Origin of the sequence: Actinomyces gerencseriae DSM 6844, assembly GCF_000429265.1 — a bacterium.
Lineage (GTDB): Bacteria > Actinomycetota > Actinomycetes > Actinomycetales > Actinomycetaceae > Actinomyces > Actinomyces gerencseriae.
In genome coordinates, this window is record NZ_AUBN01000015.1 from 1 (window position 1) to 115,343 (window position 115,343).

General features: G+C 70.2%; 97 protein-coding genes, 3 tRNA genes and 2 pseudogenes (1 of these 102 running past the window's edge). 41 read left to right on the forward strand and 61 right to left on the reverse strand.

Features of this window, described 5'->3' with window-relative positions; all coding sequences use genetic code 11:
* Positions 1-298: 298 nt before the first annotated feature.
* Positions 299-679: pseudogene (locus tag G448_RS19190) on the forward strand (helix-turn-helix domain-containing protein); the annotation flags it as partial.
* A gap of 17 nt (positions 680-696) precedes the next feature.
* On the opposite strand, the gene G448_RS19195 reads toward G448_RS19190, so the two are convergent.
* Both G448_RS19195 and G448_RS0107495 read right to left on the reverse strand, forming a co-directional pair.
* On the reverse strand, positions 697-906 hold the full coding sequence (locus tag G448_RS19195) for a hypothetical protein (protein WP_425393642.1): 210 nt from the start codon (positions 904-906) through the stop codon (positions 697-699).
* Between the two features lie 202 nt (positions 907-1,108).
* Positions 1,109-1,199 (reverse strand) — tRNA-Ile (locus G448_RS0107495).
* A 160-nt stretch (positions 1,200-1,359) separates the two neighbouring features.
* Between G448_RS0107495 and G448_RS0107500 the strand changes: the two genes are divergently transcribed.
* The 6 genes from G448_RS0107500 to G448_RS17530 all read left to right on the forward strand — a co-directional run bounded on the left by G448_RS0107500 (position 1,360) and on the right by G448_RS17530 (position 8,668).
* Positions 1,360-2,535 (forward strand): aminotransferase class I/II-fold pyridoxal phosphate-dependent enzyme, encoded by a 1,176-nt coding sequence (locus G448_RS0107500; protein ID WP_026407487.1) that lies wholly within the window; start codon positions 1,360-1,362, stop codon positions 2,533-2,535.
* A 76-nt stretch (positions 2,536-2,611) separates the two neighbouring features.
* Positions 2,612-3,586 (forward strand): aldo/keto reductase, encoded by a 975-nt coding sequence (locus tag G448_RS0107505; RefSeq protein ID WP_051268726.1) that lies wholly within the window; start codon positions 2,612-2,614, stop codon positions 3,584-3,586.
* On the forward strand, positions 3,583-3,987 hold the full coding sequence (locus G448_RS0107510; protein ID WP_026407489.1) for a MerR family transcriptional regulator: 405 nt from the start codon (positions 3,583-3,585) through the stop codon (positions 3,985-3,987). Before G448_RS0107505 ends, G448_RS0107510 begins: the two co-directional genes overlap by 4 nt.
* 96 nt (positions 3,988-4,083) lie before the next feature.
* Positions 4,084-6,585, forward strand: a complete 2,502-nt coding sequence (locus G448_RS15635; RefSeq protein ID WP_051268728.1) for a sodium-translocating pyrophosphatase — start codon at positions 4,084-4,086, stop codon at positions 6,583-6,585.
* Positions 6,582-7,652: a glycosyltransferase gene (locus G448_RS0107520; protein ID WP_026407490.1), complete on the forward strand. Its 1,071-nt coding sequence runs from the start codon at positions 6,582-6,584 to the stop codon at positions 7,650-7,652. Before G448_RS15635 ends, G448_RS0107520 begins: the two co-directional genes overlap by 4 nt.
* A 311-nt stretch (positions 7,653-7,963) precedes the next feature.
* Positions 7,964-8,668: a hypothetical protein gene (locus G448_RS17530; protein ID WP_084436484.1), complete on the forward strand. Its 705-nt coding sequence runs from the start codon at positions 7,964-7,966 to the stop codon at positions 8,666-8,668.
* Positions 8,669-9,136: 468 nt separating this feature from the next.
* On the opposite strand, the pseudogene G448_RS17535 reads toward G448_RS17530, so the two are convergent.
* The 3 genes and pseudogenes from G448_RS17535 to G448_RS17035 form a co-directional block, all read right to left on the reverse strand.
* A pseudogene (locus G448_RS17535) lies at positions 9,137-10,210 on the reverse strand (IS630 family transposase).
* 51 nt (positions 10,211-10,261) lie between these two features.
* The gene (locus G448_RS18790) at positions 10,262-11,116 is read right to left on the reverse strand and encodes a hypothetical protein (protein WP_245572244.1); all 855 of its coding nucleotides are present in this window, start codon (positions 11,114-11,116) and stop codon (positions 10,262-10,264) included.
* Positions 11,113-11,736 (reverse strand): DUF6318 family protein, encoded by a 624-nt coding sequence (locus G448_RS17035; protein WP_245572245.1) that lies wholly within the window; start codon positions 11,734-11,736, stop codon positions 11,113-11,115. Before G448_RS17035 ends, G448_RS18790 begins: the two co-directional genes overlap by 4 nt.
* A gap of 351 nt (positions 11,737-12,087) precedes the next feature.
* Between G448_RS17035 and G448_RS0107540 the strand changes: the two genes are divergently transcribed.
* Positions 12,088-14,085 carry a helicase HerA-like domain-containing protein gene (locus G448_RS0107540; RefSeq protein ID WP_026407493.1) on the forward strand — a complete coding sequence of 666 codons (1,998 nt, stop codon included), beginning with the start codon at positions 12,088-12,090 and terminating at the stop codon, positions 14,083-14,085.
* Between the two features lie 15 nt (positions 14,086-14,100).
* On the forward strand, positions 14,101-14,619 hold the full coding sequence (locus G448_RS0107545) for an HXXEE domain-containing protein (RefSeq protein ID WP_026407494.1): 519 nt from the start codon (positions 14,101-14,103) through the stop codon (positions 14,617-14,619).
* Positions 14,620-14,684: 65 nt separating this feature from the next.
* On the opposite strand, the gene G448_RS0107550 is transcribed toward G448_RS0107545, so the two are convergent.
* Positions 14,685-14,760 (reverse strand) — tRNA-Val (locus G448_RS0107550).
* Between the two features lie 94 nt (positions 14,761-14,854).
* Positions 14,855-15,259, reverse strand: coding sequence for a DUF3052 domain-containing protein (locus G448_RS0107555; RefSeq protein ID WP_026407495.1), 405 nt, complete (start codon positions 15,257-15,259; stop codon positions 14,855-14,857).
* Positions 15,260-15,623: 364 nt separating this feature from the next.
* Here G448_RS0107555 and aceE point away from each other — a divergent pair, with 364 nt between their 5' ends.
* The gene (gene aceE, locus G448_RS0107560) at positions 15,624-18,377 is read left to right on the forward strand and encodes a pyruvate dehydrogenase (acetyl-transferring), homodimeric type (RefSeq protein WP_026407496.1); all 2,754 of its coding nucleotides are present in this window, start codon (positions 15,624-15,626) and stop codon (positions 18,375-18,377) included.
* 43 nt (positions 18,378-18,420) lie between these two features.
* Here the strand turns inward: aceE and aspA are convergent, their stop codons facing one another.
* Positions 18,421-19,905, reverse strand: a complete 1,485-nt coding sequence (gene aspA / locus G448_RS15645) for an aspartate ammonia-lyase (protein WP_051268732.1) — start codon at positions 19,903-19,905, stop codon at positions 18,421-18,423.
* Positions 19,906-20,212: 307 nt separating this feature from the next.
* On the opposite strand from aspA, the gene G448_RS0107570 reads away from it, so the two are divergent.
* From G448_RS0107570 to G448_RS0107580, 3 genes are all read left to right on the forward strand, one after another.
* Entirely contained in the window at positions 20,213-21,409 is a 1,197-nt protein-coding gene (locus tag G448_RS0107570; RefSeq protein ID WP_026407497.1) for a PucR family transcriptional regulator, read from the forward strand.
* Between the two features lie 151 nt (positions 21,410-21,560).
* Positions 21,561-21,809, forward strand: a complete 249-nt coding sequence (locus G448_RS0107575; protein WP_026407498.1) for an acyl carrier protein — start codon at positions 21,561-21,563, stop codon at positions 21,807-21,809.
* 1 nt (position 21,810) lies between these two features.
* Complete coding sequence (locus G448_RS0107580; protein ID WP_034494730.1) at positions 21,811-23,118, forward strand: beta-ketoacyl-[acyl-carrier-protein] synthase family protein; 1,308 nt, start codon at positions 21,811-21,813, stop codon at positions 23,116-23,118.
* An 82-nt stretch (positions 23,119-23,200) separates the two neighbouring features.
* On the opposite strand, the gene G448_RS0107585 is transcribed toward G448_RS0107580, so the two are convergent.
* From G448_RS0107585 to G448_RS0107600, 4 genes are all read right to left on the reverse strand, one after another.
* Complete coding sequence (locus G448_RS0107585; protein ID WP_026407500.1) at positions 23,201-23,701, reverse strand: DUF3145 domain-containing protein; 501 nt, start codon at positions 23,699-23,701, stop codon at positions 23,201-23,203.
* A 202-nt stretch (positions 23,702-23,903) separates the two neighbouring features.
* On the reverse strand, positions 23,904-25,832 hold the full coding sequence (locus G448_RS17540) for a hypothetical protein (RefSeq protein ID WP_084436486.1): 1,929 nt from the start codon (positions 25,830-25,832) through the stop codon (positions 23,904-23,906).
* Positions 25,833-26,056: 224 nt separating this feature from the next.
* Positions 26,057-26,128 (reverse strand) — tRNA-Asn (locus tag G448_RS0107595).
* Between the two features lie 91 nt (positions 26,129-26,219).
* Positions 26,220-26,786: a hypothetical protein gene (locus G448_RS0107600; protein ID WP_026407501.1), complete on the reverse strand. Its 567-nt coding sequence runs from the start codon at positions 26,784-26,786 to the stop codon at positions 26,220-26,222.
* A 79-nt stretch (positions 26,787-26,865) separates the two neighbouring features.
* On the opposite strand from G448_RS0107600, the gene G448_RS0107605 reads away from it, so the two are divergent.
* Together G448_RS0107605 and G448_RS15655 are read left to right on the forward strand one after the other, a co-directional pair.
* The gene (locus G448_RS0107605) at positions 26,866-27,357 is read left to right on the forward strand and encodes a peptide deformylase (protein ID WP_026407502.1); all 492 of its coding nucleotides are present in this window, start codon (positions 26,866-26,868) and stop codon (positions 27,355-27,357) included.
* A gap of 64 nt (positions 27,358-27,421) precedes the next feature.
* The gene (locus G448_RS15655) at positions 27,422-28,198 is read left to right on the forward strand and encodes a YwaF family protein (protein WP_084436488.1); all 777 of its coding nucleotides are present in this window, start codon (positions 27,422-27,424) and stop codon (positions 28,196-28,198) included.
* Positions 28,199-28,319: 121 nt separating this feature from the next.
* Here G448_RS15655 and G448_RS0107615 read toward each other — a convergent pair whose 3' ends face one another.
* The 7 genes from G448_RS0107615 to lepA all read right to left on the reverse strand — a co-directional run bounded on the left by G448_RS0107615 (position 28,320) and on the right by lepA (position 36,892).
* The gene (locus tag G448_RS0107615) at positions 28,320-28,697 is read right to left on the reverse strand and encodes a PH domain-containing protein (RefSeq protein ID WP_026407503.1); all 378 of its coding nucleotides are present in this window, start codon (positions 28,695-28,697) and stop codon (positions 28,320-28,322) included.
* A 166-nt stretch (positions 28,698-28,863) separates the two neighbouring features.
* Positions 28,864-30,390: a serine/threonine-protein kinase gene (locus G448_RS17040; RefSeq protein ID WP_051268734.1), complete on the reverse strand. Its 1,527-nt coding sequence runs from the start codon at positions 30,388-30,390 to the stop codon at positions 28,864-28,866.
* 220 nt (positions 30,391-30,610) lie between these two features.
* The gene (hemW, locus tag G448_RS0107625; protein WP_026407504.1) at positions 30,611-31,918 is read right to left on the reverse strand and encodes a radical SAM family heme chaperone HemW; all 1,308 of its coding nucleotides are present in this window, start codon (positions 31,916-31,918) and stop codon (positions 30,611-30,613) included.
* Between the two features lie 79 nt (positions 31,919-31,997).
* The gene (locus G448_RS0107630; RefSeq protein WP_026407505.1) at positions 31,998-33,053 is read right to left on the reverse strand and encodes an AAA family ATPase; all 1,056 of its coding nucleotides are present in this window, start codon (positions 33,051-33,053) and stop codon (positions 31,998-32,000) included.
* A gap of 60 nt (positions 33,054-33,113) precedes the next feature.
* Positions 33,114-34,088: a tRNA (guanosine(46)-N7)-methyltransferase TrmB gene (trmB, locus tag G448_RS0107635; protein WP_026407506.1), complete on the reverse strand. Its 975-nt coding sequence runs from the start codon at positions 34,086-34,088 to the stop codon at positions 33,114-33,116.
* Positions 34,089-34,106: 18 nt separating this feature from the next.
* Positions 34,107-34,931 (reverse strand): MOSC domain-containing protein, encoded by an 825-nt coding sequence (locus G448_RS0107640; RefSeq protein WP_026407507.1) that lies wholly within the window; start codon positions 34,929-34,931, stop codon positions 34,107-34,109.
* Between the two features lie 77 nt (positions 34,932-35,008).
* On the reverse strand, positions 35,009-36,892 hold the full coding sequence (gene lepA, locus G448_RS0107645; RefSeq protein ID WP_026407508.1) for a translation elongation factor 4: 1,884 nt from the start codon (positions 36,890-36,892) through the stop codon (positions 35,009-35,011).
* 150 nt (positions 36,893-37,042) lie between these two features.
* Between lepA and trpB (G448_RS0107650) the strand changes: the two genes are divergently transcribed.
* The 10 genes from trpB (G448_RS0107650) (at position 37,043) to G448_RS0107695 (ending at position 49,958) form a co-directional block, all read left to right on the forward strand.
* On the forward strand, positions 37,043-38,353 hold the full coding sequence (trpB, locus tag G448_RS0107650; protein WP_026407509.1) for a tryptophan synthase subunit beta: 1,311 nt from the start codon (positions 37,043-37,045) through the stop codon (positions 38,351-38,353).
* Between the two features lie 261 nt (positions 38,354-38,614).
* The gene (locus tag G448_RS15665) at positions 38,615-40,366 is read left to right on the forward strand and encodes an anthranilate synthase component 1 (protein ID WP_034494733.1); all 1,752 of its coding nucleotides are present in this window, start codon (positions 38,615-38,617) and stop codon (positions 40,364-40,366) included.
* A 1-nt stretch (position 40,367) separates the two neighbouring features.
* Positions 40,368-41,021, forward strand: a complete 654-nt coding sequence (locus G448_RS0107660) for an anthranilate synthase component II (protein WP_026407510.1) — start codon at positions 40,368-40,370, stop codon at positions 41,019-41,021.
* Positions 41,022-41,115: 94 nt separating this feature from the next.
* On the forward strand, positions 41,116-42,210 hold the full coding sequence (gene trpD, locus G448_RS0107665; protein WP_026407511.1) for an anthranilate phosphoribosyltransferase: 1,095 nt from the start codon (positions 41,116-41,118) through the stop codon (positions 42,208-42,210).
* Positions 42,207-44,534: a tryptophan synthase subunit beta gene (trpB, locus tag G448_RS0107670; RefSeq protein ID WP_026407512.1), complete on the forward strand. Its 2,328-nt coding sequence runs from the start codon at positions 42,207-42,209 to the stop codon at positions 44,532-44,534. The genes trpD and trpB (G448_RS0107670) overlap by 4 nt, the downstream gene beginning before the upstream one ends.
* Before the next feature lies 1 nt (position 44,535).
* On the forward strand, positions 44,536-45,399 hold the full coding sequence (trpA, locus tag G448_RS0107675; RefSeq protein ID WP_026407513.1) for a tryptophan synthase subunit alpha: 864 nt from the start codon (positions 44,536-44,538) through the stop codon (positions 45,397-45,399).
* Between the two features lie 240 nt (positions 45,400-45,639).
* Entirely contained in the window at positions 45,640-47,043 is a 1,404-nt protein-coding gene (locus G448_RS0107680) for a sugar porter family MFS transporter (RefSeq protein ID WP_051268735.1), read from the forward strand.
* 218 nt (positions 47,044-47,261) lie between these two features.
* Positions 47,262-47,522: a 30S ribosomal protein S20 gene (gene rpsT, locus G448_RS0107685; protein WP_026407515.1), complete on the forward strand. Its 261-nt coding sequence runs from the start codon at positions 47,262-47,264 to the stop codon at positions 47,520-47,522.
* Positions 47,523-47,780: 258 nt separating this feature from the next.
* Complete coding sequence (locus G448_RS0107690; RefSeq protein WP_026407516.1) at positions 47,781-49,268, forward strand: DUF1846 domain-containing protein; 1,488 nt, start codon at positions 47,781-47,783, stop codon at positions 49,266-49,268.
* Positions 49,269-49,958, forward strand: coding sequence for a riboflavin synthase (locus G448_RS0107695; protein WP_026407517.1), 690 nt, complete (start codon positions 49,269-49,271; stop codon positions 49,956-49,958).
* 38 nt (positions 49,959-49,996) lie between these two features.
* Here G448_RS0107695 and holA read toward each other — a convergent pair whose 3' ends face one another.
* The 6 genes from holA to G448_RS0107725 form a co-directional block, all read right to left on the reverse strand.
* Entirely contained in the window at positions 49,997-50,905 is a 909-nt protein-coding gene (gene holA / locus G448_RS0107700) for a DNA polymerase III subunit delta (protein ID WP_245572246.1), read from the reverse strand.
* The gene (locus tag G448_RS15670) at positions 50,902-52,827 is read right to left on the reverse strand and encodes a ComEC/Rec2 family competence protein (RefSeq protein WP_084436490.1); all 1,926 of its coding nucleotides are present in this window, start codon (positions 52,825-52,827) and stop codon (positions 50,902-50,904) included. The genes holA and G448_RS15670 overlap by 4 nt, the downstream gene beginning before the upstream one ends.
* On the reverse strand, positions 52,824-53,600 hold the full coding sequence (locus tag G448_RS0107710) for a ComEA family DNA-binding protein (RefSeq protein WP_026407519.1): 777 nt from the start codon (positions 53,598-53,600) through the stop codon (positions 52,824-52,826). The genes G448_RS15670 and G448_RS0107710 overlap by 4 nt, the downstream gene beginning before the upstream one ends.
* A 251-nt stretch (positions 53,601-53,851) precedes the next feature.
* A complete protein-coding gene (locus G448_RS0107715; protein ID WP_026407520.1) occupies positions 53,852-54,679 on the reverse strand; it encodes a DegV family protein in 828 nt (275 codons plus the stop codon).
* 215 nt (positions 54,680-54,894) lie between these two features.
* A complete protein-coding gene (dnaG, locus tag G448_RS0107720) occupies positions 54,895-56,898 on the reverse strand; it encodes a DNA primase (RefSeq protein WP_026407521.1) in 2,004 nt (667 codons plus the stop codon).
* An 87-nt stretch (positions 56,899-56,985) separates the two neighbouring features.
* A complete protein-coding gene (locus G448_RS0107725) occupies positions 56,986-58,359 on the reverse strand; it encodes a deoxyguanosinetriphosphate triphosphohydrolase (protein WP_051268748.1) in 1,374 nt (457 codons plus the stop codon).
* Between the two features lie 137 nt (positions 58,360-58,496).
* Here G448_RS0107725 and G448_RS0107730 point away from each other — a divergent pair, with 137 nt between their 5' ends.
* The 5 genes from G448_RS0107730 to G448_RS15675 all read left to right on the forward strand — a co-directional run bounded on the left by G448_RS0107730 (position 58,497) and on the right by G448_RS15675 (position 65,367).
* Positions 58,497-59,723: an alpha-amylase family protein gene (locus G448_RS0107730; RefSeq protein ID WP_026407523.1), complete on the forward strand. Its 1,227-nt coding sequence runs from the start codon at positions 58,497-58,499 to the stop codon at positions 59,721-59,723.
* A 273-nt stretch (positions 59,724-59,996) separates the two neighbouring features.
* Positions 59,997-61,274 (forward strand): sugar ABC transporter substrate-binding protein, encoded by a 1,278-nt coding sequence (locus G448_RS0107735; protein ID WP_026407524.1) that lies wholly within the window; start codon positions 59,997-59,999, stop codon positions 61,272-61,274.
* A 124-nt stretch (positions 61,275-61,398) separates the two neighbouring features.
* Complete coding sequence (locus G448_RS0107740; protein WP_026407525.1) at positions 61,399-62,994, forward strand: ABC transporter permease subunit; 1,596 nt, start codon at positions 61,399-61,401, stop codon at positions 62,992-62,994.
* Positions 62,995-63,012: 18 nt separating this feature from the next.
* Positions 63,013-63,930, forward strand: coding sequence for a sugar ABC transporter permease (locus tag G448_RS0107745; protein WP_026407526.1), 918 nt, complete (start codon positions 63,013-63,015; stop codon positions 63,928-63,930).
* A 354-nt stretch (positions 63,931-64,284) separates the two neighbouring features.
* Positions 64,285-65,367, forward strand: a complete 1,083-nt coding sequence (locus G448_RS15675) for a LacI family DNA-binding transcriptional regulator (protein ID WP_084436508.1) — start codon at positions 64,285-64,287, stop codon at positions 65,365-65,367.
* On the opposite strand, the gene G448_RS0107755 is transcribed toward G448_RS15675, so the two are convergent.
* Positions 65,312-66,502, reverse strand: coding sequence for a glycerate kinase (locus G448_RS0107755; protein ID WP_026407527.1), 1,191 nt, complete (start codon positions 66,500-66,502; stop codon positions 65,312-65,314). The genes G448_RS15675 and G448_RS0107755 overlap by 56 nt on opposite strands.
* Before the next feature lie 16 nt (positions 66,503-66,518).
* Positions 66,519-67,958: a dipeptidase gene (locus G448_RS15680; RefSeq protein ID WP_051268738.1), complete on the reverse strand. Its 1,440-nt coding sequence runs from the start codon at positions 67,956-67,958 to the stop codon at positions 66,519-66,521.
* Between the two features lie 40 nt (positions 67,959-67,998).
* Here G448_RS15680 and G448_RS0107765 point away from each other — a divergent pair, with 40 nt between their 5' ends.
* Positions 67,999-68,592, forward strand: coding sequence for a DUF3043 domain-containing protein (locus G448_RS0107765; protein WP_026407528.1), 594 nt, complete (start codon positions 67,999-68,001; stop codon positions 68,590-68,592).
* A 178-nt stretch (positions 68,593-68,770) separates the two neighbouring features.
* Positions 68,771-69,778, forward strand: coding sequence for an aldo/keto reductase family protein (locus G448_RS0107770; RefSeq protein ID WP_026407529.1), 1,008 nt, complete (start codon positions 68,771-68,773; stop codon positions 69,776-69,778).
* A gap of 141 nt (positions 69,779-69,919) precedes the next feature.
* On the opposite strand, the gene G448_RS0107775 is transcribed toward G448_RS0107770, so the two are convergent.
* Positions 69,920-71,140 carry an MFS transporter gene (locus tag G448_RS0107775; RefSeq protein WP_026407530.1) on the reverse strand — a complete coding sequence of 407 codons (1,221 nt, stop codon included), beginning with the start codon at positions 71,138-71,140 and terminating at the stop codon, positions 69,920-69,922.
* 222 nt (positions 71,141-71,362) lie between these two features.
* A complete protein-coding gene (locus G448_RS0107780; RefSeq protein WP_026407531.1) occupies positions 71,363-72,409 on the reverse strand; it encodes a quinone-dependent dihydroorotate dehydrogenase in 1,047 nt (348 codons plus the stop codon).
* A 74-nt stretch (positions 72,410-72,483) separates the two neighbouring features.
* Here G448_RS0107780 and G448_RS19200 point away from each other — a divergent pair, with 74 nt between their 5' ends.
* Positions 72,484-72,720, forward strand: a complete 237-nt coding sequence (locus G448_RS19200; protein WP_026407532.1) for a neutral zinc metallopeptidase — start codon at positions 72,484-72,486, stop codon at positions 72,718-72,720.
* A gap of 33 nt (positions 72,721-72,753) precedes the next feature.
* Here G448_RS19200 and G448_RS0107790 read toward each other — a convergent pair whose 3' ends face one another.
* Genes G448_RS0107790 through G448_RS0107805 form a run of 4 tightly spaced genes read right to left on the reverse strand, consistent with a single transcriptional unit; the run spans position 72,754 to position 76,724 of the window.
* Positions 72,754-73,803, reverse strand: a complete 1,050-nt coding sequence (locus tag G448_RS0107790; protein ID WP_026407533.1) for a Gfo/Idh/MocA family oxidoreductase — start codon at positions 73,801-73,803, stop codon at positions 72,754-72,756.
* Positions 73,800-74,294, reverse strand: coding sequence for a GNAT family N-acetyltransferase (locus tag G448_RS17550; RefSeq protein ID WP_169720833.1), 495 nt, complete (start codon positions 74,292-74,294; stop codon positions 73,800-73,802). Before G448_RS17550 ends, G448_RS0107790 begins: the two co-directional genes overlap by 4 nt.
* A gap of 4 nt (positions 74,295-74,298) precedes the next feature.
* Positions 74,299-75,525, reverse strand: coding sequence for a 5-aminolevulinate synthase (hemA, locus tag G448_RS0107800; RefSeq protein ID WP_026407534.1), 1,227 nt, complete (start codon positions 75,523-75,525; stop codon positions 74,299-74,301).
* Positions 75,526-75,581: 56 nt separating this feature from the next.
* Entirely contained in the window at positions 75,582-76,724 is a 1,143-nt protein-coding gene (locus tag G448_RS0107805; RefSeq protein ID WP_026407535.1) for an MFS transporter, read from the reverse strand.
* A 768-nt stretch (positions 76,725-77,492) separates the two neighbouring features.
* Here G448_RS0107805 and G448_RS0107810 point away from each other — a divergent pair.
* Complete coding sequence (locus G448_RS0107810) at positions 77,493-78,038, forward strand: flavodoxin family protein (protein WP_051268750.1); 546 nt, start codon at positions 77,493-77,495, stop codon at positions 78,036-78,038.
* 231 nt (positions 78,039-78,269) lie between these two features.
* Here the strand turns inward: G448_RS0107810 and G448_RS0107820 are convergent, their stop codons facing one another.
* From G448_RS0107820 to speD, 3 genes are all read right to left on the reverse strand, one after another.
* A complete protein-coding gene (locus G448_RS0107820) occupies positions 78,270-79,796 on the reverse strand; it encodes a polyamine aminopropyltransferase (protein WP_026407537.1) in 1,527 nt (508 codons plus the stop codon).
* A gap of 110 nt (positions 79,797-79,906) precedes the next feature.
* Positions 79,907-80,653, reverse strand: a complete 747-nt coding sequence (locus tag G448_RS15690; RefSeq protein ID WP_156910965.1) for a hypothetical protein — start codon at positions 80,651-80,653, stop codon at positions 79,907-79,909.
* The gene (speD, locus tag G448_RS0107830; protein WP_034494767.1) at positions 80,650-80,997 is read right to left on the reverse strand and encodes an adenosylmethionine decarboxylase; all 348 of its coding nucleotides are present in this window, start codon (positions 80,995-80,997) and stop codon (positions 80,650-80,652) included. The genes G448_RS15690 and speD overlap by 4 nt, the downstream gene beginning before the upstream one ends.
* A 163-nt stretch (positions 80,998-81,160) precedes the next feature.
* Between speD and G448_RS0107835 the strand changes: the two genes are divergently transcribed.
* The 3 genes from G448_RS0107835 to G448_RS0107845 all read left to right on the forward strand — a co-directional run bounded on the left by G448_RS0107835 (position 81,161) and on the right by G448_RS0107845 (position 84,705).
* Entirely contained in the window at positions 81,161-82,015 is an 855-nt protein-coding gene (locus tag G448_RS0107835) for a MerR family transcriptional regulator (RefSeq protein WP_026407539.1), read from the forward strand.
* Positions 82,016-82,084: 69 nt separating this feature from the next.
* Positions 82,085-83,092: an ABC transporter ATP-binding protein gene (locus G448_RS0107840; protein ID WP_026407540.1), complete on the forward strand. Its 1,008-nt coding sequence runs from the start codon at positions 82,085-82,087 to the stop codon at positions 83,090-83,092.
* On the forward strand, positions 83,089-84,705 hold the full coding sequence (locus tag G448_RS0107845) for a membrane protein (RefSeq protein WP_026407541.1): 1,617 nt from the start codon (positions 83,089-83,091) through the stop codon (positions 84,703-84,705). Before G448_RS0107840 ends, G448_RS0107845 begins: the two co-directional genes overlap by 4 nt.
* Before the next feature lie 229 nt (positions 84,706-84,934).
* On the opposite strand, the gene G448_RS0107850 is transcribed toward G448_RS0107845, so the two are convergent.
* The 23 genes from G448_RS0107850 to G448_RS0107960 form a co-directional block, all read right to left on the reverse strand.
* Positions 84,935-85,318 (reverse strand): metal-sulfur cluster assembly factor, encoded by a 384-nt coding sequence (locus G448_RS0107850; protein WP_026407542.1) that lies wholly within the window; start codon positions 85,316-85,318, stop codon positions 84,935-84,937.
* Between the two features lie 63 nt (positions 85,319-85,381).
* Positions 85,382-85,858: a Fe-S cluster assembly sulfur transfer protein SufU gene (gene sufU, locus G448_RS0107855; RefSeq protein ID WP_026407543.1), complete on the reverse strand. Its 477-nt coding sequence runs from the start codon at positions 85,856-85,858 to the stop codon at positions 85,382-85,384.
* Entirely contained in the window at positions 85,855-87,189 is a 1,335-nt protein-coding gene (locus tag G448_RS0107860) for an aminotransferase class V-fold PLP-dependent enzyme (protein WP_026407544.1), read from the reverse strand. Before G448_RS0107860 ends, sufU begins: the two co-directional genes overlap by 4 nt.
* Complete coding sequence (gene sufC / locus G448_RS0107865; protein WP_026407545.1) at positions 87,186-87,950, reverse strand: Fe-S cluster assembly ATPase SufC; 765 nt, start codon at positions 87,948-87,950, stop codon at positions 87,186-87,188. Before sufC ends, G448_RS0107860 begins: the two co-directional genes overlap by 4 nt.
* A gap of 57 nt (positions 87,951-88,007) precedes the next feature.
* A complete protein-coding gene (sufD, locus tag G448_RS0107870; RefSeq protein ID WP_026407546.1) occupies positions 88,008-89,243 on the reverse strand; it encodes a Fe-S cluster assembly protein SufD in 1,236 nt (411 codons plus the stop codon).
* Between the two features lie 64 nt (positions 89,244-89,307).
* The gene (sufB, locus tag G448_RS0107875; RefSeq protein ID WP_026407547.1) at positions 89,308-90,747 is read right to left on the reverse strand and encodes a Fe-S cluster assembly protein SufB; all 1,440 of its coding nucleotides are present in this window, start codon (positions 90,745-90,747) and stop codon (positions 89,308-89,310) included.
* The gene (locus G448_RS0107880; RefSeq protein WP_026407548.1) at positions 90,744-91,478 is read right to left on the reverse strand and encodes a helix-turn-helix transcriptional regulator; all 735 of its coding nucleotides are present in this window, start codon (positions 91,476-91,478) and stop codon (positions 90,744-90,746) included. Before G448_RS0107880 ends, sufB begins: the two co-directional genes overlap by 4 nt.
* Before the next feature lie 331 nt (positions 91,479-91,809).
* On the reverse strand, positions 91,810-92,727 hold the full coding sequence (locus tag G448_RS0107885; protein WP_026407549.1) for a glycoside hydrolase family 68 protein: 918 nt from the start codon (positions 92,725-92,727) through the stop codon (positions 91,810-91,812).
* A 3-nt stretch (positions 92,728-92,730) separates the two neighbouring features.
* Positions 92,731-93,705, reverse strand: coding sequence for a carbohydrate ABC transporter permease (locus G448_RS0107890; RefSeq protein WP_084436494.1), 975 nt, complete (start codon positions 93,703-93,705; stop codon positions 92,731-92,733).
* A gap of 1 nt (position 93,706) precedes the next feature.
* The gene (locus G448_RS0107895; protein WP_026407551.1) at positions 93,707-94,618 is read right to left on the reverse strand and encodes a carbohydrate ABC transporter permease; all 912 of its coding nucleotides are present in this window, start codon (positions 94,616-94,618) and stop codon (positions 93,707-93,709) included.
* Positions 94,619-94,715: 97 nt separating this feature from the next.
* Positions 94,716-95,999, reverse strand: coding sequence for an ABC transporter substrate-binding protein (locus G448_RS0107900; RefSeq protein WP_026407552.1), 1,284 nt, complete (start codon positions 95,997-95,999; stop codon positions 94,716-94,718).
* Positions 96,000-96,091: 92 nt separating this feature from the next.
* Positions 96,092-97,102, reverse strand: a complete 1,011-nt coding sequence (locus G448_RS0107905) for a LacI family DNA-binding transcriptional regulator (protein WP_026407553.1) — start codon at positions 97,100-97,102, stop codon at positions 96,092-96,094.
* Between the two features lie 196 nt (positions 97,103-97,298).
* Positions 97,299-98,882, reverse strand: a complete 1,584-nt coding sequence (locus G448_RS0107910; protein ID WP_084436496.1) for a glycoside hydrolase family 32 protein — start codon at positions 98,880-98,882, stop codon at positions 97,299-97,301.
* A gap of 51 nt (positions 98,883-98,933) precedes the next feature.
* Entirely contained in the window at positions 98,934-99,953 is a 1,020-nt protein-coding gene (locus G448_RS0107915) for a LacI family DNA-binding transcriptional regulator (RefSeq protein ID WP_245572247.1), read from the reverse strand.
* Between the two features lie 42 nt (positions 99,954-99,995).
* Positions 99,996-100,922 carry a carbohydrate ABC transporter permease gene (locus tag G448_RS0107920; protein WP_026407556.1) on the reverse strand — a complete coding sequence of 309 codons (927 nt, stop codon included), beginning with the start codon at positions 100,920-100,922 and terminating at the stop codon, positions 99,996-99,998.
* 2 nt (positions 100,923-100,924) lie between these two features.
* The gene (locus G448_RS0107925; protein ID WP_026407557.1) at positions 100,925-101,803 is read right to left on the reverse strand and encodes a carbohydrate ABC transporter permease; all 879 of its coding nucleotides are present in this window, start codon (positions 101,801-101,803) and stop codon (positions 100,925-100,927) included.
* Between the two features lie 78 nt (positions 101,804-101,881).
* Positions 101,882-103,228: an ABC transporter substrate-binding protein gene (locus G448_RS0107930; protein WP_026407558.1), complete on the reverse strand. Its 1,347-nt coding sequence runs from the start codon at positions 103,226-103,228 to the stop codon at positions 101,882-101,884.
* A 49-nt stretch (positions 103,229-103,277) separates the two neighbouring features.
* A complete protein-coding gene (locus G448_RS0107935; RefSeq protein ID WP_026407559.1) occupies positions 103,278-104,696 on the reverse strand; it encodes a family 43 glycosylhydrolase in 1,419 nt (472 codons plus the stop codon).
* 227 nt (positions 104,697-104,923) lie between these two features.
* Positions 104,924-105,601, reverse strand: coding sequence for an NUDIX domain-containing protein (locus tag G448_RS0107940; protein WP_026407560.1), 678 nt, complete (start codon positions 105,599-105,601; stop codon positions 104,924-104,926).
* On the reverse strand, positions 105,598-107,307 hold the full coding sequence (locus G448_RS0107945) for a CTP synthase (protein WP_211227983.1): 1,710 nt from the start codon (positions 107,305-107,307) through the stop codon (positions 105,598-105,600). The genes G448_RS0107940 and G448_RS0107945 overlap by 4 nt, the downstream gene beginning before the upstream one ends.
* A gap of 106 nt (positions 107,308-107,413) precedes the next feature.
* Positions 107,414-108,496 (reverse strand): glycosyltransferase family 4 protein, encoded by a 1,083-nt coding sequence (locus G448_RS15695; RefSeq protein ID WP_051268752.1) that lies wholly within the window; start codon positions 108,494-108,496, stop codon positions 107,414-107,416.
* A 179-nt stretch (positions 108,497-108,675) separates the two neighbouring features.
* A complete protein-coding gene (gene murJ, locus G448_RS0107955) occupies positions 108,676-110,334 on the reverse strand; it encodes a murein biosynthesis integral membrane protein MurJ (RefSeq protein WP_026407562.1) in 1,659 nt (552 codons plus the stop codon).
* Positions 110,335-110,378: 44 nt separating this feature from the next.
* On the reverse strand, positions 110,379-111,362 hold the full coding sequence (locus tag G448_RS0107960) for a hypothetical protein (RefSeq protein WP_245572248.1): 984 nt from the start codon (positions 111,360-111,362) through the stop codon (positions 110,379-110,381).
* Between the two features lie 236 nt (positions 111,363-111,598).
* Between G448_RS0107960 and G448_RS18800 the strand changes: the two genes are divergently transcribed.
* Genes G448_RS18800 through G448_RS0107985 form a run of 4 tightly spaced genes read left to right on the forward strand, consistent with a single transcriptional unit; the run spans position 111,599 to position 114,269 of the window.
* Positions 111,599-111,814 (forward strand): SAV_915 family protein, encoded by a 216-nt coding sequence (locus tag G448_RS18800; RefSeq protein ID WP_245572249.1) that lies wholly within the window; start codon positions 111,599-111,601, stop codon positions 111,812-111,814.
* Entirely contained in the window at positions 111,811-112,104 is a 294-nt protein-coding gene (locus G448_RS0107975) for a hypothetical protein (protein ID WP_026407563.1), read from the forward strand. Before G448_RS18800 ends, G448_RS0107975 begins: the two co-directional genes overlap by 4 nt.
* Entirely contained in the window at positions 112,101-113,276 is a 1,176-nt protein-coding gene (locus tag G448_RS0107980; protein ID WP_026407564.1) for a hypothetical protein, read from the forward strand. Before G448_RS0107975 ends, G448_RS0107980 begins: the two co-directional genes overlap by 4 nt.
* A gap of 33 nt (positions 113,277-113,309) precedes the next feature.
* Entirely contained in the window at positions 113,310-114,269 is a 960-nt protein-coding gene (locus tag G448_RS0107985; protein ID WP_026407565.1) for a hypothetical protein, read from the forward strand.
* A 37-nt stretch (positions 114,270-114,306) separates the two neighbouring features.
* On the opposite strand, the gene G448_RS0107990 is transcribed toward G448_RS0107985, so the two are convergent.
* The gene (locus tag G448_RS0107990) at positions 114,307-115,236 is read right to left on the reverse strand and encodes a copper transporter (protein WP_026407566.1); all 930 of its coding nucleotides are present in this window, start codon (positions 115,234-115,236) and stop codon (positions 114,307-114,309) included.
* Positions 115,237-115,253: 17 nt separating this feature from the next.
* On the reverse strand, positions 115,254-115,343 hold the end of the coding sequence (gene steA, locus G448_RS0107995) for a putative cytokinetic ring protein SteA (RefSeq protein ID WP_026407567.1). 1,134 nt of this gene lie beyond the right edge of the window; the window shows 90 of its 1,224 coding nt (coding positions 1,135-1,224); its start codon lies off the right edge, out of view; its stop codon occupies positions 115,254-115,256.

The window sequence follows — 115,343 nt, forward strand, 5'->3', positions numbered from 1 at the left end:
TTGACAAGCGTACTGGCTAACAACATCTTGTTACTTGATGTGGTCCGCGGCCTGTCGGGTGTCGGAGCGGCTGCGATGATGACTGCTGGTAGTGCTCTGCTCGCTTAAGCATACACGGGTGAGCAATTGGCGAAGGCGTTCGCCATTTTCGGATCTACTGCTGGCGCCGGATTAGCTATTGATCCGTCGTTGTCAGGATTCCTGGTGGGGCTCGCTGGATGGCATTCGGTTTTTGGCCTGCACCTAGTGTCGCGTGTTGTTAGTTGTTTTGTGGTTGGTGTTTAGGATGATGAGGGGTATGGCGAATAGACCTGCTCCTGAACTGGTTCTGCGTGAGGGTGACCTGGAGGTGCTCGAGTCCTGGCTGCGTGCCACGACGGTGCCGGCTGGTTTGGCGCGGCGGGCGCGGATCGTGCTCCTGGCCGCTCAGGGGATGGCTAACAGTCGGATCGCGCAGGCGGTGGGAATCAGCGTCCCCACGGTGGTCTCCTGGCAGCGCCGCTACCAGGCCGGGGGTGTGCGGAGGCTGGAGGACGCGCCCCGCTCGGGGCGTCCCGGGCAGGTGCCTCAGGAGCGGGTCGTGGCCGCTACTTTGGCGCCACCTCCCAAGAGGTACGGGGTCACGCACTGGTCGAGCCGACTGCTGGCACGTCACCTGGGCATCGGCAACGCCACCGTGGCGCGGGTGTGGCGCAGTTATGGGATCCAGCCCTGGAGGTCGGGGACCTTCAAGTACTCCACCGACCCCGAGCTGGTGGGCAGGGTCACCGACGTGGTGGGCCTGCGCCTGGCGCCCCGGACAACGCCGTGGTGCTGTGCGTCGACGAGAAGTCCCAGATCCAGGACCTGGACCGCACCGCCCCGATGCTGCCCATGCAGCCGGGCGGGATCGAGCGGCGCACCCACGACCCCACTCCGCCGTTGGCATGCGCCCCCCCCCCCCCCCCCGCCGAGTACGAAGCCGCCTGGGTCTCCGACACCAACCACGGTCGCCAGGAACAGTCATAACCGGCCACCACTGGAGCCAGATAAACCGGCCTCCACAAAACCCGAGTCTTGACGTCCTAGTCTGTTTCAACTGGGGTGGGTTTGAGCAGGAATCTACCGGTACCCCCACTGGGATTCGAACCCAGGACCATGTGCTTATCAGGCACGCACGAGGTATAAGCTCGCTGCTCTAACCGCTGAGCTATGGGGGCCCGCCAGAGCCGGGAGGTTCGCCCACCCGCTCCAACGCCCGCACCCTACCGCACGACACGCCGTACCTCACCCCGAGCACCCCGGACAGGCGGCCCACCGATCGTCCTACGCTGTCGACGAGAGCCCCGCCGAGGCCTTCCCTTCATTCCAGGAGTGCCCATGAAACTCGCTCAGCGCGCCCGCGGCGCCCAGCCCTTCCACGCGATGTCCATCGGCGCACGTGCACGCCAGATCGAGGCGACGGGCGCCCACGTGGCCAAGCTGAGCCTGGGCGAGCCGGACTTCGGCGCCCCGCCCGGCGTGCACGAGGCCATGAGGGCCACCATGGACGGCCGCCCTCTGCCCTACACGCCCGCAGCTGGGCTGCCGGCCCTGCGCGAGGCCGTCTCCGGGCTGTACGCCTCACGACACGGGGTGAGCGTGGACCCGCGCAGGATTCTCATCACCGCCGGCGCCTCGGCGGGCCTGCTGCTGGCCATCGCCCTGACCACCGAGAACGGCGACGACGTCGTCATGGCCGACCCGTGCTACCCGTGCAATCGCGAACTCGTCGAGGCATTCGGCGGCCGAGTGGTCCTGGCCCCCACGAGCGCGTCCAGCCGCTATCAGCTCGACGTCGAGACCATGACGGCGGCCTGGACCCCGGCCACGAGCGCCGTCATGCTGGCCACGCCGTCGAATCCGACGGGCACGACCATCCCCTTCGACGAGCTCGCCCGCATCTGCGAGCAGGCGCGGGCGCGTGACGCGTGGCGCATCGTCGACGAGATCTACCTGTCGCTGGCCGACCCCGACGCCGAGGGCCACACAGCGCGCACGGCACTGGAGACCGATCCGGAGGCCGTGATCGTCTCCAGCTTCTCGAAGTACTTCGGCATGACGGGGTGGCGCCTGGGCTGGCTGGTGCTTCCCGATGAACTGTTGGACGCGGCCGACAATCTGGCCGTCAACTTCTTCCTGTGCGCCTCCACGCCCACGCAGATGGCCGCGCTGGCCTGTTTCACCCCCGAGGCTCTGGCCTCGTGCGAGGCCCGGCGAGTCGAGCTGGGGGTGCGACGCGGGATCGTCCTGGACGGCCTGAGGCGGATCGGGCTGCCCGTGCCCGTGGAGCCCGACGGCGCCTTCTACGTCTACTTCGACGTCTCGGGCACGGGGCTGGACTCGACGACCTTCTGCACCCGGGCCCTGGAGGAGGCCCACGTGGCGCTGACCCCGGGAGTCGACTTCGGTCCCGCGATGGCGGACACGCACGTGCGCCTGTCCTACGCGGCGTCGCGCGCCGAGCTCGCCGAGGGCATGAGACGGCTCGAGGGCTTCGTGCGCCCGCTGGGCTGACCGAGTCCCGCTCCCGGTCCGCCCTCGGTGCCCACGACTTGACCTGGAGCGGGCTCCAGGGAGCACGCTGGCTCGCATGGAGACGATCGAACTCGGCAGTAATAGCCCGAATGACGCCCTGATGGTGCCGCCGCTGGCAGTGGGCACGATGTACTTCGGCACCCGCGTCGCCCCGACCATCGCGCATGAGATCCTCGACGCCGCGCTCGACACCGGCGCGACGTTTCTGGACACCGCGAACAACTACGCCTTCTGGGTCGAGGACGGAACCGGTGACGAGTCCGAGACGGTCCTCGGCGACTGGTTCGGCGCGCGCCCCGGCGCTCGCGAGCAGGTCGTCCTGGCGACCAAGATCGGCGCGCGCCCGTGGCCGGGCACCAGGAGCCTGGACGAGGCCCTCGGCCTGTCGGCGCCCGCGGTGCGGGAGCAGACGGAGCACAGCCTGATGCGCCTGCGCACCGATCGCATCGACGTGCTCTACGCCCACATCGACGACACCCGGGTGCCGATCGAGGAGACCGTGGGAGCCCTTCAGGAGGAGGTCCGCCGCGGCACGGCCCGAGTGATCGCCTGCTCCAACATCACCTCCTCGCGACTCGGGGCCGGACTGCGCGCCGCTGCGGACGGCCCGCGCTACTCCGTCGTCCAGCAGCGCTTCACCTACCTGACCGCCGCGCCCGGCGCGGACCTGTCTCCCCACGTGCTCCTCGATGACGACCTCATCGACCTCGCCGTCGGCCAGCACCTCAGTCTGGCCGGCTACTCGCCGCTGCTCGGCGGCGCCTACACCCGGGACGATCGTCGACTGCCCGACGCCTACCGGCACGGTGCGACCGCCTCGCAGCTCGCCGCACTCGCACGTGCGGCGGACTCGACGGGACTGGACGCGGGCCAGGTCGTGCTGGCGTGGATGGCGGGCAGAGCCGTGACCGTGCTCCCCGTGGTCGGGGTGTCCACCAGGGCCCAGCTCGACTCGGCCGTGCGGGCGATGAGCGCCCCGCTGCCCGCGGCCGTGCTGGCCGACCTGGAGAGCGCACGCGGAACGGCATGATGACCGGCGCCCGGAATCACGACTGCACGATCAGCGCGGCCGCCGAGCATCTTGGCCTGAGCGTCGACGCCCTGAGGTACTACGAGCGCGCAGGTGTCATTCCTCCGGCTGCTCGCGACGCGAGCGGCCGGCGCCGTTACGGGCCCGAGGAGCTGCACCTGCTGGACGTCCTGATCCACCTGCGCGACACCGGTATGCCCCTGGCCAGGATCGCCGAGTTCACCAGGCTCGTGCAGCAAGACCCGGACGGTGTGCCCGAGCGCCTCGCACTGCTGAGGGACCATCGGGAGGCCATTACCGAACGCATGGCGCGCCTGGCCCTGTCGCTGAGCGTCGTCGACGGCAAGATCGCGGACTACAGCGCCCGCCTCGACGCCGATTCCACGGGCGAGGGCCGCTAGAGACCCGCCGCCCCCTGGTTCGCCCTCCCGGCAGTGACTAGACTCTCCCCGGTCAGTGGTGCACCCACACAGCGGACGAAAACCAGGCGATGATCCATGTTCCTTTCGTGCTGTCCCCCTTCTCCTCTCGCGGCTCTCACGGCGAGCCCGCCCGGTGCTGAGGGCGGTCCCGACGTCGGCGGAGGCGAGGCCAACCTCGTGCTCCCGGACCTGTCCGGCGTCCTCGTCTCCGGGGGCCTGAGCGGCCGGGCACTGCTCCTAGTGGGCATCTGCGTGTGCCTGCTCGGCCTGAGCTTCGGAACGGTCACCTTCCTGCGCCTGCGGGAGGCCCCCGTGCACTCCTCGATGCTGGAGGTCGCGGAGACCATCTACTCTACCTGCCAGGCCTACTTGGTGAGACAGGGGCGCTTCCTCATGATCCTGTGGGCCTTCATCACCGCCGTCATCATCGTCTACTACAAGGCGCTGGTCGGCTTCGGGTGGGGCAGGGTCGGCATCGTCGTCGTCTTCTCCCTGCTCGGGATGGGCGGCTCCTACTGCGTGGCGTGGTTCGGAATCCGGGTCAACACCTTCGCCAACGCCCGAACGGCCTTCGCCTCCCTGCGCGGCAAGCCGCACGACGTGCACAGGATCCCGCTGCGGTCGGGCATGAGCATCGGCATGGTGCTCATCAGCCTCGAGCTGCTCATGATGCTCGTGATCCTGCTGCTCCTGCCCGCCGACGTGGCCGGAGCCTGCTTCATCGGCTTCGCCATCGGGGAGTCGCTGGGAGCCTCCGCGCTGCGCATCGCGGGAGGCATCTTCACCAAGATCGCCGACATCGGCGCCGACCTGATGAAGATCGTCTTCAAGATCGACGAGGACGACCCCCGCAATCCCGGCGTCATCGCGGACTGCACCGGGGACAACGCGGGCGACTCGGTGGGCCCCAGCGCCGACGGGTTCGAGACCTACGGCGTCACCGGCGTCGCCCTGGTCACCTTCGTCCTCCTGGCGGTCCCGGACGCCGGGCTCCAGGCCCTGCTGCTCGTGTGGATCTTCACGGTGCGCGCCGCGATGATCCTCGCGGCCTGGGCCGCCTACGGGATCAACGCGGCCTGGTGCCGCGCGCGCTTCGGCGATGCGGACCGGATGAACTTCGAGACGCCCCTGACCACCCTGGTGTGGCTCACCAGTGCCTTGTGCATCGTGCTGACCTACCTGTCCACCTGGCTCGTCCTGGGCGGACAGGACGGCGGGCTGTGGCTGCGCCTGGCCACCATCATCACCTGCGGGACGCTGGCCGGGGCGCTCATCCCGGAACTGGTCAAGGTCTTCACCTCCACCGGCTCCCAGCACGTTCGCGAGACCGTCAAGTCCTCGCGCCAGGGCGGTGCGAGCCTGAACATCCTCTCCGGCGTCGTGGCGGGCGATTTCTCCGCCTTCTGGCTCGGCATCACCGTCGTGGGCCTCATGGGAGGGGCCTTCCTCCTGTCCGGCTCCGGGCTGGAGGGGATCATGGCGGCCCCCGCCGTCTTCGCATTCGGCCTGGTGGCCTTCGGGTTCCTGGGCATGGGCCCGGTGACCATCGCCGTCGACTCCTACGGCCCCGTCACCGACAACGCCCAGAGCGTCTACGAGCTGTCCCGCATCGAGGACATCGACGGCATCGACGAGGAGCTGCACCGAGACTTCGACCTCCTCCCCCACTGGGAGAGGGCCAAGTTCCTCCTGGAGGACAACGACGGCGCCGGCAACACCTTCAAGGCGACGGCGAAGCCCGTCCTCATCGGAACCGCCGTCGTGGGCGCCACCACGATGATCTTCTCGATCATCATCGGACTGACCGATCACCTGACCAGGGGCATCGAGAACCTCTCCCTCATGCACGCCCCCTTCCTCCTGGGCCTCATCACCGGCGGGGCCGTGGTCTTCTGGTTCTCCGGGGCGTCCATCCAGGCGGTGACCACGGGCGCCAACAGGGCCGTCGCCTTCATCAAGGAGTCGATTCACCTGGACACGGGAGCGGAGCGCGCCTCGGTGGAGGACTCCAAGCGAGTCGTCGATATCTGCACCCAGTACGCCCAGCAGGGAATGCTCACGATCTTCCTCGCGGTCTTCTTCGCGACACTGTCCCTGGCCTTCGTCGAGCCCTTCTTCTTCATCGGCTACCTGGTGTCGATCGCGGTGTTCGGCCTGTACCAGGCGATCTACATGGCGAACGCCGGGGGCGCGTGGGACAACGCGAAGAAGGTCGTCGAGGTCGACCTGCACATGAAGGGCACCGCCCTGCACGACGCCTCGATCGTCGGGGACACCGTCGGCGACCCCTTCAAGGACACCTCGTCGGTCGCCCTGAACCCCATCATCAAGTTCACGACTCTCTTCGGTCTGCTCGCCGTCGAGCTCGCCGTCAGCCTCAAGGCGCAGGGCCTGGGGACCCTGGTGCACGTCCTGGCGGCGGCCTTCTTCCTCGTGGCGCTCTTCTTCATCCACCGCTCCTTCTACGGCATGCGCATTCCCGCCCGCACCAACGACGACGACGAGATCGGAGCGGAGGACTCGGAGGACGACTCAGAGGACTCGGAGAACTCAGAACCCATGGAGGCACGGTCATGAGGATCGCCATCAAGTACGACGACATCGACATCTCGTCCGCCGGACGCATCGCCGGCCATGAGGCCGGCGACACCCTGGTACGGCGACTGCTGAGGATCTTCCCGGAATCGACCGTCATCGCCCCCGTTCCCAGGCAGAGCGAGGAGTTCGACGTCGTCCCCCTGGAAGGGCTCGATCCCACGGACCTCGTCGTCATCAACATGGACGCGGCGGACTCCCCGCACGTCTGGCAGGTCCTCTCCCGCGCCCCCGGCACGGCGCCGGGAACGGTGGCGGAGCCGCGGATCATGAACTTCGTCTGGCGACCGGTGCCGTCGAACGCCCCCAGGGTCCACACGGCGACGCTCGCGCTGTCGTGCGCCCTGTTCCCCACCTTCGCGGACTCCCGGCGCACGGCCAACGAGGTGCGCGAGCTCGTGGCGAAGTGGACGGCCCAGCACCTGTACGAGAAGTCCACGCTCTCCTGGGTGAACCTCGGATTCAGGCTCGACCACATCCAGCCCCGCACCTACTCGGACGTGCCGATCGTCCTCTACCCGTCGATCTACCTCACGCGCGGGAAGCACCCGGAGCAGTTCTTCCGAGTGCTCGAACAGGTGCGCCGGTCCGTCCCGCTCAGGGTCGAGATGCGTCTGCAGGAGGACAGTCTCGTCTCCGAGGCCGCCATGAGCATCTCGCAGCGGGACTGGGTGTGGATGGGGCCGCTGACCGCCACCAGGCAGTCCTACTGGGAGGCCCTGGCGCGGACGACCGCCTTCCTGGCCACCGCCGACAAGGTGTCCTACGGCCTGCTCTACGTCGAGGCGCTGGGAGCGGGCGTCATCGGTGTCCTGCCCGACCGGGAGTGGGCACGCGCTCTCGTCCCGCCGTCCTACCCCTTCATCTACCGGGACCTCGCGGAGGCGGCGACCATGCTCACCCGTGCGCTGAGGGAGCCGGAGGCCTGCCGCAGGCAGATGGACGAGGCCGCGGGCGGGTCCTTCTCGTCCTGGATCGCCCAGCACCACTCCGACGACGCCTTCGACAAGGCGATCGTCGCGCGCGTCGAGGAGTGGTTCGGTCGCTGACTCCCCGCCCACAAAGGGCGGGAGCCGGCGACCGTCGTCCCGGCCTCCCATTCCCCGGCCACCCTGTCGTCTCTTTCGTCGAGACCGATCTGCCGACAACCGGTTGCAATCCCGTACCGCGTCGATAACGCTGCTATGCGCCGCACTCGATGCAAAAAGACGTTAATTCCAGGATCAAGATTGCCCAGGAACAGAACGCTGGAGCCGGACCACCTTCCTCCACCGGACCAGCAGGACCACAGTCCCGCAGTTCTGAGCGACAGAATGTCGCGGATATTGCGAGCATCCAGACCAAAATGGTAATATGAATTATGCCCCACAAATCCCAACTCAACCCGAAGACGCTTATAGCGTCAGCCTACGGCAACGCTCTGAAGTCACAGCAGCCACTTGCACGCGCTAACCTTCAGCGCCTTCGTCGAGCCCACCCGAATAAAACACCCGCCCAGATCATTACCTCGATCAACAGAACCTATATCACTACTGTATCCACAAGCGGAGCCTGCGCAGGCCTTACTGCTGTCGCACCCAACGGTGCAGTTCAAGTACCTGCCGCTCTCGCAGACCTCACCGCCTACCTCGAAGCCTCAATCCTCTACGTTCTGTCGATCTTAGAGATCTATAGCATCGACAACACCGAGCTCCGTAGAACCATGGTTACCGCGATTCTCCTCGGCGATAAAGCAGCATGTAATACCATCAATGCACTGGCGAAGAGAACAGTCCCGCACTGGAGCAAAAACGTCATTCGAACCATCCCAATGTCAGCCATTAACAAAGCAAACGCCATCTTGGGGCCGCGTTTCATTACGAAGTACGGCACCAAGCAAGGAGTACTTGTTCTAGGCAAGCAGGTCCCCATGTTCATCGGGGCGGGTATCGGCGCCGGAGGGAACGCCGCGTTCGGATGGCTCACCATCAGAGCCACGCGAAAACTATTAGGACCACCTCCAGAATCTTGGAACGAATTCGAGAATGGTCGCATTGAGACCAACCCTTCGCACTCAGAAATCTAAACGGAGTGTGGCGACAACGACCCTGGATCCAAATGTCGTCGAACCATTCCAATTGGAAGACTTCAACAAGACCGACCTCAATCTTTCACAATCGGCAAGACGGCCTTGTTGCCTGCAGCTCGGGTCAATCACCGAATGCGGATGGGCGGTTTGCTGCATGTCCCGTCACGACGGCCGAACCACTCCAAGGCTGGAAATTCTTTCTCATGCGATGGAGTGGACAATGCGCTGGTATTGATTAAAACGCCCATACCGACGGGTCGGATTGCCTCATTCAGCAGCCTTATTCCGACCACCCCCACCAGCGGCGCATCGCCGGACTTCACACCCGTCTGCGGATATAATCCAGTTCCTCCACCACGAAGATGCTCCTCCCCTGGTCATGCACGGACCTAAGCAATCCGCATCATCCCAGGGAAAAGGAACATCTTCATCCCTATTCAGCACCACAACGATGAAAACTTGGCGCTAGTGTCTCGTGTTGTTAGTTTGTTTTTGGTTGGCATTTGGTGAGGATCTCGTCGGGGGTCTTGGTCCAGGTGAATGGGTGGCAGCGCTGGTTCCAGCCTTTGATGAAGGCGCGGATCTTGGTGTTGAGGTCCTTGACGGAGGTGAAGACTCCTCGGCGGGTGGCCGCACGGTCGATGACGGAGAAGAAGATCTCGACCATGTTGAGCCAGGAGGCACCGGTGGGGGTGAAGTGGACGTGGATGCGGGGGTTGGCCTCCAGCCAGGCGCGCGCCTCGGGGGTCTTGTGGGTTGCGTAGTTGTCGATCACCAGGTGCAGCTCCTCGTCGGGGTAGGCGCGCGCGACCTGGCGCAGGAAGACGAGCAGCTCGGTACGGCGCTGGCGGGGCCTGCAGGCGGCTGTGACGCGGCCGGTAGCGACCTGAAGGGCGGCGAACGGGGTGGAGGTGCCGTGCCGGGTGTAGTCGTGGGTGCGCCGCTCGATCCCGCCCGGCTGCATGGGCAGCATCGGGGCGGTGCGGTCCAGGTCCTGGATCTGGGACTTCTCGTCGACGCACAGCACCACGGCGTTGTCCGGGGCGCCAGGCGCAGGCCCACCACGTCGGTGACCCTGCCCACCAGCTCGGGGTCGGTGGAGTACTTGAAGGTCCCCGACCTCCAGGGCTGGATCCCATAACTGCGCCACACCCGCGCCACGGTGGCGTTGCCGATGCCCAGGTGACGTGCCAGCAGTCGGCTCGACCAGTGCGTGACCCCGTACCTCTTGGGAGGTGGCGCCAAAGTAGCGGCCACGACCCGCTCCTGAGGCACCTGCCCGGGACGCCCCGAGCGGGGCGCGTCCTCCAGCCTCCGCACACCCCCGGCCTGGTAGCGGCGCTGCCAGGAGACCACCGTGGGGACGCTGATTCCCACCGCCTGCGCGATCCGACTGTTAGCCATCCCCTGAGCGGCCAGGAGCACGATCCGCGCCCGCCGCGCCAAACCAGCCGGCACCGTCGTGGCACGCAGCCAGGACTCGAGCACCTCCAGGTCACCCTCACGCAGAACCAGTTCAGGAGCAGGTCTATTCGCCATACCCCTCATCATCCTAAACACCAACCACAAAACAACTAACAACACGCGACACTAGTGCCCCTGGGCCTCCTCGGCGTCGTCGGTCAGGTAGGAGATCCGGCGCACGAGGTCGAAGGGGTCCGAGGTGTCGGTGGTGGTCAGGGTCCCGGGGACCGGCTGCGCCGGCCCGCCGCCCACCGAGTAGGTGGCTGTCCACGTGGTGGTCAGAGTGATGACCACGCCCTCGGCGGTCCGGGAGTATGCGTGGAAGACCGTGTGGTCGGGGTACGCGGCCCCCGGATCCTTGGTCGTGAGCGTGGTGCCGTCGCCCCAGTCCCAGGTGTACGACACGGGCGTGGCCACGATGGTCACGACGTCTCCGCCCATGGTGGTGGTCAGGGTCTGGGAGTCCCCCGAGGTGTAGGCGATGACGATCTTGGACACCAGCGCCTTGGACCCGGGCGGTTGTCGCACGATGCCCGAGCCACTGGCCATGACCTTGGCGACCTCCGAGGAGGTCATCACCACCGGCGCCGCGGCGCCGGCTGGATCAGCGGCAGCAGCAGCCTCTTCCGGAGCCGACCGGGCGCCGAAGGCAAGGCCGATCACCACCCCGGTGCAGGCACCGCGGGCGACCGCGGAGCTCAATGTCTGGCAGTGCCTATAGGCCGCCGCCATGGAGGACTCGGCCTGGCCCCCGGAGGCCTCACCATCCGCCGGGGCCTCGGCGGCAGAATCCTCCCCGATCCCCGCCGCGGGTGCTGGATCCGGGTCGACCACATACTTACGAGCGCGTGTAAACTCTGCAGAGTTGTCAAGCGTCTCAACACCCCACCTCTCCTCGGCCGTGGCGGGCGAGGTCATGCTCGCCGCTATGACGGCCGCCGCGGCGACGGCGATCGACGCGGTCCAGGCTGAGCCTCTCATTCGCCCTGCTCCTCCTGCTCGACCCGTCCCCCTCGAACGACCCAGCGCCCGTCCACGTACTTCATGGCGAGCATGAGCAGGGTGCCGGTCGCGGGCTCACTCACGTCCGGCGGGGCGCCGGTGCCGTCGTAGGAGTAGGACGCCTCCTGGTCGAAGACGACGTCCACCTGGGAGTACTCGCTGTCGGGCCCGGGATCCAAGTAATCGGTCCGAGTAATGGTGTGAGTCCACGGACTGATCCATCCGCCGGCCTCGTGGAGCTTCCCGACATTGGTGATCACCGAGTTGCAGAACAGGCAGTCCTGCTGACTCATCGCCTTCCACTGCTCCAGGTCACCCGTGGCGTACACGTAGGGATACAGCTGGACGACGTAGGTCGCGGTCGCGATGGCCCCCTCGGAGGAGTTCTCGTCCATGTTCTCCGGCCTCTGCGGGGCCGGCATCGCCAGGGCCGCCTCGCGCTCGGCGGCCTGGTCCGCCGGAAGATCCGACGTCGGCGACGCTGAGGCCGACACGGACTCGGCGGAGTCCGGCGGACCGGCACTCCCCTGAGCGACGCCGCCGCCCCTGCCGCAGGCCACCAGGGCCCACAGCAGGCTCAGCGCCAGGACCGGTGTCACGACCGGCACCCATGCCCGCGAGCCGTCGCGGGGAGAAGGGCTCCGCTCAGGGAACCGCGTATCGAGAGGAGACGAGATCGAGGCGATCATGATCGCTCACCACCATCAACAACGAGGCAACAGGGAACACGGGCCACCATCGGCCCTAGGGATCAGGCACCGCGGATTGGTACCACGCCGGTACTGTACCGACAATTCCCCAGGACCCGCCATCCTCGTAGTCCCATGTGGATAACGTCGGGTCGCGCGGCGCCCGCGGGCTTCTGCGGGTCGGTCGTCGTGAAGCGGGCGGTTGCCGTCGGGCCCGAAGAGCATCCCCGGACGTCCCCCGCCCGGCATTATCATGACGGCATGATCGACTCCGCAGCGATCGCACGACTCAAGGCCGAGGCCGCACGGGCCGCCGCCGACGCCGCCGAGGCCAGAGCCGCTGCGGCCCAGGCGGCCCTGGATGCCGCGCTCGCCACCGGTTCCGCATCCGCCGATCGTCCCGTTCCAGAGGCTCCGGCGGAAGCGCCCGTGGAGTCGGCGGCGTCGTCCGATTCCGACGCGGCGCCTCCTGCTGCCGAGCCCGCGGCGCCCTCCGAGTCCGCCGCGAACGACCCCCCGGACTCCACGGATGAGCCACCGGCGAGGGGCGCACCGGAGGCGGCGGAGACCCCTCAGTCCGAGGAGGCCGCCTACACCGCACAAGTGCGTTCCGGTTACGGCTTCTCCTCCCCCACCCTGCCGGTGGGCACCTACCTCGACACGCTCTCCGGTGGCGAGCCCGCAGCGGTCACAGGCCTGTCGATCGGCATCCCGTTGGAGCTGCTCAACCGGCACGCGCTGGTGGCCGGGGCAACCGGAACCGGCAAGACCCGCACGCTCCAGCTCCTGGCCGAGGGCCTGTCCAGCGCCGGCGTGCCAGTGTTCCTGGCCGACGTCAAGGGCGACCTGACCGGCTTGGCCGAGCCCGGAGCCTCCAATGACAAGATCGCCTCCCGGATCGGCTCCACCGGTCAGGACTGGCAGGGCCGGTCCTTCCCCATCGAGCTGTTCAACCTCGGTGGATCGGACTCCGGCGCCGGTATCAACGGCACCCCGATCCGCACCACGGTCACCGAGTTCGGGCCGATCCTGCTCTCACGCGTCCTGGGGCTCAACGACACGCAGGCCTCCGCCCTCCAACTCGTCTTCCACTGGGCGGACGGCCAGGGGCTGGCCCTGCTGGACCTGAAGGACCTGCGCGCCGTCGTCGACTACCTGACGAACACCGACGCAGGCAAGGAGGAGCTCAAGACCATCGGCGGCGTCTCGGCGGCCACGGCCGGGGTCATCCTGCGCGAGATCGCCGCCCTGGAGGCCGCCGGCGGTGAGGCCTTCTTCGGCGAGCCCGCACTGGATGTGCGCGACCTCATGCGGGTCTCCCCCGATGGTCGGGGCGTCATCTCCGCCCTGGAGCTGGCCGACATCCAGTCCCAGGGCACGCTGTTCTCCACCTTCCTCATGTGGCTGCTCGCCGAGCTCTTCGAGACCCTGCCGGAGGTCGGCGACCCGGACAAGCCCACCATGGTGTTCTTCTTCGACGAGGCCCACCTGCTGTTCTCCGGCGCCTCGAAGGCCTTCCTGGAGGCCGTGGTGCGCACGGTGCGGCTCATCCGCTCCAAGGGCGTGGGCATCGTCTTCATCACCCAGTCCCCCACGGACGTCCCCGACGAGGTCCTGGCACAGCTCGGCAGCCGGGTCCAGCACGCCCTGCGCGCCCACACCCCGGCCGACGCCGTCAACCTTAAGAAGGCGGTCTCCACCTTCCCGGTCAGCCCGGTCGACCTCGGCCGGGTGCTCACGTCGCTGGGGACCGGCCAGGCCGTCGTCAGCGTCCTGGACGAGAAGGGGCGCCCGGCGCCGGTGGCCCCGGTGGTCGTCAACGTTCCCGCCGCCGTCATGGGGCCGGCCCAGGACGGCACGGTCAGCCAGGTGCTGGCCTCCTCTCCGCTCAAGCCCACGTACGCCACGAGTGTGGATAACGAGTCCGCCTACGAGCTGCTGGCCCAGCGGGTCCAGGCCGGCGCCGAGGCCGCCGAGGCCGCGCGCGCCGCCGAGCAGGCCGCCAAGGAGCAGGCCAAGGCCGACGCCGCCGCCCGGAAGGCCCTGGAGAAGGAGGCCGCCCGTCAGGCGGCTCGGCGTCGCAAGGAGGCCGAGCGCCTGGAGCGCGAGGCCGTCAAGGAGACCCAGCGTCGCCAGCGCGAGGCGGAGAGGGCCACCGAGCGCCGGCGCCGAGAGGTCGAGAAGACCATCGGCGGCCTGGGCCGCCAGATCACCCGCGAAATCACCCGTTCCATCTTCGGCACTCTGCGGAGGCGCTGAGGCGAGGAGGCTCCGTTGAGCATAGGCAACGTCGCATTCATCACAATCGCACTCTTCATGGTTCACGAGTTCGACGAGATCATCTTCATTCGCCGATACATCGACGAGCACGCCAGGGACAGGCGGTACTCGACGGAGATGTTCATCGCCGGAGCCGGCAACTATCCGTCGACCGAGTCGGTGGCCGTCATGATCTGCGAGGAGTTCATCGTCGCGAGCCTCATCCTGCTGATCGGAATTCTTCTGGGGTCGATGGAGACGATCGTCGCCACCTCCATCGTCTACGCGCTGCACCTCCTCGCCCACATCCGTGAAGTCTTCGCCTTCCCCGGCTGGGCGCCGGGAAGCCGGTCCGCCCTCGTCACCTTCCCGCTGGTGGCGGTGACGCTGGGCGCCGTGTTCATCATGGTCCCCATGAACTACCCGGTGCTGGCGATCCTCACGGTCGTGATCGGCGCCGTGCTGATGACGAACCTGGGCATTCTTCTCAGGATGACGAGCAGGGTCGACGCCGCGATCACGAGAGCCGTGTGACGCAGCGGGAGCCTCGGGCGCTCTCCCAGCGCGACGGATCACGTGCGCGTCGTACAAGGGACCCATGGTGGACCCGGCCGGACTCGAACCGACGACCTCCGCGGTGTAAACGCGCTGCTCTACCAACTGAGCTACGGGTCCGCGCCCTCGCAGGACCGCGAGGGGCGAGAGTATCAGGCGGCCCCCATCGCCCATCGGGCCGACCGAGCACCGGCGGCCCGGGCCCCGGAGCCGCTCAGCGCCGACGGCTGGAGATGCGGATGCCGCTCCAGCGCTCTCCCATCGATGCCGCCGACGTCGCGTGCATGCCGGCGGTTCCCGCGGCCTCCTCGATATCGGAGGCGGGAACCGCACCCGTCGTGCGGGCCTTGGGCGTCAGCAGCCACAGCACGCCGTCGCCGTCGAGATTGGCCTGCGCATCCACGAGAAGGTCGGTCAGATCGTCCACATCACCGTCGTCGTGGCGCCACCAGATGAGCGCGGAGTCGGCCACATCCTCGTAGTCCTCATCGACGAGCCCGGTTCCGGTCTCGGCCTCCGCGGCCCGACGGAGCGCCTCGTCGACGTCGTCGTCATACCCGAACTCCTGGATGATGAGGCCCGAGTCGAAGCCGAAGGCCCCGCCCGCTGTGCTCGTCACTATGGTCTGCTCCCTTCCTGGGCGTGCGCCCCTTGACCGGCCCCGCCGTCGAGACCGTGAGGACTAGCCCACCGCACGAAGGCCGGAATGCGCAAGCGAACACGCACTCGCAATCTCAGCGTATGCGCACCGCACCGGTCGGCGCGACACCCCACTCCACTTCAAGTGTTTCACATCACACGTGAATTAGGACTTTCTTCCCCCTGAGAGAGGATCACGACCGCTCGGAGGGCCTAGATTGGGGACTGTCAGCCCCGACGGGCCCAGTATGCGTTCGACGACTCGACCGACCGCCGGTTGTCCGGAGAGCCGTTCGCCGTCGGCCCGCCGCCCCGACCGTGCAGACGCGAGGAAAGAGGATTCCGTGAGCCCCACCAGTGACGCCACGCCGCTGATCGACGGCCTCCTGACCAAGGTCGCCGACAACGACCCGGAGGAGACCAAGGAGTGGCTCGAATCCCTCGAGGCCCTCATCCAGGACAAGGGGGGCCCGCGCGCCCGCTACATCCTGCTGTCGATGCTGGCCGAGGCCCGCAAGAAGAACGTCAGCCTCCCGGCTCAGACGACCACCCCCTACGTCAACACCATCGCGGTCGAGAACGAGCCCTACTTCCCCGGCGACGAGGACGCCGAGCGCACCTACCGCCGCTGGCTGCGCTGGAACGCCGCCGTCATGGTCACACGGGCCCAGCGCCCCGGCGTCGGCGTCGGCGGGCACATCTCCTCCTACGCCTCCACGGCGACCCTCTACGAGGTCGGCTTCAACCACTTCTTCCGCGGCAAGGACCACCCCGGCGGCGGCGACCACATCTTCTTCCAGGGGCACGCCTCTCCGGGCAACTACGCGCGTGCCTTCCTCGAAGGCCGACTGGGCGAGGCCGACCTGGACGGCTTCCGCCAGGAGTGCTCCCGCCCCGCCGGCGGCCGGGGCCTGCCCTCCTACCCGCACCCGCGTCGCATGGACGACTTCTGGGAGTACCCCACCGTGTCCATGGGGCTGGGACCGGCGGAGGCCATCTACCAGGCGTGGTTCGACAAGTACCTCGACGGCGCGGGCATCAAGGACACCTCCGCCCAGCGCACCTGGGCCTTCCTGGGCGACGGCGAGATGGACGAGCCCGAGTCCCGCGGCATGCTCCAGCTGGCGGCCTCCCAGCAGCTGGACAACCTCACCTTCGTCATCAACTGCAACCTGCAGCGCCTCGACGGCCCCGTGCGGGGCAACGGCAAGATCATCCAGGAGCTCGAGGCCTTCTTCAAGGGCGCCGGCTGGAACGTCATCAAGGTGATCTGGGGCCGCGGCTGGGACCAGCTGCTGGCCGCCGACAAGGACCACGCCCTGGAGCACCTCATGATGGAGACCCTCGACGGGGACTACCAGACCTTCAAGGCCAACGACGGCGCCTACGTGCGCGAGCACTTCTTCGGACGCGACGCGCGCACGGCCGAGCTGGTCAGGGACTGGACCGACGAGGAGATCTGGGCCCTGCAGCGCGGCGGCAACGACTACCGCAAGATGTACGCCGCCTACAAGGCCGCGACCGAGCACCGGGGCCAGCCCACCGTCGTCCTCGCCCACACGGTCAAGGGCTATCTCCTGGGCTCCCACTTCGCGGGCCGCAACGCGACCCACCAGATGAAGAAGCTCAAGGTCGACGACCTCAAGGGCCTGCGGGACCGCCTGCACATCCCGATCACGGACGAGGAACTCGAGGCCGACCCCTACATGCCCCCCTACTACCGGCCCGCCCCGGACGATCCGGCACTGCTCTACATGCTCGAGCGCCGCAAGCAGCTCGGCGGCTTCCTGCCCGAGCGCCGCGACGACGGCAAGCGGCTCGACCTGCCCGGGGACAAGGCCTATCGCATCCTCAAGGGCGGATCCGGCAAGCAGGAGGTCGCCTCGACCATGGCCTTCGTGCGCCTGCTCAAGGAGCTCATCAAGGACAAGGGCGTCGGGCGCCGCATCGTGCCGATCATCCCCGACGAGTCGCGCACCTTCGGGCTGGAGTCGCTCTTCCCCACCAAGAAGATCTTCAACACCCAGGGGCAGAGCTACACGCCGGTGGACGCCGACATGATGCTGTCCTACCGCGAGTCCGACTCCGGCCAGATCATGCACACCGGCATCAACGAGGCCGGCAGCGCCGCCCTGTTCCAGGTCGCGGGCACGAGCTACGCCACCCACGGCCAGCCCATGATCCCCGTCTACATCTTCTACTCGATGTTCGGCTTCCAGCGCACCGGCGACCAGCTCTGGGCCGCCGGCGACCAGCTCGCGCGAGGATTCGTCGTCGGCGCGACGGCGGGCCGCACGACGCTCACCGGCGAGGGCACCCAGCACATGGACGGGCACTCCCCGCTCATCTCCTGGACCAACGAGGCCTTCGCCTCCTACGACCCGGCCTACGCCTACGAGATCCGCCACATCGTGCGCGACGCCCTGGACCGCTGGTACGGGCCGGACTCGGGTCGGGACCGCAACATCATGTACTACCTCACGGTCTACAACGAGCCCATGGTCCAGCCCGCCGAGCCGGCCGACGTCGATGTCGAGGGCATCATCAAGGGCATCCACAGGATCGCCGGCGCCCCCGAGAGCGACGGGCCGGAGGTCCAGCTGCTCGCCTCCGGTGTCGGCGTGCCATGGGCCCTGGAGGCCCGCCGCATCCTGACCCAGGACTGGGGCGTGCGCGCCTCGGTGTGGTCCGTGACGTCCTGGGGCGAGCTGCGCCGCGAGGCGCTGGCGGTCGACAGGGACAACTTCCTCAACCCCTCGGGCCCCCGAGGCGTCCCCTATCTCACCAGCAGGCTCGCGAGTGCGCAGGGGCCCTTCATCGCCACCAGCGACTACGACCACGCGGTTCCCGACCTCATCCGGCCATGGGTCCCCGGCAGCTACCACGTGCTGGGCGCCGACGGCTTCGGCTTCTCCGACACGCGCGCCGCGGCCCGCCGCCACTACCTCATCGACGCGGACTCCGTGGTCGTCAAGGCGCTCCAGGCACTGGCCGACGACGGCATGCTCAGCCGCTCGGTGCTGCAGCACGCTGTGGACCGCTACGACCTGAGCAACGTGAACGCCGGGAGATCCGGCGCCCAGGGCGGCGAGTCCTGAGCCGACGGCGGGGCCGGGGCGCCCCGCCGTCGGAAGACCGGCGTCAGGATGCCGGATCCTGCGCGCCCGCGGTCTCCGTGCCCGCCGGCATCGACGGATCGGCCCCCGAGTACTGACTCGTGTCCCGGTAGCGGGGCCGCAGCAGGTTCTCCACGCTGAGCAGCTCGTCGAGGACGTCCTCGTCCAGCAGCCCCATCTCCAGGACGACCTCGCGCACACGACGGCCGGAGCGGGCGCACTCGCGTCCCACCAGGTCGCCGTTGTGATGACCGATGACCTCGTTGAGGTAGGTGACGATGCCGATCGAGCCCAGCACGTTGTTGCGGCAGACCTCCTCATTGGCCTCGATGCCGATGACGCACAGCTCGCGCAGGGTTCTCATGGCGTTGCGCAGGAGCCCGATCGACTCGAAGGCCGTCTGCCCGATGACCGGCTCCATGACATTGAGCTGGAGCTGGCCGGCCTCCGCCGCGAAGGTCAGCGCCACGTCGTTGCCGATGACCTTGAAGCACACCTGGTTGACGACTTCGGGGATCACGGGGTTGACCTTGGCGGGCATGATCGATGAGCCCGCCGCTCGCTCCGGCAGACGGATCTCCCCCAGGCCCGCGCGCGGTCCGGATGCCAGCAGCCGCAGGTCGTTGCAGATCTTGGAGAGCTTGACCGCCAGTCGCTTGATCGCCGCGTGCATGGAGACGTAGGCGCCGGTGTCGCTCGTGGCCTCGAGCAGGTTCGAGGCCCCCTTGACGTCCAGGTCGGTGATCTCGCGCAGGTGCCGCACCACCGCCTCCTGGTACCCGGGGGGTGTATTGAGACCGGTGCCGATGGCGGTGGCGCCGAGGTTCACCTCCAGAAGCAGGTCCGAATTGTGAATGAGGCGCTCGACCTCCTCGTCCAGGAGCACGGCGAAGGCCTGGAACTCCTGCCCCAGGCTCATGGGCACGGCGTCCTGCAACTGGGTGCGCCCCATCTTGAGCACGTCGGCGAACTGGCGGGACTTGCCCAGGAAGGCGTCGATGAGCTCGCACAGCTCGGCCTCCAGGCCCTGCACCGCCGCGTGCAGGCCCAGGCGGAAGCCCGTGGGATAGGCGTCATTGGTCGATTGGGACTTGTTGACATGATCGTTGGGGTGGACGATGTCGTAGCGCCCCTTGGCGTAGCCCAGGTGCTCCAGCGCGAGATTGGCGACCACCTCGTTGGTGTTCATGTTGAGGCTCGTCCCCGCGCCGCCCTGGAAGACGTCGATGGGGAACTGGTCGAGGCAGCGTCCGCCCTCCAGGATCTGGTCGCACGCCCACACGATCGCGTCGGCCACCTCCGGGGTGAGGGTGCCCAGCTCGCGGTTGGCCAGGGCGGAGGCCTTCTTGACCTGGACCATGCCGCGCACGAATGTCGGCTCATCGCCGACGGCCACTCCCGACAGACGGTAGTTCTCAAGGGCCCTCAGCGTGTGAACGCCCCAGTAGGCCTCCAGAGGAACCTGGCGCGCTCCGAGAAGATCCTCCTCGGTACGGGTGGCTGGTGTCATCATCGCTCCTGCCTCGGCAAGTCCGCCGTCCATCTCGACTGGGTCATCGCTACCGGATCGTCCGTGCTCGGCGGCAGAACCACCGCCCGCTCGTACCGCGCCCAACACTACTCGCCGGAGGCCCGACCGACGGGATATCGGCGCCGTCCGTCGCCGTTCCCGACCATCGCCGCCATCGGACGGCCGGCGATCCGCTCCGCCGCACCCGGCGGCACCGTCCCCGGGGACGGCCTCCGGTCCCGGGTCCGCTCGGGCCCGGACCCGCCCGTCGGGAAACCTCGGGAGGCCTCTCGGTACCATCCGCAGTATGGACGAGCTCAGCACTCCTGCGGTGGCTTCCCTGAGACGGGCGCAGAACACGATCATCGAGCACTCGCTCGACCGCATCAGCGCCGCGCACCCGTGGTACCGCACGCTGCCCGAGGCGCCCCGGCGTCAGATCGAGTCCGTCGCGCGCCTGGGCGTGACCATGTTCGTGGACTCCGTCGAGACGCCGAGCACGGCCACCACGCCGTCGCGGATCTTCAACGTGGCGCCCGCCGCCCTGACCGGCACCATCACGCTGGAGCAGACCCTGGCCCTGGTGCGCACGGTCCTGGACGTCGTCGTCGATGAGGCCCCCCAGGTGGTCCCTCCCGAGGACCACAACACCGTGCGCATCCTGGTGCTCACCTTCGGCCGCGACGTCGGCTTCGCCGCGGCCGAGGTCTACGCGCGCGCCGCCGAGGCTCGCGGAGCCTGGGACGCGCGTCTGGAGTCCGTGGCGGTCGACGCCATGCTCCACGACTCCCCCGCCGACGCCGCCAGTCGGGCCGGTACCGCGGGCTGGCGCGGCACCGGGCCCGTGGTGGCGATCGCCGCCCGCACGAGTCTGGACGCCATGGCCGGCTCGCGCCTGCGGCACACCTGCCGTCAGATCACCAGTGACAGCCTGGTCTCGGTGCGGGGCGACTCCGTCATCGTGATCCTGGGCGGGCCCTCCGCGGTACCGGCCGCGCGCGCCGTGAAGGACAAGGCCCCGGACCCCGAGCGGGCCATCGACAAGGCGGCGCTCGAGGTCGCGGGCGAGCTCGACGGCGCCGCCGTCGTCGGCCCCGTCGTGGCGGGCATCGCCCAGGCCGGGCGCTCCCTGCGCTCCGCACTCGCGGGGCTGCGCGCCCTGCCCGGCTGGGCCGAGGCCCCCAACCCGGTCCACGCCGACGACCTGCTGCCGGAGCGGCTCCTCGCCGGCGACGATCTGGCCGCCGAGCAGATCACCGCCCTGGTGGGCCGTCCCCTGCACGCCATGGGATCGCCCTTCGAGGAGACGGTGGCCACCTATCTGGCGCTGGGCGGGAGCCTGGAGGCGACGGCCCGCGCCCTGTTCGTGCACGCCAACACGGTCCGATATCGCCTGGGCCGCGTCACCGAGCAGGTGGGTTGGGACGCCACCGATCCTCGCGACGGCCTTATGCTCCATATGGCCGTCATCGTGGGCCGATTGTCCTGCGAGACCGAGGAGTAGAGCCCGCCGGTGGTGACGGCGCCGGGCGCGACCCCGGGCGCCGAGTCGCCGGCGGTCGAGGGCGGCGACTCGCTGGGACGCGCGCCGGCGGGTGACAATGAGTCCAGTCAGGCGGCGAGACGCCGTCGAACCCGACCCGAAGGAGATCCTCATGGCTGAGGAGAGCACCGATACTCTCGCCGTCATCGCCGCGATCACCGCCGAGGAGGCGGGCGTCGAGGCCTCCGCGGTCAGCCGCGAGTCACGATTCGCGGACGACCTCGACATCGACTCCCTGGGTCTGCTCACGATCGCGACCCAGGTCGAGGAGCGCTTCGGCGTGGTCCTGGACGACTCCACGATCCCCACCCTGACGACGGTGGGCGCACTGGTCGATCTCGTGATCGAGCAGAAGGTCTGAGATGGGTCTGTCGGCGGCGATCTCCGCATCCCTGGCCCGGGAGTTCCTCTCCGTCTCCCCCGAGGGGGGCGATGAGCTCGACCCGCGCATGGCCGTGGTCACGGGACTGGGCACCATCAATCCCCTGGGCGGTGACGTCGCCTCCACATGGGCGGCGCTGCACGAGTCGCGATGCGCGGTGCGCGGTCTCGACGTCTCCTGGCTGCAGGGTCTGGAGCTGCCCGTCACGATCGCGGCGCCGCTCGCCGTCGACCCCGCGCAGCGCCTGTCCCCCAAGGAGTGTCGCCGCCTGGACCGCGCCAGCCAGTGCGCCCTGCTGGCGGCGCGCGAGGCGTGGGCCCAGGCCGGCGCCCCCGAGGTCGACGGCGACCGGCTGGCCGTATCGGTCTCCCCCGGGATGGGGCCGGTCCTGTCCGTCATGAGCGCCTGGGACGCCTTGCGGGAGCACGGCCCGCGCCGGGTCGCGCCCACCGCGGTCCCCGCCCTCATGCCCAACGCGCCCGCCGCGAGCATCGGCATCGAGCTCGGAGCCCGTGCCGGCGTCCACTCACCGGTGGCGGCCTGCGCCTCCGGGGCGGAGGCCATCGCCCACGGGGCGGATCTCATCGCCCTGGGACGCGCCGACGTGGTCGTGGCCGGCGGGACCGACGCGGCGCTGCACCCCATGACGATGGCGGCATTCGCGGCCATGCGGGCCCTATCGACGCGCAATGACGAGCCCACGGCGGCCTCGCGCCCCTTCGCCGCGGACCGCGATGGATTCGTGCTCGGCGAGGGCGCCGGCGCGCTCGTCCTCGAATCGGTGACGCATGCGGCGGCGAGGGGAGCCCGGATCCTCGCCGTCCTGTCCGGCTCCGCGGTCACGGCGGACGCCTTCGACACCGCCCGGCCCGACCCCGGCGGCGCTCAGCAGGAGAGGGCGCTGCGGCTGGCTCTGGAGCGGGCGGGCATCGGTCCGGACAAGATCGGGCACGTCAATGCGCACGCGACGTCCACGCCCGTCGGAGACCGGGTCGAGGCCGAGGTCCTGGCCCGCCTGCTTCCCGGTGCGCCGGTCTCGGCCACCAAGTCGGCCACCGCCCACCTCCTCGGGGGGTCCGGGGCCCTGGAGGCGGTCCTGACGGTGATGGCCCTGCGCGAGGGGTGGATGCCTCCCACGCTCCAGCCAGGAGGCATCGACCCCGCCATCGAGGCGCTCGGCCTGGACATCGTGGGGCCTCAGGGACGTCAGGCCCCCGGCCTCGACACGGCGGTGAGCACGTCCTTCGGCTTCGGCGGCCACGACGTCGCCCTCGTCTTCGCCCGGTGATCCGACGCGGGCGTCGCCCCCGGGGGCGAGGCCGTCGAGTCGAGCCGTCGAATCAAGCGGGGACCATCGAGCCGCGGCGCGCTCAGCCCACCCGGTGAAGCCAGCGGACCGGTGCGCCGGCGCCGGCGTAGCGGAACGGCTCGAGCTCGTCGTCCCAGGCCTGCCCCAGCGCCAGGTCGAGCTGGCGGCGCATGACGGCGGGCTCGTCGGCGTGGAGGAGGGCGGCGCGAATGCGATCCTCGGGCACGACGACGTTGCCGTGCACATCGGTCTGCGCATGGAAGATCCCGAGGTCGGGGGTGTGGGACCAGCGACCGCCGTCATTGCCCGGCGAGGCCTCCTCAGTGACCTCGTAGCGCAGGTTCGCCCAGCCTCGAAGGGCGCTCGTCAACCGCGCGCCGGTGCCGATCTGGCCGACCCAGCTCGTCTCGGCGCGCATCATCCCCGGAGCAGCGGCCTGCTCAGTCCAGTCGAGGTGGACACGGGCGCCGAGGACCTCGGCAGCCGCCCACTCGATGTGCGGGCACAGCGCGCGGGGCGCGGAGTGCACGAATAGTACACCGCGGGTGTAAGCACCGTTCACGATGGATCGCCTCCTGGTCGTTTCGAGATTCGCCTTCCCCAACGGTCTCGATACGCACCGGACGCTCAACGTGACGCACGCGGCGTGCGCGGTTATTTTGCCAGAGGACGGCAGCGGGGTCCAGGAGACGCGCGTAACCCGAGTGTCGTGAGCGCCACGCGCCGCACCCCCTCCGCCCGCGGCCCCGCCCGGCGGAGGGCTCTCAGCTCAGCGGAGGAAGATCGCTCCAGTCACGTCGCGGGGCCTCGACCGCGGCGGCATCCTCATCATCCCCGCCGTCGGGCTCGTCGTCGGCACTCGTGGGGGTGCGGGACGGCGCGTTCCCGCCCACCTCGTCGCGCACCGCCTCCGCACCCGCGCCCACGTGCGCCGCGGCCCCTGTCCCCGTGGCCGCCTCCGCGGTTCTCCCGGCGGCCGCCTCCGTGGGCATCGAGCCACTGACGGCGTCGTCCTCATCGGCGCGTGCGTGCCTCCCCGCTCCACCGGAGTCGGTCGTCGCGCCCGGCGTCCGCATGGTGCTCCGCCAGATGGCCGCCTCCTCCTCGCTGCGGACGTCCCCGCCGACGGCCGCGTCGGGCGCGGGCACGGGCTCGACATCGATCACGGGATCGGTGCGAGGAGCACCGGGCTCCCGAGCGACCGCCGCCTCATCGTGGACGACGGGGGCAGAGCCTCCGATACGACCGTCGGGCTCGAATCCGGTATCCGGGACGGCGGCCTCGGCGTCGTCGGGCTCATCGACAGCGGCCGGCCGCACGACGCCGGCGTCATCGGCGCCCGCGACGACGGCATCGCCGCCGACCGGGTCACTACCGGCGCTCCCGCTCCCGGCAACCGCGAGCCCGGCCGCTCCCGCGCTCCAGGCGGCCCCGCCGTCCCTCCCGACCCCCTCGCCGGGGGCCGGCGCGTCGAGGGCGTCGGACGGCTCGCCGGTGCCCGTCCCCGGAACGATCCCGGAGACCCCCGCGCCGTCGGGCCCGTCATCGCCATGGGTGCCGTCGGCCCCGTCCCCGCCTTCCGCGCCCGCGGTGAGCGCGTCTCCCGGCGCGGCCTCACCGGGCCCGGCCTCCTCGGCGGCCTCGTCGGGCGTGGCCGCGTGCTCCCCGTGCGTCACCGGGTCCTTCTGGACGGCGATGCCCTCGGGAATCACGGCGTCGACCATGCGGCGCACAGCCGCGGCGGTCAGGGGGTACTGCGGCGGCTGGACGTCGAACCCGCGGCTCTGATCGGCATCCCATACGCCAACGCCGTCAACGCCGGCCGCCGCACAGGCTCCCCGGACGCGGGCGAGCCAATCGGCGTGCTCGTCGTCGGAGCGCTCGTCGGCGCCGCGCCCCGTCTCCTCCAGGATGAACGGCTTGCCGAGCGCGTGAGCGTAGCGAGTCAGCATCGGCAGGGCGTCGAGGGACTCCTGGTCATAGGCGTGGGTCGTGCACACGTCGATCTCGACGAGGCTGTACACAGCCGTGATGTCCAGACCGGCATCGGTGCCGTTGCCGTCCGCGGTGTGGTGGATGAAGCCCGCGGCCGCCAGGGGACGATCCACGCCGACGCGCCGCACCGCCCGGGCCAGGCGCTGGTAGAAGGCGATGAGGTCCTCGGCCGTCTCGGCCCTCTGGTTGGGGTCGTCGCCCCAGTCCACGCGGGGCTCACCGGGCAGGGAGATGTAGACGACGTGCTCGCTGGTGCCGTAGGCGCTGCCCGCGGGGAACGGGCGTGTGAGCAGCGACGTGATGTAGGGCTCCCAGTCGAAGTCGGCCCTGTAGGGGTTGAGGCCGTCCCGGATCGCGGCGTCCCTGATGAAGGACAGGTCCAGGACGACGCCCATGCCCGCGTCCACCGCGGCCCGCGCCCTGGAGTCCATCTCCTCGTACCTGGCCTCGGGATCGTTCAAGCAGTCCGCGAGACCGGTCTCGACGATGTCGGTCAGACGCATGACGGTCGCGCCCGCGCTCTGGGCGTCGGCGACCCACTCGCCTGCGCCCCGCGTCCCGTGAGCGGAGGCGATGACGAGTCTGCGGCCCTCGTCGGAGCGGTCGGGACCGTTCGCTGCGGAGCGGTCGGGACCCGCCTGGGCCGAGTTCTCAGTAGTCGGAGCGGCGGCGGCTTCGGGTGTTGGCGTAGCGGTCATCACCCCGATCGTAACGGTTGGAACACGCCGATGGCGGGAACATGCCGATCTCCCGACATGCGCGTGGCGTCACGCGGCGCCCGCGCCGGGCCGGCCGGACCTGCCGGGTCATGCGGCCCCATGCCGCCGGATCGACCGGGGCGGCGGTCCGATCGACACGGTGATCGCCCGCCACCGGCGGCGAGAACGAGAGAAGCCCGACCCATGGGTCGGGCTTCCGACCGCTCCCGCGATTGGACTCGAACCAATAACCGTCCGATTAACAGTCGGATGCTCTGCCATTGAGCTACGCGGGAATGGCGTGCGACGCGAGGTGAACTCTAGCAATCACCGCTACCGACGTCGAATCGGCGCCCCGACCCTATTCAGCGCGATCACGCACGTGGATCACGATGTGGTCAGACCCACACCGTCGCGAACGCGGCGCTCCAGGGCGAGAAGAGCGTCGACGTCGTCGGCGTCCAGCGCCCCGTCCTCGCCCAGCGGGGGGTCTGTGACCGAGTAGAGGGACCCGTCGGCGCGGCGGCGCACGCTGGCCGTGGCGCGCCGACCGCTCGGCAGCGCGCAGCCGGCCTGGTGGATGATCGCCGCGGTGATCCGCTGCCGCAGGGCGACGGCGAAGGGCCTCTCCTCGACCGCCAGCTCGCCGTCCCGTCCCGCGCCCCGGATCCGGTCGGGCACGGTCAGCATCAGCGGCTCGGTCCCGCCGAGCAGCTCGAGGGTGAAGGTGCGCGCCTCGGCGTCCCAGGCCCCGCGATTCACGCCGTCCCAGTCGTGACCCGCATCAATGCCGTCCTCGTCGAGGACCAGGAGGCGCTGGGCGGTGGCCACCGCCCAGCGGCGCCCGGCCCGATCGAGGGGGACGGCGCCCAGCACCGGCTCGGAACCGGGGACCAGCGCGATGAGACGCGCCGGCGGGACGGCGCTGGCGGAACGGCGGCGAAGCAGGCGCATGGCGGCAGACTACCGGCCCGGTCGCATCGCACGGACGCGCGCAGCGGTGCCGGACGGGTCCTCGTGCGAGGATGAGCCCATGGCATACCGCGACATCCGCATCATCGGCGACCCGATCCTGCGCACGCAGTGCGAGTGGATCACCAGCATCGACGACTCCGTGAAATCACTGGTCGACGATCTGCTCGAGACGGTCGACGAGGACGGTCGCGCGGGGCTGGCGGCCAACCAGATCGGCGTGGGGATGCGAGCCTTCTCCTGGAACATCGACGGTCGGATCGGCTACATCCTCAATCCGAGGATCGACGAGCTGAACTTCGACGAGTACCAGGACGGGGACGAGGGCTGCCTGTCGGTGCCGGGCCTGTGGTATCCGACCAGACGGGCGTGGTACGCCCGGGCCGTGGGCATCGACCTGAGCGGCAAGGAGGTGGTCGTGGAGGGCGAGGAGCTCATGGGCCGTTGTATCCAGCACGAGTGCGACCACCTCGAGGGCCACCTGTACCTGGACCGCCTCGACCGCAGGAATCGGGCCGAGGCGATGAAGGAGCTGCGCGCCCAGGGGCTCTGAGGCGGCTCGGGGACTGGACGACGCGCTCTTCCGGCGCCCTCCCGGTGCTCACTAGCATGACGACGTGAAGCGCTTCTTCTCCCTGACCTCGGAGCCGATCCCCATCGGCGGCCCGGACCACCTCATGTACATCGCGCTGCTCGTGCTCACCGCAGCCCTCCTCATCGGCCGCCGTCGGTGGGTGCGCGACCACGCCCGGCAGGTGCGCATCGGGGTGCTCATCACCTCGGTCGTGCAGCAGACGCTGATGTACGGCGTGTACGTGGCGACGGGGTGGGGCTGGGCCGAGGTCCTGCCCCTGCACATCTCCCGGGTCTCGGCGCTGCTGTGCGTGGTCTACCTGGTGACCGGGTCCAAGCGCCTCATGGATGTGCTGTTCTACTTCAGCCTGTGGGCGTGGTTCAGCTTCTCCTACCCGCAGAGCATCTCGCCGATCACCAACCTGTTCGGCTGGAGCTTCCTCATCAACCATGTCATCACCCTGCTCATGCCGGTCCTCGCGTGGGTGACCAGCGACTGGCGGCCGAGCAGGAGCGCGCTGGGGCGCGCCTTCGCGTGGATGGTCGCCTACTCCCTCGTGGCGCTGGCGGCCAACGCGATCACGGGCGGCGACTACTTCTTCCAGCGGAGCATGCCGGTGCTCGCGTCACTGGGTCAGCCCGCGTACTACCTGGGGACGCTCCTGGTCGGGCTCGTCCTGTTCTGGATCGGGTACGGCGTCTCCCGGCTGGTGCCCGTCGGCGGCGCGAGCGCCCCCGGGCCTCCCGCCGCCGACGAGCGCGGGGCCCGCACGACCGGAGACTCGGCTCCCCGGACAGGTGCCGCGACGAAGGCCGACTGAAAGGCCGACCGACGGGCATCGGCGGACGGTCCGAGTACTCGCGGTGGAGGACGAACACGAATATAACGCGGCTCTGAGTATATTCCCGGCCCGGACGGTCACCGGCGTCCCCTCCGGTCGCTCACCCGACGCCGAGGACCATCTGAGAGATGAGGTTGTCGAGACGACGGATATCCACTCCGCGACCGAGCTTGATCTTGACATGACCGGCGCGGGTCCACAGCTCCATCTCAGCATTGAGGTCGAGATGACCGGCGTTCTCCGAGGACCACATGTCGATCCGGGAGTACGGCAGGGAGTACAGCTCCACCTTCTTCCCGGTAATCCCCTGAGAGTCCCTGACGATAAGGCGCCGGTCGGTGAAGATGGCGGAGTCGCGGAAGGTCTTGTAGGCGATATAGGGACGCTCGCCCGGGACGAGAATGGGACCGAGATCGTTCGGGATGGGACACTCTGCGACGAATGTCCAGACGGTGATGTCATCGAGTGCTGCGGGCACGGGTTCTCCTGGGGGCGGGGAGGGTCGGGTCGGAGCCGGCGCGAGGATGCGGGGCCGAGGAGCCGATACTACCCCGGCGCAGGACACGGACGGGCACGAGGCCGCCGTCGAGCCCGGGCGGAGGGTGCAGTGGAGCGTTGCCCATCAACCAGGACCGCGCTCGCGATCAACGAGCACGATCTCGACGCCTCACCCACGTGACGGCGATGATCACCAGGAAGACGATCAGGGCGATGACCGATGCGGCCGACCACAGGATGCCCGAGGAACCGATATTAATCTCGAGAATGTCGTGGAAGGAGTCGGGGAGGCCGAGACCCCTGTGGAGGGAGCGCGGCAGGTCGAAGCGCCTGGAGGCGAACAGCAGCAGACGACTGGAAGCGAAGTAGGACAGCATGTTGCACGCGAACCAGTTCATCGCCACGCCGATCGAGCTGCGGAGCGGATGGCGTTTCCCGATCCTATCCAGATAGCTGAACAAAGGGGCCTGGGCGAAAAATGCGAGAAGCCCCGACGAGTACCATACATAGAGGAGGACCACAGCGATCGATTTGTCGATCCGCCCGATGATGAGAGGAATGACCAGGGCCAGCGGGAGCAGGAGGCACGTAATGAAAGAATAACCAGCAAGAACGGCCATAAGGCCGTCCTTCCGCGATCCTCTTCGTGCCCTCCTCGACCTTCGCCTCCTCTCCGGCAGGCGCCCGCTCGCTCCGTCCCCGTTCTCGGCGCGCTCGGCGACGGCCCCGGCACTGTCCTCGGCGAGCCCGACCCCGGGCTCGGGCTCGACAACGACTCCGTCCTCGGCGCGCCCGGCAACGGCCCCCAGGGCGATGCCGTCGACGGCGATGGCCGCCTCGATCCTGGCGTGCTCGGACGTTTGACGCGTGATGCTCGCGTGAATCGCCGCCAGGCTCGTCAGCAGGTCCTCCGCGGTGGGGCGCTGATACGGATCGGAGTCCAGCATCTGCGTGATGAGCTCTCCGAGCTCCCCCGTGCCGGCCAGCGGCAGGTAGTCGCCGCGGGTGATCTCCAGCAGCAGCGCTGCCGCCGTGTCCGCGACGAATGGCGGACGTCCGGAGATGCACTCGTACATCACCGCCCCCAGGGCGTAGATGTCGGAGGCCGGCGAGGCCTTCTGCCCGCGCACGACCTCCGGCGCCATGTAGGGCAGTGTGCCGATCACGGTCCCGGTCGCGGTGAGGGAGGATGACTGGTCCAGGGAGGAGGCGATTCCGAAGTCCAGCAGGACCGCCGCCCCGGAGGCGTGGATCATGATATTGCTGGGCTTGACGTCCCGGTGGCAGACGCCCAGGGAATGGGCCTCGCTCAGGGAGCTGCTGACGCCCTGAATGATCGATACGACATCGGGAACGTCCATGTGCCCCCGCAGCAGCCGATCGCTCAGCGACTCACCTGTGATGATGGGCATCACAATGTAGACGTAGTGGTCGTCGTCGTCCCTGCCGGTGTCGAGGATGCGAACGGTGTGGGGGTCGGTGAGCCTCTGGAGAGTCTGAATCTCGCGCGTCGCCCGGCGGGCCTTCCGAGGATCCTCCTCGAAGTCCACCACCTTGACCGCGACATCACGCCCCGTGACGAGGTCACGGCAGCGCCAGACGGACGCCTGGCCGCCGGAGCCCAGTCTGTGCTCGAGACGGTAGCGTCCGCAGATCGTCGTCCCGGTTCTCATCGTTGGATTCCAACCTCGGTCTTTCGCTGGATTCGGGGTGGGGTGGACCGACGTCGGCGCCTGATCTCCCTGCGATTGTGACACGCTCGTGATGCGCGCGCCTCAGGTACCACCTCCCGGGACGGGCACCGCCATGCACTCGTAGTCGACGGAGGAGCCGGGGACCAGAGAGCCCCCTCCGTCGCATGACATTGTAGGACGAGCGGGAATGCCGGTGCCATCACATCCCCGCAAGAGCCCGGGTGACGGCGTCGGCCATGAGGCGGCCGCGCAGGGTGAGCACCGCGCGACCGGACAGGGCCGCTTCGGCGTCCAGGAGACCGTCGGCGACGAGTCCCGCCACCACGGGTGCCGGGCGTCCCGATGCGCCCGCCGTCGCGCGCGCCCCGGATCGGTGCGCGCCGTCGTCGGCCCCCGCCCGGGAGAAGGAGGCGTGCTCCAGCCCCTCGCGCAACCGGATTCCGAGCATGACCCGCTCCAGCTCGCGCGCCTCGGCGTCGATGACCTCGTGCCCGGACACCGGCAGTCGCCCGCCGAGCACCTGCCCGGCCCACGCCACCGGATGCCTGGCGTTCCACATGCGCACGTCGCCCAGGTGGGAGTGCGCCCCCGGGCCGGCGCCCCACCAGTCCCAGTCGCGCCAGTACGCCTCATTGTGCCTGCACTCGAAACCGGGCCTGGCCCAGTTGGAGATCTCGTACCACCGGTACCCCGCCCCGGCCAGCACGGCATCGGCCATCTCGTACTTCGCGGCCTCGTCGTCGTCCTCGGGCTCGGGCAGCTCGCCGCGGCGCACCCGCGCCCACATCCTCGTTCCCTCCTCGATCACCAGCGCGTACGCGCTCAGGTGATCCGGACCGATGTCCACCGCCGCGTCGAGGCTCCGCCGCCAGTCGTCCATCGACTCCCCCGGCGCCCCGTAGATGAGGTCCACAGAGGTCGCGAGCCCCGTCCGACGAGCCCAGCGAACCACCAACGGCACCCGCTCCGGCCGGTGAGCGCGATCCAGCACGCGCAGCACGCGCGGCACCGCCGACTGCATGCCGAAGGACACCCGCGTGAAGCCGGCCTCCGCCAGCGTCGCCAGATAGCGCTCGTCCACGGACTCCGGATTCGCCTCGGTCGTCACCTCCGCACCGGCGGCCAGGCCCCACGTCTCCCGCACCAGGGCCACCATCCTCGCCAGATCGCCCGCCGGCAGCATGGTCGGCGTACCGCCGCCCAGGAACACGGTCCGCGCCGCGCGGTCGGGCAGCCCCGAGCGATCCATGGCGGCGCGCGCCAGACGCAGCTCGCCGGCCAGTGCGCTCGTGTAGTCCGACGCGGACGCCCCCCGGCCCATGGAGAGATTCGTGTAGGTGTTGAAGTCGCAGTAGCCGCATCGCACCCGGCAGTACGGCACGTGCAGATACACGGAGAACGGTCGGGGGGCCGCTCCGCCGGCCGCGCCCCGCGGTGCCGCCCGCACCTGGCCGGGCAGCTCCCCCGAGCCCGGCAGAGGCGCCCCATCGGGCCGAGCAGGGCTCATGACGTCTCATCCCGGACATCCCCGGGCCGCGTTCGATCAGTCGTCCATCCGATCGCCGCGCCGGCGGGCGCCATCGCGCTCACCGGGCGGCGGTCCCGGAGGACCCGGCGGACTCCGCATCGAGAAGCCTGTCGACCGCCGTCACGGCTATGTCCAGGCGCCGCGCGAAGTCGCCGCGGACCTCGACCACCTCGACGCCGTGCTCGGCCAGCAGGGCGCGCAGCCCCTCATCGGCCTCCTCCCGCTCCTCGCCGAAGACCCGGGTGCCGTCATCGACCCACGGCACGTCCGGACTCAGGTAGAGGACCAGGTCGTAGTCCTGCAGGCGGGCGATCTCGTCGATGATGCGCTGATGGAAGCCCTCGTAGAGCCCGGAGTAGTTCTGGGCGACCAGGGCCTCGGTATCCACGAACAGCACCTTGCGAGCGCGCGACCGCGCCTCATGGACCGCGAGGTACTGGGCCATGGCGATGCGCGGGTAGTCCTCGAGAAGGGTGTCGTTGTCCCCGACCTCATCCAGCAGGGCACGTTTGCACTCGCTGACGTACTCGGTGTTGTAGTACATGGCCAGATTGCGGGCCAGCACCGTCTTCCCGGTGGACTCCGGACCGACCAGCACGACCTTCTTGACCATGAAGGCGCGCACCACCACGGGCATCATCTCCCAGTGGCGCAGAGCGCCCTCGGCGCGGATCTGAGCCGAGGAGGCCGGATGGAGCCGACGATCCGGCTGGATCAGCACGCGCTCGGCGTCGGGGTAGAGCCCCTCGTACGCGACGTCGTCGTCCGTCCCGGAGAAGAACACATGCGTGATCGAAGTGCCGACGCCCTGCATGATCGCACGTGCGCCGACGGCCCGGTCGGCCCCCTCGTCCCCGGTCCGGGGGCAGTGCACGGCATGGACCCGCACATGCGGATGGTCCCGGAAAATGGTGCGCAGCCAGCGCTCCCGATACCGGGAGGGGAAGAAGCGCAGACGCGCGTGGCGGTAGAGGTGCTCCCACTCCCAGGCATCGTCGGTGGCCACGACCACGTGCAGTGCGTCGACCATCGTCGATGCGCGCACGATGGCCGCGATATGGCCGCAGTGCAGCGGCGAGAACCTGTCCACGAGGATACCGGTGCTACTAGGCACGAGCCGCCTCCTCGACAGCCCGGGAGGTTCGCCCGGCGGGGCGCCCGGTGGTGGCACTCATCATCGTAGGAAGACCCTCTCCTCGACTCCGTCGCGCGCGTCCTGCGCGGCGCCCTCGCGCTGAAGAATCCGGAGCAGCGGTTCGCGCAGCTCCGGGCGCCACGGCATGGTGGTGCGCACGGCGCTCAGATCCCGAATAGTGCGCCCCGCCCGGACGCCCCTGTCCTCGAAGCGCGTCATGACCCGTCCGATGAACCGCTCCGACCACCCGCCGCGCACGCCCGCCGGCGAGCCCGGATCCGGTCCATTGCCCAGGCTCCCCTCCTCGGCGGTCTCGGCTCCCAGCTCGGGGCGGGCCCCGGCGGCCTCGTACCGGAAGTACGGTTCGGTCATGTCCGGCCCGATGCCCGCGGGCAGAGCGGAGACGGCCTCGAGGACATCACGCATCTGCCAGGCGTAATCCGCCCAGTCGGTGGCGAGCCTCCACACGCCGCCGGGACGCAGCACCCGGGCGACGGAGTCCGCGAACGCCGCGCTGATCAGACGCCGCTTGCGGTGGCGGGGCTTGCGCCACGGGTCCGGGAAGAAGACCCACACCTCGCTCACCGACGCCACCGGCAGAGCGGTGGCGAGCAGCTGCGAGGCATCGGCCGGCACGACCCGCAGATTGCGCAGCCCCCGCTCGGCCGCCTGACGCACGATCTTGGCGATCGCGGTCTGCCACACCTCGACGGCCAGGTGGTCGACGCCCGGGTTCGCGGCGGCGTGCGCGAGGATCGCCTCCCCGCTGCCGGAGCCGACCTCGACGATGAGCGGGCGCGGCTGCCCCGGGTGAGCGAAGGCCGTCTCCGGATCCAGGCGGAAGGATCGGGCGACGGTACGGATGGCGTCGGCACGCGGGACGTCGATGATGTAGCGGGCGCCGTACTCCGCCAAGGCGCGCGCCTGCCCATCGGTCAGGCGCCCGCCGGCCCGGGAGAAGGAGCGCACGCGAGAGTGGATGGCATGGGATCGGGTGGGATGCTTCTGGGGCATGGGATGTCTCGTCGGGCCTCAGCCGATCTTCTCGTGGGCCGCGGCCCGAACGTACTTCTTGGTGTAGGCGGCGATGACGCAGTTTCCGAAGATCTCGGAGTTGAGCAGCGCCTGGGCGTCGCGCGGGTCGTGGTGGGCGAACCACCGCCGGCAGGTGACCCGGTGGCCCGGGGAGGAGATCACGCGCACCTCGTCACCGGCCTGCACCGCGCCTTCATCGAGTACCGCGAGGTAGACGCCCACCCGGTTGCGCGCGGAGAAGACCTCCACCCAGTCCGCCCGACCCACGCCGCGGGCGAAGGTGGCGCACGGGTTGCGCACGCCGGTCACCCGCACCCGCAGGCCTCCGGCGGCCGGGTCGCCGATGGACAGGATCGCGCCGATCTCGACGTCGTCGATATCGCCCTCGATGAGGAGGTTCTCCCCCAGCCGGCCCGGCTCGACGCCACCGAGCTCCTCCGACCAGTGGCGCTGCTCGGCGGCGCTCATGGCGTAGAGGGCCTTGTCGGTCCCGCCGTGGTGGGTGCCGTCCCCGTGCTCGTCGGTGACGATCCCGGTGCGACCGACCTCGACTGGGCCGTCGACGGCGCCCTTGTGGATCGCCGAGAATCCCGCCGGGCCGGCGTCGGGCCGGATCCGCCGGACGGTGCACACGGCGCTGACGGCTCCCACCGGGTCCCCGTCGTGGAACGGGGAGGGTTCGTCGTCGTGGCGGCCGTCGGCGCCGGCGTGCGGCTCGCCCAGGACCCGGGCCAGCTCACGGGTGAGCACCAGGCCGGAGCCGTCGTCGATCATGGCCGCTTCGAGCGCGCTCACCTGGTTCCGCCCCGTTGTCTCCGTCATGTCCACGCCCGTCCCTTCGTGATCCGCGCGTCCTCGTCCTGATGCGTCCTGTGCTCGTACCCGTCCGCTACGTGCCGCTACTTGCCCGGCTTGGCGCCGGTGCGCTGGTCGGCGCCGAGCGCCGCGACGAAGGCCTCCTGGGGCACGTCCACGCGACCGATGGCCTTCATGCGCTTCTTGCCCTCCTTCTGCTTCTCCAGCAACTTGCGCTTGCGGGAGATGTCCCCGCCGTAGCACTTGGCGAGCATGTCCTTGCGCAGAGCACGAATCGTCTCGCGGGCGATGATACGTGTGCCGACGGCCGCCTGAACAGGCACCTCGAACTGCTGACGCGGGATGAGCTCCTTCAGGCGCTTGGTCATCATGACGCCGTAGGAGTAGGCGGCGTCCTTGTGAACGATGGCGCTGAAGGCATCGACCTTGTCCCCGTTGAGGAGGATGTCGACCTTGACCAGATCCGCGCTCTGCTCGCCGTCCATCTCGTAGTCCAGGGAGGCGTAGCCGCGGGTGCGCGACTTCAGGGCGTCGAAGAAGTCGAAGACGATCTCCGCCAGCGGAAGCACGTAGCGCATCTCCACACGCGTCTCGGAGAGGTAGTCCATGCCCTGCATGGTGCCGCGGCGCGACTGGCACAGCTCCATGACCGTGCCCACGAACTCGCTGGGGGTCAGGATCGTGGCCCGCACGACCGGCTCCGAGACGGAGGAGACCTTGCCCTCGGGGAACTCGCTGGGGTTGGTGACCGTGTGCGTGGTGCGGTCCTCCATGGTCACCTCGTAGACCACCGACGGCGCCGTGGAGATGATGCCCAGGTTGAACTCGCGCTCCAGGCGCTCGCGGATGATCTCCAGGTGCAGCAGGCCCAGGTAGCCGCAGCGGAAGCCGAAGCCCAGGGCCACCGAGGTCTCCGGCTCGTATGTCAGGGCGGCGTCGTTGAGCTTGAGCTTGTCCAGGGCGTCGCGCAGGGCCGGGAAGTCCGAGCCGTCCACCGGGAACAGACCGGAGAAGACCATGGGCTTGGGGTCCTGGTAGCCGGACAGCGGCTCGGCGGCCGGGGCCGCCGCGGAGGTGACCGTGTCGCCGACCTTGGACTGGCGCACGTCCTTGACCCCGGTGATGAGGTAGCCGACCTCGCCGGCTCCCAGACCAGCCGACGGCGTGGGCTCGGGGCTGATGACGCCGATCTCCAGCAGGTCGTGGACGGCCCCGGTCGACAGCATCTCGATGCGCTCGCGGGGCCTGAGGGCGCCGTCGACGACGCGCACGTAGGTGACCACGCCGCGATAGGTGTCGTAGACCGAGTCGAAGATCATGGCGCGGGCCGGGGCGTCGGGGTCGCCGTGCGGGGTCGGGACGGCCTCGACGATCCGGTCGAGCAGCTCGGGCACGCCCTGGCCGGTCTTGCCGGAGACCCTGAGGACGTCGTCGACGTCGCAACCGATGAGGGAGGCGATCTCCTCGGCGTGCCTCTCCGGCTCGGCGGCGGGCAGGTCGATCTTGTTGAGGACCGGGATTATGGTCAGGTCCCCCTCGATGGCCATGTAGAGGTTGGCCAGGGTCTGGGCCTGGATGCCCTGGGCGGCGTCGACCAGGAGGACCGCGCCCTCGCAGGCGGCCAAGGAGCGGTTGACCTCGTAGGAGAAGTCGACGTGCCCGGGGGTGTCGATCATGTTGAGGGCGTAGGCGCGCGTGACGCCGTCGTCGCCCTCCAGGGCCCAGGGCATGCGCACGGCCTGGGACTTGATGGTGATGCCGCGCTCGCGCTCGATGTCCATGCGGTCCAGGTACTGGGCGCGCATGTCGCGGGGCTGGACGACGCCGGTGGCCTGGAGCATGCGATCGGCCAGGGTGGACTTGCCGTGGTCGATGTGCGCGATGATGCAGAAGTTGCGCAGCTGGGCCGACGGCGTCGAGGCGGGTGCGACGGCGGCCGCCTGCTCGGGCGTGGGGATCGGTGACACGTACGTCTCTGCCCCTTCCGGTGCGTGGGTCTGGTCTGAGTCCTGGGCCAGTGTCCCACGAGTGGCGAGGGCCCGACGACGACGTGCGCCACCGCGCCGCTCGAGGACGCGCATTTGCGCTCCGCGCCGCACTTCCCTAACGTCCACACGGTGACGACCAGCACTCCTCCCGGCTCCGCCCCCACCGCCAACCGCGTCCCCAGCGGCCCGCTCGGGCCCGACGCCCCCGGCGGCGCCGTGCCGGCCTCCGGCGACGAGACGCCCCGCGAGACGATCCTGCCGGCGTTCTTCGGGCGCTTCGGCGGCCAGGAGGTCCCCGAGTTCCTCCTGCCGGCCCTCGACGAGCTCGAGGAGGCCTTCACCCGGGCCGTCGCCGACCCCGCCTTCCTGGCGGAGCTCGAGGAGCTGCGGGCCACCTACCTGGGCCGTCCCACCCCCATCTACGAGTGCCGCAACCTGCCGTCGGACGGCGGAGCGCGCATCGTCCTCAAGCGCGAGGACCTCGTCCACGGCGGCGCCCACAAGGGCAACAACGCCCTGGGGCAGGCCCTGCTGGCCAAGCGCATGGGCAAGAAGCGGCTCATCGCCGAGACCGGGGCGGGCCAGCACGGCACCGCCACCGCCATGGTGGCCGCGCTCATGGGCCTGGACTGCACCATCTACATGGGCGCCCATGACGTCGATCGCCAGCGCCCCAACGTCGAGCGCATGGAGCTCATGGGCGCGAGCGTCGTGCCCGTGACCCAGGGCGACGCCGGCCTCAAGGACGCCGTGGACGTGGCCCTGTCGCAGTGGTGCACCCGGTTGGACGACACCTCCTACATCCTGGGCTCGGCGACCGGCCCCCACCCCTTCCCCACGATCGTGCGCCACTTCCAGACCGTCATCTCCGCGGAGTCCCGCAGGCAGGTCGTCGAGCGCTTCTCCCGGCTGCCCGACGCCGTCATCGCCTGCGTGGGCGGGGGCTCCAACGCCATCGGCGCCTTCGCCTCCTACATCGACGACGCCGCGGTGGCGCTGGTGGGCGTCGAGCCGGCCGGGAAGGGCCTGGACACGCCCTTCCACGGCGCCCCGATCTGCGCTGGGCGCACCGGCATCCTGCACGGCACCCGCTCCTACGTCATGCTCTCCGACTCCGGCGAGGTCCTGCCCTCGCACTCGGTCTCGGCCGGCCTGGACTACCCCTCGGTGGGTCCCGAGCACGCCCACCTGGCGGACACCGGCCGGGCGACCTACGTGGGCATCACGGACGATGAGGCGATCGAGGCCTTCGGCCTGCTCAGCCGTTACGAGGGCATCATCCCGGCCATGGAGTCCTCCCACGCCGTCGCCCAGGCCCTGAAGATGGCGCGCGAGCACCGCGAGGGGGGAGCCGGCGGCGACGAGGAGCCCCTGCTCCTGGTCAACCTCTCGGGCCGGGGGGACAAGGACATGGACGAGGTGCGCGGTCTCCTGGGCTGACTCCCGAGCCCTCCTGGGGCGAGGGGCCGACGTCCCTGATGCCGACGCGCCGTCTCGGCCCTCACCGCCGATTTGGTCGCTTCGTCATGGCGTTCTACCCTCAGAGCCATGACAGCGTTCTGCACCCGCCAGTGGTGGTGGCTCCCCGATGGGCGAGCCACCCGCGCCGCGTGAGCGGAACACGAATCCCAGAGCTCGCCATCAGGCGGGCTCTTCGCGTGTTCGGAGGCGGTTCTGGTGGCACCGACAGGAAGGCACTCCGTGACGCCCCCTCCACCCACTGTGCTGACGCGCCCGGTGCGCTACCGCAGCGACACCGGGCTGCTGCTCGAGCGCCTCGCCCGCACCGGCCTCATCACCACGACCACCGACGACGCCGCCGGAGGCCCGCGCCCGTTGGACGTCGTGCTGCTGGAAAGCGCTGATATCGCCACCAAGACCTCCCGCACCACGATCGCGGTTCTTCAGGCCTCCGTCCGACTGACCTGCACGGGGGAGGCCGTCGTGGTCGAATCGCTCCCCAGGGCGGCCGCCGACGGCGAGGCCGCGCTGGCCCGCCTGCGAGACGCCCTGGGGGCGCACGTCACGCTCGACGCACCGGGACGCCTCGAGCTCGCCATCGCCCCCGCCCCCGACGACGGCTCCCTGGAGGAGCGCGAGCGTCTGACCGCTCCCTCCACCCTCGAGCCCCTGCGCGTCCTGGCGTCGAACCAGGTGGACCACGCGCATCTGCCGCTGGTGGCGGGCGTCGTCGCCTTCGACTACCTGGCGACCTTCGAGACCCTGCCGGAGGTGGCGATGGGGGCCAACACCTGCCCCGACTACCTCTTCTACGACGCCCGCATCATCCTCGTCATCGACCACCCCACGCGGGAGGCCGTCCTCGTGGGGGCCAGCGTGGACGCCGCCGGGCTGGCCGAGCGGATCGAGGAGCTGGCCGAGCGAATCGAGGCCATCGAGACCGCGGGCGCAGGGCCGAGCGCCGTGAGCGAGGCCCGGACGCCGGACGGGGCGACCACCGCGCCGCCGGACTCGATCGCAAGCGCCTCCCGCCCGGAGGTCCACGCGATACCCACCCGGTCCGACGCCGAGTACGCCGCCGTCGTGGAGTCCATGAAGGAGTCGATCTCCGCCGGAGAGGTCTACCAGGTGGTGCCCTCCCGCGGCTTCACCCTGCCCTGCCCCGACGCCCTGGCCGCCTACCACCGGCTGCGCGAGACCAACCCCAGCCCCTACATGTTCTACATCGGCGCCCCGGACTTCGAGCTGCTGGGAGCCTCCCCCGAATCGGCCCTGCTGCACTCGGCGCGCACCGGCCACGTCGCCATCCGCCCCATCGCCGGCACCCGCCCGCGGGGGCTGAGGCCCGACGGCGGCATCGACCATGAGCGGGATATCCGTCTGGAGCTGGAGCTGCGAACGGACGCCAAGGAGGTCGCCGAGCATGTCATGCTCGTGGACCTGGCCCGCAACGACGTCGCCCGGGTGTCGGTCCCCGGCACCCGCCGGGTCGAGGACCTGATGCGCGTGGACCGCTACAGCCGCGTCATGCACCTGGTCTCCGAGGTCTCCGGGCGGCTGGCTCCGGAGTTGGACGCCCTGGACGCCTTCCGCGCCTCCATGACCATGGGCACGCTCACCGGCGCTCCGAAGCTGCGCGCGGCCGAGCTGATCCGCGCCGCGGAGGGGGTGCGCCGCGGCTCCTACGGCGGCTCGGTCGGCTACGTCAGGGGCGACGGCGAGCTGGACACCTGCATCGTCATCCGCTCCGCCTTCGTGAGAGGCGGTCGGGCCCTCGTGCAGGCCGGGGCGGGCGTGGTCGCCGACTCCGTCCCCGCCGCCGAGGCCGCCGAGACCGTGCACAAGGCCAGCGCGGTGCTGGCCGCCGTCGCCGCCGCCCAGGGGGCGGAGCTCGTCATCGACTCCGGAGCGGGCCCCGAGCCCGCCGGCACCGGGGCCGTCAAGGGCTCGCCCGCTCCCCGGAGCAGTTCCCGGACCAGTGAGGGGGCCTGAGATGCGCGTCGTCCTGCTCGACAACCGCGACTCCTTCGTCTACAACCTCGTCGATCAGTTCGCCGCCCTGGGAGCGAACGTCGAGGTCTACCGCAACAGCGCTCCCGTCACCACGGTGCTGCGCGCCCTCGAGTCGGGCGGGGACGACCACGCGCGCGCGAGGCGCGGTGAGCGCCCGGTGCTGTGCCTGTCCCCCGGCCCCGGCCATCCCCGCGCCTCCGGCTGCCTGATGGAGCTGATCGACGCCGCTGTGACCCGGGGCGTCCCCACGCTCGGCATCTGCCTGGGCTTCCAGGCGATCGTCGAGGGCTGCGGCGGCGCCATCGGGAGGGTGGGGCCCGTGCACGGCCGGAGCGTGCGCGTGGAGCCGACCGGGGCCGGGAGGGCCGATGCCGCCTTCGAGGCTCTCGCCGACGGCCCCCTGGATGTCGCCCGCTACCACTCGCTGGGCACCCGCGAGCTGCCCGAGGCGCTCGTGCCGCTGGCGGTGACCGCCGCCGCCGACCCCGCCGGGCCCGGGATCGTCATGGCGGCCCGCCACCGCACCCGGCCCGTTGTCGGCCTCCAGTTCCACCCCGAGTCGGTCCTGACCCCGCAGGGGCCCGGCATCCTGCACGCGCTCACGGCGGGCCTGGCCGCTGCGGCGGTCACCTGACCCGTGCCCCCCGATGTCATCGGACTCTCGCGCGACTCCGTTGATCCCGCCACCTACTCCCATCATCCACGACCAGTAATCCTGAGGAGCGACCATGACCCCCGCACCCGCTGAGAACAACGCCATGAGTCCCCCGGTCGCCGGCACGGTCGCCGACGCCGAGGACGCGCACCGTCTTCTGCGCGGCGTCATCCAGGGCGAGCGCCTGACCCAGGACGAGACCGGCGTCGTCTTCGCCGCGCTCGGTGCCGGCGACCTGTCCGAGGCCGAGACCGCCGCGCTCCTGGCCGCCCTGCATGCTCGCGGCGAGACCGCCGACGAGGTGGCAGGAGCCGCGAGCGCCTTCCGCGACGCGGCCCGCCCCTTCCCCGAGGTCGCCTTCCCCCTCGTCGACGTCGTGGGCACCGGCGGCGACGGCATGGGCACCATCAACATCTCCACCGGCGCCGGGATCGTGGCGGCCTCCATGGGCGTGTCGGTCGCCAAGCACGGCAACCGGGCCGTCTCCTCCAGGACCGGGGCGGCCGACGTCGTCGCCGCCCTCGGCCTGCCCCTGAGCGTTCCCCCCGAGCAGGCGGTGGAGATCCTGGCCCGCGACCATTTCACCTTCCTGTTCGCCCAGGCCTACCACCCGGCCATGCGGCACGTCGCCCCGATCCGCAGGGCCCTGGCCACGCCGACGATCTTCAACGTGCTGGGCCCCCTGCTCAACCCCGCCCATCTGACCTACCAGCTCATGGGCGTGGCCGACCCGGATATCATCGACATGATCGCCGAGACGATGGTCAAGCTGGGCCGCAAGCGCGCGCTGATCGTGCACGGGGCCGGCACCGACGAGATCGCCGTCCACGGCACCACCCGGGTGCGCGAGGCCACCCCTCGCGGCGTCAAGGCCTATGAGGTCGCCCCGGAGGAGCTGGGGGTGCGCCGCTGGGAGCTGTCCGACGTGCTCGGCGGCGACCCGGACGAGAACGCCCGGCTGCTGCGGGAGGTCTTCGCCGGGCGCGGCCGGCCCGCCCACCGCGACGCCATCGCCGTCAACGCCGGGGCCCTGCTGTACCTGGCGGGGCCGGCGGACAACCTGGCCGACGGAACCCGCATGGCGCTGGACCAGCTGGCCAGCGGCCGGGTGTCCGAGCACCTGGGCTCCATGACCAGGGCCGACGGCGTGGACGGTGAGGCCCGATGACCGCCGATCGCCCCGACGCCGGGGCCGCCGGCCGCCCTCGGCGCCGCCCCGTGGATGAGCGCCTCATCGCCACCGGCACGGTCCTGGACTCCATCATCGAGGCGCGCCGCGGGCGCATCTCCGAGCTGCGGGCGCGCTTCGGCCATCTGAAGGAGGCAGACCTGCCCCGCTCGGAGCGCTCCTTCGCCGCTGCTCTGCGCACCCGCGGCGGCGCCGGCGCCACGCCCCGTCCGGCCCTCATCATGGAGTGCAAGTCGGCCTCGCCCTCGCGCGGGACGCTTCGCACCGCCTACGATCCGGCCGCGCTGGCGCGGACCTATGCGCCGTGGGCCTCGGCGATCTCCGTGCTGACCGAGCCGGATCGGTTCAACGGCTCCTTCGAGGACCTGGCGGCGGTCCGCGCGGTGGTGGATGCGCCGGTGCTCTGCAAGGATTTCATCGTCGACCCGGTGCAGGTGCTCGCCGCCCGCTCACTGGGCGCGGACGCGATCCTGCTCATGCTCTCGGTGGTCCCCGACGACGTTCACGCCGAGCTGTCCGCACTGGCCCGCCGGCTGGGGATGGAGGTCCTCACGGAGGTCTCCACCCATGAGGAGATGCACCGGGCGGCGTCCCTGGGGGCCGCCGTCGTCGGCATCAACAATCGCGACCTGCGCACGCTGTCCACCGACATCTCCCGCACCGAGGAGTACGCGCCACTGGCCCCGCCCGGCGTGGTCCTGGTGGGCGAGTCCGGCGTGGAGACGGCCGACGACGTGCGCCGTCTGGCCGGGCTGGTGGACGCCCTGCTCATCGGATCGGCCCTGTCCGCCGCCGAGGACCCCGCGGCGGTCGCCCGGGCCCTCGCCGCCGCCGTGCCGGTGCCGGGCGGCCCGCCGGCCGGGACCGGTGGCGCGGGCGTCGGCGGTCCCGACGGGGGCCGGCAGGACCCGGCAGCCGCAGAACCGGCGGCCGAGCGCGAGAGCGGGTCCCACGACCGTGCCCACCATGCCCATCACGACTGCGCCGATCATGCCGGTCATACTGATCAGTCCGAGCGCATCCACCCGCGCCTGAACGCCTACTTCGGCGCCTACGGCGGGCAGTTCGTGCCCGAGCTGCTGGTGCCGGCCCTCGACCAGCTCGAGGACGCCTTCATCGACGCGCAGGCCGATCCCGCCTTCGCCGCCGAGCTGGACGAGCTCCTCACCCGCTACCTGGGCCGCCCCACCCCCGTCACCGAGCTGCGCAACCTGCCGCGCGAGGGCAGAGCCCGCATCTTCCTCAAGCGCGAGGACCTCGTCCACGGCGGCGCCCACAAGGGCAACCAGGTGATGGGCCAGGCGCTCCTGGCCAGGCGCATGGGCAAGACCCGCATCATCGCGGAGACCGGCGCCGGCCAGCACGGCACCGCCACCGCCATGGTGTGCGCGCTGCTGGGCCTGGAGTGCACCATCTACATGGGCGCCACCGACGTGGTGCGCCAGGCCCCCAACGTGGAGCGCATGGAGCTCATGGGGGCGCGCGTCGTACCCGTGGCCTCCGGCGCGGGCACTCTCAAGGACGCCGTCAACGAGGCGCTGCGCGACTGGACGGCCTCGTTCGCCACCACCCACTACCTGCTGGGCACGGCCGCCGGCGCCCACCCCTTCCCGACCATCGTCCACGAGTACCACCGGTGCATCTCGCGCGAGGCGCGCGGCCAGATGCTCGCCATGACCGGGCGCCTGCCCGACGAGGTCATCGCCTGCGTGGGCGGCGGGTCCAACGCGATCGGCATGTTCAGCGAGTTCATCGACGACGCCGGTGTGGGCCTGATCGGCGTCGAGCCCGCCGGCGAGGGCATGGACACGTTCCGCAACGGCGCCCCGATCAACAACGGCACCATCGGCATCCTGCACGGGGCCCGCTCCTACCTCATGCGCACCCCCGAGGGACAGGTCGAGGAGTCCTTCTCCGTATCAGCGGGTCTGGACTACCCCGGCGTCGGCCCTGAGCATGCGTGGCTGGCCGACACCGGGCGGGCCCGCTACGTCGGCGTCACCGACGACGAGGCCGTCGAGGCCTTCCGGCTGCTGAGCCGCTGGGAGGGCATCATCCCGGCCCTGGAGTCCGCCCACGCCCTGGCCCAGGCCCTCAAGATCGCCCGCGCCGCGCCGTCGGACGCGCCCGCGCCTCACCTGCTCGTGTGCCTGTCCGGGCGGGGCGACAAGGACCTGGACCAGGTCCGCGCCCGATTGGGCGGATCGTTCTCCCCCGACTCTGCGGTGGCACGGGCGACGGTCATGGTCGAGGAGATGGGCAGGCGCACCGAGTACCTGCCGCTGACGAGGAAGGAGGGCTGAGGTGTCCCGTTATCCCGAGATGTTCGCGCGCCTGGCCGCCGACGGTCGGGGCGCCTTCGTGCCCTTCGTCATGGTGGGCGATCCCTCCCCGGACCTGTCCGAGGCCGTCATCGAGGCGCTCATCGATGGCGGCGCGGACGCCCTGGAGCTGGGCATCCCCTTCTCCGACCCGGTCGCCGACGGCCCCACGATCCAACGCGCCCACATCCGGGCGCTCGAGGCGGACGCCGACTTCACCGCCTGCCTGGATGTGGTCGCCCGCGTACGCGGTCGCCACCCCGGGCTGCCCATCGGCATGCTCATCTACGGCAACGTGCCCTTCGCGGTGGGGCTGGAGGAGTTCTACGCCCGGTGCGCGGGCGCGGGCATCGACTCAGTGCTGCTGCCCGACGTGCCGGTTCGCGAGTCGCAGGCCTTCTCCGCCGCGGCCGAGGCGGCGGGGATCGACGCCGTGTACATCGCCCCGCCGTCCTCGTCCCCCCGGACGCTGGACGCGGTTGCGGAGTGCTCGCGAGGCTACGTCTACGCCGTCTCGCGCGTCGGCGTGACGGGAGCGGAGCAGGCGGCCTCCACCGTCGGCCTGGCCGAGTCGGTGGCACGACTGCGGTCCGACGCGGCGGCGCCGGTCATGCTGGGATTCGGCATCTCGCGGCCCGACCAGGTCGCCGAGGCGATCGCGGCCGGGGCGGACGGGGCGATATCCGGATCGGCGACGGTGAGGATCATCGAGGAGCACGCCCCGGCTCTGCTCGCCACGGACCCCGGCTCGCCCGCTCGCGACGCCGAGCTGGAGGCGACGACGGCCGAGCTGCGCGAGTTCGTGGAGGTGATGAAGGCCGCCGCCCGTCGCCCCGCTCCCCGGTGAAGGCCCGTACGGGCGTCGACGGGTCCGTGCGGTCCGAACGTGCTGAACCGATCCCGGTTTCGACGGGGTCGTCACGGCCCTGCGCCTTCATCGGCGCCCTCGCCGGGAGTGGGCCGCGCGCGCGACCCACGGGACGGCGGGCGTCCGCCTCGCCATCCGCTCCCCCCATCTGGTAGTGTCTTGCGCCATAGTCTTAGACGCAGGGTTCAATCCTTCCATATCCCTGAAGGACGACGGCCAATGACGGCATCCACTTCCTCCTCTCAACGCAACAAGACGAATTCCCTGGTGATCCGCAGCGCCGTGGTCGCGGCACTCGGGGGCCTCCTCTTCGGCTTCGACACGGCCGTGATCTCCGGGACGACGGAGAATCTCCGCGAGGTCTTCCATCTCAGCGAGTTCTCGCTCGGCTTCACCGTGGCGACCGCCCTCATCGGCACCATCGTGGGCGCGATGAGCGCCGGCCGGCCAGCGGACCGCCTCGGGCGCAAGAAGGTGCTGGGCATCATCGGCATCCTCTACACGGTCTCGGCCCTGGGCTCCGCCCTGGTCTCGAACTGGTACCTGTTCATGCTCTTCCGATTCATAGGCGGGGTCGGGGTCGGTGGAGCCTCCGTCGTGTCCCCCATCTACACCGCCGAGATCTCCCCGGCCCGCCTGCGCGGACGCCTCGTGGGCCTCGTCCAGTTCAACGTGGTCCTCGGCATCCTGCTGGCGTACATGTCGAACTTCGTCCTGGCCAAGGTCTTCGACTACTCCGTCGCGTGGCGCTGGATGTTCGGCGTCGAGGCCGTTCCGGCCGTCATCTTCATCGTGCTCGCCCTGTTCATCCCCGAGAGCCCCCGTTGGCTCCTGGGGCAGGGCCGCGACCACGAGGCCCGGGAGATCATCGCGCGGCTCACCCGGTCGCACGACGAGGCCGAGTCCGAGCTCGCCGACATCCAGCGCGCGATACGCGAGGACAGCTCGCTGGGCACCGCCCCCTTCTTCGTGGCGCGCAATCGGAAGGTCATCCTGCTCGCCATCGCCATCGCCGCCTTCAACCAGCTCTCGGGCATCAACGCGGTCATGTACTACGCCCCGGACATCTTCCGCATGGCCGGCGCCCAGAACGATACGGCCTTCCTGTCCTCCATCGCCGTGGGCGCCATGAACCTGGTCGCCACCATGACGGCGCTGACCGTCATCGACAAGTTCGGACGGCGCAGGCTCATGGTGGTCGGCTCCATCGGCTACCTCGTCTCCCTGGGGGCCATCGCCACCGTGTTCTTCCTGGCGGGGGACGCCCAGGAGCTCGCCGGGAGCTCCTCCTTCATCGTCCTGGGCGGTCTGCTCGTGTTCATCGCGGCCCACGCCTTCGGCCAGGGATCGGTCATCTGGGTCTTCATCTCCGAGATCTTCCCCAGCCGCATCCGCGCCCGCGGCCAGGCCCTGGGATCCTTCACCCACTGGTTCTTCGCGACCGTCATCTCCTGGGGCTTCCCCGCGATCGCCGGCGGGCTCGGCGGGGGCTGGGCGTTCACCGTGTTCTTCGTGTGCATGCTGGGGCAGTTCGTCTGGGTGCTGACCGTCATGCCCGAGACCAAGGACATCCCGCTGGAGAAGATGGAGGCCGAGCTCGGACTGGCCGGCGCCGACAGCTGACAGCACGAGGCGACGCACCTCACGCAGTGCCGCGGATCCCGGCCGGGTCCGCGGCACTGGCGGGTGCTAGAGTGCCTTTCTGGACCTCTGGCCTGGCCGGCTGCGGGGTCCGGCGACCGGGATCCGCCGAGTGCTTCCGGCACTCTTCGTCGGCCCGTGTGCGCGAACCCTCCTCTCCGGCCACCGACCGCACTCGAATCAAGAAAGCTTCACCAACCGTGGCGAACATCAAGTCCCAGATCAAGCGCATCAAGACCAACGAGAAGGCCCGTCTGCGCAACCAGGCAGTCAAGTCCGAGCTCAAGACCTACGTGCGCCGTGTCAGGGAGGCCATCGACGCCGGTGACAAGGAGGCCGCCGAGGAGCACCTGAGGAAGGCCTCCCGCAAGCTGGACAAGGCCGTCTCCAAGGGCGTCATCCACAAGAACCAGGCCGCCAACCGCAAGTCCAAGCTCGCCAGGCGCGTCGCCGCGCTCTGAGAGTCCGACCGTCCGGCGCCGTCGGTCTCATTCGAATTCGCTCGAGTGGCCACGCGCTCCCTCGACGGCAGGAGAGGTGGCGCCCCCTCGTGCTGAGGGGGCGCCCTCGCGACGTCGTCGGCCGTCGTGCGCCACGTCCGTCCTCTGGAGCGACTCGCACCCGTCGGTACGACGACACTGGTCGGACGGCGCTAAAATGCTGCGGGCCGGCACGATCCCGGCCGAGCCCGATACCCCTCGACTCAGGCGGGAGCTCGCATGCGCACAGGTTTCGACCGGGACAAGTACCTGCACATGCAGTCGGCGCGCATCGCCGAGCGCCGCGCCCAGTTCGGCGGCAAGCTCTATCTGGAGTTCGGCGGCAAGCTCATCGACGACATGCACGCCTCGCGCGTGCTGCCCGGCTTCACCCCAGACAACAAGATCGTCATGCTCGCCGAGCTGGCCGACGAGGTCGAGATCGTCATGGCGGTCAACGCCAAGCACCTCGCCCGCAACAAGGTCCGCGCGGACCTGGGCATCTCCTACGAGGACGACCTGCTGCGCCACATCGACGCCTTCCGCAGCTACGGGCTCTACGTGGGCAGCGTTGTCGTGACCCAGTGGACCGACGACAACCGCCAGGCCCACGACTTCAAGCGCAAGCTGGAATCACTGGGCATCACGGTCCACCGTCACTTCCCCATCCCCGGCTACCCCGGCGACGTCGCCCGCATCGTCTCGGCGGAGGGCTACGGGCGCAACGAGTACATCGAGACCAGACGGGACCTGGTGGTCGTCACCGCCCCCGGCCCGGGCAGCGGCAAGATGGCCACCTGCCTGTCCCAGCTCTACCACGACCACCAGCGGGGCCTCTCCTCGGGCTACGCGAAGTTCGAGACCTTCCCGATCTGGAACCTGCCCCTGGACCACCCGGTCAACATCGCCTACGAGGCGGCCACCGCCGACCTCGACGACGTCAATATGATCGATCCCTTCCACCTGGCCGCCCACGGCGTCCAGACCGTCAACTACAACCGCGATGTCGAGGTCTTCCCGGTCCTGAGCCGCCTGTTCGAGGAGATCCTGGGCTCCTCGCCCTACGCCTCCCCCACGGACATGGGCGTCAACATGGCGGGGAACTGCATCTGCGACGACGACGCCTGCCGGCGGGCCGCCAGCCAGGAGATCATCCGCCGCTACTACCGGGCCCTGGTGGCCGAGAAGCGCGACGCCATCGCCCCCGTCCAGTCCCAGCGGATCGCGCTGCTCATGGCCAAGGTGGGGATGAGCAAGGAGGACCGTCCCGTCGTGCCGCCCACGCTGGAGGTGGCCGCAGCCACCGGTGAGCCGGCCTCGGCGATCGAGCTGCCCGACGGACGCATCGTGACGGGCAAGACCTCGCCGTTGCTGGGGTGCTCCTCGGCGATGCTGCTCAACGCCCTCAAGCTCCTGGCCGGGATCGATGACGACGTCGATCTGCTGGCACCGGCCTCGATCGAGCCCATCCAGAAGCTCAAGACCCAGGGACTGGGGAGCCGCAACCCGCGCCTGCACACCGACGAGGTGCTCATCGCCCTGGCCGTGTCCGCCAACGGGGACGACAACGCCGCGCGCGCCCTGTCGCAGCTGGAGACCCTGCGCGGCTGCGACGTGCACACCTCGACGATCCTGGGCAGTGTGGACGAGGGCATCTTCCGCGCGCTGGGGGTCCAGGTCACCAACGAGCCGATCTACGCCACCAAATCCCTGTACAGGAAGCGCTGAATGTTCACCGGAATCGTTGAGGAGCTCGGTGAGGTCGTCGCCCTCGAGCGCGGCCCCGGCGACCAGGCGGACGCGGCCCGGTTGTCGGTGCGCGGCCCGCTCGTCGCCGAGGGCACGCGCACAGGTGACTCCATCAATGTCAACGGCTGCTGCCTGACCGTCACCGATCTGTCCGACGACGTCTTCGTCGCCGATGTCATGGCCGAGACCCTCGCGCGGACCGCCCTGGGGGCTCTGGCACCCGGAAGCCGGGTCAACCTGGAACGCTCCTTGCGCCTCAGCGACCGCTTAGGAGGGCATATCGTCCAGGGGCACGTGGATGGCACCGGGGAGATCCGCGCCCGGCACCACGAGGAGCACTGGGACGTCCTGGAGATCTCGGTACCCGACGACCTGATGCGCTACGTGGCCGTCAAGGGCTCGATCGCCATCGACGGGGTTTCGCTCACCGTCGTCGACGTCGTTGACAGTGCTACCGGTGCTGATGGCGCTAACGGCGCCGGCGAGTCCGGCGGCGCCTCCTCGGGCTGTCTGACCGTCTCCCTCATCCCCGAGACGTTGCGGCGCACCACGCTCGGAATCAAGCGGGTGGGCGACCCGGTCAGCCTCGAGGTCGATGTCATGTCCAAGTACATTTCCCGGTGCGTCTCCTGGTGCGCCTCCAGGGACATCTCCGGAGGCGCCGAGTAGCCTCCCGACTCGAGCGGATGCTCGTCCCTGATGCGGCGTCAGCGCCGCCGGAGGACTCCGGAGCCACGGGCGCGGCAGATCGTCAGGACCGCGCGCTCGACCGCGTGAACGGGGTCGCGCGACTCCCCCTTGACCTCGGCGTCGGCCCGGGCGACCGCCACGATGGCCGCGGCCAGGGCGTCATCCGACCAGCCTGAGAGCTCGCGGCGTGCCCGGTCGATCTGCCAGGGCGCCATGCCCAGCTCCTTGGGGCCGACGCCGCGCCTTCCCCCCGCAGCGGCCACACGGGCCAGCTGGCGGATCTTCATCGCCAGCGCGGCGACGATCGGCACCGGCTCGGTACCGGTGGCGATGGCGTGGCGCAGGGCGGTGATCGCCTTGGCAACATTCCCCGCGGCGGCAGCGTCCGCCACGGTGAAGCCGGTCGCCTCGAATCGACCCGCGTAGTAGGTGTTGACCGCCTGGAGGGTGATGGTGCCCCGCGTATCGGCCACGAGCTGGTCGACGGCCGAGCACAGCTCGCGCAGGTCCGAACCGAGGGCGTCGACGAGGGCGCCGACGGCCTCGGGCTCCATGCGACGGCCCGCCCGGCGCACGTCGGATCCCACCAGCGCCGCCTTGTCCCTGGCGGACTTGACCGCGCCGATGGTGACCACCGGGTAGGGCGACTCGGCGAGGGCGTCGAGCAGCCTCCTACCGCGCTGGCCGCCGTTGTGGCGCAGCAGGACGACGACGTCGGGGTCGGGGGCGGAGACGTAGGACAGCAGGTCCGCCAGCAGCGCGTCATTCATCTGCTCCAGGGCGGGCACCAGCACGAGTTTGGGCTCGCCGAACAGGGAGGGGGATACGAGGGTGTCCAGCTGGTGGGACTCATAGGCGGCGGCCTCGATCGTGCTGATCTCGGTGGAGGGGTCCTTCCGGCGCGCCTGGGACAGGAGTCGGGTCACGGCCCGGTCCGCGAGGAGCTCCTCGCCCGCACGGATGAGGACGATCGGGGCGAGATCGACCTGATCCCAGGCGGGTCCCGCCGATGCGCGTCGAGAGCCCCGGGAGGGCTGTCGGGTCGGTGCCATGGGGCAAGCCTGCCACGCAGTGCCGGAACGATCGCGAGCACCGCCGTCACGAGGGCCGATGGCGCCGCTCGCAGACCCGCGCGACCCCGTCGGGAGACGACCACCGCCCCCGCTGCCTCCAGCGCCGCCAGTGCGAGGGCGCCGCCCGTCCCACCCGGCCACCCCGGATCGGCCGCCGGCAGATCGGAGAAGAAGCCGGCGACGGCGGCCAGCCAGGCGCAGCTGGCGGTCGCGGGCCATGCGATCAGGCTCGCGAGCGCGGGCCACCACGCCGCCACCAGGGCGGCGAGAAGGCCGGCGACCGTCGCCACGGGCACGGGCGGGGCCGCCAGCACGTTGGCGGGCACCGCCCAGGTGCTGATCCGGGGCTGAAGCAGGATGAGGACGGGGGCGCAGGAGGCCTGGGCGACCAGCGGCACCGCGACGGCGGCGGCCGTTCCCCGAACCGCCCACGAGGGCGCCCACCGGGGCGGTCGTCGCGCCAGCGCCGCCTGCACGGGCCGGGCCCCCAGCAGGATCCCCGCCGTCGCCACCGCCGACAGGGCGAAGCCGTAGGAGCGCGCCTGCCAGGGATCGATGAGCAGCAGGACGATGACGGCCGTGCACAGCGCCGGCAAGGAGGCGGAGCGTCGCCCCGAGGCCACACCCACGAGCAGGACCCCGCCCATGGCCGCGGCGCGCAGGACGGAGCCCCCGGGCCGCACCAGGACGACCAGCGCCACCAGCACCAGGGCGCCGGCGACGGCCCGGCATCGTCGGGGCAGGACGCCGAGTCCACTCATGACCAGTCCCAGGACGATGGCGACGTGCTCTCCGGAGACCGCTGTGAGATGAGTCATGGACACGGTGCGCATATCGTCCCGGACACCGGCCGGCAGGGCGTGATCGTCGCCCAGCGCGACCCCGGGGACGAGCTCGCGCGCCCCCTCCGGCCAGCGCCACCGCCCGGGCACGGCGTACGGATCTCCGACGGCCTCGGCGAGGCCGGCCCGTAGGGATCCCACCACGGCCAGTGCGCCGCCCGGGGGCGCCGTGAGCCGCACGGCGCTGCTCGAGCTCAGGACGGCGGCGTGCGCGTCGCCCGGGTCGCCGGGCCGGAGAACCGCCCGCACGCGCACGGCGGCTCCCATGGGCATGCCGAGCCACTCCCGGCCGCCCAGAACGAGCGCGCTCTGGCGCGAGGCGCATCCATCGACGGCGGTGACGGCGAGGGTTGCGACCACCGTGGTGCGCCGGGAGCCCGGAACCACGCGCGGTTCGGTCTCCACGGTGCCCGTGAGTGCGACGGCGCGTCCGTCGCCGGCCGCCCGGGCCAGGGGATCCGCGCCCCTGCTCCACAGGCCTGCGGTCGCCACGACGAGCACCGCGACCGCGACGAGCACTGTCAGCAGAAGGCTCGCACGCGCCGATCCGATGGCGGAGCCGTTAGGAGCGCCCGCGCCGGGACGTGGATCGTCACGATGGCGGGGCGGATGGAAACGACGCGCGCTGATCCCCAGCGGGAGGGCGGCGATCGACAGGATGAGGGCGGCCGCGAGAACGCGGAGCCAGGCCCGCTCGCCGGACAGGCCGACGGCCCAGGCGGCACCGGCCCAGGCGGCCAGGGCGGGAGGGAGCAGCCTGGCATCCAACGGAGCGGGCGCGGCCTCGCGCGAGGAGTGGCTCCGTCGCCGCTCGGGTGCACGACGAGCACCGGCCGGCCCGTCCCCGGGCGCGGGTGGCGCCACCGCGGCGCGGCGCGCGGTGGACGGGTCTCGGGCGGTCCTCCGTCGACGGCCCTCGGGACGGGTGCTCATACGGTCGCCTCCGCCCTGAGCGCCTCGAGCTTGGCACGCCCGATGCCGGGCACGTCCGTCAGGTCGTCGAGGCTCTCGAAGGGGCCGTTGGACTGCCGGTGACTGACGATCCGTTCGGCCAGGGCGGGCCCGATCCCGGGCAGCTTCTCGAGCTCGGAGGCGGAGGCCGTATTGACGTTCACCAGGCCCGCCCCGCTGGTACCACCGCCCGCCGGAGTCGCCGCGCCTGCGCCCGTCCCCGTCGAGGGGATCGCCTCCACCGGGCCGGCCGGGTCCACCGACTCGCCGACGACGGGAACGCGCACCTGCTCGCCGTCGGCCACGAGCCTGGCGAGGTTGAGTTGCTCGGTCTGAGCATCCTCGCGCGCACCGCCCGCGGCGTCGATGGCGTCGACGACGCGCGCGCCGGTGGGGAGCCTGACGACACCCGGCGAATGGACAGCGCCGATGACGTGCACGAGCAGCTCCCCCGTTCCACCGGGCCCGGCGGGAACCGGTTCCGGATCGGCACTCGGCATCGCCGCCGCGTCCGTCGCCCGACCGCCGGCCGGCTCCTCCCCGGTGGACGGCCTCGCGCCGGCTCCGGCGGTCGCGGTCGCCGTCCCGCCGCCCCCGGACCGGGATTCGGGGGCGCTCAGCACCGTGCGCAGCGCGAGCACGAGCGCGAGGGCGAGGAGGACTGCTCCCAGGACCATGGCGGCCCGGGGCGCCATGGCGACGCGCCGGGGCCTGCGATCCGGCTCGCCCGGCTCGGTGGAGCATGCCAGGCGCACGAAGTCGTCAAGGGGCCGCTCGCCCCGCGGTGCCGTCCGTCGCCCACTCATGGTGCGACGGTAGGCCGGCGGCGCTCGCCGCCGCTCACCGCCTGTGAGTGGCGGTTGCGCGACGTGCACGAGGCGGGTCTGTGGAGCCCCGCGGGCTCGACGAGTGATCGTCTCGTACCCGGCGGCACCGAGGCCGCGCCACACGCAGCGGCACCTCGCGCGGGCGCCCGGAGGCACCCGTACTCACGCGGACGCGCCGCTCACCTGCCCCGGCCCAGCCACGGGGCCACGACGACGCCCAGCGCGCCGGGCCCCAGGTGGACGCGGTGGGCGGGGTCCACCGGTGAGCGCATGATGGACTCCACGACTGCGCCGGCCCGTACCATCGCCTCGGCCAGATCGCTCTCAAGGTCCCGCCCCCGCGCCGGGTCCTCCCCGTAGTGGACGGCGAGGCGCACGGGCTCGGCCGGCGGCCGCGGCCCACTCAGCTGCGTCCCGCCCGCGGCGCGCACGGCCTGGGCGATCAGATGGCGCCGGGCGCGCGCCGAGCCCCGCACGGTCTCGGCGACGGCGACGCCATCCGCGGACATGGTGAGCACCGGACGAATCCCGAGGGCGCCGCCCACCAGGGCGGTCGTACGGTCCACGCGTCCACTGCGACGCAGACCCGTCAGGTCCTCGACGAGGAAGAAGGTGCGGGAGCGCGAGGCGGACTCCCGGGCCCGAGCGGCCCCATGACGCGCGTCCTCCGCCTCGCAGGCGGTCAGGGCGGCCAGTCCGAGCGCTCCACCGGAGACGCCGGAGTCCAGGACGAGGACCGAACGGCCCCCGGCGGCGAGCTCCTGGGCTGCAAGACGGGCGTTGTCCACCGTGCCCGACAGCACGGAGCCGATGTGGATGGCGAGCACCTCGTCGGCGCGCTCCAGGGCGGCGGCGTAGGCCGCCGCGAGCTCGGCGACGCTGGGCCGCGCGGTCGTCGGAACCGCGTCGTCGTCGACCACGTGGAGCGGCACGACCCCGATACCGTGGCGATCGGCGAGCGCCGGCGGCAGACAGGCGGCGGAGTCGGTGACGACGGCGAGGGTCATGGCACCAGCCTAGTCGCCGTCCGCCGCGCTCCGCCCGCGCAGCCGGCGGTCGCACCCGCTCAGCGGCGGAGACGGGCCGGAGGCGGGCCGCGACCGATCCGCGCCCGGTCCACGGCGGGGTCGCCGATCCGATCGGCGGTCCCTCGGCTCCCCGCGGCGGGACCACGAGCACCTCCGGCGCCGCGCGCCTCCGGCACGGGGGTCCTCAGCGGCGCTCAGGACTGCTGGGCGATCCGCATGCGCCGATTCTCCAGGCCGACGATCTGCTCGAAGACCTCGCGGTAGTCCTCGTCGTCGGCGGTCATGCGGCGGTGCCTGGCGCGCAGCTCGGCGAGTCGGCGGTTGATCCCGGTGCGGGCCAGGGCCGACAGGACCCCTCTCGCGTAGCGCTCGACGTCCTGCGGTTCGGGCTCACCGGCCCGCCCCCGCGGCGGCGCCAGGGGCAGAGGCGCCACCGCCAGCTCGGTGATGGCGGCGCCGACCGGTCCGATGGCCCCGGCGCGCACCTGCTCGATCCAGTGGACGACGGCCCGGTTGACGGCGTCGGCGTGAGCCAGGCCGGACGCCTCGGCCCGGGCGATCAGACCGGGGACCTCGCCGGTGCCGCCCGCCGCCTCGACGGCCTCGAACACGGCCCGGTGGACCGGGACGGCGAAGGCCATCGGGTTGATGTCGTCCGCGCCGACCTGCGCGGCGACCACGGGCATCTGGATGATCACCTCCAGCGCCTGGCGCTCGAGCCTGGCCACCGGGTCGCTCACCGGAGGCAGACCGGCTCGCACCGGTCCATCCGCCGAGGCGGAGGGCGATCCAGGATCCGCCGGGTGCGCGCCGCCGGCGCCCCGGCGCTCGGCGGCGCGCACGGCTCCCACGGCCTCGGAGTCGGGCATGCCGAGCCACCCGGCGAGGCGACGGGTGTACTCCCGGCGCAGCGCCCGGTCGCGGATGCCCGCGACGACCGGCGCCGCGGAGCGCAGCCCGCGCACGCGCCCCTCGGCGGTCTCCAGGTCCAGGTCGGCCAGGCACGTGCGGATGACGAACTCGAACAGGGGCACGCGCCGCTCCAGAAGCCGGGGAATGGCGTCACCGCCCTCGGCCAGGCGCAGGTCGCAGGGGTCGTAGCCGTGCGGGTCGACCGCCACGAAGGTCTGCGCGGCGAAGTGCTGGTCCTCCCCGTAGGCGCGCAGGGCGGCCTTGCGGCCGGCGGCGTCGCCGTCGAAGGTGAAGACCACTTCCCCGCCACGGGCGCGGTTGCCCGTGATGACGCCGGCGGAGGGGTCGGCGGTATCCCCCAGGAGGCGGCGGACGATGCGCACATGGTCCGCCCCGAAGGCGGTGCCGCACGTGGCCACGGCGGTCGTCACCCCGGACAGGTGGGCGGCCATGACGTCCGTGTAGCCCTCGACGACGACAATGCGGTGGTCGCGGGCGATGTCCCGCTTGGCCAGGTCCAGGCCGTAGAGCACCTGGCTCTTGTGGTAGATGGCGGTCTCGGGGGTGTTGAGGTACTTGGGGGCATCGGCGTCCTCATCCGACAGGCGCCTGCCGCCGAATCCGACGGTGGCGCCGGTGACATCGCGGATGGGCCACATGAGGCGGTCGCGGAAGCGATCGTAGATCCGCGAGCCGCCGGCACCGCCCTGCCCGCACAGGCCCGAGGCGACCAGCTCGTGCTCGGTGAAGCCCCGGGAGCGCAGCATGTTGGCCAGGCCGTCCCACCCGGCCGGGGCGTAGCCGACGCCGAAGCGGGCGGCCTCCTCCGGGCCGAAGGCGCGCCCGCCCAGGAAGGCCCGGCCCGCCTGCGCCTCCGGGGAGGCGAGCCGCTCGCGGAACCACGCCTCGGCAAGTCGGTTGGCCTCCAGGAGCCGCCGGCGCGTGCCCGGCTCGACGCCGCGAGTGGCGGGTCCGCCGCCGTCCTCGTAGCGCAGCTGGACGCCCACGCGCCCGGCCAGGTACTCCACGGCCTCGGTGAAGGGCAGGTGATCGATCTTCTGAACGAAGGAGATGACATCCCCGCCCTCGCCGCAGCCGAAGCAGTGCCACAGGCCCAGCTGGGGGCGGACGTTGAAGGAGGGGGTGCGCTCGTCGTGGAAGGGGCACAGCCCCTTGAGCGATCCCACGCCCCCGCTCCTGAGGGTGACGTGCTCGCCGACGACGTCCTCGATCCTCGCGCGCTCGCGCACGGCGTCGATGTCCTCGCGCTTGATGAGTCCCGCCATGGCATCATCCTAGATGAGAGCACCGACACCCATGCCGGTCGTGCCGCGCCCGGGGCGCACCGCGTCCCGGCGGTGCCGCGGCCCCTCTCAGACCTCGGAGAGCAGACCGCACAGGCGCGCGTGCCAGGCGCGCGCCGAGGTGTCGGTCAGGGAGGCGATCTGGTCCACGACCGCCCGGGTGCGACCCGCGTCGTCGCCGGCCTCGTTCCAGGCGGCGGCGAAGATCGGCTCCAGGTGGGCACCCCCCGTGGACAGCAGGACGTCGGCCAGGTCGAACAGCTCGGTGCGCTGACGCAGGTAGACCGGCTCGTGCTCGCGCGGGGCCATGACGTAGTGCACCGCGGCGCCCTTGAGAACCAGGATCTCGGCAGCGGTCCCGTCGGGGATGACCAGATCGGCGTCGTAGCGGGTCAGGGGGCCGGACCCGAAGAGGTCCCGGGTGGCCGAGGCGACGGCGGAGACGAAGCGCCCGATGAGCTGGCTGGTGAGGTTCTTCAGCCCGGCGGCGTCCGCCGGCGCGCCCCCGTAGGAGAGGATCCAGCTGGGCTGGCGGGCCAGGCGCTCCCAGGCCGCGCCGAGCGCCGCACGGTCGAGGTCGGTCCCGTACCAGGCGCGGGTGTCCTCGATGACGGAGTCCACCTCGCGGTCCTCGCGCAGGCGAGCCGGGTCCATGCGCTGCAGGGCGATGGCGTCCTCGACATCGTGGACGGAGTAGCCGACGTCATCGCAGAAGTCCATGAGCTGAGCCTCCAGGCAGCGGCGGCCCGTCGGAGCCCCCCGTCTCATCCAGTCGAAGATCTCACGGTCATCGTCATAGCAGCAATACTTGCGCGCGCTCCGGCCCTGCGGCCCGCCGGGCCCCTCGCCCCTGGCCCAGGGGTACTTGGCGATGGCATCGAGACTGGCCCGCGTGAGGTTGACGCCCACCGAACGACCGGAGGCGTCCAGGGTCTTGGGCTCCAGGCGGGTCAGGATGCGCAGGGTCTGGGCGTTGCCCTCGAAGCCGCCGATGGACTCGGCGACGACATCGAGCGCCTTCTCGCCGTTGTGCCCGTAGGGCGGGTGGCCCAGGTCGTGGGACAGGCAGGCGGTGTCGACGACGTCGGGATCGCAGCCCAGGGCCTGCCCGAGGGCGCGACCGACCTGGGCGACCTCCAGGGAGTGGGTCAGGCGGGTGCGCACGAAGTCGTCGCTGGAGGGCCCCAGGACCTGGGTCTTGGCGCCCAGGCGCCGCAGCGCCGAGGAGTGGACGACGCGCGCCCTGTCGCGCTCGAAGGGAGTGCGCTGGGGATTCTTCGCGGGCTCGGGCACGAAACGGGCGATGCCGTTCGTCCCGTAGCCGATGGGATGCCCCCGCTCCCCGCCGACGGGCCCGTGATCGTCGCCGGGGCCGGAGCCGTGCGACGACGCCCCGCGGGCCGACTCGTGAGTGGATCCGTGGACGGATCCGTGGATGGACATGGCCACAAGGTATCGCAACAGGGGGTTACTATGAGATATAAACTTGTGCGATTATCCTGTTCGTCCGTGAGGCCGCGGGCGACGGAGCACGCGGATCGATCGGCCGGGCCCGACCCGGCGGAAAGGAGCTGGATGCCGTGACCACCACCACGACGCTCATCCACCGCGTCTACAACGGGCCACTGGAGTGGTGGCGCGACGGCCTCGTCTACGAGATCGACTCCTTCGAGGTCAGCGCCGCCGATCTGGACGAGGCCCACGGCATTCTGGACCATGTCGCCTCACTGGGCTTCAACGTGGTGCTCGTGCGCCCCTCCCGGGTCCCCACCACCGGAGACCTGTCCTCCTTCCGCTCCTTCGCAGGCCGGGCTCATGAGCTCGGCCTGCGCGTCATCACCAGGATCTCCGGGGCACTGGGCCCCGTCACCGGAATCCACGCCCGCGACGCGGGCCCGGTCTTCACCGGCCAGGAGCGGGGTCGGGAGGGTCTCATGGAACGCGCGGCCGCGTTCCTCGCCGAGGGGGCCGACGGAGTCGACCTGGGCACGATCGTGCCCCCCGAGGTCAGCACCGAGACCGACCTGAACCGGCTCAGCGAGCACTTCGCCATCCTGCAGGCCATCGTGGCCGAGCACGTCGACGACGGCCTCATCGGAGCCGACGTCTCCGCGGACTACCCCTCCGCGCTGCGCCATCACCTGCAGGACGACTGGCTGCACCACCTGCGCGACGACGCACTCGTGCTCACCCGCTGGGACGCTGGCTCCCTGACCCGGCACATCACGCACTCCCTCGACGAGCACGACCGTTTCGGAGCCCCGCCCGCGTGGCGCTACCTGCCCAGCTACCGACTCGTCGAGTCCACCGACCCCGGCGATGGGCGCCGCTGGTTCGAGACCGGCGACGAGGAGCGCGGACGCCGGTCGCTGGCGCTGCAGGCGCTCGTCCTCGCCCTGCCGGGATCGGTCTATCTGCGCCAGGGCGACGAGATCAGCCTTCCGGACAGGGACAAGCCGACCAGCACGCAGGAGCTCGCCAGGCTGATCGAGGAGCGCTCGGACGAGCAGGGCGTCCAGTTCGGCTCCCCCCTGGCCACGGTGCGTCACGCCACCTACGTGCGGCGGGAGCACGCCCTGGCGACAGGGCCCTTCGCCTTCGTCGTCGGGCTCGACTGGTGCCCGACGGATGTCCTGACCTTCCTGAACCGCGACATCCTGGTGCTGGTCAACACCTCCGAGCAGGGCGTGGCGCTGCCCGAGCAGGCCCAGGTGCTGCTCGCCTCCGGGGCGCTGCTTCAGGAGGACAGGCACCTGGAGGTGCCACCCACGACGACGGTCTGGCTCTCGGCCTCGACCGTCGCCTGAGCCCCCACCCCATCCCTCCCCATCCGAGACTCCGGCGCTCCGGTTCGAGCGCCGACGACCAGGGCCCTCGACGCGCCGCCGCCCGCTGGCGCCGCCCGAGCCCGTGGAAGGCCGCCGATACGGCCGGGTGCCTCGTGCGTTCACGAGTCCTCAAGGGAAGTAAAGCAGATCACATTTCGTAAAGCGTGCCGAGTCCTTGTAATGCTTGCACGCCCGCGTTACATTTTTTTGCAACGGGCTCGCCCTCCCTTTCAGATTCGAAGGAGAATCACGGTGACTCTCAACCGCCGGTCATTCCTGTCCATGACCGCCATCGCCAGCACTCTCGCCGCCGCGGCCTGCGGCTCCAACGCCGATAACTCCGACTCCCAGGGGGGGGGAAGCGCGTCCTCCGACGGCGGTGACGCCGTCGCCGCCGACACGACCGCCGACCTGGTCATCTGGGCCGACGAGAAGAAGGCCCCCTCGATCGAGGAGTTCGCCACGCAGTGGGCCGACCAGCAGGGCGGATTGACGGTCGCCGTGCAGGTGGTCGCCAAGGACCTCCATACCAACTTCATCACGGCGGACAGCGCGGGCAACGGCCCCGACATCGTCATCGGCGCCCATGACTGGATCGGCAAGTTCGTCCAGAACAACGCCATCGCCCCGGTCCTGCTCTCCGGGAAGGCGAAGTCCAACTACTCGGACACAGCGCTGAAGGCCGTGACCTACAACGGGCAGACCTACGGCGCCCCCTACACCGTCGAGGCCCTCGTCCTCTACGTGAACAAAGAGCTGACCGAGAAGACCTCTCCGGCGACGGTCGAGGAGCTGGTCGAGGCGGGCAAGGCCTCCGGCGCCCAGGAGACCCTCGCGCTTCCCGTCGGCGAGGAGGGCGACGGCTACTTCATGCAGCCCTTCTACTCCTCCGCGGGCGGGTACCTGTTCGGAACCAACCCCGACGGCACGTACAACACCGGGGACCTGGGGGTCGGCGCCGAGGGCTCCGTGACGGCCGGCACTAAGATATCCGGTCTTGCGAGCGACGGCGTCCTCAAGACCTCCATCAGCACCGACAACGCGGCCGACCTGTTCACCACGAAGAAGACTCCCTACCTCGTCTCCGGGCCCTGGTCCCTGTCCAGCATCAAGGAGGCGGGCATCGACTACGCCATCGCGAAGATCCCCGGGTTCGAGGGGATGAGCGAGGCCGTTCCGTTCGCGGGCGTGAACGTCTTCTACGTGGCCCAGAACGGCCGCAACCGGTCCATCGCCGAGAGCTTCGTCGCCGATGTCGCCAAGGACTCCACCGTCGCCGAGGCCATGTTCGCCAAGAACGAGCTCCCGCCGGCCCAGAAGGACCTGGCCGAGAAGCTGAGGTCCTCCAACCCCGACATGGTGACCTTCTTCGACATCGCCAACAACGCCACCCCCATGCCGTCCATCCCCAAGATGGCCGAGATCTGGCAGCCCCTGGGGCAGGCGGAGGCCAACATCATCAACGGCAAGGACGCATCATCCGAGATGCAGGCCGCCGGCAAGTCCATCAAGGACGCGCTCGGCATCTGATCGAGCGCCCATGAGTCCGGCGCGGGCGTCGCGCCGGACTCGCGCGCCGTCGGAGCCAACCGCGCGGCGCCCGCAGTCACCGCCCCGACCCTCGTCCCGCCACCTGAAAGGTCTGTCCGCGACAATGACGTCATCCTTCCTCAAGAACGCGCATCTCCCGAAGCGGGAGAAGACCACCACGATCCTCTCGGTACTCATCCGCGTCCTGGCGCTCGGGGCCGCACTGGCCCTGGCGGCCTACCTCGTGCCGCTCCTCGTGCACTACAGGATGTGGGTGTGGCTGGTCATCGTCGGCGCAGCCACCGCGGCGATGTTCCTGCTGTACTCGACCAGGCGCTTCGTCCCCGGGAAGTACCTCTTCCCCGGGACGTTCTTCCTCGCCGTCTTCCTCATCATCCCCATCGTGCTCACCGTCCAGATCTCCTTCACGAACTACGGCGACTCCAACCGCGGCACGCGCACGAAGGACGAGGCGATCTCAGCCATCATCGCCAACTCCGTCAAGCAGACGCCCGACTCCCCGACCTACAACCTGCGCGTGGGAACCACCGGCAGTGTCACCGACGGCCCCTTCACGCTGTTCCTGGTCGATCCCGACACCAGCGAGATCTACACGGCCACGGCCGGTTCCTCCCTCGAGCCCGCGGAGCCGGGCGCCGTCACCCTGGAGGGCGGCAAGGTCACCGCCGCCGAGGGGTACACGCTGCTGAGCGCCAAGGAGGTCAATGCCGCCTCGGCCAAGATCAACGAGCTCGACATCTCCATCGACGACGAGCACTTCCTCCAGGTCAAGGGATTCAACCAGGCCGTGGTCGCAACGGCCTCGATGGTCTACGACGAGGACAGCGACACCCTCACCGACACGAGCACGGGGAACATCTACACGGTGCAGAGGATCGGCACGTCCGACTTCTACGTCAACGGCAACGGCACCGCCCTCGACCAGTCGTGGCAGCAGAACGTCGGCCTGGCGAACTACGTCAGGCTCTTCACCGACTCGTCCATCCTCGGCCAGTTCGGCCAGGCCTTCGTGTGGACGCTGGTCTTCGCCTTCGGCTCGGTGCTGCTCACCTTCGTGGTCGGATTCTTCCTGGCGCTGGTCCTCAACGACGACCGCATCCGCGGCAAGAAGCTCTACCGGTCCTTCCTGCTCCTGCCGTACGCCATCCCCGGCTTCGTCTCCCTGCTGGTGTGGGCCAACTTCTACAACCACGACTTCGGACTGATCAACGAGCTGCTGCACCTGCACATCAACTGGCTCGGAGATCCCACCATGGCCAAGGTCGCCGTCCTGCTGACCAACCTGTGGATGGGCTTCCCCTACATGTTCATCGTGTGCACGGGCGCCCTCCAGTCGATTCCGTCGGACGTCAAGGAGGCCGCCAAGGTCGACGGCGCGACCGGCATCCAGACGACCCTGCGCGTCACCGCGCCCCTGCTCCTGGTCGCGGTGGCCCCGCTGCTGGTGAGCTCCTTCGCCTTCAACTTCAACAACTTCAACGCGATCGAGCTGCTCACCGAGGGCGGCCCCTTCGCCACGGCCGGCGATATCAGGGGCGGGACGGACATCCTCATCTCGATGATCTACCGGATGGCCTTCGGCCACGCGAGGGCCGACTACGGCTTCGCCTCCGCCGTCTCGGTGGTGCTGTTCGCCATCACCGGCGTCCTGGCCGCCCTGCAGTTCCGCGCCACCAAAGCGCTCGAAGACGTCAACTGAGCGTGGAAGGAAAGCATCATGACGACTGATCAGTCCAAGCAGCCCGAGTCCGCCACCACCGCCGACGCGAACCGGATGACCTTCGCCCACTGGTGCCGCGAGATCGGCTGGCGCCATCTCGTCGGCGTCCTCGCCCTCGTCTTCGCCGCCATCCCCGTCCTCTACATCCTCTCAGCCTCCCTCAACCCCCAGGGAACGCTGAGCACCACCACGCTCGTCCCCACCAACGGGGTCAGCCTCATCAACTACAGGATCCTCCTGTCCGGAGAGCGGGGCCCGTTCCTGCACTGGTACCTCAACACGCTGATCGTGTGCGCCGTGATCGGCGCCGCCCAGGTCTTCCTGTCGCTGCTGGCCGCCTACGTGTTCTCCCGGTTCCGGTTCAAAGGACGTCGTGGCGGACTCCTGGCCCTCCTGCTGATCATGATGTTCCCCGCCACGCTGTCCATCATCGCGATCTACAGCATGATGAGCGACCTGGGCAAGGTCATCCCCTTCCTCGGTCTCAACACCCTGAGCGGGTACTGCCTCGCGCTCATGGGCGGGGCGCTCGGACAGGTCTGGCTCATCAAGGGGACGTTCGACACGATCCCCAAGGAGCTCGACGAGGCCGCCATCATCGACGGCTGCACCCACTGGCAGGTGTTCCGCATCATCCTGCTGCCCACGCTCAAGCCGATCATCGCCACGACCTTCCTCCTGGCATTCGTCGCAGTGATCTCCGAGTTCATCCTGGGGTCGATCTTCCTGACCGACAACTCCACGAAGACCCTGGCGGTGGGCCTGCAGGCCATGGTCGCCGGCAACAACAACTCCGCCAACCTCGGCACCTTCGCCGCCGGCGCCGTCCTGACGATGGCTCCCGTCATCGCGCTCTTCCAGTTCTTGCAGCGCTACATCGTCGGCGGCTCGATCGCCGGCGCGGTCAAGGGCTGACCGAACTCCATCCCCCGGCTGGCCTCGGAGGATCCGTCGACGGCTCCCGGCGCCCATCGGCCTCGTCGCCCGCGCCCCTCGGTCCCGTCGCTCCCGGCCCTCCGCCCCGGCCCGCCGCGCCTCACCGGATGCCGGAGCCGCGCCGGTCCGCCCCGCACCGCGGGCGGACCGGCGAGCGCCGTTCTCCTCCGGACCCTCCTCCTCGAGGATCGCGACGGCACGCTCACGTTCCCGGATGCTGGAGGGGGAACTCGTCGCACGGGAAATCGAGGGCCCGAATTCCGATACCATCCACCCGTCCTCCCCGGAACAGGACGCGCGCCCACCCGGATCGGCACCTAGGAGATGACCACCGTGCAGCAGCGCCTCACCCTCGCTGACATCGCAGAGCAGGCGGGGGTTTCCACCGCCACGGTCTCACGTGTCCTCAACGGGAAGTCGAACGTGGCGGAGGTGACCCGGCGCCAGGTCCTGGTCGCCCTCGACCTGCTCGGCTACGAGCGCCCCGAAACACTGCGGCAGAGCTCACGGGGGCTGATCGGCCTGGTCGTCCCGGAGCTGAACAACCCGATCTTCCCGGCCTACGCCCAGGAGATCGAGCAGCTCCTCGCCTCCAGCGGGCACACCCCCCTGCTGTGCACCCAGACCCCCGGGGGCACCAGCGAGGACGAGTACATCGAGATGCTCGTGGACCGCGGGGTCTCCGGCATCATCTTCGTCTCGGGACGCCACTCCGACACCGGCGGCGACGTGACCCGCTACCAGCGGTTGCGCGAGCGGGGCGTGCCCCTGGTCACCATCAACGGAAACGCCCCGACCATCAGGGCGCCCGGGTTCACCGTCGACGACCGCGCCGCCGCCCGGATCGCGGTGGAGCACCTCGTCAGTCTGGGGCACCGCCGCATCGGACTGGCCACGGGCCCCCTGCGCATGGTTCCCGCTCAGCGCAAGCGCGCGGGCTACGAGGATGCCCTGCGATCCGCACTCCCCGACCGGCCGCTGCGAGTCTTCGAGACGCTCTACTCCTACGAGGGCGGCACCATCGCCGCGGGCCGCCTCATCGACCAGGGCTGCACGGGCATCATCTGCGGCTCCGACATCATGGCCCTGGGCGTCATCAGCGGCGCCCGGGGCCGCGGACTGTCCGTTCCCCACGACCTGTCCGTCATAGGCTACGACGACTCGGCGCTCATCCCCATGACCAACCCGCCCCTGACGACCGTGCGCCAGCCCGTGGCCGCCATCTGCCGCGCCGCCGTCACCACCCTCATGTCCGCCATCGCCGACGAGGACGTGCCCGACACGGAGATGCTCTTCGCCCCGGATCTCATCGTGCGCGGCTCGACGGCACCGGTTCCCCGGTCGCCGGCCGCCGACGGCGTCAGCGCGACCAGGAGCGCGCCAGTCGCGCCCCCATCTCGGCCAGACGCCTCCTGACGGCGGCCGGCCCGCCGGCATCCCAGTCGGCGAGGCCCGCCCCCGCCTCCTCCAGGGCGTAGGACCCCACGACGCCCGCCCCGGCGAGCTCGCCCCGGGGGAGCACCGACCGACCCGCCACGAGCACCGCGGGCAGCGCCAGGGCGCCGGCGGCCGCACCGACCACGGCGATCACGCTGTCGGCGAGCACGTCATAGACCTCCCCCGCGCTCGTGATCACCAGGTCCTGCCCGTTCACGGCGTCCTCCAGGCCCAGCAGGTGGGCCATCGCCCGGGCCCCGGGCACGGCCCGGGCCCCGAGGGCCCGCAGCACGGCCGCACCGCCCCCGGCCGCCCCTGTGCCCCAGGACGACACCGACAGACGCTCGTCGTGACCGACGGCCGCTCCCGCCAGGATCGGCGCCCCCCGACGCGAGGCGCCGATGAGATCGATCGCCTGGGAGGCCGCCCTGCACGCCAGGCGATCGCGCTCCTGGGCCTCCGACGGGCTCAGGGACGTCAGCGTCGTCAGAGCCTGGCCGGCGCCCGCCAGCCCGCCCAGGGCGATGTCATCGGCGAGGGCCAGCAGCACCTCCCGCCCATCGAGGAGCGAGCGGGCCGTCGCCGGCCCGCCGAGGCCGTCGAGCAGCCCGCGGCCGCCGTCGTGCACCGCCGACCGCGCCAGGCCGACGACGAGGGTGTCCCCGGGGCCCAGGAGAGCCAGCGCCTGGGCGAGGGCCTCCCCCAAACCATCGGTGGTCCCCTCGCGCGCCTCACGGGCGGCCAGCTCGGGGTCCGCGGGCAGAGCGGTCAACCGGGCCGCGTCCAGGAGCCAGGTGCGTCCGGATCCGCCCCGCGCCCGGGCGCCGTGCGCCCCGCGAAGCTGCAGCAGGTCGACCTCGCGAACCTCTCCGAGCGGGCTGTACGCCTGAAGAGCGCGCCGGGCCGACACGATCCCGGCCCCGACCGCCTGAGCGGTACCGGGCCCCCCGTCGGGAATCGGCAGCGCCGTCAACGCGTCGTCGTCGCGCCTCGCCCTCCACCCCGAGGCGATCGCCGACGCCACCTCGGGGGCCGTCAGGCCGGCGTCCGGGGAGACGACGGGCGCGCCGCCCGGCTCGGGGTACATGGCGCCCGTGGCCAAGAGGATCCTCATACGAGTGCCGCCGCACTCACCGACGAGCCCCGGTCCCGTCGGCGTCCCCGGCTCTCCCGTCGTTCCCGCCGTCGTCGATCACCCCTCCCAGGCGGGCCAGCAGCAGCGCCTCACCGGTGACGACGCGCTCCAGGTCGCCCAGGTGCATGGACTCGTCCTCGCTGTGGGCGCGGGTATCGGGATCCTCGATGCCGGTGACGAGCACCTGGGCGTCGGGGAAGGTCGCCTGGAGGGTGGAGATGAAGGGGATGGACCCGCCCTGACCGATATCGACGCAGTCCCGGCCGAACGCGGTGGTCAGCGCCCAGTGGGCGGCACGGCCGGCCGGGCTGTCCGAGGAGCCGTCGAAGGCGGGTCCCGCCTCGCCCTGCGTCACGGTCAGGCGGGCGCCGAAGGGAGCATGGGCCTCGAGGTGGGTGCGCAGCGCCTCCATCGCGGTCGCCGGATCCTGCCCGGGCGCGATGCGCATGGACAGGCGGGCCGTGCAGGCCGGGGCCAGGACATTGCCCGCCAGCTCCAGCGGGGTGACGTCCATGCCGATGACGGTCAGGGTCGGCCTGGTCCACAGGCGCGCGGTGAGGTCGCCGGTGCCGACCAGGTCGACGCCGTCCAGGACTCCAGCGTCGGCGCGGAAGTCGGCCTCGGGGTACTCGGGGAAGTCCGGCGCGGCCTGCGGACGGGAGATCAGCCCGGGTACGGCGACGTCGCCGTTCTCGTCGTGCAGCGTGGCCACCAGACGGCACATGGAGGTCACCGCGTCCAGGACGGGACCGCCGTACTGGCCGGAGTGCAGGGCGTGGTCCAGGACGTCCAGGCGCACGTCCGCCTGGACGACGCCGCGCAGGGACGTGGTCAGGGCCGGGATGCCGACCCTCCAGTTGGATGAGTCGGCGACGACGATGACGTCGGCGGCGAGTCGGTCGCGATGAGCGGCCAGGAAGGCCTCGAAGGAGGGCGAGCCGACCTCCTCCTCCCCCTCGACGAACACGGTCACCGAGCAGGGCAACTCGCCGCTCCCGAGCTCGGCGAGGACGCGCAGGGCGTGGACATGGGCGACGACGCCGGCGCCGTCGTCGGCCGCGCCGCGTCCGAAGAGACGCTCCCCCCGACGCTCAGCGGCGAAGGGATCGTCCTGCGCCCAGGCGGAGGGGTCGCCGACGGGCTGGACATCGTGGTGGGCGTAGAGGAGCACGCGAGGAGCCCCCGCGCCCCCCTCGCGGTGGGCCAGAACCGCTGGACGGCCCATGACACCGTCAGGGCCCGGAACGCTGAGGACCTCGGCGTCCAGGCCGGCCCCGCGCAGCAGGCCGGCGACGTGCTCGGCGCTGCGGCGCACCTGAGCCTGGTCATGGCTGGAGGCGGACACGGAGGGAATGGAGACGAGCTCGACCAGGTCGGAGACGATCGTCTCGAAGGACTCGTGGACGGCGGAGCGCAGGGCGGCGACGGTGATCATGGTTTTCAGGGTATCGCGGGTCAGCCGCTACCCTGTGACCGTGAAGCTGTTCAAGAAGCGCGACGCTGCGCCCGAGCCGGTCGTCGAGCCCCCCGTCAAGTCCGGCGGCAAGGGCCGCGCCACCCCCAGGCGCAAGGACGCCGAGGCGCGCCGCCTGCACCCGGTCGTCCCCACCGACCGCAAGGCGGCCAGAGCGGAGGCGCGCGCCAAGCAGAACGAGGCCTGGAAGCGTCAGCGCGAGGCCATGAGCACTGGCGACGAGCGCTACCTGCCGGCGCGTGACAAGGGGCCGATCAAGCGCTACGTCCGCGACTACGTCGATGCTCGTTTCTGCCTGGGCGAGACCTTCCTGCCGTTGAGCATCCTGCTCATCGCGAGCATGATCGGCATTCAGACGCGCATGCCCCAGGTCGGGCTGCTCCTCATCATGGGCCTGTACGCGGTGTTCCTCCTGTCCATCCTCGACGCCGTGGTGTGCTGGTGGCTGGTGCGGCGCCGGCTGCGGGCCAAGTTCGGGCCGGATAAGGTGCAGTCCCAGGGCATGATCTTCTGGTACGTCTTCTCGCGCTGCTTCAATCTGCGCCGCTGGCGCCAGCCCTCCCCGCAGGTCAAGCGCCGCCAGTACCCGTCCTGAGCACCCCGCGCCCCCGATCCCATCCGCGCCCCGCCCCTCCCCCGACTCCCCGCGGCCTCCCCTCCCCCGGGTCCCCGGCGGCCATCGACCCCCGATGCCTGTCCGCCGGCCGCGGACAGGCATCGGCGCACCGTGACGACGGCGATGCCGGAGGGCCCGGGCGGCCTAGGCTGTGACCATGGTCGCTTATCGTCATCTCGGCAGCTCCGGGCTCAAGGTCACGGAGATCACCTACGGCAACTGGCTCACCCACGGCTCCCAGGTGGAGGCCGACACCGCCGTCCAGTGCGTGCGCACCGCGCTCGACCTGGGCATCACCAGCTTCGACACCGCCGATGTCTACGCCAACACGCGAGCCGAGGAGGTCCTCGGCAAGGCCCTCGCGGGACAGCGGCGCGAGGGCCTGGAGATCTTCACCAAGGTCTACTGGCCCATCGGCCCCAAGGGGCCCAACGACGTCGGCCTGTCCCGCAAGCACATCATGGAGGGCATCGACGGCTCGTTGCGCCGCCTGGGCACGGACTACGTCGACCTCTACCAGGCGCATCGCTACGACTACGAGACCCCGCTGGAGGAGACCATGCAGGCCTTCGCCGACGTCGTCCGCTCCGGCAAGGCCCTCTACATCGGGGTCTCGGAGTGGACCGCGGACCAGATCCGCGCCGGCCAGGAGCTCGCCACCCGGATGGGCTTCAGGCTGGTGTCCAACCAGCCCCAGTACTCGGCGCTGTGGCGGGTCATCGAGGACCGCGTCGTGCCCGCCTCCTCCGAGCTCGGCATGGGCCAGATCGTGTGGTCCCCGATGGCCGAGGGAGTCCTGTCGGGCAAGTACCTGCCCGGTCGGCGGCCGCCGGCCGGGTCGCGCGCCACCGATGAGAAGGGCGGTAGGGACATGATCGCCCGGTGGATGACCGACGAGGTCCTCACCGCCGTCCAGAAGCTGGGTCCGATCGCCGCGGACGCCGGGCTCACCATGCCGCAGCTGGCGATCGCCTGGGTCCTTCAGCACGACTACGTCTCCGCGGCCCTGGTGGGAGCCTCCCGGCCCGAGCAGCTGACCGAGAACGTCAAGGCCTCGGGCGTGAGGCTCGGCGATGACGTCATGGAGGCCATCGACACCGCCCTGGGCGATGTGGTGGAGCGCGACCCGGCCCTCACCCGCTCCCCGGAGAGGCGCCCGGCCTGAGGACGACTCGGCATCGCGCTGATCGCCCCGATCGCCCTGGCCGTACCCGGCTGTGTCGGCCGTATCGGCCGACACCGATGAGGCGCGAGGCAGCCCGTCGAGGAGCAGCCGTCCTCGGCGGGCACAGCGCGCCATCCGCGCTCAGCGACGGCCCCGCAGACCCGCCCGACAGGCCTCGACCAGGGCGACGACCACGATGCACCCGCCGGCCACCGCGGCGGGCAGGTTCCCGAGATGCAGGTCGTCGCCGATCGCTCCGGTGACCATGCTCCCCACGGAGACGCCCAGGACGTTGCCCGTCGACGCCATGGCCATGACGCCGGTGACGCGACCGGCTGGAGCGAGCTCCTCAACCCGCGAGTAGCAGGTCACCAGGGTCATGCCCACCGCCGCGCCCAGGCACAGGATGACGGCCTCCGCGAGAGTGGTGGACGGCACGCTCATCAACGCCAGGGAGCACAGGAGCACGATCGCTCCGCCGACAGCGGTTTTCCGCAGGCGCCCGATGCGCAGGCCCGGGCTCATGAAGCCGACCAGGGCGGAGGTGATCCCCATGGATCCGTAGACCGGACCGGTGAGTCCCGGCGTGCCGTGGGCCGCGTGAACAGCCGTCAGCGCCGTCTGAGTCGTGCCGAAGACGACGCCGATCCCCATGACGGTGAGGAGAACGGGAAGGAGATCGCCCACCGGCGCCCCGGAGGAGGCGCCGCGCAGCGCGCTCCGGTCGCCATCGGATCGCGCCCGGTCCGGCCCCGAACGGCCGATGCGCCGGTGGGCCAGCAGCCACGCGACGAACAGTCCCTCGCCGAGCAGGGTCAGAGCCCCGAGCGCCACGACCGTCCCCCGGGCTCCCAGGAGGACGACGAGGCCCCCGGCGGCGACGGGCGCGATGACGAAGCTCGTCTCGTCGGCCGCCGTCTCCCAGCCCATGCCGACGCGGACGATCCTCAGGGCGCGGGCGGGCGGGCCGCCGGCGCGCGCGATGGAGGACCACACGGCACGCGCGACCGATCCCGCCTGCGGATTGGCCATGCCCATGATGGCGCCGGCCACCAGGATGATCCAGTCGGCCAGCGCACGACTCAACGCGCCCCAGATGGCGATCAGCGCGGCCATCTGGATCACAAGTGCGCAGGTGGTGACCCTCCAGGCGCCCGCGCGATCGTGCAGACGACCGATGAACGGCGCTCCGAATGCGGTTCCCAGACCGACGGCGGCGACCACGGCGCCCGCGAGCGCCAGGCTCCGCCCCGCGGCGGAGACGACGAGGAGCAGGCCGAGCTGGTTCATGGCGGCCGGAAGACGGCCCAGGTAGGCGCAGACGAGGAAGCCGGGCCCGGCCGCGTCCAGAAGGGTGCGCACGGGGGACTCCGAGGACGTCGAGGACTCGGGAGATCCGGAGGAGGAGAGGGATGCGCTGGATGAGGAAGAGGGGTCGGAGATGTTCATGGGCATTGAGAGGCACGTCCGAGAGGTCGACGACTGCGGCTGCCAGCCCGACCTCACAGGCAGCCCCTTATCCCTCTTCCCGCGTCGTGGCGCAGGCTGCGATCAGGTTATCAGAGACCGGCCGATGGCCACCCGTCATGATCGCCGACGTGTCGTGGCCAGGGCCCGGTTGATGCGACCGGGCCAGGCCGGGCCGTTGTAGACGAAGGCGGAGTAGGCCTGGAGCAGATCCGCGCCCGCATCGAGCATGAGCTCGGCGTCCATGATGGAGGAGATGCCGCCCACCCCGATAATGGTGGGACCCTCCCCCAATCGGGCGCGCAGGCGGCGCACGACCTCCAGGGACCGCGGCAGCAGCGGAGCGCCGGACAGACCGCCCTCGCCCAGGTCGTGGTCGATCGTGGTGTTGGTGGCGACGACGCCGTCCAGTCCCATTCGCGTCACCAGGTCCGCCACGGCGTCGATGTCCTCGTCGGCCAGGTCGGGGGCGATCTTGACCAGGAGCGGCACGTGGCGGCGCGCGGCGGCGTCGCCGGCCTCGCGCACGGCCTCCAGGATGGGGCGCAGCGCGTCGACGTTCTGGAGGGTCCGCAGGCCGGGCGTGTTCGGGCTGGAGACATTGACGACCAGGTAGTCGGCCCAGCGCGCCACGACGCCGGCGGAGTAGCGGTAGTCCTCGACGGCATCGACCAGTGCCGTGGCCTTCGTCTTGCCGATATTGGCGCCCACGACGATGGAGCGGCCGCGCGCGGTCGCCCGCAGGGCCCGCAGGCGCCGAGCGGCCTCGTCGGCACCGGGGTTGTTGAATCCCATACGATTGCGGATCGCGCGGGTACGCGGGTGACGCCACATGCGGGGCCTGTCGTTGCCGTCCTGGGCGCGGGCCGTGAAGGTGCCGATCTCGACGAAGCCGAAGCCGAGCATGTCCATGCCCTCCACGGCCCGCCCCTCCTTGTCCATGCCGGCCGCCAGGCCGAGCAGACCCGGCACGGGTCGCGCGAAGGGACCGCCCTGGTTGGCGCTGGGCACGGGCAGGATGGGGCGACGCCCCCACATCTGCCTCACCGCATCGCGCGCGAGCGGAATCCTGCTGGTGACCTCGATGGCCTTGATGCATGCGTCGTGGATCAGCTCGGGGTCGGTACGCGTCAGGACGGTCTTGTACAGCAGGTCGTAGAGCACGTCGCCAGCGTACTCGGACGAGCGCCGGCGCGACGTTACGCTGGCTTCGGCCCCTCCCCTCCCCCGAGGTCACCATGAGCTTCAACCGCGATATCAAGATCGATCCGAACCGCGTCTCCACCTCGGGCGGGAGGCGTGGCGCCGCCGACCAGTACACCCAGTGCCGCATGGCGGCGACGGCCGAGTCGCTGGACGCCGACTCGTGGACTCACGGATCCTCCGAGCAGCGGGTCCGCTGGTTCACGACCGGCATGGACTCCGGGTCGGTCCAGCAGTGCAGCACCTTCGAGGCGCCCGGGCGGAGCCTCTGAAGAGTCTCCGAAGAGTTCCGAAGGCCCACGTCGTCAGCCGAGCCGCTCGAGGTTGTTCCTATCGAGGGTCGTTCGACGTGGTCCTCGACCATATCGCAACGAGAGCGCGTCCTGGGAGAAACGATGAATATCGGCGAGAAGGCGCTGCAGACCAGCGGCTTCAACGAAGCTGGTGTAGCGGCGGCCATGATCGCCCCACAGGACATCCTCGGCGAATAGGCAGAGCTTCCCGCACGTCTCCGGGGCCGTACCACCGGTGATGAAAGCCGTGTCCTGGCACGGTTGGGCGCCGTCGGCGCTCCAGTGCCGAAGACGGTCGTGATCCCAGCCGGGGTCGTCAAAAATGAGCTCCACGTATTCCCGGGCGCCGTCGTCGCCGACGAGAATGATATCAAATGCGCGTCGTCGGTCAGGATGAGCGAAACTCGAGTATCCTGTGACGACGACGTCATTCATACTCGCCATGATCTGCACGGACTCGGGAGTGTCATCCGTAAGACTGGTATAGTCGGAGTTGATGACCGCAGCATTGTGCAGATGAACATCCTCAGCCGATGCGCCAGTGAGGTAGCAGCACAAATCGAGCGGATGTACGACCTCGCTGACGACGCCCACAGTGGGCCGCGGGTCATCGAAGCGGTTCTTCGCCCAGGTGAAGTCGATCCGTGCGATCCGCAGATCGCGTCGACGTGTCTGGGCGAGGACGTGGTCAACTGCCGGAGAATAGCGTTCGATACAGTTCATAGCAAATCTGTCGCCACTCTCCCACACCCCCGCCCAGCGATCAGGAACGGAATCTTGAGGCGCAACGAGGGGCTTCTCCGAGAGGACGAATCCGTCGACGCGCTGAAGAATATTGAGGATACTGAGATGCTGGTCGTCATTGGCGGCGTTGATGACGACATCAGCACCCTCATACATCAGATGAATCCGCGCAGGATCATCGGGCAGTGCGGCAGTGTCCGCACGCGAATAAGTGCGCGCATCGATATCCTCCCCCCTTCCCGCGGCGACGTGCTCGAAGGCTCGGACGAGCCGCGTACCGGCGTAACCGGCGCCGATGAGGTCGATTCTCAGAGTCAATGCAGTTCCTTCCTCAGGTGCGGTTCGTCGTTGATCACGTAGCCCAGGCGCGCGTACATCCGCAGTGCACTCGGAGTGGAATCCAAGTAGATGGCATCCGCACCACGGGCGGCGAGCCAGTCCTCGGCCGCCCGGGTCAGGGCGGTGCCGAGTCCGAGTCCTCGGGCGGACCTGTTAACATAGACGCCCTGAATCCAGCCCTCGAAGCCCTTCGGGTTAGCAGGATTGGCCAAGCGACGATCGATGATCGCGGTCGCCACGCCCATGGGCGCAGCGTCCGCGACCGCGAGAAAGGTCGCCTGCGCCGACACGGTTCCGTTGATCTCCTCCTCCAACTGCGCACGATAGGCCGCTTCCCAGCCGCCAGCATCGCCTCGGGCCCAATGAGCCTCGCCAGCGGCAAGAAGACTCCGGCGCAATGCCAGCACGGACTCGATATCGGCGCGGGTGGCCCGTCGCACTGCGACTGTCGAGTGGGCGACGCGCGTCATCGAATTACCGGACACTCTTCTTGTTCTCGGAGATTCCCAGGCGAGCGAAGACCTCATCAAGGGAATCGGCGAGGCGGGTGACCTGCTCCGCAGTGTGAGCAGGCGTGGCGTTGATGCGGAAGCGACTGGTGCCCGGCGGCACTGTCGGCGGATTGATCGGCTGGATGTAGATCCCGTATTCATCGAGTAGCGTCGCCGCGGCGGCCCGACAATCGCGGGCGTCGCCGATGAGAACCGGAAGCACGTGCGTCGTCGAGGACGACATGATCTCGATGCCGCGAACATCCAGTTCGTGTCGCAGTTGCGCGGTTCGGCTCTGCAGTAGATCACGTGCGTGATCGTCGGCACGGACGATCTGGATACTCGCCCGGCAGGCGGCAGCCACCGCCGGGGGCATGGAGGTCGTGAAGATGAATCCCGGAGCGAAGCTGCGCACGGCGTCGACGAGCCAGTCGGGACCCGCGATGAACCCTCCTATCACGCCAATGGCCTTCGCCATCGTCCCCTGGATCACATCGATCCGGTCGAGGACGCCCTCTCGATCGGCGATCCCGCGCCCCTGCTCCCCGTAGAGTCCGATAGCATGAACCTCGTCGAGATAGGTCAGGGCGTTGTACCGGTGAGCGAGGTCGATGACTCCGGGGAGGTCGGCCGTATCGCCGTCCATGGAGTACACGGATTCCAGCGCAATGATTTTGGGTGTAGATGGGTCGTCGGCGGAGAGAAGCTCCTCGAGGTGATTCAGATCGTTGTGGCGCCACACACGACGACCATTCTTATTACGGCGGATCCCGGAGATCATGGACGCATGATCGAGTGCGTCGCTGTAGATCAGCAGATCCGGATATATCATACTGAATGCCTCTAACGCAGCATCATTGGAGCCGTAGCCCGTCGGGAAGGCCAGGGCACGCTCTTTGCGGAACCAGTCCGTGATCTCCGCCTCGAGAAGAGCGACCTCCTCGTGGGTGCCCCCGATGTTACGGGAGCCGCCGGCCCCAGCGCCGTAGCGAGCGGCGCTCTCCTGCATCGCGGCGATGACCGTCGGGTGCTGAGACATGGCCAGATAGTCGTTACTGCACCAGACCTGCACATCTTCATACATGCCGTCATCACGCTTGACCGTAGCCATGGGATACTGTCCAGCATGCCGATTGAGGGTCACGAAGGTCCGGTAACTGCCCTCCCGCTTAAGATCGTCGAGACGCTCGAGAGCCGTGTCCGCGTACATGGAGAATTCCTTTCCCTCCCATCTCTTCTCGTCGTGGTCGCCGTTCGCGACCGGTGTCATGCGGTGCGGTGCATGCGGATGCGCAGCAGCTGCAGGGCGAGTGCCAGCAGGGCCGGGATGGCGGCGAGCAGGGCCAGGTTCGTGCCGGCCACTCCGACGGCGAGCACGCCCGCGCCGAGGGCGGACCCGATCGCGGAGCCGAGGTAGTTCGCCGAGGCATTCGCAGCGACCGCGGTCGCCCCGTCCCGCGGATTGGTCGCCAGCAGCGTGTCCTGCTGCGGGGCCAGGGAGGACCATCCCAGGGCGCCCCAGGCGAACAGCGCGGCCGCCAGCAGCCATACGGCAGGGCCGGTGCCGAGCACGACCAGAACGATCGTCAGGAGGGCCAGGATCACCGCGGTGACGCGGAGCGAGTCGCCGACCCGATCGACCAGGCGGCCGATGAGCATGACGCCGACGGCTCCGCCCACTCCCCAGGCCCAGATGCCGGCCGTGGGATGGGAGGCGAGGCCGGTATCGCCCAGGAGCGAGGCGATGTAGGTATACAGGCCCAGGGAGGCGATCCCGGTGAACAGGGTGACGGTGACGGTCATGAGATTCGGTCCGGATCCGATCGAGCGCAGGCGTGCGACCAGGGAGGGGGCGTCCACGCCGGGCAGCTCACGCCCCCAGGAGGAGAAGATGCCGATCAGGGCCAGCGCCCCGACGATCGTGATGAGCAGGATACTCACCCGCCACGATGTCAGGCCTCCGAGCAGGAGGCCCAGCGGGACGCCGAACACGGTGCCCATCGCCAGCCCGGCCAGGACGAGACCGAGAGCCCGGCCGCGGCGCTCCTCCGATACGGATGCCGCCGCGACGGCCGAGGACAGGGGCGAGTACACGCCCGCGGCGGCGCCGGCGATCACCCGGGCGATGAGGAATACGGCGATGTTGGGCGCGCCCGCCGTGACAAGGTTGCCCAGAGTGAACATCGACAGGGCGATCGCGAGTCCCCGTTTGGAGCGGCGGCCCGCGGCACCGGCGAGCAGAGGCCCCGCGACCGCATAGGCCCCGGTGAAGGCGGTCACCCCGAGCCCGGTCACGCCCTCGGTGGCGGCCAGGTTCTCCGCGATCGCGGGCAGCAGCCCTGCGATCATATAGGCGTCCAGCCCGAGCGCGACGCCTCCTATGATGAATGGCCAAAGTCGACCAATCACATCCATTCCTCTCTTTCCAGTCATTTAGTGACTCCGCCACCCATGCACTGATCGGGACTAGTCAGGACTGGTCCCTCACGCCGTTATATAACGTCTGCTCAAGGGACGGTCGCGGTGGGGCCGCACGGTGGGACAGGCCCAATGCGGCCCTGTGCTCGTAGAACTCGTAGCGTCGTTCTTCCTCTGGCGCCGATCGACCCGACACCCACACACCCCGGCCGGATAGTCACGGGAAACACGAATAACCGTCGTCGGGCACGACATCCATATCGAAGGACGATCGGATGGTCTTTCGGAGAAAAAAGGGCCAGCGCCTCGTCAGAGTTCTCCGATAGTCATCATCGGCGTAAGATTGCCTATGATGCACATCAGCGCATTCTCACCGAACGCGACATCGATTCGAGTAGGACGTGCAGAAGACCATAGTCGTTCCTAGGCAGTGCTGTGAGGATCAGGGCTCAAAGCCTCGACGCAGTTCGTAGTTTAGGCACCGTGTCGCCGCTGTCAATATCGGTTCTGTTACGACCTCGCCCCTCCCTCCGCGCAGGCGTCACCGAGGCCCGGAGTTCCGCGCCGACTCGACCGGAAGCGACACGGGTCGCAGCGAGTGCTCTTCTCGGAATTCGAGAAGACTCCCCGTCACGGTGCATGACTCGTTGCATGCGCGTCGCCCAGAACGCCCGGCTCAAGCGACTCTGCTTGCGTGCGACGTCGCGTCGCACCCGAACCTGGGCCCATGACGCCGCTACCAGCACCAAGGAGGACATCGTGACGACAGAGAACACATCGAGCGGAACCACGGCAGCGCTCGTGATCGTCGAGTCGTACTTCGGCAGCACCCGCACCATTGCCGAGGCCATCGCCGCCGGGCTGAGCGAGACCGGGGCGCAGGCCCGCGTCCTCGACGTCGACCGAGCGCCCGATGTCCTGCCCGCGGACCTCGACCGGCTCGTCCTAGGCGCCCCGACCCACAACCGGGGCTTGCCGACCGCCGGCACTCGAGCGACGGCCTGCAAGAAGCAGGGGGCGACAACTTCGGCCACGGGTGTACGCGAGTGGCTGGCGGCGGTCTCGATCCCGGCCTCCACTCGCGTGGCCGCCTTCGACACGGTCGTCGGAAGGAATTGGCTGAGCGGCTCGGCGGCCAAGGCGATCGCCAAGACGCTGCGACGCGCGGGCCGAGGCGAGCCAGCCGTCAAGAGCTTCCTCGTCACGTCGGGCCAGGGCCCCCTGGGCGACGGCGAGGAGGCGGCGGCCCGCGACTGGGGGCGTGAGCTGGCCGAGGCATCGCCGTCATCCGGCCGGCAGCGCTGACATCGGTGATCCACATCGTCAGCTTCCCGGATATGGAGACGCTCGTGACACTGCTCGGCTGCGTCCCGATCGTCGGCCTCGCCGCCCGGCTGACCATCAGGCTCCGGAGGTGAGCAGCCGGGAGAGGACGAGTCGAGGGTCGGCGGAAAGACGGGCCCCTCCCGGTGCCGCCACCCGGCATCGGGCGCGGCCCGGCCGGATGCTCGGCCGGCCGAGCGGGCCGCGAGCGGGTCAGTAGTAGCGCCACTGGGTCATGTCGTTGTTGTAGGTCTCCACGATCCTGGGGTGCAGGAGTGTGGACGGCTCCGTCTGCTCCACGGATGGCGGGTCGTCCACCATGAGGAAGTGGAGCAACCGGTCGCTCTGGTAGACCAGCCCGTCCGGCAGCGGCCCGGCGAGCAGCTGCTCGGGCGTGCGGGTGGACAGTACGAAGCCCCACTCGCCGAAGGACGGCACATTGACCGTGAAGGAGTGGACTCCGCGATCGGGCTGTCCGGCGGCGACCGTGCTGGCCACCATGGAGAAGGCGTGCGGGGAGAAGAACGACGAGGTGGCCTGGGTGACCATGACGCCATCGTCGGCCAGGAGCGCGTCGATCTGGCGGTAGAACTCAACGGAGTAGAGCTTGGCCAGCTTCTCGTTGGACGGATCGACCAGATCGACCATGACGACGTCGTACGTCTGGCCGGCCTCAGCGGTGTAGCTGAAGGCATCGGCATTGACGATCTCCACGCGCCGGTCGGACAGGGAGCCGTTGTTCTGCTCCGTCAGGACGGGGCTGGTACGGGCCAGTTCCGTCATGCTCGGGTCGATGTCCACCAGGGTGACGCGCTCGACGTCGTCGTAGCGCAGCACCTCGCGGGCCAGGAGGCCGTCGCCGCCGCCGAGGATGAGGACCCGGGCGGGATCGGCCACCGAGGTCATGGCACTGGCCGACAGAGTCTCGTGGTAGCGGGCCTCGTCCAGGCTGGAGAACTGCAGCTGCCCGTTGAGGTACATGCGCAGATCCTCCCCGTACTTGGTCAGGACGATCTTCTGGTACGGGGTCTGCTCGTAGTAGACAACGGGATCTCCGTAGATCCGGCCGTCGATGCCCCGCTCCAGACGGCTCGCCCCGCAGTACAGCCCCACCAGCGCCACCGCCGCGGCCGTGCCCGCCGCGATGACTCGACGCGAGGCATCGACCAGACGGAGCACCACCATGGCCACCGCGACATTGAGCGCGCCCACCAGGTAGGCGCCGCGCATGAGGCCCAGCTGAGGAAGCAGCACCAGCGGGAAGAGCAGCGAGGCGATGAGCGCCCCGAAGTAGTCGATCGCCAGGATCCTGCTGAGCAGCTCGACCGAGGAACCCCTGCCGAACTGGGCGAAGGTCTTGACCAGCAGGGGGATCTCCAGGCCGATGAGGATCCCGATCAGCAGGCTGATCGCCCCGAAGACCGTCCAGTACACCCGGGTCAGCCCGAAGGCCGCGTAGAGGATGAGGACCGAGTTGCCGCCGATCAGTCCGAGCAGGATCTCATTGACCGCGAAGACGGTTGCCGGAGCACCGTGAACCCGGCTCGCCAGCAGGGAGCCGATCCCCATGCCGAACAGGGTGATGCCGGTGGCCAGGCTGAAGCTGAGCACGGAGTCGCCGATGAGGTAGGAGGCCGCCGTGCCCAGGATGAGCTCGTAGATGAGCCCGCCGATCGCGACCAGCAGAGCGGCTGCGAACAGGGCCGTATTCTCCCGGCCCCCACGGTCATCGCGGCTCACCCGCTGATCGTCACCGCGATGATGATGGCGATGGATCTCCCTGGACGCCTCCGGAGACTCCTGATCGTCCCGCGGCCGTTCGGTGAACGCCCCCTGCATCCACGACGCCGTCACTTGCCCACTCCCCTGCCACCGCCGCCGTACACGGAGCGCCGCCTCCAGAAGAAGACCCCACCGCCGTCATCGTCGTCGTCGCAGCACGCCATCATCACGAGACACAGGACGACGACCAGCGCCGCCATTAGGATCTCGGGGACCGACCAGCGCTCGGACGAGTCCGCCGAGTCCCGATGACCAGGGCCTCCCGCGGCGATCACCTTCCCGAACAGCCGTCGCTGCCCCGTACGGGTCAGCGGCCGCTTCCGATAGGACACGAGATCCCGGAATCCGTGACTGTCCACGGTGACCTGCTTCGTGGCGCCCCGGGCGTCGGTCAGCTCGATCTCGGCGTACATCATCTCCTGGCCCTGGGCGAGACCGCAGGCAGTCGTTCCCAGTGCCTGCTCGAGAACGCCGACGCCGACCTCGGCGACGCGCGCGGCGTAGACATCGTGATAGACATCGGTACCGCTGGTGAGGGTGAGGATCTGCCCCGGAGCGAGGGAGCCGGGGTCGGGCAGCTCGGCGAAGGGCAGTGGTTCGTACAGGTGGACCCGGCCGTCGTCGTGATCGAGCTCGACCCACATCTCCTGCACGCCGTACTCGGTCGTCCTCGACAGCCGCCACTCCTCCCAGTAGCAGTACCGCCCATCCTGGCGATCCCACTCCTTGAACAGCAGGCAGCCCTCGACGCGCAGCCGCGCTCCGTCGCACCGCAGTCGTTCGCCGACGCTCAGATCGGCTCTCATCCCGCTCACAGGACCACCATCCCGGTGACGGCCGACTCGGCCCGCAGCGTCCGCACCAGGAGGGCGCCGATCGCCTCGGCCGTCGCCCCGTCCAGCTCACGGCAGCTGGTGAGTGTGACGTAGGCCGTTCCGCTCTCGGGCCAGGTGTGGGCGGCGATATGCGACTCGGACAGGATGACGACGACGCTGACGCCCTGAGGGTCGAACCGATGGCGGGCTCCGGAGACGACTGTCAGCCCCGCCTCCCGGGCGGCATCGCGGAGAACCGACTCCACCACGGACGGATCGTTGAGCGCGTGCGACTCGGCACCACTGATCCTGTAGCTGGCAGAACACAGACTCACCGCACTCACGCGAGCACGGTAGCAACGAGGCGGGCACCCGATGAACGGGGTGAGGTGCCCATCTCCTCCTGCGAGCGAACGGCGACCGTCGATCATCAGCGGCTCCAGAGCCGACTCGGCCCGTCGGCACCGGTGCGGGCCCGACGTTCCCGTGCCGTGCGAGACTGTCCCCATGCGCGTTGCCGAGATCGCCGAGCTGACCGGGACGACGGTGCGCACGGTGCGCTACTACCACTCGCTGGGGCTGCTTCCGGTCCCCGCCGAGCGCGGAGGGTGGCGCGACTACGACCTGGGACATGTGGCCCGGCTGTCCCGGATACGCTGGCTGGTGCAGGCCGGAGTGTCCCTGGAGACCATCAAGCGCGTCCTCGGCGAGTCCGAGGCGAACGCCGCCGTCCTGCGGATCGATGACGCACCCGCGAACGGGATGGACGACGCGATCTCAGCAGTCGATCCCGTTGCCGGCTCCATCGTCGAGGACCTCGCCGGGGCACTGAGCTCCGTCGAGGAGCATCTGGCCGAGGTGACCGGGCAGAGGGACATGCTCTCCGGTCTGCTGGAGCGAGCCAGGACCGGCTCGACCGTCTCACCGATGTCCCCGCGCATGGCGGCCTTCTTCGACCGGATGGAGCAGGCCGCGCCCGACGAGGCCACCCGCACCGCTGTGCGCAGGGAGCGGGACCTGACCGATCTGGCCTGCTACCGGGGACAGATGCCGCCGGAGGCCGAGTTCCTCTTCGTCGATCCCGACCCCCGTTACGACGCCGAGTCGTTGACGCTCTACTCGCAGGATCCCGCTGAGCTCTCGGACACGCAGATCGGGCAGCGCGCACGAATCACCGTCTCCCGTCTGGAGGACCAGCTGACGCCCGAGCGCCTCGAGGCCCTGGCGAGCAGCGTCGATGCTGGGGCGGTACGTTCGCTCTTCCACCTCGTCGCCACCACCCGTTACCTCGACCCGCGACTCGTCCGGGCCCTGGAGCGGGAGTTCCTCGACGCCATCGATCGATGGCGTCCGGACGAATAGACCGCACGCGCCCGGACGTTGCTGCGTCGGCTTTGCGTACGACGCCGCGTCACACCTCACCCTGGGGATATGCCAACGACCACAGCCTCCCCAACAGCGTCCGTCCTGCCCGCACGGCACCACTCCCCCGCCATCGACGCCTCAGGGCTGGTGAAGACCTTCGGCTCCTTCCGCGCGCTCGACGGTCTCGACCTGACAGTTGAGACGGGCCAGATCCACGGCTTCCTGGGGCCCAACGGCGCGGGGAAGTCGACGACGATCCGCGTCCTTCTGGGCATGTACCGCCGAGACAGTGGCCTGGTGCGGGTTCTGGGCATGGATCCGCGCCACGACGCCGAGCGCATCACGCGCCGGTGCGCCTACGTCCCGGGCGACGTGGCGCTGTGGCCCGCACTCACCGGGGCGCAGACCCTCGATGCCCTGGCCGCCCTGCGCAGCGGACGCGACCGGGCCCGCGAGACCGAGCTCATCGAGGCCTTCCGGCTGGATCCCCACAAGCCGGTCCGCTCCTACTCCAAGGGCAACCGGCAGAAGGTCATGCTCGTGGCGGCGCTGGCGGCACCGTGCGACCTGGTCATCCTCGATGAGCCGACCTCCGGGCTCGACCCGCTCCAGGCGGAGGTATTCGTCGACGCTGTTCGTGACGTGGCCGGCCAGGGGCGCACGGTGCTCATGTCGAGCCACATCATGGCTGAGGTCGACCGCCTGTGCGACTCGGTGACGATCATCAAGGACGGACGAACCGTGGAGTCGGGGCGGCTCGAGGAGCTGAGGCACCTGCGGGCCTCCCGGATCACCTGCGTGCTGCCTCCCGAGCAGAGCCCACCTCCCGGGCGTCATCGGTGGTCGTGGTGGCCGCACCGCGAGCGCGACCTCCAACGGAGCCCGTCCAAGGATCCCACCCGGGTCGCCCTGCCCCAGCCCGACGCCGGCGGCCGCCTGAGCGTCTCGGTTCCCACGGACCGCGTCCCGGCCACGCTGCGACAGCTGCTGGCCGCCGGCGCGCAGGAGGTCACCTGCACCCCGGCATCCCTGGACGAGGTCTTCCTCCAGCACTATGAGGCGGCGGCGCGATGACATCCTTTCCGCGGAGTCTCGATGCGGTCCGGCAGTCGGCCCGTCTGGCGCTCTCCCACGAGCGGGTCTGGCTCGTGGCGCTACCTGCGGTGACGGGGCTGACGACCGCGCTACTGGCACCCGGCTACGGCGACACCTACGCCTCACCGCAGGACCTGGCCCGGGCAGTGGCCTCAGCCCAGGTCTCCGACACCTTGAGCTTTCTCTACGGCAGGCTCTCCGAAACCGCGGGCATTGTCCAGGTGGCGACGTGGGAGCTCGGAGGGCTAACCGGCCTGGTGCTGAGCGTCGTCGTGGCCCTGCGCTCGGTGGCGTTGACACGCGCTGAGGAGGACCTGGGGCGCGCCGAGCTGCTCCGCTCTGCGGGAGCCGGCTCCATCGCGAGCCTGGTGGGGCAGGGACTCGTCCTGGCCCTCCAGTGCCTGCTCCTGGGGGTGGGGGCGGGTGCAGGGCTGCTCGCTCTGGAGGAGGCCGACGGCGCCGATGCCGCTGCCTACGGCGCGGTGCTCGCCGCCAGCTGTCTAGCGGTGTCCTTCGCGACGCTCGTCGTGGCGCAGCTGGTTCCCGATGCCGCCGCGGGCCGCACCGTCGCGCTGGGAGCTGTGGGGCTCATGTACTCGGGCAACGGGATGAGTGCCTCCAAGGACTGGGACTGGGCGGGATGGGTCTCCCCCTTCCGTCTGAGGACGGAGGCGGATCCCGGCGGGGACAATTCCTGGCCCCCCATCCTCATCGCGGTAGCGGCTGGCATCGTCGTGCTGGCACTGGCCGGGGCGCTGGCCTCTCGCAGGGATCTGGGTCAAGGGCTGGTACGGCTGCCCGCAAGACGCCCGCGGTCCTCGAGGGCGAGCGGGCCCCTGACCTTCGCCATCGGGCTCAGCGGGCGCCAGTGCCTGGCGTGGGCGCTCCTGGTCTCGCTCGTGGCCGGGGTGCTGGTGTCGATGGGCGGCGACGTCGTCGACCTGGCCCGGCGGGGCGGCATCAGCGGAGGGTCTCTGGGGTCTCTTCTGGCCGGGGGCGATCCCGGCGAGGCCTTCCTGAGGTACATCGGACAGCTCGCGGGAGCACTGGCCGCGGCCCAGGGCGTGTCCCTGGCGTCGCGCTACAGCGGGGATGAGCGCTCCGGATGCCTGGAGACGGCGGTCGCCACCGGAAACCGGCCCCTGCGGATCCTGGTCTCCTCGTGGCTAGTCGCCGCCATTGGATCCGGCCTGACTCTGAGCTGCGCGACGGTGGCGGCCGGATACGTCGGTCGTTCCGAGCTGGACACGGACATGGTTGACGCCGTGCGCCTCGTGGCAGGTCAGTGGCCCGCCGCTCTGGCGTCGGCGGCGATCGCCACGGCGCTGTGCGGGGCGTGGCCCAGGGGATGCGGGCTCGCTTGGGCTCCAGTGCTGGTGGGGCTGGGAGTCGCGCAACTCGGCGGCGTCCTCGACCTGCCTAAGCGGATCCGAGATGCAGGTCCTTTCGCCCAGGCGGGTGAGACGGGGAGCCTGGGGCTGGTTGCCATCGCCGCAGCCGGCCTGTTGATCGCGGCTTACCGCGTGACTCGCCGGGACATGGATCTGATTCCCTCGTCGCATCATGGCATCACCCGACGCGCCACCTCCTAGCGCTGCGCGTCGAACCGGAGCGACGCCGTGCCCGCCCGGCCCGTTACGAGCCGATTACGAGCCGATGGGGTCGCGACCGAACTGCGCCGGACCCTCAGCAGCGGGGACCCGTCCCGACTCCGATCGAGGCCCCGCCCCGTCCACAGCGCGGCGGCCCGCGCACCGGAGCCCACCGATGCGCAGGCCGATACCGCTCCTGAGGCGGAGCGGCAGGGTTCTCGGAGGGGTCTCAGACGTTGAAGCCCAGGGCGCGCAGCTGCTCGCGTCCCTCCGGGGTGATCTTGTCCGGGCCCCACGGCGGCAACCAGACCCATTGGATGCGGACCTTGTCGGCGATGAGGCCGAGCGCCTGCTGCGCCTGCTCCTCGATGACGTCGGTCAGCGGACAGGCTGCGGTCGTCAGCGTCATGTCGAGCACGATCGTCCCGTCGGGCTCGATGGACGCGCCGTAGAGCAGACCGAGGTCGACCACGTTGATGCCGAGCTCCGGGTCGATGACGTCGCGGAGAGCCTCCTCGATCGCGGCGACGTCCGCATCGCCGCCGACGGCAGGGGTGTGCCGAGCGGCCATGGGATTGTCCTGGGCGGCGCCGGCGGCGCCGGTCTCACTCATCATGGCTCCTCCTTACGGTGGTGGTGAGGTGATGTCTGCTGTCTCCCGGGAGTGGGAGGGTGGTCAGGTCGAGTCCGGTCCGTCAACGGATGGCAGCGCCACGCCGGCCTTGACCAGGGCGTCCCTGAGCGCCATCCAGCCCAGGAGGGCGCACTTGACGCGGTTGGGGTACTTCGAGACGCCCTCGAACGCGGCGCCGTCCTCGAGCGCGTCCAGGACGGCGTCATCGACGCCGCGCCCGCGGGAATGCATGAGGACGTCGAAGTCCTTCGACAGGCGGGCGACCGTGGCCAGATCGGCCCCGTCGACGAGATCGTGCATGACGGAGATGGATGCCTGGGAGATCGAACATCCCTCGCCCTGCCAGCCCACGGCACCGATCCTGTCGCCATCGATGCGCACCCCCAGCTCGACCTCGTCGCCGCAGGTGGGATTCACCTGGTGGCTGGTCGCGTCGGGGTCGGTCAGGGCCCCCGCTCCGTGCCGCTCGCGGGAGTGGTCGAGGATGACTTGCTGGTAGAGCCGATCGAGTTCGTTCATGCTCGCCTTCGGAAGTAGCTGCGGACGGAGGCCACGGCCTCGAGGAAGCGCTCGACCTCCGCGGTCGTCGTACAGGGTCCGAAGGATACGCGGGAGGAGGCGTGCACGCCGAAGTGCCGATGGATCGGCTGAGCGCAGTGGTGCCCGGTGCGCACGGCCACGCCCGAGGAGTCGAGGACCTGTCCGACATCGTGCGGGTGCACGCCGTCGATGGTGAAGGCCACGACGCCGAGCCGCTCGGTCGTGTCGGCCGGGCCGAGGACGCGCAGTCCGTCGACGCCGGCGAGCCCGCCGAGCACCTGCTGCGTGAGCACCCGCTCCCCCGCGTGGAGACGGTCCATGCCCAGGTGCGCCAGGTACTCGACGGATGCGCGCCAGCCCGCCGCCTGCGCCAACGGCTGGCTGCCGGCCTCGAACCGGGCGGGACCGGACATGTAGGTCGATGACTCCATGGTGACGACCTCGATCATGGAACCGCCGGTGAGCACGGGCGGCATGGCCGCCAGCAGCTCCTCCGTGGCCACGAGCGCGCCGACGCCGGTGGGGCCGAGCATCTTGTGGCTCGACAGGACCATGGCGTCCACGCCGGCGGCCGACAGGGCGGCGAAGTCCAGCGGCAGGTGGGCCGCCGACTGGCAGGTGTCCAGCACGACGAGAGCGCCGATCGCCCGGGCCGCCGGCAGGATGCCGGCCAGGGGCGTGATCGCGCCGGTGACGTTCGAGGCGTGCGTCAGAGCGAGCACGCGGGTGCGCTCGGTCATCACGCGTGTCGTGGCGGAATCGATGCGCCCGTCCTCGGTCAGGTCCAGCCAGCGCAGGGCGGCGCCGGTGCGAGCGGCGAGCTCCTGCCAGGGCACGAGGTTGGCGTGGTGCTCGGCTCGGGTGACGACGATCTCGTCACCGACCCCGATAGCGAGGCGCCGGGCCGGATCATCGGCGTCGGCCGGCCCGCCGCCGCGGGCCGCCGGCCGCCCCAGGCTGGCGTGCCCGATGGCCAGGGCCACGAGGTTGATGGCCTCGGTGGCGTTCTTGGTGAAGACGAGCTCGCTGCCGCGCGCGCCGACGAAGCCGGCGACGGCGTCACGGGCGTCCTCCCAGGCCTGAGTGGCCTCATCGGCGATCTGGTAGGTGGAGCGCCCGGCGGCGCCGTTGCTCAGGGAGAGGAACTCCGCCTCCTTCTCCATCACGCGGGAGGGCTTCTGGGACGTGGCCGCCCAGTCGAGGTAGGCCAGCGACTCCCCGTTGCGCGCGGGCCGCTCCAGGTAGGGGAAGTCGGCGCGAACGGCGGCGAGCTCCTGGTCCGACAGAGGGGTCGCGGGCGCGGAGCTCATGAGAGGGGGCCTCCGGTGAGGAAGCGGTCGTAGCCCTCCTGCTCGAGCCTCTCGGCCAGGTCAGGCCCCCCTTCCTCGGCGACGCGGCCGGCCACGAAGACGTGCACGTGGCTGGGCTTGATGTAGCGCAGAATCCGCGTGTAGTGGGTGATGAGGAGGAAGCCCGCCCCGGATGAGTCGTGGAGACGGTTGACGCCCTCGGCGACGATGCGCAGGGCGTCGATGTCCAGGCCGGAGTCGGTCTCGTCGAGCACGGCGAAGCGGGGCCGCAGCAGCTCCATCTGCAGGATCTCGAAGCGCTTCTTCTCGCCGCCGGAGAATCCGGCGTTGACGTCGCGCTGGGCGAAGGAGGAGTCCATGCGCAGGTTCTTCATGGCCCGGTTGACCTCGCCGACCCACTGGCGCACCTTGGGGGCCTGTCCGTCGATGGCGGTCTTGGCGGTGCGCAGGAAATTGGAGACCGTGACTCCGGGGACCTCGACGGGGTACTGCATGGCCAGGAAGAGACCGGCACGGGCCCGCTCATCGACGCTCATCTCCAGCAGATCGATGCCGTCGAGGAGGACCTCGCCATCGGTGACCTCGTAGTCGGGATGACCGGCGATGGAGTAGGCGAGGGTCGACTTGCCCGAACCGTTGGGGCCCATGATGGCGTGGACCTCACCGGAGCCGACGGCGAGATCCACTCCCTTGAGAATGGGCTTGGGGCCGTCGCCGGTGGCGACCTGGACGTGGAGGTTCTTGATCTCGAGAGTGCTCATGTGTGTTCTTCCGGGAAAAGACTGGTCGGTGTGTCGTGGCGGAGCGGGGGCGGTGTCTCAGGTCGCGTCGTCGGACCCGCGGGCGGCGATGAGGCCGGTGAGCTCGAGCTCCTTCTCAATGGCCGCCATGAGCCGCTCCTCGACCTCGGGGACGCCGATCTCGGCGACGATCTCGTTGAAGAAGCCGAGGACGACGAGACGACGGGCCTCGATCTCGGGGATTCCGCGGGCGCGCAGGTAGAAGAGCTGCTCGTCGTCGAATCGGCCGGTGGCGCTGGCGTGGCCGGCGCCCTCGATATTGCCGTTCTCGATCTCGAGATTGGGGATGGAGTCGGCCTTGGCGCCCTCGGTCAGGACGAGATTGCGGTTGAGCTCGTAGGTGTCGGTGCCGCGGGCGGCGGCGCCGATGAGGCAGTCGCCGACCCACACGGCGTGGGCCCGCTCCCCCTGGAGAGCGCCCTTGTAGGCGATGCGCGAGTAGCAGTGCGGCTCGGTGTGGGCGACGTAGGGCCGGTGCTCCTGGTGCTGCCCGGCGTCCGTGAAGTACACGCCGTAGGCGTCGATGCGACCGCCCTCCCCGCGGAAGCCGAGATCCGAGCAGATGCGCACGTCCCCGCCGAGGCTGACGACGACGTGCTTGAGAACGCCGCGCCCCCGCACCTCGACACGGTGGTTGGCGGCGTGGACGGCGGTGTCCTCCCATCCCTGGACGGTCACCAGGGTGAGCTCGGCGCCCTCGGCCACCACGACCTCCACGCTCTGGGTCAGGAGGGCGGTGCCGGTGTGGTCGAGGACCACCGTGCCCCTGGCACCGGGCTCCGCGACGATGTGAAGGTGCTGGGCGGTGGGTCGGGACAGCTCCGGGTCGTCGCCCACCACGGTCAGGCGCGCGGCGCGGTCCGCCTCGACGCCGGCGGTGAGCGTGAGGACGGTGGCGGTGGTGACACCGCACCAGGCCGTGATGCCGGTGCGGTCCACGGGCGCGCCGACGGAGCCGATGCGGGCGTCGTCGCGGGCGACGGTCTCGACGGTCACGCCCTCGGGGACGTCCATGGCGACCCGGAGCGCCTCCCCCTGCGCGGTCGCGGAGCGGACGGCGTCGAGGTCGAGCAGGGGGGCGAAGCGCCTGAGGGGGGTGAACCGCCACTCCTCCTCGCGGCCGTGCGGCACCGGAATGTCGGCGGGGTCGAAGGAGGTGGGGCGATCGGCCCGGGAGGAGACGTAGCGGGCGGGTCCGTGGGAGTGGGCTCCCTCCAGCGACGCGCGCGAGTGGTCGGTGAGAAGGTCAGGCATTGAGTGCTCCTGTGCCGGGACGGAGCCCGGCGGCTGGTGAGGTCGTGGACGTGGGACGGGGTGATCAGCCGACCGAGTTCTCCATCTGCAGCTCGATGAGGCGGTTGAGCTCGAGCGCGTACTCCATGGGCAGCTCGCGGGCGATGGGCTCGACGAATCCGCGCACGATGGTGGCCATGGCCTCGGTCTCGGTCAGGCCGCGCTGCATGAGGTAGAAGAGTTGGTCGGCGCTCACCTTGGAGACGGTGGCCTCGTGGCCCATCTCGACGTCGTCGGTGCGCACGTCCACGTAGGGGTAGGTGTCGGAGCGGGAGATCTCGTCGACCAGAAGGGCGTCGCACAGGACGTTGGACTTGGAGTGGCGGGCGTTCCTCATCACCTGCACCAGCCCGCGGTAGCCGGAGCGGCCGCCTCCGCGGGAGATCGACTTGGAGACGATGTGGCTGGAGGTGTGAGGCGCCATGTGGATCATCTTGGCGCCCGTGTCCTGGTGCTGGCCCTCGCCCGCAAAAGCGATGGACAGGGCCTCGCCGCGGGCGTGGGGACCCATGAGGAAGACGGCCGGGTACTTCATGTTCCGCTTGGAGCCGATATTGCCGTCGACCCACTCCATGGTGGCGCCCTCGGCGCAAGTGGCGCGCTGGGTCACCAGGTTGTAGACGTTGTTGGACCAGTTCTGGATGGTCGTGTAGCGCACGCGGGCGTTCTTCTTGACGACGATCTCCACGATCGCCGCGTGCAGGGAGTCCGTGGAGTAGATGGGCGCGGTGCAGCCCTCGACGTAATGCACGTAGGAGCCCTCGTCGGCGATGATGAGCGTGCGCTCGAACTGACCCATGTTCTCCGTGTTGATGCGGAAGTAGGCCTGGAGCGGGATCTCGACGTGGACGCCGGGCGGTACGTAGATGAAGGAGCCGCCGGACCACACGGCCGTGTTGAGGGCGGCGAACTTGTTGTCACCGGCGGGGATGATGCTGCCGAAGTACTCGCGCACGAGCTCGGGATACTCGCGCACGGCGGTGTCGGTATCGACGAAGATGACGCCCTGCTCGGTGAGGTCCTCGCGGATCTGCTCGTAGACGACCTCGGACTCGTACTGGGCGGCGACCCCGGACACGAGCCGCTCGCGCTCGGCCTCGGGGATGCCGATGCGGTCGTAGGTGGTCTTGATGTCCTCGGGCAGGTCGTCCCAGGAGGCGGCGGGCCGGTCCGTGGAGCGCACGAAGTACTTGACCGCGTCCAGGTCGAGGGGCGACAGGTCGATGCCCCAGGTCGGCATGGGCTTGCGCTCAAAGATCTCATAGGCCTTGAGGCGCTTGGCGAGCATCCACTCCGGCTCGCCCTTGATCGCCGAGATCTCCCGGACGACGTGCTCGTCAAGGCCGCGCTTGGCGTTCTCGCCGGCCCTGTCGGAGTCGTGCCAGCCGAAGTCGTAGGTCGTCGAGATCGAGTCGATGATCTCGTCGTCGCTGACGCGGGGCGCATCGGTCGCGGGTCGTGTCATCGGGTTCCTTCCGTTCGCGCGGCCCGTCGGCCGCGCGTGTCTGCAGCTGCCCGAACCGCGCGCCTGCGCAGGGTCGGCATGGCTATGGGGATATGCGTGGTGCACACGTGCTCGCCGCCGGCCAGGGTGGCCAGCCGCTGCACGGGCACCCCCAGGAGCCGGGAGAAGGCCTGGGTCTCGGCCTCGCACAGCTCGTGGAACTTGCCGGCCACGTCGCGCACGGGGCAGTGCCCTTGGCACAGCTGGACGGCGTAGGTGCCGTCTCCGACATCACGTATGGTCGCGGCGTAGCCATCGAGCGTGAGGGCGTCGGCCAGCGCACGGGCCCGGTCGGCCGGGTCCTTGCCGGCCGCCTCGACGACCCCGGTGTACCGGCGCTCGAGGTCCCTGCCGCGCGAGGCCGCGAAGGAGTCGAGAGCCTTGTCCCCCGCGACCTGCTGCAGGTAGGACAGAGCCCGATTGGCGATCTCGGAGTAGCCCTCCGCGAAGGTGCTCCGGGCGTCGCGCGTGGCGACGTAGTAGCGAGCCGGGCGCCCGCGTCCGCGCTTCCCGGGCGAGGCGGCGGTGTGCACCTGGATCTCGCCGGCCTCCTCCAGGGCGGTGATGTGGCGGCGGACCGCCGCCGGAGTGAGGGAGAGGACCTTGGCGAGCTGGGCCGCCGACACGGGCCCCTTCGAGACGATGAGATCGAGGACGCGGGCGCGCGTGGAGTCGTCGTCGGTGTGGGTCATACCTGCTCCTCTCCTTCGCCGCCCGTCGCCGCCCCGATCGCGAAGGATCACCGGAGCCGTCGTCGTCTTCACCTGGCTTTAGCCAAGATCTTCGTTCTCTTATTCATCACTGGCAAGTTCAAGACGGCTTGTCGGGACGTGGGATCAGGCACGCATGACGCTCAAAAGCGAATCGTATTCATCATTATTTCGCCAACAGTGAACATCGGTCGGAGGGCGTCCGGAGGGGTCGGGAGGGGACCCGCGAGGAGGGCCGGGGCCGTGTCTCCACCACCGGGGTTGGCGACACAATCCCGGCCCTCGCACTGGCGCGTCCGGCTGGAACGGGAGCTCAGGACTCCCCGACGAGCCGGATCTCCCCCCAGGGGATGGGGTCGGGGATGCTGCCGACGAAGCGGCCGTCGACGATGTTGTTGAAGCCCGAGAAGACCCACTCGCCATCGCGCAGACGGAGCACCTGGCCCGCGTAGAGGTGCTCGGGGCGCACGTGGCGGGCCCGATCGACGTCCCAGGGACCGAGCGCTCCGGCGCCCTCGGCGATCCAGACGCCGCCGGGCCCGGGCTCGGCCTGCATGTCGCTCCCGCAGGAGAAGACGAGAACGTGGCGGCCGTCGATCATCCGGGACTGGCAGACCTCCAGCTGCCCGAACGCGGAGGGCCCGGTGAGCGGGGGCAGCACCTCCCAATGATCCAGGTCGTCGGAGACGGCGTGGCCGATGATGCCCGAGTGCTTGATGTCCACGCCCTTGGCGCGGGCCGTGACCAGCATGTGCCACCGCCCGTCGTCGTGGAGGAACACGAACGGGTCGCGCCACGCCTCGTCGTACCCGTAGCCCGGCGTCCACTTCTGGTACCAGCGCCCGTCGGCCACGATCGGCTCGCTCGTCGCGCGCTCGAAGCGGATCCCATCGGCGGAGTCCGCCCAGCCGATGCGCTGGGCCATACCGCCCTCGGCCCGGGATATCCCCGTGTAGAAGATCCGCAGGCCGCCGTCGGGCTTGACCACGGTGGATCCGGTCCAGATCGCCTTGTCGTCGAAGGACGGCCCATCGGAGTGCACCAGGGCGTCGGGCAGCAGCTCCCACCCGCGGGCGTCCGCGGACACCGCGTGCCCCATCGATGCGTTCATATGACGGCGCTCCGGGTCGTGCAGGGCACGCGAGGCGCGCAGGAAGAACAAGTGGTACCGCTTGCCGTCGTCGACGATCCAGTGGTCCCACATCCAGTGGTCGGGAAGTGTCAGCGCCATGGCTCAGCCCTTGACCGCCGTGCCGGCCAGCGACTGGACGAAGGAGCGCTGGAAGGCCACGAAGATGATGAGGACCGGCAGGGTGATGAGCGTGCCGTAGGCCATGATCTGCCCCCAGACGGGATTGAGCTGGAAGAAGTACTGCATTCCCACGCTCGCGGGGCGCATGGACTCCGCTTGCACCACCATGAGCGGCCACAGATAGGAGTTCCAGGCGGGGAGCATGGTGATGATGGCGACGGTGGCGAAGGTCGGCCCGGACAGGGGCACGACGATTCTCCGGTAGATCGTCCACCAGCCGGCGCCGTCGACACGGGCGGCCTCGTCGATCTCCCTGGGGATGTCGCCGAAGTGCTGGGCGAACAGGAAGATCGCCAACGCATTGGCGATGAAGGGGAGGATCTGCACCTGGTAGGTGTTGAGCATGCCCTGCTTGACCAGGAGGCCATCGGCCACCCACTGGAGCGAGGGCAGCTTGGCGACCCAGAAGACCAGCGGAACGGCGATCGTCTCGAAGGGCACCATGAGGGTGGCCAGCACGAGCGAGAGGATGATGCTCTTGCCCCTCCACCGCATGCGCGCGATGGCGAAGCCGATCATGGAGTTGACCACCAGCCCCAGGACCACGATGGCCACGGTGACGACGACCGAGTTGAGGATGAAGCGTCCCGCGGGCACGCGCTCGAAGACGCCCGCGTAGTTCTCCAGGCCCAGGTCGCCGACGGGCAGGAAGGCCCTGATGGTCCCCAGGTCCGCGAAGATCTGGTCGTCGTTCTTGAACGAGGAGAAGACCATGAACAGCAAGGGGAAGACCGCGACGACGGAAGCGATCACGAGTCCGGCATAGGTCAGGATCCTGGCGCGGGTCCGCGAGGCCGCGCGTCCGTGCCCCTTCTCAATGCCGGCGCCGGTCGTGATGCCGGTGGTGTCGGCGGTGTCGGTGGTATCGGCGGTGTCGGTGGTATCGGTGCTGGCCATGTCAGTCCTTCTCCCGGGTGAGGCGGCGCTGGACGAGCGAGATGACGAGCACGGCCAGGAAGAAGATCAGAGAGATCGCGCTCCCGTAGCCCATGTCCTGCTCGCGGTAGCCCTTGCGCACGGCGTGGTAGACGAGTGTCGAGGTGGCGTCCTGCGGACCGCCGGAGGTCATGACATCGACCTGGACGAACAGGCCCAGGGCGGCGATGGTGATGGTGACGAGGATGAACACCATGGTGGAGTGCAGGCCGGGCCAGGTCACGTAGCGGAAGCGCTGCCATCCATTGACCCCGTCCAGGTCGGCGGCCTCGTACAGGGCCGGGTCGATGCCCTGCAGGCCCGACAGCCAGATGATCATGTGCAGGCCCACCGCCTGCCATATCGACAGGACGATGACCGCGGGCATCGCGGTCCCCGGGTTGTTGAGCCAGGCGACGGCGGTCCAGCCGCCGCCGGTCAGGGTGTTGAGCATGGAGTTGAACAGGCCGTTCTCCTCGTAGAAGAAGCTCCACAGGATGGACACGACGACCATGGAGGTCACCACCGGCATGAAGATCATGGTGCGGAAGGCGGTGACGCCCTTGACCTTGGCGTTGACCAGGATGGCCAGGGCCAGGGCCAGGGCCGACTGGCAGGGAACGACGATGAGGGCGAAGAAGGCGGTGTTGGTCAGCGAGCGCACGAAGGTGGGGTCGTGCGCGAAGGCGCGGACGAAATTGTTGAGGCCGACGAACCTCGGGGGGTTCGGGGAGACGAGCCGGGTGTTGGTGAAGCTGAGCACGAAGGTCAGCAGGATGGGGATGCCCAGGAACAGCGCCAGGAGAAGCAGCGCCGGCGAGGACATGAGCCAGGCTGTGCGCGCCTCCTTGCGCAACGCCGCGGAACGGCGTCCTGGTCGAGTGGTGGACGGCATGGTTCTTTCCTTTCCCGGAGAGGCTCTTGGCCCCTCCCTGGAGTCATCCGATGCTGGACAGAGCTGAGCAGAGGGGACGGGGGACTCGGTCGATCGCTCACACCGCCCTGTACCCGTCGTTGGATCTGATGTCGAAGTCGATGTTGTCGGCCGCCTGGTCGAGCGTGCTCTTGATGTCCGCCCCGGAGACGATGTCCCGCGCCGCCTTGTCGAAGATCGAGGAGATGACCCTGTAGCCCGGGGTGGCCGGGCGCAGGAGGGCGAAGGCCTCTCCGATCTCGCGGACGGGCGCCAGCGCCCCGCCGTCCTTGTAGTTCTCGGTCAGCGGCGTCGCCGACTCCACGGAGGGGAAGTTGCCGATGGCGTCGGAGTAGCGCACGAGGTACTCGTCCTGCATGAGGAACTCGATGAACCTGTTGGCGGCCTCCGGATTCCTCGAGGTGGCGGACACGCCCCACTGCCAGGAGCCGCCGCCGACGTGGGCGCCCCTGCCGAAGTCCACCGGCGGGAGGACGAGGACCTCGTCCTGCCCGAAGGTCTCCTGGGACTGGAGGACCTTCCACCCTCCTGCGTAGTACATCGGGACCTTGCCCTGGAGGAAGTCCTGGCCGTCGGTCGCCGGGGTCTGGGAGGCGAGGCCGTCCGCGAACAGGCTGCGGAACCAGGTGCCCCACGCGATGGCCTCGGGCGCGTTGAGGAAGCCCTTCGCCGTCGAGAAGTCCGTCCGGTCGATGAGGTCGCCCCCGAAGGACTGGAGCATGGGGGCGTAGGCGTAGGGCCACCACTCCGCGCCGTCGGCGACGCTCATGTCGATGGCGTACTCGTACTGCGTCAGGGCCCCCAGCTCCCCGAGCGCGTGGTCGAACTCTTCCCTGGTCCAGGGCCTTGCGACGGTGGGGACGCGCACGCCGGTCTCCTCGATGGCGCTCCTCCTGGCCAGGAGGCACAGGGATGTGTCGTAGGGGCCGACGGAGTAGAGGGTGCCGTTCCAGTAGCCCTTGGCGGAGTCGATGATCGAGGTCTCCAGCTCGGAGGAGATCGTCAGCGGGGCGAGATACCCGGCCCAGGCCCAGTTCGGCATGACGGGGCCGTCGAGGTCGAGGATGTCGGGCAGATCGCCGCTGACGGCCGCTGCGCCGATGGCGTCGTTGTAGGCGGCCTGCGGAAAGGCCTCGATCCCGACCGGGGTGTCCGGGTTTCTCCGGTTGAAGGCATCGATGGCGGACTGGACGACGGCGAGCTCGTCCTTGTTGCCGCCATTGTGGGTCCACAGGGTGATGCCGCCGGAGCCTCCCCCGCCCGCGCGGGAGGAGCACGCGGTGAGGGTGGCGGCGACGGCGGTCGCCCCCAGGCCGAGGAACGTACGACGGGTGGTGGACATGGGGCACTCCTTCGTGTGTCACCGGGACGGTTGGCCGGGGTCGGGGGACTCCGGGGAAGGGTCTGCGTTGGGGCGGGGCCGGCCGGACCGGCTCAGGCGCTCGCGCGCGGCGCAGCGGTGGACGCTCGGACGACGATCTCGCAGGGGAAGCGGCGGGTCGTGGCGGGGACGGGGGTGTCCCCCGCGATGAGGCGGCGCACGAGCCAGTCGGCCATCTCGTAGTGCGGAAGCCGCATCGTTGTGAGGGCGGGGGCCAGGTTGGTGGAGATGAGGGTCAGGTCGTCGAAGCCGACGACGGACAGGTCCTGCGGGATCGACAGGCCGAGCGACGCGGCCACGCGGTAGACTCCGGCCGCCATGCCGTCGTTGTAGCAGAAGACGGCGGAGGGGCGGTCCTCCCGGTCGAGCAGGCGCCGGGCGCAGGCGTCGGCTCCTGCGGGATCGTTGCCACCGGCGACGACGAGGGCGGGGTCGGGGGCGATCCCGACGCTGCGCAGCGCCGTCTCGTAGGCGGAGCGGCGCAGGCGGACGGCGACGGTCGTCTCCTCGTCGTGGGTGATATGGGCGATGCGGCGGTGACCGAGGCCCAGCAGATGGGCGACCGCGTCGCGGGCGGCGGTCTCCTCGTCCGGCACGACGCCGAGGACGTCGTCGCGGTCGGCGAAGCCGTTGAGGACGGCGACATTGGTCAGTTCCGGCGGCACGTGCACCTCCTGGTGGTACATGGCCGCGTGGACGATGGCGTCGACCCGACGGGACCGCAGCTCGCGCACGGCTCGACGAGTCCGCGCCTCGTCCCCGCCGGAGTCGGTGAGCAGAACGGACCAGCCGAGCTCGCGGGTGGCGTTGAGGACGGCGCCGATCATGGCGACGGCGTAGGGGGTGGACAGGACCTGCTCGCCGAGGACGCCGATGGTACGGGTGCGACGGTTGCGCATGCCGCCCGCGAGGGCGTCCCGCACGTAGGCCATCGAGTCCGCGGTGGCGCGAACGCGCTCGGCCGTCCCCCGGGAGACGCGTCCCTTGTCCTTGCCCGACAGGACGAGCGAGGCTGTGGCGGTCGACACGCCGGCGGCAGCGGCCACCTCGCCGAGAGTCGTCATCGACATCTCCTCTTCCCTGCGCAATGCGTGCCGGGTTCTGCTGCCCGACTGAGACAAGCATGCCTCGTAACGAGCCCCACGTCAACCGATTAACGTCAGATGATCAGCATCCATCGTGCGCGTGTCTCGAGCAGTCCCCGGGATTCGGGTCCCACCGGTGCCGCGAGCTCTCGCGCGGCACCGGTGGGCGATGACCTCAGCGGGCCGGCCTCCACGTCACATTGGAGAAGACGGCCGCCCCGTCGTAGGAGTACAGGCGTACGACCGTGTCATCGGGCTCGAAGTACACCTGCTGGGACAGGACCGTGTGCCCGGCGTTGACGAACACCTCGACGCTCTGGGTGTCGACCAGGATCCGCAGGTGCACGTGCCGCGCATCGGGGTCGATGGGCGCCTCCGCCTGGCGGTAGGGGAGGAACGAGTACCCCGACCGGTCCGCCGGCCCTCGATCGACGTAGACCTTTCCCCCGAAGATCCCGACGTTGGTGTGCCGCGAGTCGTCGGGGGTGCAGCCCACCGAGACGCCGACATTGGTCGCGGCACTCCACTCGACATCCAGCTCGAGCTCGTAGGCGCGTCCCTTCCATGGCAGAGCCCACCGATCCGAGACCTCCTGCCGGGCGATGGTCTCGGCCGCCCCGAGCGCGTCCCGGAGCGCGGGCACCGGCTCGCTGAGCAGCGAGTACCAGCCGGCGGGCTGCCGCATGAGACGGATCTGGCGCACTACGGACATCTGGCCGTTGTACCCGTCCGTGGCATCGGTCGGAACGTCGCGGGCCGCGTACTTCCAGTTGTTCATCCATCCGAGGGCGTTGCGCACGCGCTCCGGATCCTGCGCGCTGGGCCAGGTCACGGCCGCGTACCAGTCCCACCCCCAGTCGAGCCACTGGGGCACGAGGTTGCTCGTGGTGAAGCGGGTGCCGTCCCAGTCCCCCACCCAGTAGGCGTACGTCATGGGCAGTCCCGCGCCGTAGGCGTCCATGCTCGCGGCGAGCACCCAGTGCGCGCTCCCGTCGTCGGCCGTGATCCGGAAGAAGTCGGGGCACTCCATGCCGCCGAGATCCGGCGTCCCGTCCTTGAGGTAGTCGAAGTTCGAGACCCAGGACCACTCCCGCAGGTTCGTGGACACGTAGATGGACAAGTACTTCCGCCTGCCGATCACGCAGACCCACTGCGAGCGGGCGTCGTCCCACACGACCTTCGGATCGCGGAACCACTCGGCGTTGTCGATCTCCTCGGGCGTGACGGCGCTGTCGCCGTCCGGGTTCCTGATGACGGGATCGGGGTGCTGGGTGAAGCTCACGCCGTCACGGGACCAGTACAGGTACTGCTCCTGCTTGCGCCGCACGCCCCCGGTCGGCTGCGTCGCGAGCACGATGACCGCGCCGGCCCCGAAGCCGGCGGTGTTCGCGTCATCGACGACGGCCGATCCGGTCCAGACCGGGAAGTTGTCCCGCAGGGGAATGGCGACGCGGTTCTCGCCGAAGGCGACCAGGTCATCGGTGGTGCACACGTCCCAGCCGCCATCCCCGTGGTTGGCATCGGAGTGGAGGTAGTAGAAGTACGTTCGTCCGTTGAGGACGATGGGGCGCTGCCCGTCGCACAGCCACCCGCGCGGCGGAGTCATGTGGAATCGCGCGCGAAGGCTCTCGGCGGCCCGCGCCCGCGAGGGCGCGCCCAGCGAGGCGGCGCCGGCGCCGGCCAACCCGGTCATCGCCGTCATGAGCATCATGGAGCGGCGCGAGGGCCCCGGCACGCCCTGAGTGAACTTGTCCGACATATTCTTCCCTTGAACTAGTGCTCTCGGCTCAACTGACTTCTCGACGTGCTCTCAGTGCGCTTCCGGTGCGCTTCCGACGCGCTCTCCCGGCGCCGCCACAGAGGCGCGCGGCACCGGGGGGCAGGGGAGGACGAGCCTGCCGTCGTCGGGGACGTCCGCCTGCCCCAGCAGCGCCCGCACACCCGCAGCGCCGAGCTCGTAATGGGGCAGGGCGACCGTCGACAGGGGCGGATGCAGATGGGCGGCGATGACCTCCTGGTTGTCGAAGCCGACGACCGACAGGTCGCCGGGGACGCTCACGCCGCGATCCCGCAGGGCGTCGTACAGTCCCATCGCCATGCGGTCGTTGTGGCAGCACACCCCCGTGACGCCCGCGGCGAGAACCTCCTCGGCGCAGGAGAAGCCCCCCTCCTGATCGGGGCGGGCATCGAGGACGAGAGCGGGGTCGAAGGGCACCCCGGCGTCCTCCAGAGCCGCCTTGTACCCGGCGAAGCGGCCCGAGCGCGCCGGCGATCGCGAGGTGGTGTTGACCATGGCGATCCTGGTGTGCCCCGCATCGAGGAGCAGCTGCGCAGCCGCCCTCCCGCCGGCGACCTCGTCGGGCACGACGGCGAGCGCCGCCGAGGCCTCGTCGAAACAGTTGACCAGGACGCTCCGAGTCTCCTGCAGCGACTCCGGCATCGTCACCCGGCGGTGGTACCAGCGGGAGTAGAGGACGCCGCGGACGCTGTACTGGAGCATCATGGCGATGGCGCGCTCCTCCGCCTCCGCATTGCCCTCGGTGTTCGTCACCAGGAGGATGTGGCCGTTCCTCCACGCCTCCTCCTGGGCTCCGTGGACGATCTGGCCCGCGAAGGGCGTCGAGGCGATGGAGTCGGCGACCAGGCCGATGAAGGGGCTCGTCCCCTTGACCAGGGTCTTGGCCAGGGCGTTGGGGCGGTACCCCAGCTCGTCCACGGCGCGGAGCACCCGCCGGCGGGCCTCCTGGCCGATCCTCGCACCGGCCTTCCGGTTGATGACATGCGACACCGTCGTCACGGACACCCCGGCGCGCTCCGCGACCTGCTTCATCGTGACCCTCTGGTCACCACCGCCGCTCATGCGCATGACACCTCACCCCTTCGTGGAGCCGCTCTCCAGACCATAGATCATGGCCTTGTTCAGGGCCAGGAATACCAGCAGCAGGGGCGTCACGGTGATCGCGACGGCGGAGAACGTGGCCGTCCAGTCGGTCTTGCCCATGTTGCCGATGTAGTTCTGCAGCCCCAGGGGGATCGTCTTGAAGTCCTCGGTCAGCACGAAGGTGTTCGCGAAGACGAACTCGTTCCAGATGAAGATGGCGTTGACCATGACGACGGTGATCACGGTGTTGAGCGACATGGGCAGGGTGATGCGGGCGAAGATGCGGTACGGTCCCGCGCCATCGATGGACGCCGCCTCGTAGACCTCTCGGGGGACGTAGCTGAAGAACGACATGAACAGGAAGAGGGACATCGGCAGCGCGAAGCCCGCGAGCGGGATGATGATGGACAGATGGGTGTCCAGCAGCCCGATATTCGAGTAGTCGATGAACAGGGGGACGAGAGCGATCTGCACGGGCACGACGATCCCCATGAGGAAGACGGCCCGCACGATCCTCGCCCCCTTGAATCCGAGGACCTGAATGGCGTACGCGCCCATCATCCCGCAGATCACGATGAGGGCGCACGCCCCCACCGTCACGATGGCGCTGTTGAGGACGTAGGTGGGGATGTTCCCCCTCTCGAGCGCTCTCGCGAAGTTGTCGAGGGTGAAGGAGGCGGGCAGGCCGAAGGGATTCCCGGCGGCGAACTCCTCGGGCGTGCGGACCGAGGTCAGGATCAACCACACGAAGGGATACACCTGGATGATCAGGACGATCCCCAGCAGGATCCTGTGCACGATCCGGGCCGTGCGCAGACGCCTCCTCCTGCGGTGGGGCGGCATCGCGGGGTCGGGCGCGAGAAGCGGCTCGGGCGTCGACGCGGCGGACGAAGCGGTGGATGCGGCAGTGGTGCTCATGGTCAGTCATTCCCCTTGCGAAACAGTCCGAAGATGAGCGCCACGGCCACCAGGCACTCGATCACGATGAACACGGAGATCGCCGATGCGTATCCGTAGTTCGTGCTGACGAACGCTGTCTTGTACATGTAGGTGGTCACGAGCTCGGAGGACTGCCCCGGGCCCCCGTTCGTCAGGAGGTAGGGGATGTCGAAGCCCCTCAGCCCGTAGGTGACCACCATGACCATCGTCGTGGCCCACACGGGCCGGATGTGGGGGAAGCGGATCTCGACGAAGATCTGCCAGGCGTTGGCGCCGTCGAGGGCCGCGGCCTCCTCCAGCTCCCTGGGAACGGACAGCAGGGCCGCGTACAGGATGATCGTGTAGAGCCCGAGGAACCTCCACCCCTCGGGCACGGAGACGGCGGCCAGCACCGTGCTGACGTCCGAGAGCCACGCGCGGTCCACGGCGCCGAGGCCGACGGCGCTCAGCAGGCTGTTGATGAGTCCCGGCGGATCCAGGGAGTAGATCCGCTGGAAGAGCAGCGCGATGGCGGTCGTCGAGATCACGGCGGGCATGAGGTAGAGGACCTTCAGGGCCTCGCGACCGCGCGTGATGGTCATGAGCAGGCAGGCGATCCCCAGCCCCGCCCCCATCTGGATCGTGACGCAGATGATGAGATACAGGATCTGGTTGAGGAAGGCCTTCCAGAACGTGGGATCGGCGCTGAGCATCTGCGCGTAGTTGTCGATGCCGACGAACTGCATGTCGGTGATCCCGTCCCACTTGAAGAAGCTCAGGACGAGGGATTGCACGATGGGGAGCAGCACGCCGCCGCCGAACAGGACGACGGGGGGCAGGAGGAAGATGAGAACCGAGAGCCGAGATCGGTGTGGGAGCATGGGTGCCTTCTCGAAGCTGTGGGTGGAGTCGGGCGACGACCCCGGTGGAGGACGTGGCCGCCCCCCACCGGGCGGCGCTCACTTGCTGAAGTAGGCCGGCGCGTTCTCAGTGAGCGCGCCGTCCATCGTCTCGATGAACTCGTCCACCGTGACGTCGCCCTGGACGAGCAGGACCTGCTCCTGCTGGAGCTTGGTGTTCGTCGTCGGGTCCAGCTGGGTGTCCCACGGCATCAGCGCGGCGCCGGTGACCTTCGCGGCCTCGTCGATGGCCTCCTTGTAGATCGGCAGCGCGTTGTCGGGCACCACGGGGGCGGCGGTCGTCGGGCCGAGGAGCCCGGTGGCGGCGTACTTCTCCGGGTAGCGCTCGAGCGCGAACCCCAGGAAGTCGTGGATGAGCGGGTCGTAGGTGCTGGCGTTGACGGCCACGCCGATGCCGGAGGGCGCCACGTACTCGTTCGCGCCCGTCGTGGAGTCCTTGATGGTCGGCAGGGTGAAGAAGCCGATGTTGTCCTGGAGGTCCTTCGGGAGCTCCGTCGTCGCCAGGCTCGGGAGTTCCCACGTGCCCATGTTGTACATGGCCGCCTTCCCCGAGGTGAACAGGCTCTGCGCATCGGCGTAGCCGACCGAGGAGAAGCCCTCCTGGAACGCGCCGGCCGCCCCGAGGTCGTGCAGCCACTGGGCCATCTTCCGGCCGGGGTCGTCGGAGAAGGCGGCCTCGGCCTTCTTGAGGCTCTTGATGTACTCCCCGCCCTTCATCCGGAAGGGCTGGTAGGCGACGTAGCGCTCGAGCGTCCAGCCGTCCAGGCCGTCGAGCGCGATGGGCGTCACGCCGGAGGCGGCGAGCTTCTTGCACAGGTCGGGGATGTCGTCCAGCGAGGTGGGCACCTCGACGCCGGCCTGCTTGAACAGCGCCTTGTTGTACCAGAACACCTCGATGCCGTACTCGAGGGGGATCATGTAGAGCGAGCCGTCGTCGAAGCGCTGGTAGTCGAGAGCGGGGGGACGGTACTGGTCCGTGATCCCGAAGTGGTCGAGCAGGTCGGCCACGTTGACCATCTTGTTCTGCGAGGCCAGCTTCTGCGCGAACGGCGTGGCATCGGTGTCGAACAGCTCGGGAAGCTTGTTGGCGGCCGCGAGCGTCTCGTACTTCTGGATGTACGACGGACGGTCGGGGGTCGTGATCAGCGTGAGCTGAAAACCGGGATGCTCCTCGGCGTACTCGTCGGCGATCGCCTGCATGGTCTCGATGACGGCGCCGTTGGCGGGGCGCGAGAGCAGCCAGGAGATCTCGCGGGGCTTGATCTCGCCCTCGGGGCTGACGTCCACCGGTCCCGACGGCGCGGCGCTCTTGCCGCAGGACGCGACGATGGGCGTCATGAGTGCACCGCCGACGAGGGCGAGGAACTGGGAGCGCTTGAGCATCATGGTCTTTCTCCTTCGAAAGGTGTGGTTGTGGCGATGTGCTCGTGATGTCTCAGGACGTGCGGAAGGTGTCGAGCCGGGTGCAGGTGGCCGTGCCGTCGAGCACGGCGAGCCCCACCCTCCCCGCGGGATGGTCGTAGACGGAGGTGGACAGGCACACCGACCGGTCGACGCAGCACTGGAGGAGCTCGTCCTTGAGAAGAAGATCGATGTGCGCCCTGCAGTCCGTCAGATCGACGGGGCGCTCGAGCTCGACGATGTGGGGGATGTCGCCGGAGACGTGCCACTGCTCGCCGCCGTGGACCCGCCTGGGCCAGCGGTCGAGCACCAGGCGGTGCCGCGCGGGCTCCAGACGGAGCACGTAGCCGTTCTCCCCCTCCGCGTCGGTGCGGATCAGAAGACTGATCTCCCGGGTGCCCGGCTCCCACTCCAGATCGACGTCGATGCGCGCGTCGCGCGGCAGCACGTCGGTGACGACCGTCGACTCGTAGCGCTCCGGGTCGCCGAGCCGCAACGGCGCCCGCAGGTGGTGCCCGGGACGCGCATAGGCCTCCAGCGCCTCATGGGGAATCCTGAAATCCAGTGTCCCGTCGGCCTCCTGGACGGCCTCCAGGCAGGCGAGCGTGCCGGCCCAGAGCCAGCGTCCGTCATCGCGCTCGTCCCGCCGCGACGCGATCCAGCCGAAGAAGAGGCGCCTGCCGTCCCACTCGGCCGACTTGGCGGCGTAGAACCCGCGTCCGTCGATGGTGTCGCGCTCGGGGGCGAGCCAGGGCCCCTCCGGGGAGCGGGACATGCGGTACCGGGTGACGAAGCGGTCGGTGAACTCGGAGTAGACGAGGTACCACCACTGCCCCATTCGGAAGAGCTCGGGGCACTCCTGGGTGACGAAGCGCCTCGGGTCCCACAGCGGTGCGGCCGGCCTCCAGGTCCGCAGGTCGTCGCTGACGAGCCGCGCCACGACTCCCCGACGACGATCCGCGCCCTCGCAGTACCGCGCCGCCAGGATGAGCGACCACCCGTCGCCGTCCGGGTCGGGGTAGACGAACGGGTCGCGCCAGTCGGCGGGGTCGTAGCCCTCGGGGGCGCCGAAGGTGTCCTCGGGGCGCTTGACCCAGGTGGAGAGATCCGTGCTGGTCGCGTGCGCGACGAGCTGCAGGGACCGCCCGTCGGAGGCGAGCGCGCCGGGGTTGTTGGCCGTGTAGAACAGGTGGTACCCGCCCTCGCGGTCCCGCACGACGCTGCCCGTGTACGCGTTGAAGTCCTCGGCATCGACGCCTCCGGAGGGGAGCGCCTCCCCCCGGTCCTCGTAGTGGACGAGGTCGGACGTCGTCACGAGGTGCCAGGGAGTCCCGGACTCGGGCTCGCGGCGACGCTCGTAGAGGTAGTAGAGCCTGAGCTCGTCGCCGTCCGCATAGGGGATGACGTCCCCGACCCAGTCCGGGCGCGGCCGGAAGAAGATTTCTTGCGTCATGACACCCCTCTGTGATCAATCGATTAATCAAGAGAGTAGACGACGCGAGCCGTCCGGTCAAGCGTTTGATCAAAATGGTCCGCCTTCTGGACCGGTGCGTCCCGGACGCCCTCCGCCCCGCGTCTCGGCGCCGGGGTCGCACGCGCGACCCCGGCGCCGAGACGATTCCGAGTACTCAGAGCACTCGGAGCATTCCGAGTGCGGGAGGCGACCGCAGGCCTCCCGGTTCAGCCGGCCCGCAGGCTCCGCGGGCTCCTCAGCCAGCCGGCGTCGGTCGGGCGCAGGCCCGCCCAGCCCGACGAGCGCGCCCGAGCGGCGGCGAGGACGCCCACGACGGTCGAGGGATTGTGCAGCCGTCCTGCCATGACGGCGTCGAGCACGTCGTCGAGGCGGAACCAGGTGGGCACGAACTCGGCCTCCTCGGCCTCGCGCTCCACGCGCTCGGACGGGGGCAGCGGGCGCAGGTCCCGGGCGAGGTAGGAGCGCGCCCCCTCGGTGGTGAAGCCGGGCGAGGCGTAGAAGTCGACCAGCACGTCCCACCGCGCGGCCGCGAAGTCGGTCTCCTCGGCCAACTCGCGCTGCGCGGCGACGAGCGGCTCCTCGCCGGGCACGTCGAGCAGGCCGGCGGGCACCTCCCAGAGCATGGCGCGCACGGGGTGCCGGTACTGGCGCACCATGAGGATCTCCGCCGCGCCGTCGCCCTGGGCGGAGTCCCGGCCCTCGCGCAGCGCCACGACGGACACGGCGTCGTGGTGGGCCACGGTCTGGCGGCGCACCGGTGCCCGGCCGTCGGCCAGGAAGAGCTCCTCGTCCTCGACGGTGAAGATCGGACCGCTCCACACCCGCTCGCGCGCACCGACCGCTCGGCCGGCGTCGCGGGCGTCCTCGAGCTCGGCGCGACTCACTTCTTCCTCTCCTTACTCGCCCCGTCGGAGTCCGGCTCCTCAAGCCGGCGGGAGGCGTAGACATCACGACGTCGCTCCAGGCCGGCCCTGATCAGGGCCGCGAAGAGCGGATGCGGCCGGGTCGGCCGGGACTTGAACTCGGGATGGGCCTGGGTGGCCACGAAGTAGGGGTGCAGGCCGCGGTCCAGCTCGACGAGCTCGACGAGGTGCCCGTCCGGGGAGGTGCCCGTCACCCGCAGGCCGACGGCGGCCAGGCGGTCCCGGTAGGCGTTGTTGACCTCGAAGCGGTGGCGATGGCGCTCGCCGATCTCGGTGCAGCCGTAGACGTCGGCCACGATCGAGTCGGGCGCGAGCACCGCGGGGTAGGCGCCCAGACGCATGGTGCCGCCCAGGTCTCCCCCGCCGGCGACGAACCGGCGCTGGGAGTCCATGGTGGTCACGACCGGGTCGGGCGTCTCCGGCTCCATCTCGGTCGATGAGGCGGCCGTCAGGTCGAGCAGATCGCGGGCGACCTCGATGACCATGCACTGCAGGCCGAGGCACAGGCCCAGGGTGGGGACCCCGTGCTCGCGCGCCCACCGCAGCGCGCCGACCTTGCCCTCGATGCCGCGCACGCCGAAGCCGCCGGGCACCACGACGGCATCGACGCCCGCCAGGGCGCGCTGCGCGCCCTGGCGGGTCTCGCAGGTGTCGGAGGCGATCCAACGGATGTCGACGCGCGCGTTGTTGGCGAATCCGCCGTGACGAATGGCCTCCGATACCGACAGGTAGGCGTCGTGCAGGTCGACGTACTTGCCCACCAGGGCCACCTCGACGCGGTAGCGGGGGGCGTGCACGCGGTCGAGCAGCCCGTTCCACTCGGTCCAGTCGACGTCCCGGAAGGGCAGGGAGAGGCGCTGGACGAGGAAGGCGTCCAGTCCCTCGCGGTGCAGGGTCGGCGGCACCTCGTAGATGCTGGCGGCGTCCTTGCACTCGATGACGGCGGAGGCGTCGACGTCGCACATGAGGGCGACCTTACTCTTGACCCCCTCGGGCAGGGATCGGTCCGTGCGCAGCACCAGGACATCGGGCTGGATGCCGATGGAGCGCAGGACCGCCACCGAGTGCTGGGTGGGCTTGGTCTTGAGCTCGCCGGCCGCCGGCAGGAAGGGGATGAGCGAGACGTGCACGAAGGCCACGTTCTCCCGTCCCAGGTCCGCCCGCACCTGACGGGCGGCCTCGAGGAAGGGCTGGGACTCGATGTCCCCCACCGTGCCGCCGATCTCGGTGATGATGACGTCGGGCACCGCGCCCTCGGCGTCGGGCGCGGCCTGAGCCCGCATGACGCGCTTGATCTCGTCGGTGATGTGCGGGATGACCTGAACTGTGTCCCCGAGATACTCCCCGCGACGCTCCTTGGCGATGACGTTGGAGTAGACCTGCCCGGTGGTGGCGTTGGCGGCCCCGGTGAGGTCGACGTCGAGGAAGCGCTCGTAGTGGCCGATGTCCAGGTCCGTCTCCGTGCCATCCTCGGTGACGAAGACCTCTCCGTGCTGGAAGGGGTTCATCGTGCCGGGGTCGACGTTGATGTACGGGTCGAGCTTCTGCATGACGACGCCCAGGCCACGGGCCCGCAGCAGACGACCCAGGCTGGAGGCCGTGAGCCCCTTGCCCAGCGAGGAGACGACGCCCCCGGTGACGAAGATGTGCCGGGGGATGTCGGGCATGCGTCCGCTCAGGCGAGTGCGATTGGAGCTCACGGACCTTCAACATAGCAGGTCGGGCGCCGCGGGCCGTCGCACACGCTCGGACTCGCGCCCGCCGGCACCAGCCTCATCCCCCGCCCAGGACCCGCTCGGTGAGCTGCTCCGAGAGGCTGTCCGCGCCGGGCAGGCCCCGAGAGGCGGCACGGGCCCGTTCGCGCGCGGCCGCGAGCAGGCCGTCGTCGGACAGCAGGTCCATGACCGCACCGGCGAGGGCCTCCGCGTCCGGCTCGACGAGAACGGCACCGCCGCGGGCCGTCAGGGCGGTGCCGCCGACGTCGGTCGCCACGATGGCGCTGCCGGCCCGCAGCGCCTCCTGAACGACGAGGGGCTGCCCCTCCCACAGACTCGTCTGGATGACGACATCGGCCTCCCGGAGGAGGACGGAGACGTCGTCGCGCCCGCCCAGGAGCCTGACCGGCAGCTCCTGCGCGCTCGCCCGCTCCCGCGCGGCCCGGCTCCCGGGCCCCTCGCCCGCCACCGCCCACACGAAGGCGGGCAGCTCGCCGTTCGCGGCGCGAGTGCGCAGCACGTCCGCGGCGTCCAGGAGCAGGCCGATGCCCTTCTGCGGCGCCAGCCTGGCCACCGTCAGCAGCCGCCGCCCCTGCCCCCGCCAGGCCGACTCCGTCGCCGAGGCGCGGGGCGCCGGATCCGTCGGCGTGCGCGGCGGCGCGGGGATGACGGCGATCTCGACCTGCGTCGCGCCACGGCGTGAGGCGCGCTCCGCCAGATCGGGACTGACGGCCAGGACCAGATCGGCGCGCGCCGCGACGAGTCGCTCCAGGCGCTCGCCCACGGCCCGTGCCAGGCGTCCGCCGACCGTGAGGTTGTGAAGGGTCACGACCAGGCGGGTGCGACCGGGACGGCGTCGCCCCAGGGCCAGACCGGCGAGGGCGCCCGCGCGCAGGCCGTGGGCGTGGACGACGTCGGCGCTCCGCCCCAGACGGCGCAGCCTGGCCACGACCGCGGGGTCGCCGGGGGAGGGTCTGGGGCCGATCTCAAGGGCCTCCCCCCGCGCCCCGCCCAGGTCGATTCCCCCCAGGACGGCCCCGGGCGCCTCCACGATGACGTCGTGCCCCGCCCGTGCGAGCAGTCGGGCGCAGTCGCCCAGGTGCGCGCGCACTCCTCCGACGGCCGAGCCGGAGACCTCCAGGACGCGCCGTCGCCGCCCGGACGTCCCAGGACCCGGTGACCCGACGGCTCCCGCGGATTCCGCGGGCTTCGAATGGTCCGAGGACTCAGCGAACTCCGCGGCCCGTGCCCCCCGGTCGGTGCCGGAAGGCGTCGCCCTTCCCGCCATTCCAGTCGTTCCAGTCGTTCCAGTCGTTCCAGTCACTGTCCCTCCCGGGGTGATGGTGTGCCCGCCGACGCGCCACCGGAGCGCAGACCGCTCAGGAGGCGGCGGTCCGCCGCCGTGCACACGCCCATGACGACGCCCGCGCAGGCCACCGCTCCCACGGCGCCGACGAGGATCGAACCGAGCTCCGTGCCGGCGCGCGCGCTCACCGTGCGCGCGCCGAGGCCGGCCAGCAGCGCGATGGGCGCGCCGACGACGAGCGCGCGCAGGGTCGGGCCGACGGCGCGGGCGCCCACGACCAGGACCAGCGCCGCGAGCATGCCGGCGCCGGCGACGCCCATGCCGATCGTCAGCCCGATGGCCAGCGCGACGAGAGTGGCTCGCCCATCGCCTCCGTCCGGGGCCATGAGCCGCACCGCGACGGTCGATGCCCCGGCGACCGTCACCCAGCCCAGGGCGGTGGCGTGGGCGGCGGGGCGGGCCCGTCCGGCGGCGAAGAGGATCCGGGTGACCTGGTGGACGAGGGCGTAGCCCACCAGCGCGGGCGCGAGCACGGTCAGGCAGACACCCATGCCCTCGACGTCGGTCAGCAGGGCGAAGAAGCGCTCGGCCGCCGCCGACGAGGCCATCAGCGCGCCGCCGCCGGCGAGCGCGACCGCGGCGACCAGCGCGGTGGAGGTGGCGGCGAGCTCGACGGCCCGAGGCGGGTGGCGGTTCGGCCCCCCTCCGGCATCGCTCCCGTCGTCCCCGTCGAAGGCCGCCGCGAGGCGCGGGTAGACCACCGTGGCGACGGGAACGGCCATCACCGCGTAGGGCAGCATGTAGACCGCCTGGACGTACTGGTAGACGGCCACGGTCCCGGCCCGTCCGCCGGAGCGCGCCAGCGCCAGGACGGCCAGGGTGCTGATCTGCTGCGCGATCAGGGTCCACACGCCGGCGCCGCCCAGACGCAGGGCCCGCCGGGCGACCGGCCGATCCAGGTGCAGCGTGGGGCGCAGGCGGACTCCCAGGCGCGAGACCGGGTAGAGCAGCGGCAGGCTGAGCGCGGCGACGCCGGCGGTCGTCCCCCATCCCAGGACCCTCAGGGCCGCCGCCCCGGCCTGGTCGCCGGAGCCGGAGGTCATGGTGCCGTAGACGGCGTAGGTCGACATGACGACGAGGCTGGACAGGATGGGCGCGAACGCGGGCCACGCGAAGCGCCCCATGGCCTGCAGCACCCCGGTGAGGACCACGCCGATGCCGTACAGGGGGATCTGGACGGCGAACATGCGCAGGAAGGCGGCGACCAGATCCACCTGGAGACCGGGATCCGTGCCCGACGAGGCGGGCAGCAGCGCCGCGATGGGATCGGCGAGAGCCGCGAGGACGAGCGCCAACGGGGTCAGGACCGCCAGGACGACGCCGAGCAGGCCCGAGGCGATGCGCGAGACGTCCCGACTGCGGGAGGGGATCGCCACCGCGGCCAGCAGTGGGACGACGGTGGCGGCCAGCGCCCCGCCGACGACGATCTCGTACAGGGCGTTGGGCACCTGGTTGGCGGTGGCGTAGGCGCCGGCGACGGTTCCGGCGCCCACGGTGGACGCCTGGACGATCCACCTGGCGAAGCCGAGCACCCGCGAGACGAGTGTGAGACCGGCGACCCCGGAGGCAGCACCGAGCAGACCGCGCGAGCGCGCGGGGCGCCGGCCCGCCATGCCGGACGAGGACCCGGCCGGCCCGCTCGCCCGCGCGGAGGCGGTCATGAGGGTCGGCGGCCCAGGCCGTCGAGCGCGGCCAGCACCGGGGTGCCGGCGATGACCCGGGTGAAGGAGACGCGCTCGCTCGCCAGGACCAGGCCGGTGCCGACGAGCGCGGCGAGGCCGCGCACCGCCCGGCCGGGGTGGGCGGCCAGGGCGGTGCCGACGAGCGCGCCCACGGCGTTGGCGCCCGTGTCCCCGAGCATGGTGTCCTCCAGGAGGTCCTCCGGCAGGGCCGCGGCGACGATGCCCAGCGCCCCGGCGGCCAGCGCCCTGGAGGCCCCGGCGCCCCGACGGCGGTCGATGAGCAGGGATCCGCTCAGGAGGGCCGCGGTCTTCAGAGCCCGACCGGGCCGCAGGTCGAGCAGGTTGTGAACGTTGGCCCAGGCCGCGATGGCCGCCGCGCCGGTCGCGGCGTCGACGGCGACGGCGAGCGGACCGCGCGCCCCGGCGACGGGACCGAGGAGGCTGCGGTTGCGGTATCGGGCCAGGAGCACTCCGGAGACGAGGGCCCCGGAGCCGATGACGACGACCTTGAGCGCGCCGGTGGTCACCCGCCCGCGGGCCAGGGCGCCCAGGTGGCCGGTCAGTCCCTTGACGGGCGCCCCGCCGTCATGGGCGCCGGCGTCGAGGTCGTCGGCGAGCCCGGCGACACCGGCCGTCGTCGTCGCCACGAGTGCGGCCACCGCGACCGCCTCGGAGCCGGGCACGGCGCGGTCGATCCGAGCACTCGCGGCCACGGCCCCGGCCGCCGCGCCGACGCCACCGCGCAGACTCGTGGTGCGCCCGCGGAAGTTCATGCGCTCCAGGCGGGGGCGCAGCCCGTCGAAGGAGCCCGCGCCGGCCGACCAGGCCAGGGTCGCGCCGAGCGCGTGGAGGGCGACGCCGGCCGGGGAGCGGTCCGGTGCGGCCGTGGGCGGGTCCGCGGGGACCGCGGCGCGTCCGGGCGCGCGGCTCTCGGGCTTCATGAGTCTCATGGCCTTCATGGGCCCAGGGTATCGGTGCGGGCCGGGGTCCGGACGTTGACACCCCCCTACCGTCTCCGGGCGAGTGGCGTTACTGTGCGGCCGTGATTCTGATGCCGCCAGAGCCGACCGGTCCTCGAACCACCGCTTCCGAATCGGCAGACGATCCCCCGGAACGCCCCGCCGGGCAACCCGCGGCCTCCGCCGACAGCCCGTCGCGCCGGCTCCCCATGCCGCCGGTCGTCTACGTGCCGTGCGTGATCGACGAGCACGACGAGCGCAAGCTGGCGCTGCGCACGACGAAGGACGGGCGGCTCGCCCTGCTGGTGTACACGGCCCTGGACCGCCTGCTGGATCTGGCCGGCGACGTCCCATGGGTGCTCATGGACTGGGACGGGCTGGACAAGGCGCAGAAGATCGAGCACTACGACATGATCCTGCAAGACATACGGATTCCGGAGGACCAGCGATGAGCGGAGTACGAATCACCAGCGGTGTCGCGCAAAGCGCGACCAGTCGCATCACGACGGCGCAGGACTCCATCGCGGCCTGCCGCACCGGCGGGCCGACGGAGGTCGATGCCGGCGACGTGGCCGACATCGTCAATTCCGCCCTCATGGAGTTAACGTCCCGGGTGGACCAGCTGAGCTCGGACATGGACGGATTCTCGACGACCCTGACGAGCGCCGTCAGCGGCATGGAGGGCACCGACCAGAACGTGGCGAGCAGCACTCCGAAGGCGACCCTGGAGGACGCGCGATGAGCTTCGACACGAAGATCGACGGCGAGGCCGACCACCTGACCGGGCTGGCGGACTGGCTCAGCGGAACGGTCGCCACCGCCGTGGACGACTCCGCGACGGCGATCGCCGACACCAAGGCGGACATCGGCTCGGAGTGGGAGGGCGCCACGGCCGACGCCGCCGTCGCACGAGCGGGCGACATGGTCACCGCCGGGGACGACCTGTCCACGCGGACGACGACGGTGTCGGGGGCGCTGAGCACCTATGCCGACGCGCTCGCCACCGCCACGCGGGAGGCTCAGTGGATTCGCGACGACGCCACCGCGGGCGGCCTGACCGTCAGCGGCACGACCGTCCTCGACCCGGAGGATCCGGCCGACACCACCCAGGCGGCCCTGTACAACGACCTGTCCACCCGCATGACGACGACACGGACGACCCTGTCCACCGCCCAGGACGATCTGCGGACCGAGCTGACGCCGGGAGACGTCAGCACCCTCTACAACGTGCCCGCCCTCGGGGCATACAGTCTCGGCATTGCCGCCACGGCCGGTTATGCGACCTGGTCGATCGGCCGCGCCATGGTCATCAACGGGGGGAAGATGGCCGCCACCGGAGCGGCGCGACTCTCTTCGCTCCGCTCCCTGTCCCAGGTCGCCGATCCCGCCGGTTTCTATTGGGAGCTGGACCACGCTCAGAGCATGGTGAGGGAGGGCAATGCCATGAGGGCGGCAGGAGGCGCCAACTACAAGCTCAAGGTTCCGAAGGGCGCCACCCGCCTCGGCAACGGCCTCGCGGTGGTCGGGACGGGTCTCGGCATCTGGGCCGACATGAACGATGGCGAATCCACGGGGCAGGCCGTCACGTCGAATGTCGCCGCGACGGCAGTTGGTATAGGTGCCAGTACACTGGCCACAGGGGCGGTCTCCGCAGGAACCTCGCTGCTGGCCTCAACGGCGACGGGCGCGGCCCTGGGCTCGGTCGTCCCGGGAGTGGGCACGGTCGTCGGCGGGGCCGTGGGCCTGGCCGCCGGCGTCACCGCGTCGTTCTTCACGGACGGCTTCGTCGACTCCCTCTTCGAGGATCACAAAGGGGTGGGGCACGCCGTCAGCGAGGGCGCCAAAGCGGTCGGGGACGGGTTCAAGTCGGTCGGGAACGCGGTCTCCGACGGCTGGCACGCGGTCTTCGGCTGACTCCCGGCGGAGGTCACGAGGGAGTAGTTCATCATGATCGCGGGTTTCTTCGCCTCCGCGCTCCTCGCGCTCGGAGTCGCACTCATCCACGCCTGGCGCCAGACCATACGGGGAGAGAATCGGCAGTCGGCCCTCATCGATTACGCACTGCATGGACCCGCCCCGCAGTGGGCCCGTCTCCAGCTCGCACTCCCCCCGGTCTCCGGAGTCGCATTCGCCTATGCCGGAGCCTATCTTCTCGCTCTTCCGCGTCTGCCCGGCGCAATGGTCGCCCCCATGGGGTGGGGCCTGGCCGTTCTGATCGCTCTGAACCTGATCATGATGGGATACGCGAAGGTGCGCGCTCTCCCGCTTCCCGTTCCCGAGATCAACCACCAGGAGCTTCGGTCCCGCCTGCGGGAGTCCGGCGACTGGCAGCGACGCTACCCGACGACCACCGCCGCCGGCCCCATCCGCATCACCGCCCCTCCCCCGGCCAAGCCGGCCATCATCCACGCGCTCGTCGCCGTGATCGGGGCCTGGGGACTATGGGGGCTGTCGCTGAGTGGGCGCCCCGGCGGCATCCTGCTCTTCGGCCTCATCATCAGCACCGCCGGCCTGCTCCTCATGCGCCGCAACCTCGTGCGCGGCTTCTCCCTGACCCTCGACGAGCGGGGCATCACCGATCGCAGCTCCTTCCGCCGTCGACGCTTCCTCCCCTGGGAGGTCATGACGAGCGTCCTCGTGGACCCGTTGGGCGTCCTGGTCTCCTTCGACCGCTCCAGACCCGCCTTCGGGGCGCTGCCGTTGAGGCAGCGCGTTCTCCTGCACTCCGAGAACTACGGCACCGGCATCTACGTCCTCGCCAGGTACCTGGGGCTGACGCCGCGAGACCTGGCGGACCTCATCCGGCGCGAGTACAGGATCAACACCGGGTCGTCCCTGATAGAGGCGCAGCCGACCCCGGACTACCTCCCGGAGTCGCCGCTCGACGACATCGGTGGTGGGTGGTGACGACGATAGTGCTCGTGAGGATCCGCGGTAACCGTCCTCACGACGGTATCGGGGGCATGACGGCGTCGGCCCCCTTGTCGAAGCCGTAGTGCCCCTTCCTCCCCGCGGCCGCTGCGGCCAGGGCCAGCGGGGTGGAGACCGCGGCGGCCGTCTGCCCCACCGAGTCGATGGTGGTCACAGGGGCCTTGGCGGTGCGCAGGGAGGAGACGACGTCGGTCTCCGCGTCGGCGGCACCGACGACGACCGTCGTGGAGACCGCGGCCGTCCCGGTCAGAGCGCTGGCCCAGGAGGTCGCGGTCTGCGACATCGTGGCGGAGGCCTCGGCGTCGGCCCTGGTCTCCGAGGCGTCCGCACTGCGCGGGCCGACGGCGACGATCATGTCCGCGGGGCCGTTGGGCCTGGCGTCGACGGTGACCAGCGGGGTGTCCGAGGCGGTCAGCAGGCCCATGAGGGCCTTGGCGCTCTCCGAGTCGCTGGTCAGCGCCGTGCCCAGGCCCTCGCCCAGCACCCCGTTGCCGTCGGTCGAGACCGTCTTGCCCAGGTATCCGGCGAACTGGCCGGAGTAGGTCTGCCGGAAGGCCTCGCGGGAGTCGTCGGTCCAGGCGGTGGTCAGGCTCACGCGTCCGTTGATCGTCCCGCCGGCCGTCTCCACCTGAGCGGTGATCGTGTCGACGTCGTCGCTCTCGGCGTCGGGGAGGACCGCCAGGGCGACCTTCCTGCCGTCGAGGGTCCCGGGCAGGTAGGCGGCCGCTGCAGCGGTGATGTACGCGTCGCGGTCGTTGACGGCCGCCTCGGTCTGCTCGAGCTGGGCCTGCATGGCCTTCCGGTTCTCGCGCAGAGAGGTGACCTGGTCGTTCAGGGCGGTCCCCAGGGAGTTCTGCAGCGGTCCCGCGCCGAGCACGACGCCGACGGCGAGCGCGAGGAAGACGGAGATGAGCGATACCAGGTGGTAGCGAAAGTCGATCATGGGAGTCCTGTTCCTGCTCAGACGGAGGGTGTGCTCGGGGCCAGTCCCACGAGCGAGCGGAGGAAGTTGACGAGGTCGTCCCACACGGCGCCGGACAGACCCAGGAG

Coding starts and splice junctions, on each gene's coding strand:
- G448_RS17530 (WP_084436484.1), top strand. CDS start 7,964: ATGCCCCACAAATCCCAACTCAACCCGAAGACGCTTATAGCGTCAGCC.
- hemA (WP_026407534.1), bottom strand. CDS start 75,525: ATGTACGCGGACACGGCTCTCGAGCGTCTCGACGATCTTAAGCGGGAG.
- G448_RS0107895 (WP_026407551.1), bottom strand. CDS start 94,618: ATGCCGTCCACCACTCGACCAGGACGCCGTTCCGCGGCGTTGCGCAAG.
- G448_RS0107725 (WP_051268748.1), bottom strand. CDS start 58,359: ATGTCCATCCACGGATCCGTCCACGGATCCACTCACGAGTCGGCCCGC.
- sufU (WP_026407543.1), bottom strand. CDS start 85,858: ATGAACGAACTCGATCGGCTCTACCAGCAAGTCATCCTCGACCACTCC.
- G448_RS0107740 (WP_026407525.1), top strand. CDS start 61,399: ATGACGTCATCCTTCCTCAAGAACGCGCATCTCCCGAAGCGGGAGAAG.
- G448_RS0107510 (WP_026407489.1), top strand. CDS start 3,583: ATGATGACCGGCGCCCGGAATCACGACTGCACGATCAGCGCGGCCGCC.
- G448_RS0107960 (WP_245572248.1), bottom strand. CDS start 111,362: ATGAAGGCCATGAGACTCATGAAGCCCGAGAGCCGCGCGCCCGGACGC.
- G448_RS0107505 (WP_051268726.1), top strand. CDS start 2,612: ATGGAGACGATCGAACTCGGCAGTAATAGCCCGAATGACGCCCTGATG.
- G448_RS0107715 (WP_026407520.1), bottom strand. CDS start 54,679: ATGACCCTCGCCGTCGTCACCGACTCCGCCGCCTGTCTGCCGCCGGCG.
- G448_RS0107695 (WP_026407517.1), top strand. CDS start 49,269: ATGTTCACCGGAATCGTTGAGGAGCTCGGTGAGGTCGTCGCCCTCGAG.
- trpD (WP_026407511.1), top strand. CDS start 41,116: ATGACCCCCGCACCCGCTGAGAACAACGCCATGAGTCCCCCGGTCGCC.
- G448_RS0107540 (WP_026407493.1), top strand. CDS start 12,088: ATGATCGACTCCGCAGCGATCGCACGACTCAAGGCCGAGGCCGCACGG.
- G448_RS0107845 (WP_026407541.1), top strand. CDS start 83,089: ATGACATCCTTTCCGCGGAGTCTCGATGCGGTCCGGCAGTCGGCCCGT.
- G448_RS0107945 (WP_211227983.1), bottom strand. CDS start 107,307: ATGCCCGACATCCCCCGGCACATCTTCGTCACCGGGGGCGTCGTCTCC.
- G448_RS0107500 (WP_026407487.1), top strand. CDS start 1,360: ATGAAACTCGCTCAGCGCGCCCGCGGCGCCCAGCCCTTCCACGCGATG.
- murJ (WP_026407562.1), bottom strand. CDS start 110,334: ATGGCGGGCCGGCGCCCCGCGCGCTCGCGCGGTCTGCTCGGTGCTGCC.
- G448_RS0107690 (WP_026407516.1), top strand. CDS start 47,781: ATGCGCACAGGTTTCGACCGGGACAAGTACCTGCACATGCAGTCGGCG.
- G448_RS0107755 (WP_026407527.1), bottom strand. CDS start 66,502: ATGAGGATCCTCTTGGCCACGGGCGCCATGTACCCCGAGCCGGGCGGC.
- trmB (WP_026407506.1), bottom strand. CDS start 34,088: ATGCCCCAGAAGCATCCCACCCGATCCCATGCCATCCACTCTCGCGTG.
- G448_RS0107520 (WP_026407490.1), top strand. CDS start 6,582: ATGAGGATCGCCATCAAGTACGACGACATCGACATCTCGTCCGCCGGA.
- G448_RS0107890 (WP_084436494.1), bottom strand. CDS start 93,705: ATGGCCAGCACCGATACCACCGACACCGCCGATACCACCGACACCGCC.
- G448_RS0107575 (WP_026407498.1), top strand. CDS start 21,561: ATGGCTGAGGAGAGCACCGATACTCTCGCCGTCATCGCCGCGATCACC.
- G448_RS0107860 (WP_026407544.1), bottom strand. CDS start 87,189: ATGAGCTCCGCGCCCGCGACCCCTCTGTCGGACCAGGAGCTCGCCGCC.
- G448_RS0107925 (WP_026407557.1), bottom strand. CDS start 101,803: ATGCTCCCACACCGATCTCGGCTCTCGGTTCTCATCTTCCTCCTGCCC.
- G448_RS0107920 (WP_026407556.1), bottom strand. CDS start 100,922: ATGAGCACCACTGCCGCATCCACCGCTTCGTCCGCCGCGTCGACGCCC.
- G448_RS17040 (WP_051268734.1), bottom strand. CDS start 30,390: ATGAGAACCGGGACGACGATCTGCGGACGCTACCGTCTCGAGCACAGA.
- G448_RS17540 (WP_084436486.1), bottom strand. CDS start 25,832: ATGACCGCTACGCCAACACCCGAAGCCGCCGCCGCTCCGACTACTGAG.
- sufD (WP_026407546.1), bottom strand. CDS start 89,243: ATGCCTGACCTTCTCACCGACCACTCGCGCGCGTCGCTGGAGGGAGCC.
- sufC (WP_026407545.1), bottom strand. CDS start 87,950: ATGAGCACTCTCGAGATCAAGAACCTCCACGTCCAGGTCGCCACCGGC.
- G448_RS0107835 (WP_026407539.1), top strand. CDS start 81,161: ATGCGCGTTGCCGAGATCGCCGAGCTGACCGGGACGACGGTGCGCACG.
- G448_RS15670 (WP_084436490.1), bottom strand. CDS start 52,827: ATGAGCACCCGTCCCGAGGGCCGTCGACGGAGGACCGCCCGAGACCCG.
- G448_RS0107900 (WP_026407552.1), bottom strand. CDS start 95,999: ATGTCCACCACCCGTCGTACGTTCCTCGGCCTGGGGGCGACCGCCGTC.
- G448_RS0107935 (WP_026407559.1), bottom strand. CDS start 104,696: ATGACGCAAGAAATCTTCTTCCGGCCGCGCCCGGACTGGGTCGGGGAC.
- G448_RS0107985 (WP_026407565.1), top strand. CDS start 113,310: ATGATCGCGGGTTTCTTCGCCTCCGCGCTCCTCGCGCTCGGAGTCGCA.
- G448_RS0107745 (WP_026407526.1), top strand. CDS start 63,013: ATGACGACTGATCAGTCCAAGCAGCCCGAGTCCGCCACCACCGCCGAC.
- G448_RS19200 (WP_026407532.1), top strand. CDS start 72,484: ATGAGCTTCAACCGCGATATCAAGATCGATCCGAACCGCGTCTCCACC.
- hemW (WP_026407504.1), bottom strand. CDS start 31,918: ATGAGCCCTGCTCGGCCCGATGGGGCGCCTCTGCCGGGCTCGGGGGAG.
- G448_RS0107605 (WP_026407502.1), top strand. CDS start 26,866: ATGGCATACCGCGACATCCGCATCATCGGCGACCCGATCCTGCGCACG.
- aspA (WP_051268732.1), bottom strand. CDS start 19,905: ATGACACCAGCCACCCGTACCGAGGAGGATCTTCTCGGAGCGCGCCAG.
- G448_RS0107990 (WP_026407566.1), bottom strand. CDS start 115,236: ATGATCGACTTTCGCTACCACCTGGTATCGCTCATCTCCGTCTTCCTC.
- G448_RS0107910 (WP_084436496.1), bottom strand. CDS start 98,882: ATGTCGGACAAGTTCACTCAGGGCGTGCCGGGGCCCTCGCGCCGCTCC.
- G448_RS0107840 (WP_026407540.1), top strand. CDS start 82,085: ATGCCAACGACCACAGCCTCCCCAACAGCGTCCGTCCTGCCCGCACGG.
- G448_RS17550 (WP_169720833.1), bottom strand. CDS start 74,294: ATGACGCGCGTCGCCCACTCGACAGTCGCAGTGCGACGGGCCACCCGC.
- sufB (WP_026407547.1), bottom strand. CDS start 90,747: ATGACACGACCCGCGACCGATGCGCCCCGCGTCAGCGACGACGAGATC.
- G448_RS0107885 (WP_026407549.1), bottom strand. CDS start 92,727: ATGGCGCTGACACTTCCCGACCACTGGATGTGGGACCACTGGATCGTC.
- G448_RS0107930 (WP_026407558.1), bottom strand. CDS start 103,228: ATGATGCTCAAGCGCTCCCAGTTCCTCGCCCTCGTCGGCGGTGCACTC.
- G448_RS0107880 (WP_026407548.1), bottom strand. CDS start 91,478: ATGACCCACACCGACGACGACTCCACGCGCGCCCGCGTCCTCGATCTC.
- G448_RS18790 (WP_245572244.1), bottom strand. CDS start 11,116: ATGAGAGGCTCAGCCTGGACCGCGTCGATCGCCGTCGCCGCGGCGGCC.
- G448_RS0107570 (WP_026407497.1), top strand. CDS start 20,213: ATGGACGAGCTCAGCACTCCTGCGGTGGCTTCCCTGAGACGGGCGCAG.
- G448_RS0107850 (WP_026407542.1), bottom strand. CDS start 85,318: ATGAGTGAGACCGGCGCCGCCGGCGCCGCCCAGGACAATCCCATGGCC.
- G448_RS0107905 (WP_026407553.1), bottom strand. CDS start 97,102: ATGACGACTCTCGGCGAGGTGGCCGCTGCCGCCGGCGTGTCGACCGCC.
- G448_RS0107915 (WP_245572247.1), bottom strand. CDS start 99,953: ATGAAGCAGGTCGCGGAGCGCGCCGGGGTGTCCGTGACGACGGTGTCG.
- G448_RS15680 (WP_051268738.1), bottom strand. CDS start 67,958: ATGATCACCGTCGCCGCCCTGCGCTCCGCCGTCCACGAGTCCTTCGAG.
- G448_RS0107640 (WP_026407507.1), bottom strand. CDS start 34,931: ATGACGGAGACAACGGGGCGGAACCAGGTGAGCGCGCTCGAAGCGGCC.
- G448_RS0107975 (WP_026407563.1), top strand. CDS start 111,811: ATGAGCGGAGTACGAATCACCAGCGGTGTCGCGCAAAGCGCGACCAGT.
- G448_RS0107680 (WP_051268735.1), top strand. CDS start 45,640: ATGACGGCATCCACTTCCTCCTCTCAACGCAACAAGACGAATTCCCTG.
- G448_RS0107980 (WP_026407564.1), top strand. CDS start 112,101: ATGAGCTTCGACACGAAGATCGACGGCGAGGCCGACCACCTGACCGGG.
- trpB (WP_026407512.1), top strand. CDS start 42,207: ATGACCGCCGATCGCCCCGACGCCGGGGCCGCCGGCCGCCCTCGGCGC.
- dnaG (WP_026407521.1), bottom strand. CDS start 56,898: ATGGCGGGACTCATCAAGCGCGAGGACATCGACGCCGTGCGCGAGCGC.
- G448_RS0107770 (WP_026407529.1), top strand. CDS start 68,771: ATGGTCGCTTATCGTCATCTCGGCAGCTCCGGGCTCAAGGTCACGGAG.
- G448_RS15635 (WP_051268728.1), top strand. CDS start 4,084: ATGTTCCTTTCGTGCTGTCCCCCTTCTCCTCTCGCGGCTCTCACGGCG.
- G448_RS0107600 (WP_026407501.1), bottom strand. CDS start 26,786: ATGCGCCTGCTTCGCCGCCGTTCCGCCAGCGCCGTCCCGCCGGCGCGT.
- G448_RS0107660 (WP_026407510.1), top strand. CDS start 40,368: ATGCGCGTCGTCCTGCTCGACAACCGCGACTCCTTCGTCTACAACCTC.
- G448_RS0107580 (WP_034494730.1), top strand. CDS start 21,811: ATGGGTCTGTCGGCGGCGATCTCCGCATCCCTGGCCCGGGAGTTCCTC.